This window comes from Salinivibrio sp. MA440, assembly GCF_001996265.1.
GTDB lineage: Bacteria > Pseudomonadota > Gammaproteobacteria > Enterobacterales > Vibrionaceae > Salinivibrio > Salinivibrio costicola.
On the sequence record NZ_MUFI01000006.1, the window covers coordinates 1 to 104,228 of the forward strand.

A 104,228-nucleotide genomic window follows, 5' to 3' on the forward strand; every position below is an offset into this window, starting at 1 on the left:
GTGGATCAGTGAAAGCTTCGTACCGCTAGCACATGCGCTAACATGCAACCTCATCCATCTGCCTACGCCCTCCTCCGTTAGTAACAAAATTGTGAATAAGCGCAGTTTCGCTTGCTGTTTTAATCCAAGTAGTGTGATCGTCGCAACGTGACAACGTCGGTCAAGACAATGTGGTGTGCGCTGGATCGGCTTAAGCTGATCGTTCAAATTAGCTCTCTCCCCCTCCTGATCTCCTCCTTATTGCAAGCGTTACAAGCACAAGTAAGGAGGATGTGCCTGTTGTCTATTTGAGCAACACTAGAAACTCTGATCGTCACTGTCGGCGCGCGTTATCTGTTGTGCCATTGCTCGCTAGCACGACACCCATCGTCACGCCGCTCGACGACCTCCGAATTTTTTCTTTGTGCGGAAAGTGATTATGAAAAAATTGCGTCACCTCTCTATCAGCCAACGAATCAGCCTAACGGCCTCTGCAATCGTGTTAGTCGGTCTGGGTTTGGTCAGCACCATCTCTCTTTCAACTCTGAATACCAGTCAATCAGCAATGTCATCTCAGGTGACAGAGAATGTGAAGCGGGATCAGGTGATAAAAATGCAGAACCGGGCAACGGCACTCAGTGAAGAGATTCATGCCTACATCGCTTCTCCGCTCGATACGGTGCGAACCATTGCTCAGATATATACGTCAGAAGCGGAAAAGAATAAGTCATCACGGATCCTCGATCGTGATGATATTCCTAGGATCATGTATTCGATTTTGAAACGTCAGCCTGAGTGGCACAACATCTATACCGAGTGGCAAAAAAACGTCTTAGGGGCCGATGCCTTTTATTATGGCGACCCAACCAGTGCAGCGGATGGACGCTATGTACCGTCTGTATCGGTGGATGAGAACGGAGAAATGCGTCTTCAAGCCGCTCAAAACTTTTCAGAATCCAACCCTTGGTATCAGTGCCCGGTGAGCACACAAAAAGATTGTATTACTGATCCAAGAACGGCTCAGATTAATGGTAAAACGCAAACGGTGTTCGATGTGACAACTCCCGTTTTTCGCTTTGATAAAACGGTTGCTATGGTAGGAAGTACGCTCAAGACCTCGCAAATCCAATCACTCTTAGCCAAACGTGCCGATAATGACGGGGAACTATTTGTTATCAGTCAAGATGGTCGGATTGTGGCTAGTACCGATCAGCACGTTCAACATGGCGCTGCGGTCTCGGGACTTTCCTCTCCTGCTTACCAACCACTTTCTAACCTTCTAAGCCAGAACGCAACAAACCAATTCAAGCAAACCGATTCGCACTTTTACGTATCGCAACCCATTGAGTTTGGCAATATGACCAAGACCTGGTCGGTGATGATTGTGACCCCTATCTCTGCTGCTATGGCACCGGTGACGCAACTCAATCAAATGATGACCGAGGCCGAGACGCATATCCAAAACACCATCTATCTGGTAAGTGGTATCGTGCTGATTTTGGCGTTTATCATCATTCAAGTCGTCATCAAACGCCAATTGGCGCCGTTAACCAGTGTTGATCACTCCATTCAGGCGATTGCGCAAGGCGGTGGGGATTTAACTCAGCGTTTATCCGTCACGGGTAAAACCGAGATTGATAGTATCAAACAGTCAGTCAATCAGATGCTGGATGCGCTACAGTCGATGGTTGGCCAAATTCAGCAAGCAGGTGGACGCTTGTCGGATACTTCAACGACGGCTAACCATGCGATCACCGATGCGCATCAAGCGCTGTCTGAAAATACGGAGACCTTGCATCAAGCGGCGACGGCCATGGAACAACTAACAGCAACGTCCAAAGATGTGGCAACTAACTCTGAAGCCTCCAAAGAGAAAAATGCCGCGGTGGTGTCGTCACTGAATCAATGTATGGATAATGTGACCAACAACGTAGCGCGCAATCAAACAGCGAACAATGATCTACAAAAAGCCAACAGCTTTGTCAGCGAAGTCAAAGCCAGTGGTAGCGATATTGCCGCACTACTCGATGATATTCGTGGCATTTCGGATCAAACGAACTTATTGGCGCTCAATGCCGCGATTGAGTCAGCACGCGCCGGTGAAGCTGGCCGAGGATTTGCGGTGGTCGCTGACGAGGTACGCGCGTTAGCCCAGCATTCACAAAAGTCTGTCGATCAAATCGTATCGACGCTTGAAACATTTAACCAACTGTTAACGGATATTGAAGCGGTTATCCAGCAAGGTGAACACGGTGCCGCAGAGGGTTATCAAGCGAGTGTCTCCGTGCAGCAGACCTTAAACGAGATTGTTGATTTGGTACACCAGCTCGGCGATATCAATTATCAAACCGCAGGGGCAGCCGAGGAGCAAAGTGCCGTTTCTCAGCAAGTGGCCGAAAATATCCAAGCCCTTTCACAACGTATAGAGCAAACCTTATCGCTCAGTGAGCAAGCACAAGGCGCAAACCATACGCTGAACCAAGAAGCCACCACCATCCGTCAGCTGGTCGAGACGTTCAAAGTCTAATCCGGCACTCTGTCTTGATCGCAAAAAGGGCACCATTTGCAGGTGCCCTTTTTATTTGCTGTCTAGAATCGCTATGTGATGAAACGTCACTGCAAAGCTCGATTACTGCCGATCTAACTGTGCTTTCATCGCGTCACGAAAGACTTGATCAGCGTCGGCAATACCCAATTGCTCAGCATCACGCAGCAATCCCATTGCTTTGTCGACATCGTTGTCTGCAATCGCGGTTCGAATAGCCTGGTGGTAAAAATTCACGCTTTCTTTTTGCGGACGTTCAGTGTTGGAGAGCACTGGCAGCACAGTAGACGGATCATCAGTACGTGCTCCCAAGGCGGTTGCCTCAATTGAAAGCTTCCCGGTTAAAGCGCGCGGAACTTGAATATCGCCTACCTCTGGAAAGTAATTCCCTCTTCCCTCTGCGTCTAGTTTCGCTGGATGACTGACCGCCACCGTTTCATTAAGTTTATCTTTATCAGTAAAAACAACCAAGTAGAGCGCACTGTCACCTATTTGTGGATGGACTTTAATATTACCTTGCAAACGGTTTCCATCAGCTAGACGGGGCTTTAGATAAACCAAACCTTGATCATCAAGCTCAGCACGAATATCGCCAGACTGATTAATCACTTTGGCACTTGGGACAAAAACACTATCTTTGATTTCTGCCTCAATATTGATATCGAATCCATTTTTTACCATCGGTAATTCAAAAATAACGCCAGGGCTATCAATGCTATGTATATCTAGGACTTGTGTTTGCGCGGTCACCGCTAATTTGATCTCTTGATCCATTTCTAACGGCAGTTTTTTCGCTTGTTGAATCTGCGTCACTGCCTTTCCTATAGGTGCAACCTGATATTGGTCATCAACAATCGTCGAGCACCCATTAAGTAATAATAACCCAGAAATAAATAACACTTTCTTATTCATATAAAACACCTAAAAAAATAGCCGACAATTGTCGGCTATGAAAAAAAGACAGTTTAAAAAAGGCTTACCACCAAGCTTCCAATTGCACACCAGTTACGAACTCTGAGTCACCTTTGTCACCAAACGTATCTCCCTCTTCATCCGTTATATACGTACCGTAGAAGCGGATCTCAGGACGCGACCAGAAGCTGTCACCCATTGCCCATGCTTGAGCTAAAGTAAACTTGTGGCCTCCTTGGTCTGCTCCTTGATTTTCGCCATCAAAGAAGCCGACCTCACCGATGGTGCGCATCGTATCGTTCCACTTATAAACAGGGCGCACGACTGCAGTGAACATATCAGAGTCACCCTCACCATCGGTCAAATCCGAGCCATTATGATAAGAAAGCTGATGTCCGAGTTCCATTGACGACCCAATATTCATCACACCCCAGTTGATAATACGATAGCCTTGCGCATCGTTTTTATCGTCTGAACCACGGTTGTACCACGCACCAGAGCCAAAACCAGCAATCTGATCACCGTATCCTGCAGAGCCATATTGCAGTATTGTTTGGTTGAAGCCGTTATCCATATTCTGATGCACAATACCGGTTAGCATAATGCCATCATCAGCTACTTCCGTTTGATCATCTTTTTCTGTCGCAAAGTTATAGGCAGTAGCGAGCTCAAGGCTAGCGTCTTCCCACAAGCCAATATTGGCTAAACGTGCATCAAAAATATAGCCTGAAGACTGATCATTTTCTCCATCTTGAACAAAAGCTAAGGAAAGTTTTTGGTCGCCCAATGAAATATTTTCGATACCACCACCGGTGCCTGACGTATTCAAGAAATAGAAGTCAGTAATGTGGATGTCTTTACGTTGATAATAACGCTTACCCGCCCAGACAACGGCTTCAGGGTCAGATGCAATCACCCCTTTGGCTTGGACATTAAATTGCGCGACATTAATCTCGCTATCTTCCCAACCACTTTCACCTTTGTCACTAGAGGCAATCATCGATTCGAGCTTCCATGATTGCTCCCCGGTTTGAAGCTCCTCTGAAAAGCCGAACTCGTAATAGTTGTCGTCTTCATTACCCAAACGACCAACTTTATTCTTTTCAAAAGCACTATCACCCGCGCCATTGCCACCGATAGCAGCACCAGCACGTGCATAACCATTAAAGTCGACAGCGAATGCTGAGGTGGCAGTGACAGCAGTCGCGATAGCTGCGGCAATTAAACTTACTTTTCTCATACCTTACTCCATAATGGGCCTTTTTTACGTGTCTCTTCACACCGGCAGTGGGTAGTGGAAAAAGACAATGTGTCCAAGGCTTAGCTTTCTTCGTTATCCTGAAATTATCCTATCCCTGAGCGGTCATTTTGGCGTCATCCAGCCGTGCGATTTCAGGGGGAGGAGGAGAAAGGATGAGTGAGAGCTAATTATCTAAACTTGTCGAGCTGAGTCACTGAACGAGGGCGTAATTGGTAATTATTTTTCGCTAAACAGGCCTACAAAACGTCGACATGATCACTATTAATAGATTTATTCTTAAAGGCATGAAACTTAATTACATACTGGGCAATCATCATAAATGTGACATCAGATTGAATTGTTTATGATTAAAAGCTCTAATGGCAACGAGTCTAATTTAATGGTGTTATTTATGTCGATTTGTTTTCCTGCTCCTTATTCATTAGGGGCTCAGTTATACGACTCAGGTTGTCGATTTACTTTGTACGCACCAGACCAGGACTGCGTGCATTTATTGTTGTGGCATCAAGGGCACCAACCTCAGCGGCTCGCCATGCGCGAATACAAGCGTGGTTATTGGACAAAAGATGTCGCTGATGTGGTTGCAGGGCAAGATTACAGTTTTGAAATCTCACATAATGGCCAAACATGGTGCGTAGCCGATCCGTATGCGCAAGCGGTGACTGGCCCTTTAAGCTATCAGCCTCCTTATACATCATCGCAAAGTACATTACTGGCGCGCTGCCAAGTTGTGGATCATGCGCCATTTGATTGGCAAGGCGTGTCATCCCCTCAGCGTCCAATGTGCGACACTGTGATTTTTGAAACTCATGTTAAAGGGCTGACTCAGCAGCACCCGGATGTGGAGCCGTCGGAAAAAGGGCGTTACTTGGGTTTAATCTCACCAGCGATGTTGGCGTTTTACCAAAAACATCATATTAATTGCCTGCAACTGCTTCCTATCACCGCATGCTTACCCGAGCCGCATTTACTCAGCCAGCAAAAAACCAATTATTGGGGCTATAACCCTTATGTTTGGATGGCCCCGGATCCGCGTTATGCCGAAAAGGACGCGATTAATGAGTTGAAAACAGCAATACGCGAGCTACATCGTCACGACATTGAGGTGATTTTAGACGTGGTATTTAATCATACCGCGGAAGGTGGCGACGGTGGACCGATACTGCATTTTAAAGCGATCGACCAGGCAATGTATCTCCAGGATAACCAACAGCTGCGCAATTATACCGGTTGTGGCAATACCCTTGATTTACGCCATCCTGCCGCGCTAAAACTGGTGCTCGACACCTTGCGTATGTGGGTCACCCACTATCACGTGGATGGGTTTCGATTCGATCTCGCCGCCACTGTGGGGCGAGACGGTGAGGCTTTTCATCCACATAGTGCCTTTTTCCACGCTATTGCCCAAGACCCTATCCTTTCTACCGTCAAACTGATTGCTGAACCCTGGGATATTGGCCCCAATGGTTACCAGTTAGGCCAGTTCCCAGCAAATTGGGCCGAGTGTAACGATAAAATCCGCGATACCACCCGCAGTGTATGGCGTGGCGATCCAGGCAAGTTACAAGATTTTGCTACTCGTCTTATGGGATCGCGTGACTTTTTTAGTGCCAGCCACTGGCCCGATCATTTGCCGATTAACTATGTAACCTATCATGACGGTTTTACCCTGCAAGATATGGTCAGTTACGCCAAACGACATAACCACGCGAACGGTGAGAATAACCGAGATGGTCACGGTGACAACCGCTCTGCGAACTATGGCATCGAAGGACCGACAGACGATCCCACAATTATGGCTGTTAGGGAGCAGCAAAAGCGTAATATGATCGCGAGTATTTTGTTCTCATTGGGCATCCCGCATATTCTGACCGCGGATCTCATCAGTCACTCGCAACAAGGCAATAACAATGCTTACTGCCAAGATAACCCCACGAGTTGGCTAAACTGGCAAACGCAGAATCACGCTTGGTCAAATTGGTTTGCCACCATGATTGCGCGTCGCAATACTATCGTGCCGCGCTTTATTGATGCATTGAGTGGCACACAGCGCCATTTAAATCAGATTGCGTGGCGCCATTCGAATGGCGATCCGATTCAAGATCACCAATGGCCAAACCTGCAAGCGCTCAGCTGTCAGATCACGATCGGCGCGCATCACCCTGACGCGGGTCAATCAATGCTTATAGCCATTAATAGCAGCGACACCGCCCAAGCGTTACGGCTACCGAGTGATCACCAATGGCGCATTGTCTGTGATACGGCGACCGATGAGACGACTGTCTCTGCACCAGAAGCATTCCAACGCTTGGCAGCAAAGAGCTTTTTAGTCTGTATTGACGGTGATTGGCTGTAGCCTAATATCCCCCGCATCAAAAAAGGCAGCTGTTATCAGCTGCCTTTTACGTGGTTCTTAACAATCAATGGTGGGTTGAGGGTTACCCTTTCACGCCACCTGCGGTCAAACCACCCACTAACCAACGTTGTGCTAGCAAGAAGACACCGGTAATCGGTACTGCTGACAGCACGGCTGCCGCCGCGAAGTCGCCCCACAGATAGTTTTGCGGATACAAGTACTGCTGCATCCCTACCGCCAAGGTATAAGAATCGACATCCGATAACAGAATCGAAGCCACCGGTACCTCACCCACGGCCATAATAAATGCCAGAATAAAGACCACCGCCAAGATTGGTACTGAGAGCGGAAGTAGTACCAGCCTAAAGGCTTGCCATGGCGTGGCCCCATCCAAAGCCGCAGCCTCTTCGAGGGAACCGTCAATGCTTTCAAAGTACCCTTTAATGGTCCAGACGTGCAACGCAATCCCGCCTAAATAGGCAAAGATCAAGCCGCCATGAGTGTTGAGCCCTAAAAATGGAATGTACTGACCTAACTTATCAAACAAGGCGTAGATAGCCACCAATGCCAGCACTGCCGGGAACATTTGGAAGATCATCATTGCATCGAGGATAGTCTGCTTACCTTTAAACCGCATACGGGCAAAAGCGTATGCCGAGGTGGTAGACAGCACTACAATAAATAACGAAGTAATGCCTGCAACCTTCACCGAGTTCCATAGCCACAATAGGACGGGGAATGGTGGAGGAGTGACTGTGCCATCCGGATTAGTCACCGAGAAACCCAGTGCTAACTTCCAGTGCTCCAGTGACGGATTTTTCGGGATCAAACTCCCGGTAGCAAAATTACCCTCTCGGAAGGAAATCGCAATAATCATTAACAGCGGGAATAAAATCAGCGCCAAAAATAAGCACAGACCAATATGGGTTGCCCAAACGCGATATTTTAAGGATTTACCTTGTACCATTGCCATATTAAATATCCTTACTGCGTGTTTTTATGTGCAAAGCGCAGATTCACCAGAGCTAAAGCGCCAACTAAAATGAAAATCAGCGTCGCAATCGCACTCGCCAAACCAAAGTCCTGACCGCCACTGCCTTCAAACGCAATTCGGTAGGTATAACTGACCAGCAAGTCGGTATAACCGGCCGGCTCTGTGGTACCAATGCGATTTGGACCACCTTCAGTTAACAACATAATCATCACAAAGTTATTGAAGTTAAACGCAAAGGCCGCAATCAGCAAAGGCGTTAGAGGCTTGATCATCATCGGCAATGTGATGCGGGTGAAATTTTGGATGAAATTCGCGCCGTCAATGGCCGATGCCTCATAGAGATCATCCGGAATGGCCTTAAGCAAGCCCATACAAAGAATCATCATATAAGGAAAGCCCAGCCAAGTATTGACCGTTACCACCATACTTCTGGCCATTACAGGGTCTGAGAACCAATTAGGACTGATCCCAAACAGAGCCTCTAATACCATATTTATTTCACCGAAGCTTTGATTATATAAACCGCGGAAAATCAAAATCGAAATAAACGCTGGCACCGCATAAGGCAGAATAAGGAGTAGACGATAAATAGACTTACCCTTCAACTCTTCCCACTGAACAAGGCTGGCAAGAATCAAACCAATAAATAGGGAAAAAGCGACAGATAATACCGAAAAGACAATCGTCCAAATAAAGATGCCAATAAAGGGCTCTTTAATTCCATCATCCGTCCATACGCGTTCGAAATTATCGGTACCAATTTGAACAACATATCCAGGTGAAACAGTATCGCCAACAAATTCGCCGGCATCGTTAACCACTTGGTAATAACCGATCTCATCATTTGGCTTGAGTGTTTCACCGGTTTGGTTATTGATCAGTGTACGACCATCATCTTGCAGGCTGTAAAGCGGTTGAATGGCTGCAAACTTCCTTAAACCGCTCATCCGAATGATTTGATCATCGCTGCGTTTAAGTTCGAGAGCGCTGAGTGCGTCTCGATTTTGGATCACCGCTCGTAATGTCGCTTTTTCGCCCGAGATACTGTCGACTGGCGTTAACGCCAGTGTTTGGGCTGGAAGGGCTGCAAAGTCAAACGGTTTGGTGGCGTAGCGAGCCTCCGGCATCTCCACCACAAGACGCGCGCCTTTATCCGTTTGGTAAAGAGAAAACGGATAGCTATCACTACTTTGGAAGGTACGCTCTAGCAATACCGACTGAGCGCGTTCGAAAGATAACTGGTTGGAGGCACTATAATTGGTAAGTGAAAGCCCCACGGTGTATACCAATGGGAAAATGATGAAAAGAATCATTCCCGCGATACCTGGATAAATGTATCGGTGGGCATATGTCTTTTTACTACCAAAAATGTACAGCGCTAACGCGGTTAACACCACGGTTAACAGGGCAAAAGCAGTTTCACCACGCGAATACATTAAAACGGTGGCATAACCGTTAATAATAGCCACAGAGGCCAGCAGCGCCCATTTGATGAACGCTTTTGTGCTGCTGGGCAAAGAAGAGCCTGACGTTGTCATAGCTTGAGAACCTTGGACTGACTGCATAAGGAACGCTACTCACTTAATTCTGAAGTGTGCAGGGAGGACGCATCCCCCCTGCAGATAGAGCTTATTTAACCATTTGTTTTTCTGCGTCGTTAAGAGCAGCTTCAACGCTTTGACGGTCATCAACCACGTTGATAATTGCGTTTTTGGCTGCCGCCCAGAACGCGTTCATTTGCGGAATGTTTGGCATTACCTCGCCATGCTTAGCGTTTTCCATCGTTGCCGCAATGCGCGGATCTTTAGCAAGTTCAGCTTGATAAGCATTTAACGCCACCGCACCCAGAGGCTTATCCGCATTCACGGTTGATAGGCCTTCATTGGTCAGCAAATAGTTTTCAAGAAACTCGACGGCGAGTGCCTTGTTTGGCGACGCGGTGCTAATACCGGCACTTAACACGCCAACAAAGGGCTTAGAGGCTTCACCTTGGAAAGTTGGCAAGGTAGCCACACCATAATTAATGCCTGACTTCTCAACGTTCCCCCACGACCATGGGCCATTGATGGTCATCGCTGTGTCACCTTTGTTAAACGCAGCTTCAGAAACGGAATAATCCATATCAGAAGAAATCACGCCATCTTTGACCATCTGCTTCATGAAGTTAAGTGCATCGTGAACCCCTTTATTATTGATGCCCGCATCTTTGACATCATAACCCGTTGCCGTTTGTTTAAACGCATAACCGCCATCAGCCGCCATTAGTGGCCAAGTAAAGTAGGGTTCTTTTAAGTTCCACATGATGGCCGATTTGCCTTGCTCTTTGAGCTTGGCATCTATCGAAACCACGTCTTGCCACGTTTCTGGCGGATTAGGGACGAGATCTTTGTTGTAGATAAGAGACAGTGACTCCACTGCCACCGGATATCCGACGTATTTGCCTTTGTATTTGACCGCATCCCAAGCAAAATCGACCATGCCGTCTTTTAAACGATCCGACGGACGAATTTCTGTCAATAAGCCTGACTCGGCATAGCCACCGAAACGGTCATGCGCCCAAAAAACGATATCTGGGCCATCACCCGTTGATGCGGTTTGCGGAAACTTGTCTTGCAGGCCATCAGGGTGAACCACGGTTACAGGAATGCCCGTGTCTTGTTCAAAACGGTCACCCACTTCGGCAAGGCCGTTATAACCTTTGTCACCATTAATCCAAATGGTCAGCTGGCCTTCTTCGATATTCGCATTTGCACCAAATGAGCCAAGTGCAATCAGGGTACCGAGGGCAACAGCGCTAAGTGATTTATTCATCTTTCTATCCTTCTTCTACTGAGGTGTAGCACGATTCCATGGAGGATGAGCTGTGTTTCAGGCTCTATCATGGGTAATTCCTCTTCATTCCTCATCATCCTGGTCTCTACGCCCTACACCTATGCGAGCGAATTCGTGATCCATATCGCTCGTCACTAATGATGCGGCTCACAAAAATAAACTGAACGTGATCAAGTTCAACTAATTAGCTCAGATTTTTGTGAAGTACGCCCTCAAATTATTTTAGGTAGGAGAAAATCCTCCTCCCCGCCTACTCCCCCTGTAATAATTGATGATAGGAGGATGCAGGGCTAGCGCAGATAAGACACACTGAGTCTCATCAAAAAAAAGCATGAGTGGTATTTTCCCTAGTGTGGCTAATTAATCATCAACGAACGTTAAACAAAAGCGGTAACGCTTATAACGACCCACATTGATAACATAACCACGTATCATGCAAATTGAGCCGAATTAATGAAAAGCGATTGAGGGCGAGCGACATGGCAAGTGTCACGTTTAAAAACGTTTGTAAAGCGTATGACAACGATGTAATGATTTCTAAAAACGTTGACCTAGAGATTAAAGATGGCGAATTTGTCGTCTTTGTCGGTCCTTCTGGTTGCGGTAAATCCACCTTATTGCGCTGTGTTGCCGGGTTGGAAGATATTACGTCGGGCGACCTTTACATTGATGATCAGCGAGTAAATGATATAGAGCCATCTAAGCGTGGCGTCGGCATGGTGTTCCAATCCTATGCCCTTTATCCCCACTTAAACCTCTACGACAATATGTCATTTGGTTTAAAGCTGGCAAAAGCCAATAAGGCTGAGGTAGATAAGCGCGTGCATCAAGCGGCGGAAATTTTGCAACTTGGTCACTTATTAGATAGACAACCAAAATCCCTGTCGGGCGGCCAACGTCAGCGCGTCGCCATTGGCCGTACCCTAGTGTCTCAACCACAGGTTTTTCTACTTGATGAACCCTTATCGAATCTCGATGCCGGGTTACGGGTGCAGATGCGTGCACAAATCACCAAGTTACAACGTCAGCTTGGCTGTACCATGATTTATGTCACACACGATCAGATCGAAGCGATGACCATGGCCGATAAAATTGTGGTGCTAGATGAGGGCCGTGTCGCGCAAGTGGGCAAACCGCTTGAGCTATACCACTACCCACAAAACCGCTTTGTTGCCTCTTTTATTGGCTCACCAAAAATGAATTTCATGAGCGTATTCATCGCAGATGTTGAGCCGACTCGGGTCAAAGTGCAGCTAAGTGAGGGAGCCAGTTTTTGGATACCGGTCGATGGCAAAACCGTCACCCGCGGTGATCGTATGTCGCTAGGGATTCGCCCAGAGCATTTAATCGCCGCCAAAGACGGTGATGCCAAAATCGAAGGGGAAGCGACCATCGTTGAGAAGTTGGGTAACGAGACGCAAATTTATCTCAACCTAGAAAGTGCCGATGCGGATGTGATCTATCGCCAACTCGATACGGTTGAGATTGAGCCCGGCGAGAAGTACGCGATTGGTATTCCCGCTCACCGCTGTCACTTGTTCCACAGCGACGGCCGCGCGTGCAAGCGTCTACACCGTGAAAACGGCGTGACCTTCGTTGACGAAGAAGATGCGGCATAAAACAGCGCCTCAAAGATAACAATTAGGCAGGCATACGCGGCCTTTTTTGATGGTTTCAACCTAGAACAGGCGGTAAGCGGTGCAGTAAACATAGCGTTGCGGTCTGCGCGAGGCGACAAATAAAAACGCACCAAGGATTAACTTGGTGCGTTCCTCATTGGGTCGTCTAGCGTGGTTTGAAGTTGTTCACCCTTGCCAGCGATAAAAAACCGTGGCTAACGGTGGCAAATTGAGCGTCAGTGATTGGGGTTGCTCATGTGCTGATATTTTATCCGTACTCACTACTTGGTAAACCGGATAGCCACTGCCCCAAAATGCCTCATCATCGGAGTTTAATACTAGTTGGTAGTCGCCACTCATCGGTACACCTAGCTGAAGGCCATCACGTGGTACAGGCGTGAAATTACTCACCACCAGCACTCGCGAGCCATCATCGCCCAACCGCTCATGGGCCATGATACTGATATCTGCCGCATCTTTGACTCGCCATTCAAACCCTGTCGGATCACAATCGAGTCGGTACAATGCTGGCGTCGACACATAAAGATCATTGAGGGCTTTCACCAGAGCCTGAACACCTTGGTGGCGTTCATACTGCAACCAGTGCCACTCAAGTTGACTATCGTGATCCCACTCTGCTGTTTGACCAATTTCCGCCCCCATAAAATTCATTTTTTTTCCGGGTTGACCATACATATAGCTCAAATAGGCGCGTAAATTAGCCGTTTGTTGCCACTCATCGCCAGGCATTTTGCCCATCAGAGAGCCTTTACCATAGACCACTTCGTCATGCGATAGCGGTAACACATAGTTCTCACTAAACGCATAAACTAATGGAAAGGTCAGCGTATCGTGATGATAGCGTCGATGCACAGGTTCTTCACGGATATAACTTAAGCTGTCATGCATCCAGCCCATATTCCATTTGAATCCGAACCCAAGCCCTCCCATATACGTGGGCGCAGACACGCCAGGAAATGTGGTGGACTCTTCAGCAATCGTCATCGCATTGGGAAAATAGTGATAAACCGACTCGTTCATCCATTTTAGTGTCGCAATCGCGTCGTAATTCTCGTTTCCACCGTCAGCGTTGGGGAGCCATTGGTCATGCTCACGCGAATAATCGAGATAGAGCATCGACGCGACGGCATCCACGCGTAGACCATCAATGTGAAATTGATCGAGCCAATACAGCGCATTATTAACTAGAAAACGGCGCACATGATCTTTACCCATATCGTAGAGATGGCAGTGCCAATCATTATGCCAACCGCGACGCGGATCAGGATCGTGATATAAAGGGGTGCCATCAAAGTACGCAAGTCCATGATCATCGGTGGGAAAATGCCCCGGTACCCAATCAAGGATCACGCCGATCCCTGCCTGATGGCATTGGTCGACAAAATACTTAAAATCATCCGGCGAACCGTAGCGGCTGGTCGGTGCAAAAAGCCCTATGGGTTGATATCCCCACGACCCATAAAAAGGGTGCTCACTGACCGGCATTAGCTCCACATGGGTATAGCCCATATCAACCAGATACGGCACTAAGCGCGCAGCAAGGTCGCGATAGCCCAGCATTTGGCCATTTTCATCATGTTGCCACGAGCCAAGATGTAACTCATAAAACGACAAGGCTTGTTGATGCTTTGCGGTTATGGGTCGTTGCTGCCACTGATGATCGTTCCATTGATAAACAGACTGATCATAAGTCAGTGACGCAAACGAGGGATAAGGCTCAGCGTACGCCCCGTAAGGATCGGCTTTATGGGGTAAACCCTGTCCATCAGGACCGGTTAAGGCGTATTTATAGCGTTGGTGTGTGCCAAGGTTGGCAATAAACCCGACCCAAAAGCCATCTTCAATGGGCGTCATCAAGGCGGTATCAGCGTGCCATTGGTTCCAATCGCCAATCACGCTGACCGATTGCGCATGAGGGGCAAAGACAATAAAACGCACGCCTTCAATAGACTCACCCTTAACCGGCAAGGTCATAGGATGCGCACCCATGAGCTGATGCGCATAGCGAGGATTGTGCAAGGCCGCGAGATCGATGTCGTAGTGATCGGGGTGCGTATAGTATGGTGTCATCGAGGAAGAGGAATGTGACACAGAAGGCTCCTTATAGAAAAACGCTCCATCCCATGTGTGTTGGCTAGCACTAAGGATAGAGCGTGGTCGCGTGGTGATCAGGCGATCAAACGGATAGACGACTCGCGTGTAAGCGTACCCGCGAAAGATCCTTCGCCAGTTGATTTAACTCTTCGCGGCTAAACAACGTATCTAGGTTCACAGAGAGTTTACGTCGCCAGTTGGGATACTCATCAACCGTACCAGGGATATTAACTGGCTTGTCCATTTCTAACCAATCTTCAAGCTGCACACTCAACAGCGCAGATTGGCCGGCTGCGACATGCAATTGTAGTGCGCGACACAAATAGCCATCCATCGGCACATAACGCGCATCTGCCCCTACACCTTCCGGCAACATGCCATGCCAACGAACACTGTCTAAGATCCCTTGTTTCGCTTTTAAGCGATCATCAAACAATTGCTGAAGCTGTGCTTCGTCCGGATACAAGCCCAGCTCTTGACCCATTTTTAAGTCATCACAATGCCAAAATCCCCGAATGGTTGGCATATCATGAGTGGAAAGTGTTGCCATCGCTTGCTCGGTATAATGGGCCGGTGAAATAAATCCACCATCTTCTTCTGACGTTTCAAAGAAGAACACTTTATAAGAATGCACACCCGCATCGCTCAGCAACGCACCAATTTCATCAGGCACCGTGCCTAAATCTTCACCAATCACACTGCATTGATGGCGGTGTGATTCAAGTTCCAAAATAGCAAGCATGTCTTTTACTGGGTAATATAAATACGCGCCTTCGCTGGCGTTCTTGCCTTTCGGAATCCACCATAAACGCAACAGACCTAGCACATGGTCAATCCTTAATGCACCACAGTGACGCATATTGGCACGCAACAGTTCAATATAAGCATGATAACCCGAAGCTTGCAGCGCTTGTGGATCAAACGGTGGTAAGCCCCAATTTTGTCCTCGCGGCCCCAACATATCGGGTGGCGCGCCAACACTGGCGTCAAGCACGAGTGGCGAGTTATCTGACCATGTTTCACTTCCCGCATCTGAAACACCCACCGCCAAGTCGCGATATAAACCGAGCGCCATGCCTTGTTCTTCGGCGATCGCTTGTGCCTCTTCGATTTGGATTTGAGCAATCCACTGTAAATACATATACAGCTGGATGTCATCATGGTGCTGTTCAATAAAAGCTTGCGTCGCCGCATTCTCATAACGACGGTACTTTTCTGGGAACACCGGCCAGCCCCACATATTCTCGTCGTCTGCGCGCAAGTGTTGATGCAATGCATCAAAGGTCGCTTGCTGTTTTAAGCTGTCACCACCTTGCTCAATAAAATCTAAGAAAGCGCGGCCACGATGCGTCTGTTGCAGCAACTCCCGCTGTTTAAACTCCTCAAACAGTAACGGCAATACCGCCATCTTCAATGCGGCAACTTCACTATAATCGACCCAATGGGTATCACGTACGGCCTGTAATCGACGTTGAAACGCGGCACTGCCCACCAGTTGCTGCGCCTTGGCGCTCAATGAAAACTCTCGCACCGCGCTGACATCGATATACAAAAGATTAAGCCAGCGACGCGATGACGGACTATAAGGACTCGCGGCTTCAGGGTTGGCAGGGAAAAGCGCATGAATCGGGTTCAGACCAACAAAATCTGCCCCGCGTGACGCCAATTCACTGACCAACTGTTTGAGATCGCCAAAATCACCGATGCCCCAATTATGTGGAGTGCGTAAGGTGTAGAGCTGAATACTCGGCCCCCACATTTTTTTGTGCGCGTTCAGTTCAGGTTGTTTATAGCACTGAGAAGGCGCCATAATTAACGTCATCTGATAGGGAGATTTGCGGCGCTTTCGGTTTACAAAAAGACGGTGGTAGCCCCAAGGTAGAGCGCACGGTAAACTAAAAACGAGCGGGCCACCCTCACTGCGTTCGTCGCGAATAATTTGTGACTGAAGATAACCTTCAAAGCACTCGCCCTGTTCGGTTTCCAAACGCCAACTAAAATCACTGTCTCTGGCACTGGTGCCAAGGTAAAGCGCAATTTCAACCGGTTCGTTGTCTTGCACCACCTGTACGGGGGCAAGCACATCCGTTTTATGTTTTCTCTCCGCTGATGCCAACAACGCATCATCATGACGTGTGTCATAGCCAAGTGACGTTAATAAATCATGTAAGGTACTGTCTGGCACCGCCGCTTCTGTGCCCCAAGCACTGATATAACGGTCGGCAAGGTTCGCCATGTGTGCGACTGTCTTTAATGCAGATTCTTTCATCGCTTTCTCCGAGGGGTCTGCCCCCTTCTTTTATTGGGCAATATTGTTGTCATTATTATCAGGTGGCAAGGCGAATCCCTTGCCACCTATCAGGTTGTTAACCCGTTATATTGCAATTAGCAATTAGCGTTTGATCGCTTTTAGCTGCCAAATATTATTAACATAATCACGGATGGAACGGTCAGAGCTAAACTTACCAACCAGCGCGGTGTTAAGAATGGCTTTGCGTGCCCACTGCGACATGTCTCGATAATCACGATCAATGTCATTGTGTGCGCGGACATAATCAGCAAAGTCAGCCAAACATAAGTACGGGTCACCACTTGTCATCACGCTGTCAAAGACAGGGCGCAGCAAACCAGGCTGCCCTGGCGTGAAGGTTTCATCCAATAGGCTATCTAAAGCGGCTTTTAGAAGCGGTTGATTTTGGTACGCTGTTTCGGGTTGATAGCCTTTTTGGCGTAATTCGGTGACCCCATCAACATCTAAGCCGAAGATATAGATATTATCGTCACCCACTTCTTCACGGATCTCGACGTTAGCGCCATCCATGGTACCAATGGTCAAGGCACCGTTAAGGGCCATTTTCATATTACCCGTGCCCGACGCTTCTTTACCGGCCATTGAGATTTGCTCTGACACATCGGCGGCTGGAATGATAATTTCTGCCATGCTTACGCGGTAGTCTGGAATAAACACCACTTTAAGCTTATCGCCAACGCGTGGATCGTTATTGATCGTTTCGGCCACCTTGTTGATAGCGAAAATGATCGATTTTGCCAGTTCATAACCTGGGGCTGCTTTAGCGGCAAAAAAGACAACACGCGGCGCCATGTTAAAGTTTGGCTCGTTGAGCAAGCGCTGATAGAGCGAAATCACATGCAATAGATTTAAGTGCTGACGCTTATATTCGTGTAGACGCTTGATCTGAACATCGAAAATCGCATCGGTGTTAAGCGTGATATCGAGGTTGGATTTTACCCAGTCAGCAAGGCGCTGTTTATTGCGCTTCTTGACCGCCATGAAGGTTTTCTGAAAATCAGCGTCGTCAGCATATTGTGCAACCTGCTCGAGTTGCTCAAGCTGTGCTGGCCACTGCTCGCCAATTTTTTCACTGATCAAGTTTGATAAATCAGGATTACAGAATTTCAACCAACGACGCGGTGTAATGCCGTTTGTCACATTTTGAATGCGACCTGGATAAAGCGCATCAAACTCAGGGAATAAATCACGTTTAACCAACTGTGAGTGCAAGGCCGCGACACCGTTGACAGCATAAGAGCCAATCACACACAGATTCGCCATGCGCACCATGCGTTCACCTTGATCATCGATCACGGATAACACTTGCTGTTTGCGCACATCACCAGGCCACTTTTGCTCCACGTCTTGTAAGAAACGATGGTTGATCTCGAAAATGATCTCCATATGGCGAGGAAGAAGCTCTGCCATGAGCGATTCACTCCACGTTTCAAGCGCTTCAGGTAATAACGTATGATTCGTGTAAGCGAAGGTACGGCTAGCAATGGCCCACGCTTCATCCCAACCTAAGCGATAATCATCTAGCAACACACGCATCAGTTCCGGAATGGCGATCGTTGGGTGAGTATCGTTAAGCTGAATGGTTTCATACTCCGGCAACGCCGCCAACGCATGTCCTGCTTCCAAGTGACGGCGAAGGATGTCACCCACTGAGGCGGCGCTATGGAAGTACTGCTGCATTAAACGCAGCGTCTTGCCCGCATCATGATTATCGTTGGGGTAAAGGACTTTAGTCAGGTTACCCGCATCAATATCAGCTTGCTGCGCATGGGTGTACTCGCCCGCATTAAAAGCATCAAGCGCGAACGGTGTCAGTGCTCGACCTTCCCACAAACGCAATGGATAAACGGTGTTACTTTGGTAACCGACAATGGGTAAGTCCCAAGGCATTGCCTGGATTTTCAAGCTAGGCACCCATTGACGATAGGTATGCCCCGCTTCCTCAACAACCTCAACATGGCCATAAAAACCAATGGTTTGAGTCAGGTCCGGACGGACGACTTCCCAAGGGTAGCCTTCTGGCTCACGCCATGCATCAGGCGCTTCTTGCTGCGCCCCTTGATCGAAAGATTGGCGGAAAAGGCCATATTCGTAGTGTAAGCCATAGCCAACTGCTGGATATTGCTGTGCCGCGAGTGAATCCATAAAGCAAGCGGCGAGACGCCCAAGCCCACCGTTGCCGAGTGACGGGTCACGCTCTTGCTCTAATAAGTCGGTAAGACCCAGACCGAGTTCACCAACGGCCTCAGCAATCACATCGTATAAACCCATGCTAATCAGGTTGTTGCCCGTCAAGCGGCCAATGAGAAATTCAAGAGATAAATAGTTAACGCTTTTTGCCTGTTTGATCGCTTGATCGTTTTCAGTCGCCACCAAGTCGCCTGTTGTGTGCTCAGCCAATGCACGCCCTAAGGCAAGGTACCAATCGCGTTGTTGAGCGGTTTCAGGTGCGTGACCTAGCTGGGTCAAGTGTTGGACCATGCTGATTTTAAACGCACTTTTATCAAAGGCATGTTGCTGTTTTGGGGTCATGTCATAACTCTCAATAATGGAATGAAACCTTGATGGCTATTCATCCTGCCCAACTCGAGAGTAACAAACATCCTCCCACTCACAGTGACGGAAAGGAGGAGATAGCAGGGCGTAGAGAGCTGTGTCACACACCAACAGTGAGCCGCCTCTCATCAATCCTAGCATCCACATACAAGCCAGTGATCAACATCACGTTATGGGACAAAAAGCATTCGAAAAGCAGCATGAAAAGTAAGAAATCACTTTTGTTATTTTTGTGCTCCAGCGCAAATTCTATATTTTCCAGGACACATAAATGTACAAAGCTATTTTAAAGGATAGCGAAAACAAAAAACTATTGTGATATAAATCACAAATATAGGGCGTAGATGCACCATTCTAGAGCAATCAACACAAGAGTGGAGAGAGATCATAGTTTGCTATCTAGGAGTCGCATAGACTCCAAGGAGGATAAAGCAGTGTCGCGCTGAGGGGCCGGCACCGTATTTGAGGTTAAGGACAGTGTGTTATGTGGATCCCATCAAAACTTACTCGACCAGGTCGGCTTTATAACGCCATATTGCGCCCTCGGGTGCTCGATATGCTACAACAAGCGCCTCACTATAAATTAGTGATGTTCCGCTCCCCCGCCGGCTATGGCAAAACAACCATGGCCGCACAATGGCTGGCTGATCAGTCCCATGTTGGCTGGTTTAGTATTGATGACAGTGACAATGATAGCTTCCGCTTTATTAACTACTTGTTACAAGCCCTGCATCAAGCCACGCAAGAAGGCTGCGCAAACACCATTAAGCTTGCTGAGAAGCGCCAATTCTCATCGCTTCGTGCACTTTTATCCGATGTGTTTGCCGAGTTAGCGAATTTTCATGCCACCAGCTATCTGGTATTGGATGATTATCAGCTTATTGATAACGAAGAAATCCATGAAGCCATGCGTTTTTTCATCAAGCACATGCCGGATAACCTCACTTTGGTCGTCACTTCACGAGCCAACCCGCCATTGGGCACCGCGAACTTGCGTGTTCGTGACTTAATGATCGAAATCGGGAACGAATTACTCGCCTTTGATAACGAAGAGACCACCCGCTTTTTTAATCAACGCGTGGCCGATGGAGTCGATGAGTCAACCGCCAATGCCTTGTGTACCTACGTTGAAGGTTGGCCGTCAGCATTGCAACTGATTGCAATTCAAGCGCAGCACCAAAAGCGTACGCTCATGCAAAGCGCGGCCTCGTGTGCCAGCTTTAACCATGCCCACCTTTGGGACTATTTAGCGGAAGAAGTGTTTGATTTACTTGATACTGAAACCCGTCAGTTTTTGATGAAAGTGTCGGTATTAGAAATGTTCAACGATGAATTAGTCTATGCCTTAACGGAGCGCGACGACGCGTTGGGGATGCTGGAGTCTCTGAACCGCTACGGTTTATTTATTTATCCACTCGAAGGCGACAACAATTGGTTCCGTTTTCACCATTTATTTGCTGAATTTCTCGCCCATGAGCGCCAGGCTCGGATCCCACAGCAGCAACAAACACTGCATCGGCAAGCGGCCTTAGCTTGGCTCAAGCTTGAATCGCCACATCAAGCATTGCGCCACGCACGTTATGGCGAGGATGATGCCCTGTTGGCAGATATTCTGAATCAATATGGTTGGCGGATGTTTAACCGTGGGGAGCTATCGACCCTCGAAGCGGCTATCAGCAAGCTAAATAACGAGTACTTGTACCAGTATCCGAGTTTAAGCCTACTTCGAGCTTGGCTTGCACAAAGCCAGCATCGCTATCATGAAGTGGGTGAGCTATTAGCAAGTGCAGAAAAAGCCTATCAAGCTCGCGAAATACCGCTCGACATTGATTATCAAGGCAATGCCAATGCGCTACTTGCACAGGTGGCAATTAATGCTAACGACCCAGAGCGGGCCATGCGCCTGGCTGAAAAAGCACTTGAGCAACTAGATAGCGCCAATTACCGTGGCCGTATTGTCGCGACATCTGTCGTTGGCGAGGTGAACCATGTGCTCGGCGAGCTCGATCGTGCCTTATCGATGATGCAACAAACCGAAAAACTCGCTCGTCAGCACCAAGTGTATCACCAGGCACTTTGGGCAATTTTACAACAAAGTGAAATTCTCCTGGCACAAGGCTATGTGCAAGCGGCATTTGAGCTGCTCGACAGTGCCGATCAACTCATTGAAGATCAGCAATTACACCAAGTTCCTTTACATGAATTTGCTTTACGCCTTCGCGCACAAATTCTTTGGTGTTGGAACCGTTTAGACGAAGCCGAAGCCTGTGCCTACAAGGGGCTCCAAGTGCTAGAGAATCAGCCCCCGAGCAAACATCTACACAGTTATTCCATGCTCGCCCGCGTCGCTGTTAGCCGCGGTGAACTCGACAAAGCTGCCAAGCACATTGAGCATATTGAGCATCTATTACGTGAGTCGGTTTATCATGTCGATTGGACCGCTAACGCGTCTTTATCGTTGTTACTCTATTGGCAAGCCAAGCACGAACTTCCTCATATGGAGGAGTGGCTGCATCAAGCCGTTCGCCCCGCATCGGCCTGTAATCACTTTAGCCAGCTTCAATGGCGTAATATCGCCCGGGCGCACCTCCATCTAGGTCAGTATGATCAGGCTCGCCAAGCCATTGATTTTCTCCGTCGCGAGGCGAACCAAGCCAATCTCGTGACAGATAAGAACCGAAATCTTATCGTGGAAGCGGTGCTCGCCAGTAAAGAGCATGAAACGGAGTATGCGAAAACGCAGCTTCAAGAAGCGCTTATACTCACTAATCAGACGGGTATGATGGGTAACTTTTTAATTGAGGGTGACGCTATCTCATCGCTGTTGCATGCATTGATCGAACAACAAGCGCTTGGCGCGTTAGAACGTCATCGTGCACAACAGTTACTGAAAGAAATCGCCAGCCATCAACGCTCTCGCTCAACCCACTTTGATGAAGCCTTTGTCGAAAAACTGGTGAAGCATCCAAACGTTCCTGAGTTAGTACGAACCAGCTCATTGACCCAGCGGGAGTGGCAGGTACTTGGCTTGATTTATTCAGGATTCAGTAACGAGCAAATTGCTCATGAACTAGATGTCGCCGGGACAACCATTAAAACCCACATCCGTAACCTTTATCAAAAACTCAACATTGCCAATCGCAAAGAAGCGGTCGTCACCGCCGAAAACCTCTTGCAACTGATGGGCAATTAACCTCGCACCACTACGCCCTCAGAGATTTCTGGGGGCGTAGTTATTATTCCGCCTCAGCCTATACTTTGTGATAACTTATTGAATTATAGAAAAATTTTCTCATCGATGTACTGAGTTATAACGCGATCACAGTTGGTGCAATTCACTTCTCAGTAAGCTTGGCCTCCCTACAACACATTAAAGGTCAACCTGATGAATTATCCTTTCTAGCTCCCCGCTGCAGGCATTCCGGCAATGGTTGAAAATCGAACACTCATGCGCTCACTTTGGCCTTAAATACCCATCATTTTTTGTGTTGATATTAACCCTAAAGTTGATCGGTCTACTCAACATTCGAGTACCGGATGTGATACGGTAATTCTTACGAGTTGGAATACACATCACAAAATTGACACCACCAGCCACTCACAAGTACACGAGTGTTAATGATCAATAAAGGACAAGCCAATGTTTAAGGACTTAGTCGTTGATGGACGTTACAAAAAAACACTGGATCAGTCGATACACGCTATCGTGACCATCGACGAAAAAAATAACGTTATCTATTTCAACGATGCTGCTGAATCGCTGTGGGGTTATCAACGCAATGAAGTATTAGGTCACAACGTCAAAATGCTGGTTCCAGAAGAAATTCGGGGCAGTCATGACGGGTTCATTAATCATCACCGTACGACCCAAGAAAATCGCATCGTCGGAACATCTCGCGATGTACAGCTAGAAAGAAAAGATAGAACTCGTGTATGGGTGAACATCTCGTTAAATCATATTAAACATGCTGGAAAATCTACTTACACCGCATTTGTTCACGATATCTCTGCACAAAAACAAGCTCAAGAGATTGTTAATCAAACCCTCGAGCAAGCTCTAGATGCAGTCGTGACTATCGATGGCCGTAACTGCATCACCTTTGCTAATAAATCTGCTGAGCAAATGTGGGGATACTCTCGGGACGAAATGCTAGGCCATAACGTAAAAATGTTGGTACCTGAACAACACCGTCATGAGCATGATGAATTAGTCAATCGAAACCGAAGAACCGGTATCAACAAAATTGTGGGCTCCACCCGCGAAGTCCCTTTCGTACGTAAAAATGGTGAAAACCGTTGGGGAAGTTTCTCAATATCTAAAATAGAACTTGATGACGAGATTCAGTACACCGCGTTTGTCAAAGACGTCACAGAGGAAGTTGAGCGTCGGGAAGAATTCAAAATGCTATCGATGGTAGCAGATGAGACAGATAACTCAGTCATTATTACCGATGCTGACGGCTATACCCGTTATGTTAACCAAGGGTTTGAAAAACTCACAGGTTATACAATGTCGGAAATGCGCGGCAAAAAACCAGGCACTATGCTTCAAGGGCCAGGAACTAACACCGAAACAGTCGCGAAAATCTCACAAAAACTAAAAAATCGCGAACCCTTTTACGACGAGCTCCTTAATTATAACAAACACGGTGATGCCTATTGGATATCTGTCTCTATCAATCCAATTTTTGATGATAACGGACAGTTATCTAGCTTTATTTCTATTCAAGCTGATATCACCGAAGCGAAACAACGATCACTTGAGGCAGAACGTCGATTTGATGCGATCAGTGTCAGCAATGGCATTATGCAGTGGAGTCTTGACGGTACACCTGATTCGTTTAATTCGTACATGCTTGACCACTTACGCGCAGAAACATCGTCGAACTCAGAAATTCTAAGCAACAACCTCAAGAATAAGCTCGGAGAATCGACATTTAGCGATGTGCTCTCGGGTAAACAAATAAAAGAAGTACTGCCGTTTACAGCTGCAGACGGAAGCGAACGCCGTTTCGATACTGTCGTCGCCCCCATTTTTGACTCCGAAGGGAACCCTGTTTACCTCGTCTCCTACGGTATTGATGTGACCAATAGAGCCCAAGCTGTTGATGTAACGGAGAAGGAAATGACAAAAGTCGAAGCATCTAGCAGCGAAATACAACAAATTATTGGTGTAATAAACGGCATCGCCGAACAGACAAACTTACTTGCGCTCAACGCAGCTATTGAAGCAGCTCGGGCCGGTGAGTCGGGCCGAGGTTTTGCCGTGGTCGCCGATGAAGTACGACAATTGGCACAACGCTCTGGAGAGTCTGCAGCCGAAATTCGTCGCCTTGTCAATCAAACGAATGAACGCGTGAGGGCACTAGCTGATGCTCTTCAAAATTTAAATGGCGAAGACGACTAGTCGTCCTAGTATAAGCAGGCCTATCACTGACGATTCATCTCGGTATAATGCAGCCCTTAGCTTTTTATCGATGAATGGTATTATGATCAAGAATCTGGTCTCAACCTATCTGAAAGGGGTAGCAATGGGCGCCGCTGACGTCGTTCCTGGCGTATCTGGCGGCACCATCGCGTTTATTACTGGCATCTATACACTATTGCTGGAAAGTATTCGGCGTATTACCCCGAGCTTGTTCTCGCTCTGGCGGCGCAAAGGTTTTAAGGCCGTATGGCAACACATCAACGGCACCTTTTTGTGTGTGTTATTAGCCGGAATTTTAAGCAGTATCGCAGGTTTAGCGAAGGGCATTAGTTGGATGCTGGCCAACCATCCCATCCCTCTGTGGTCGTTTTTCTTTGGTCTTATCATTGCGTCAGCACTGCATATCGCCAAACAGCTCCCCGCCCCTAAAATCACGCTAAGAACGGTACTCGCCGCGCTTATCGGTATCGGCTTTGCGTATTGGATCACCGTCGCTAATCCGTTGCAATTGACAGCCAGCCCTCTCACCGTCTTTTTATCCGGCGCCATTGCCATATGCGCCATGATTCTACCGGGGATCTCGGGCAGCTTTATACTGTTACTGCTCGGCATGTATAGCCCGATTCTAGACGCGGTACATCAAGGCCAATGGGATATGCTCGGCTTACTCGCCTTGGGGGCCATCGTCGGCTTATTGAGTTTTTCTCATTTACTGTCCTGGTTATTAGAGCGTTTTTATGCAGTAACACTCGCCTTCCTTACCGGTTTAATGTTAGGCACATTGGGTAAAATTTGGCCTTGGAAACATACTCTTACCTGGCGGACTAACTCATCGGGTGAACAAGTCCCTTTGATGCAAGATAACCTTCTACCGGGCGCGTACGAGGCAATCGTGGGACATCCGGCACAAGTTGGCCTCGCGGTGATTGCCATGATTACGGGCTTTGTGCTGGTATTACTGTTGGAGCGCTTCTCGCCTAAACAGGACTAAACCATGAATGTTTCATCCTCACGCATGCCCGTGAGTCGCCGTCTATTGATCCCCGCCAGTATCATTATGCTGGTGGCGCTTGCGTTTTTTACGCCAACTTGGCTAACCACTTTTGTTGAAAGTGAAAACAGCCCGGCATCCGCATCAACACACTCATCCGTGCTAACAGATGCGTGCGTGCTCAATCAGCAGACTTGCCAGTATAAAGGCTACCAAGCGTCACTTGCTGAGCCGACGGTGCGCCCTATGAATGCAAATAGACTGACGGTCATCAGCCCCGAACCACTCGCGCGAGATACCTTACTGGTCAAGCTCAAAGGCGTGGAGATGAACATGGGTGAGTACCGGCTTGCGCTCAAAAAAACCGATGAGCAAACCTACCAAGGAGAATTAATGTTGCCCGTCTGCACAGAAGATAGCATGACATGGGTAGGCACGATTACGCTGGATAACGAAGCAAAAAACCACTTCCCCATTAAAGTACGCATGGAGCGATAATGAGTAAAAAAGCTTGGCTAGTCGCCATTATTGCCGTTTGTGTTGGCTTAGGCGCACGCGCCCTTTATGACAATTACCAACAAACACAACAACAAGCGCAAGCTGGCGCGTTGCAATCCGATGGCCAGCCTTTCAACCTATATAATGTTGACGATCCCCGACCAAGGATTGTTTATTTCGGCTACACCCATTGCCCTGATGTATGTCCAACATCACTTGCGGTTTTGTCGGCGGCATTAAAGTCGCTGCCAGAGTCGACGCAAAAGGCGGTATCGCCTGTATTTATCACGCTGGATCCAAAACGTGATACCAGCGAAAAAGCCGCCGAGTACGCGCATTTTTTCCATCCTCTAATCACAGGCGTCAGCGGCTCCAAGGCGCAAATTGATCAACTTGCGAAACGCTATGGTGTGTTGTATCGCATTACCGAGCTAGAAGACTCTGCCATGGACTACGCCGTTGACCATAGCTCTTTTTTCTACTTTCTCTCGCCTGATGGCGAGCTTTTGGAAAAAATCCCACACACCTTAAACCCCGACATGCTGGTCGCCGCCGTTCAACGGGTAACTGATAACGATAAGGAATAACAATGAAATTTCTCAAGCCTTTTATTGCCGCTATTGCTTTTATACTGGCTCCCCTAGCGCATGCGCATGGCGAATTTTTTCTTCATGATGCTTATGCGCGCGCGAGTGCTCCTGGTGCGCCCAACAGTGCGGCCTTTATGGTGTTGGATAACCAAAGTAAGGTGCTAAAACGAGTGGTGAGCGCCAGCACACCAGCCGCCAAACGGGTTGAACTGCATGAACACGCCATGGTGGATGGCATGATGGAAATGCGTCAAATCGCGCAAATTTTAGTGCCGAAGGGCGAGCAAGTTATTCTAAAGCCGGGGGGCTTGCATGTGATGCTCTTTGACTTGGTAAAACCTTTAGAGGTTGGGGAACATATTTCACTGACATTAACCACCGCTGATGGCCACACGCTAACCAAGCAAATTCCGGTAAAAACCGTCATGGCTGGCATGAAACATCACAGCGGTAGCGAATAAGAGGCAGTAACGGCCGCCGTAAGACTGTACAAAAACAGTCAAAAAAGGCGAAAGCGGTCATCTCGTGTTAACTGCGTCAAGGTATGATAGCTAAGTGAAGGGTTGGCAAGCAAAATCTCTTGTTAGCGTCTAAGGTTATGTGTGGTCACGTCTAAGCGTGATACTCCTAACGTTATGACGATTTTAAACAACAGTCGAGGTTATCTATGAAAATCCGTCCAATGGCTCTAGCTGCGGTCGTATCAAGTGTTTTATTGATGGGCTGTACCAATACCACCGCATTACAACAAAGCGTCAATGATTTATCGGCAAAGGTCGACGCGCTCTCCAATGACGTTTCAATGATGAAAAATGACGTTAGTGAGACGAAAAACACATCAGGCATGGCCTATGATGAAGCCAAACGTGCGAATAAGCGCATTGATAATATGGCGCAGTCATACACAAAATAAGCTTTTAACAACGCTTACTCATCGTTGAAATAAATAGACGCCAAATCGGTAAGCTATCTTAATAAACGGCGCACGATGCGCCGTTTGTTATTTTTTGACTCCAGGGCGATTGACTGACGGGACGAACGTATCTGCTTGAGACGTAAATTGTTGTTCTATTTGTCGCCACATTTTCTGTTGTGCTGGCGTGAGAGAAGCCACCTCAATCGGGAGCCCCTCTTGTACCACTAAAGCCGCTCGGTAACGCTGTGTTGACAGGCCAAAGTGCTTAAATAAAGATAAAATCCTTGGATCCGGTGCTCGGGTGATGCGTTTATCCGCCTCATCAAGCGTGTCAGAAAGCGGGCGATGCGCCTCAACCATTACACGTCCATCAGGCTCAAGACTCACTTTAGTCGGTGTATCAATAATACGCACAGGCGTACGAACATCCACTGCATCAAATAACCAAGCAATGTCATTCGGCCGCAAGCGAATACAGCCTGCACTGACCCGTAAGCCAACCCCAAACGATTTATTGGTCCCGTGGATTAAATACTCACCATGCCCATAACCCAAGCGTAACGCATGTTTACCCAGGGGGTTATCAGGGCCGGCGGGTACCACATCGGGCAAGCTGATTCCGCGCGTTTGTCGGTATTCATCTTTAATGCTCTGAGGCGGGGTCCATGTCGGATTTTTTCGCTTTTGACTAATGAAGGTATCCATTTTTGGCGTATCTCGCCCAATCCGTCCAATACCAATGGGAAAGATATGAACACGCCGACGGGTGTTTTTTTCTGTCGATGAAAGAGGCTCTCCGGTTTCGGTAACCGCGGCATCCTGCGCGGGAAAGTAATAAAGGCGAAGCTCAGCCAAGTTAATCACAATCCCTTCATGGGGCGGTTTCGGCAATAAGTACTGCTGAGGTAAACGTATCAAGGCGCCCGCTTCAGGTAAGTAGGGATCCACACCTGGGTTCAGCGCCAATAGCGCTAAAAAACCGACATTATACTGTTTGGCAATGGCTTCAAGGTGTTCGCCCTCTTCAACCTGATGTGTTTCAAGGGATCCGACTAACCGACTTCCGTCCGTGGGTAACAGGTAACTCGCAGCCTGTCCAGTGGGTATATAAAGTATCCACAGCAGCAACCCTACCCGTGTCGAGAGCCGAATCATTGGCCCACGCATCGATAGGCAGTGACTAAAAATAAACACGCGCCCCAGCTGCTCCTTGATATTCACGCTTGGTTTTCCTCTCAATACCGATGACACCCGTCTATCTATCAATAACTTCAAACCCCTGTTTTTCACCAACCTAACACCAAATAGGCTCGCAACAAAAAGCAAATTCTTGCCGGACCTAGGTGCTGCGATCCGGTCGTTAGCCGCTGGCGTAAAATGGTATACGATGAGAAAGTGCGCACAAAGTAGCGTTTCTCGCTGATTTTTTGGGTGATTTAAGTGATATACTGCATACTTTGAACAGGGCGATTTGGCCACAAACGCTGTGTCGATATTTTGGTAGGAGTAAAACGTTTTTGTTAGATGATCTGGTCTCGCTGGCACTGCGCCAGTTTCAGCAAGATTGTGTCAAACTGTGCGAACATCACTATCCGACAGTTCACAATCGAGGCATGCGCGATACGCATATGGGTAAAGCGTTAGCGCGTCGTTTGATGCGTGTGCTTGAAGCGCATGATAGACCGGCACAGTTTCATCTTCTCGACGACACTCGCCCTCATAGCCAGACCGTGTACAAACTCCAGTTAGATGACAGCGCGATTTATATCCTTGCGCACCGCTTACTCAGTGGCAATAATGCCTGTCGAGACGCGTTAGTTCGTGATGTAGCTTGGCTACTCAACAACGGTATCACTGACCCTTCTGAGCCTGGACGCGTGATCATTGTGAGCGATCACTGGATTGACCGGACGAACGCGAGTAAAGCCGTTCCCTCATGGTGGTTAGGCCACCAGCCCATTCATGCCGATGCCTATCGAGCGCAAGGTATTCGCCTCGTATCTGCAACCACTAGCCTCTCAGATGCCATTTCTCCCCTCGGATTAACCGAAGGACGCTATCGTATCTTTCATCCTCTATTTCGGATAAAAGACAGCCTACCACTGCACAAATACTTGCTCATGACAGCGACTTTTTCGCTTGGCCTCGAAGAGCACACGACGGTTTAACCGGGCTTGTGCCATATCGATTTAAAGTCAAACCATCCGACGGCATTAGACGCGACATCTTGTAAATCTGGCGTCGCCATGACTCCCATCCAAATATGGAATAACGGGATCATCTGGTGTTCAACCAGGCAACGCGCCAAGGTTTCAGCACAATTATCATCTTGTGTTTCACGCCAACGTCGTGTTTCCGTCTCTATCTTAGTAACAAGCGCATCCGTACAGGCATGTAACACCAAATCATGCGTACCAAGCCAGTTGAATAACCCAACCTGTCCGCGCTCACCGAAGCTCATCGCGCCCAACCAAATATCAATTTTGCGACTGTAACGACCACTAAAATATTCCGCCGGAGATAGCGCTAAAACATTCACCGTGATGCCCTCTTCAGACAAATGTTTGGTTATGGCTTGCGCAATCAACGGGTATAAGGGGTGGTCTGATAAATACGCGACTGTCAAAGAGGTCGGGCCCGGCGCGGTCAGCTCACGCTCCGCTTGCACATAATGCATCCAGCCTGGCATTAATCCATACGCGTTGAATAATCGATACTCCCCCATGCCGTGCGCGGCTAAGCGTGGTAGCAGTTGCAGCGATGACAACTTGGCGTGTAAGTATTCTCGCCACGCTGGCTGTTTGGCGAGCCCATCGCGACAATTAAGCAACAGATATCCGGCCCCCTGATCCATTTCGAGTTTTTGACTCAACGTCGTCTGATGACTTGCCAGTCGCTCGGGTGTGAGCGTGGTACTTGGTGTGAGATAACACATGGCTGCTTCGTCGAATACCATAATTTGGATCTCATCGGTCAGTGCGCGATAGCCAAAGTAATCGTCAAATGCTTCCAGCACCAAACGATGCGCTTGCCGTTCAGCCACGCGATACGGGCCTGTCCCCACAGGCTGATAGGCAAATTGCTTATCATGATCACAATCAGCAGGAAGAATTAAAGCTTCAGGGAGGGTGAGCGCATGATCGAAAAGAGGATCCGGGCAAGAGAGGTGAATATCAATCATTCTTGGCCCAGGTGATGTCACACTTGCCACATGGGCGAAAAAGCGCCGAGTCGCGAGGTTGGAAAGACTAGCAATGACATCATGCTCCGTCATCAAGCGCCCATCATGGAACCGGACACCCGGTCGTAAGTAAAAGCGCCATTGGCTTGCGGATATGGCATCCCAATGATGCGCTAAATCGGCAACGACAATGCGATCATTGCCCCGATAGCGCACTAGGCCGTTAAATATTTGTCCCACTAAGTGCTGTTCTGAGCGGCGCAGTGGTCCACGTGGATCAAGTTCTTCTAATTGACGGTAATAAGGCAAACGCACAATTTGACGGCCATTTTGCGTACTCGGCCCCATTTGCTTTTGAATCAAGGTGACCAGCTTGGTGGAATCGTGATCCAAGCAGGCTAAAGCCTGATCGATTTTACCTTGTGTAAGCCATTGCGCCGCCTGCTCTTCGCGCAATGCCGATTCACTGCGTAAAAAGGTTAAACGTGACAACTTGCCTCGCCCAACAGAGGGTTGCCATGTTAACCAACCATGCTCCTCTAACTTACTCAAGACCATCCGCGCATTGCGCCGCGTGCACACGAGGATATCGGCGATCGCTTGTAACGCTGTATCTGTATCTTCGCCGTTAAAGTGGTGATAAAGGCGGGTAAATTGTGCACGCAGTCGCTGACCAGACATAAAAGAGGAACTCAATCATCGCAATAAATGGGATTTCTATTTCCTATTTTACGCAACTCAGCACATGACGTCTGCTCATATTTAAATCACTCACACTTAAGCTGTGATCTCTAGCAGGCTATATTGGCGGGCATTGGCGAGGGGCGGTTTGTTCTAGACGCCGACTCGGTTATGATACGTTTCCTTTGTAGGCAATGAAAAGGGTGTTTATGAACGCGCCGGCAATTATTTCCCATTTTGATATCAAACAACGTTGGATGGCTTGTCATGTCAAACAAGCTCAGTTTCCAACCAAAGAAAGCCTCACCGGCTATGATATCTATCACGCCGCCACTCAGTCACCTGAACCCTTCGTTATGCCTGCGGCCCCAGCCACTCATCCATTAACGCTTTACTGGGTTGATAGCCATCCACTAATGATCCAATACGCCAAGCTTCAAGCCAAACAGTGGGCAGAATCAGATCATGCAAACATGCTGGCATACTTCGCACAATTAGCGCTTCAAGATGGCGTAGAAGTCGCTGAGGCCGGCGTTTCTTTATGCATTGGCACCCAAAATGGTGAAACCTGCGCCGCCGCCATGCGGGTCGACACTCAAGAAAACGGCCAGCCGATAAGCGGTATTTATGATCTGATTGCACCCAGTGACGACGCCCGCGCACAACTTCTACGCGCAATGATGGATAAGACAGACGACAACCGCCAATGGGTGATAGCGCGTTAAGCAATCATGACACATCGAGCGTTACTTTCGTCGCGATTGTACCTACTTGCGTCAACGACTCGACGTTTTGATTGATGCTCATCTTGGTGCTTTATCATGGCGAATCAAAGGCTTAACCACGCTTTCTAAGCCTTCGACCTTGAGTGCCAAGCACAATTGCATCAAGTCACCGAGCTCGCCTTCGGGGAATTCCGCTTTGTTTTGAAACCACAGCAAGTATTCTTCAGGCAGATCAATCAATACACGGCCGGCGTATTTGCCAAACGGCATGCGCATATTGGCCAATTTAATCAGTTGCGCTTTGTCCATGAAGCGATCCTACCCGATTACGCTGTGGCTTGCTGGGTGCTATCACGTTGCTGAGCAATCATCTCAAGGAGCATGGTTTCTCGTACCAACGATTGGCCCGCTTTGTCGCTGTTTGCCATCACCGCTTTGTTATGCGCAATCGCGTGATCCAAACGTACCCATACCGGGCGCATCCCATTATGTCGCTCATAATGTTCAAATGTCGGCGTTCCAAGCTCACGATCCACCTGGCAATAAAAACAGTAAGAGAGCATGCGCATCACATCGGCGCCGTCGCGATGCCAAGGACGATATTCCTCAAAACAGCCAAACGGTTCAATATCTCGGATACCTCGAGCACCCGTCTCTTCTTGCAGTTCGCGGATCATGCCTTGCTCTTGGGTTTCCCCTTGGTCAATTCCGCCACCTGGCAGTGAATAATCATCATAGCGTGCGGTATACATCAGTAAGATCTCATCACCCTGCAAAACAATCGCGCGTGCTGCATCACGCTTGATAACGGTTTTACTCTCTAGCGGTAGCACCCGCTCATCGGTATGTTTGGCAATAATCTGCATAAAACGCCCAGAAAAATAAAAATTAAGCGTGGAAGTATATCACACATAGCGGCTGGTCTTGTCCGCACAAAAACTTAATTTTCTCCGCATTTAAATAGCGTGGGTACGCCCTTTGAGCAATACTGTTTGCGATATTCATATCGGGATGATGATGTAGGAAGGGCAATCTAGGATGTTGCAAAAAATTAGTATACAGCAGCTAACCCTTGGCATGTATGTTGAACACATCGAAACTGAACACTCCCGCACACGCATGGCAAAGCCTGGCTATGTGCGTCGACCTGAAACGATTGAAAAGCTGCGTCAAAGTGGGGTGCAGCATATTTGGGTTGATGCGGACCAACTGTTAAACTTGGATGAGATCCACTACAAAGGCCCTTTGGTCAGAGGGAAGTATGCCGCGACAGGCGCGGATATGGATAAAGCCCGAGAATTAATCGATGCCTCAAAACAACAGCTTTGTCGGTTATTAAAAGATATCTACGCCAATAAGCCTATCGATATGACGCCTATCGAGGATTTAGGGCTCAGTATTGTTGATAATATTTTTGAACGACAGCACGCTGTTGCCTGGATCAGTGGTATTCGAGATAAAAGTGCCTACTTGATGGAGCACTCGCTTAACGTCGCGTTTTTGCTGGTTAATTTTGGTAAGCATTTAGGATTCGATCACCATACTTTACAAGAGTTGGCTGTGGGTGGAATTGTGCACGATATTGGTAAAGTATTAGTTGCCGATGAGGTTTTGAATAAGCCTGGCAAACTGACCGCTGAAGAATTCGATCACATGAAGCTCCATCAGGTCTTTTCTCAACCGGTGTTAGACAGTATTCCCGATTTATCGCAAACCGCACGTGATGTCAGTTTGATGCATCATGAAAAGCTTGATGGCAATGGCTACCCTAACGGATTACAAGGTGAAGAAATACATACGATTGGCCGCATGAGTGGCATTGTCGATATCTATGATGCGCTCACCGCCGATCGTTGCTATAAGCGAGCCATGTCACCGTCAGAAGCGTTTAAAATCATGATGGGACTGACTCCGTTTCATTTGGATCCCACTTTGTTGCGTGCGTTTATTCAGTGTATTGGCTTTTATCCGATTGGTTCGTTAGTGGAACTTGTCGATGGGCGTATTGGTTTAGTGTGGCAAGAGAACCTTGATGACATCACGCGTCCAGTTGTGAAAACCTTCTACTCCGTGCGCAGTAACCATTTTCGCGAGGTGGAGTATATCGACTTGGGTAGGCGCCACGATTTGCGCATCGCACGCGCTACCAGTGAAGGGACACTAGATATCTGTGTCGACGCATTTCGTTAATCCTGTGACGTCGCAGGCGCTTTTGCGTATACTGCCCCGCCTCAGTGACCATTTTGGCCAAAGGTTGTTTTGGCCAGAGGCTGTGTTTCACCAAAGATTGTGGCTTTGCTAAATAAACGATAGAGAGAAAACAATGAGAGTATGCGCGGTTGATCTAAAAGGCAACGAAGCCAACCTGGTATTGCTAGATAGCGAGAATGACCTTTTTTCGGTACCTGATTGTCGAGCAAAGAAAATCAATGTGCCATCACCCGAATCACAAGAAAGCATTCAACATTTCCACCGCACCATGAGCAAGCTGGTCGAAGACTATCAAGTAGAAACGATTGTGATCCGCGAGCGTCAAACTAAAGGTAAATTCGCCGGAAGCAGTGCGGGCTTTAAAATGGAAGCGGTCTTGCAGCTTATCGATGGGGTTGAAGCAGAAGTGCTGCCTAATAACATCATGAAGCAAACACTCAAACGCCACCCGATCGATGTCAATCTAAAAGAATTGGGCTTAAAGCAGTTTCAAGAGCATGCGTTTTTAACAGCCTGCGCCTATTGCAATCAAGATAAGAAATAATCATCGACCACAGGGATGTGTCATGCCAGTTATCCGATATCCATCGCCATTAGGCATGCTGACATTAGAAGCGGATACCAATGGGCTCACGGGGCTATACTTGCCTCGCCGAGCACCGTCATCCTCAGCGGCAAGCATCGCGCCCGACGGTGACCCCATACTGGATGAAGCATGCCGTCAACTAGATCAATATTTTGCAGGAAAGCGGCAGGCATTTTCTCTGCCACTTGCCCCGCATGGTACATCGTTTCAACGCCGTGTGTGGGCCGCTTTGCAAACCATTCCGTATGGGCACACTGCCAGCTATCAGACCATTTCCAATGCCATCGGCAATCCAAAAGCCAACCAAGCGGTGGGCGGCGCGAATGGCAAAAACCCGATTTCTATCATCATTCCTTGCCACCGTATCATTGGCCGCCAAGGGCAATTAATTGGCTACGGGGGCGGCCTCGCGGCCAAACAAGCCTTGTTAATCTGGGAAGCGACTGGCGAATGGCCAACCAAGCTCCCCAGTCCGCAAAGTGGCAAAGATAAAGCCTTTGGCGCGTGACTACGCCGCTAACGCTTTAATCAGGCGCTCTGGCGTGAGTTGAAAACCGCAGTGCAGATAAAAGCTTTGCGCATCGGCTTTGTGATAACTTGGGACCACTTCAATCTGATCACACCCTCTTGCCAGTAAATAGGTCTCCGCGGCACTGAGCAACTGTCGACCGAGGGTCATGTCCCGAAAATGCTCATCCACCATAATGGTGCTGATACGCCCTAAATGGTTAGATTTATCCAGTTGTAAGATCACATTGAACGCCACCACGCCTGCTACCAACCCACAAAGCTCAGCGACTAATACGTTGGCATCCTCGGCGTGAATCAGATCGGTGAGCGTTTTCTTCATTTGACGCCACGGAAGTGGGTCAGGCTGACAGCGCTCACACAAAGCGCAAATGGCATCGATATCGTGAAGGGTTGCCGGTCTAATCATGGTGTCTTCCTTGGTTGCCGAAGATAAGTCTCTAACATGTGCTATGGGCTAGGCCGTTGCATGGTAGCCCAGCCCTAAAACGATAAAGCGACGATTACTGTGCCTGTGCCATTTGCCCGCCTTTGACACGTGAAAGGGTGACACGACGGTCAAAGAAAAAGCCCTCATTGTTGGCTTGATCGGCCAGTGGTTGACTGTCGCCATAGGCAATCGTCTCTAACTGATTCGCGCTAACCCCAACTGACACCAAGTAATCTCTTACCGCCTGTACACGGCGCTCAGACAGATCTTGATTGTAAGATTGACGACCGCGCGGGTCTGCATAACCGGCTAATTGCCACTGTGCCTCGGGCATTTGTTGGATAAAATTCGCTAATTCATCCAGCTGAATCATAAAGTGAGGTTCAATCTCGGCCGAGCTGGTTCGAAACTGAATATTCATCGCCAAGTCTATGTCCTCAATAGAATGTTGCTCTGCACGCAGGCGGGCAAGCTCTAACTGCGCCTCATTATATTTTTGCGTGACAAGGCTCAGTTGCGTATTTTTCGCATTCATGGTTTCAATCGTATCTTGCTGCTCAGTCGCAAGGGTTTCAAAACTCGCATTTTGCCCCATCACTGTGCCTATGATGGCGCCAGCCACCGCACCGACCGGTCCTGCGACCACTGCACCAGCAATAGCGCCGCTGCCCATACCGATCAATTCTGGCTTTTTGTCTCGCTCGACTTGCGTGGCGGCCATGCCTTGTGGTGTTGCAACAACAAACATAGAAACCGCAAATACAGAATGTGTGAGTGCTTTTTTAATATCCATAGTGTTCTCGTCCTCGAAAGAGTGGGTGTTGTGCCGTGCTGGCAATGAGGACATTAAAACAAGCGGATCAGGCAATTTACGGCTATAAAAATGGCAATGTGACGATCAATAATGGCAAAAATATGGCAATTGCGCGGAATCCGGCAAAAGGGGTTTTCTCTGCGCTGAGTTTGGGTATAGTCACTGCAACACTCGTGACCTATCCCGTACCATGAAGCAGATAGCAATTGTTGAAGATGAAGCCGCCATTCGCGATAACTATGCCGATGTGATTCGTCGCCAAGGCTATCAGGTCAATACCTACGCCGATCGTCCATCCGCCCAAACCGCTTTTGAGCAACGTCTACCCGATTTAGCCATTATTGATATTGGTTTGGGCAATGAAATTGATGGCGGCTTTGCGCTATGCCAAGCATTACGCGCTCTATCAGCGACCGTGCCCATTATTTTTCTGACCGCGCGTGATAGTGATATCGATACCGTGGTGGGATTGCGGATGGGAGCAGACGATTATTTAACCAAAGATGTGTCGCTCCCGCATTTGATGGCGCGCATTGCCGCTTTGTTTCGCCGTAGCGATCTCTTAGCACAAGCACCGTCGACAGAAGACAAACGCTTGCAATCTGGGCCGCTCTATCTCGATCTTGATCGTATGCGTGTGTACTGGCATGACCAGCTGATTGATCTTACAGTGACTGAATTTTGGATGGTCCATGCCCTGGTTAAACGCCCGGGACACGTGAAGAGCCGACAAGCTTTAATGGATGAGGCACATGCTGTTGTGGATGACAGTACCATTACCTCGCACATTAAGCGGATTCGGAAGAAGTTCATGGCCATTGATAACCAGTTTGACTGTATTCGGACGGTCTATGGCATGGGGTATCGCTGGGATGAGGCACCAATATAATGGCAAGATGGCGTCGGCTGACTCAAGGTTTATGGCCTTATTTCGCCGGGATCCGGACTAAAATTGTCGTGCTCTCTAGCTTTTTATTGCTCTTGCCTTACCTGGGTTATCAATATGTCTGGGAGATGGAAAGCGTCTTACGTCAGGGCCAAGAACAAACTCTGATGGGCACAGCTCGCGCATTTGCAATGGGGATGAACGACCGACCAGCACTTTTCACTCATCGTCACTCACCAACGCGCCTCGATCCAGGTAAAGATTTGCATGCTTTTCGGCTTACCCACCCCATTACTCTGGATGGTGATCTACGCGAGTGGCAACGCTATCAGCAGCATCAGCGCAACTATCAGCGTGACGGGTTAATTTTCAATCAACGCCCCTATCACAGCGAGCAACTATCCCTGTCGGTACTGACAGCAAGCAATGACCACGCCGTCTACTTAGCGCTCGATATTGTCGATGCGACCCCCACCCCTTCGCAAGATCAGAGCGATCTCACCAGTCAGGATCATCTTATTGTTGCACTAACCTCTCCCCAAGGCGCGTTTTACCGCGTGGCCCTCAGCCAAGATCCGCGCTCACGCGATGCTCATGTGACACATTTAGCAAGTGGATTGCCTGTAAAGTCCAATCAACATGACACTGAGGGGCCGACGCAACCTTTACCCATTGCCGCCAAATGGCGTACGACAGACACTGGCTATCAGGTTGAGATAAAACTTCCATCAGATTGGGTGGGTCAACAACTCGGGCTGGCCTACTACGATCTGGACGATAGTTTCGAGCGCCCATTACGTGCCATTATTGGCACAGCCTCCACACGCACACCGACGTCACTTGGCAGTTTTATGACCCCCTCTGCCGCGATTCAAACCCTTATTGAACGCATGAATAATGACGCGTCGCGCGTTTGGGTCGTAGATACACATAGCCGAGTGCTTGCTAAAGATGGCGATATCCAAACCTCAAACGGTGTCTGGCAGTCATCATCAGCGCCACAAACGCGCCACGGATTGATTGCTTGGCTTACCGATACACTGCTCCGCCCTTGGTACGATCGCTTGCTAGTGACACCACCTGATCATTTTATCGATGCGATGCAACAAGCTTCTATTTACAAAGGTGTACAGGCACAGCAGGCAATACAAGGGCGCCCTTATGCAGGGTGGCGCAGTTCGGATGATGGCCAAGCCATGATTCTCTCCGCCGCCTATCCCATTTGGCTCAACAATGACGTCGCGGGCGCGGTGATCGTTGAAGAAACCACCAATGGCATTCGCAGTTTACGTAATGACGCTCTCGAAACGCTTTTCTCGGTGATGCTCGCGGTGATCTGCACGGGCGTTTTATTGCTGTTGTTATTTGGCTCGCACATTGCTAAGCGTTTACGTCGCTTACAACATGAAGCGGATCACGCCATTGACAGCCAAGGACGCGTCACAGGCGCCATCACAACCGCAGACAGCCAAGATGAAATTGGTCGCCTGTCACGCACCATGGCCGATATGGTCGGACGCATTGCTGGCTATAATCAGTATCTAGAGAAAATGGCCTCGCGCCTGTCCCATGAGTTACGTACGCCCATTGCCGTCGTACGATCCTCGCTTGAAAATATGGCGTACACCCAAACCGATCCCAGCCAGCTTACTTATATCAATCGCGCTCAAGATGGGGTTCAACGCCTTGCCGGCATTTTATCAACGCTAACCGAAGCGACGCGTCTAGAACAAAGCTTTGACAACGCCGATAAAGAGCCTGTTAACCTCAATGCACTGCTAGACGGATGCACTCAAGGGTATCGACTGGCGTATCCAGAAAAGACGTTCGCGCTGACGCTCCCTGAACAGATCATCACGCTTGAAGGTGTCCCCGATTATTTGGCGCAGTTGCTCGACAAATTGATCGCCAACGCGGTGGAATTTGACGACGGTGCGGCGCCCATTACGCTTGCGCTTAGCGTGCATGCTGACAAGGTGACCATGACCGTCACTAATACCGGGCCACTGCTTCCGAGTGATATGCGCACACAGCTCTTTCACTCTATGGTGAGTGTCCGGCCCGCTCATCACGGCGCCGATAAACCTCATCTCGGTTTAGGGCTCTATATCGCGCGTCTTATTGCCGATTTTCATCAAGCTCAACTCACCGCGGCTCACCGTCCGCAACAAGATGGCGTGACACTGTCACTTACATGGTCAATCACACAGATAACAATCCATTGATTGATCTAAAACGCATTGGCCCCAATACTGAACCGAACAACCTCATCGCGATCAGAGCCAATTCATTAGCCTGGTGGCGAATAAATCTCCTACCGATAAAGCAAGGAGCAACGATGATTGAATTCTATTCTGCTGCAACCCCGAACGGTCAAAAGGTCGCAATTGCACTGGAAGAGATGGGATTGGCCTATCAGCTCCATCCCATTGATTTAATGGCTAACGAACAAAAACAACCTGACTTTCTCGCCATTAATCCCAATGGACGTATTCCTGCGATTGTCGATAAAAGTAATGGCGATTTTCCAGTCTTTGAGTCTGGGGCAATTTTGCTTTATCTCGCGGAAAAAACAGGGCAGTTTTTACCTGAAGATCCTAAGGCGCGCTCACAAGCGATACAGTGGTTGATGTTTCAAATGGGGGGGCGTTGGACCCATGATGGGGCAAGCGAATGTCTTCTATCGTTATTTCCCAGAGAACATCCCCGCAGCCATTGAACGCTATCAAAAAGAGGGGCGCCGCCTGCTTGAGGTTGTTGACCATCAGTTGCAACGTCACTCTTACCTTGCCGGTGATAGCTATACGATCGCTGATATGGCCACGTGGCCTTGGGCAAGAATTCATGCATGGAGTGGTATTGATGTCACTGGACTCGACGCGTTAAAAGCCTGGATCGATAAACTGGCTGAACGCCCGGCGTGCCAAACCGCGTTAGTCACCCCAGCGTCCGCCGAAGCCAGTGATGAAGAGCGTGCTCAGCAAGCCAGAGGCATGGTGACACGTTAAACAACGCGATATACTCAAAACAAAGAGCCATAACAAGGTAACGGGTAGCCAGCCGGGCTGTCCGTTACCTTCCCGTGATAGGTTAAGGAGCGTCTGTGTTAACCCCGTGTATTGGTCATTGTCGTCGTGAAGACGATGTCTGTGTCGGCTGTAAGCGCACACTCGATGAAATCATCAACTGGGGCAAAATGACTGACGACGAACGTGCGGCAATTATGGCTCAGCTCTCACAAAGGCCTGATCCACAACGGCCAGAACCTGCTCGTCGCTCAAGAAACCCGTTCAAGCGTCGTATCATCTGATGGCGCCAGCGGCTTACGGTATTCGATAATCACCGTATGGCCCTCGTAGTAAACCGCTTCAATATCACCATCAACAACGACTTTGTTGGTAACTAATACGTCTTGGCTAACTTGCTCACGATTACGTAAGCTGGGCAAAATTTTGTTTGGCTCAACGCCCATGACATGACAAAAGGCGAATACAAACCGGCTCTCTAGTACACCATCACCATGGATACTGCGAGAAAACGTTAGGTGGCTCACTTCCAACTTTTTTGCCATTTCGCTTTGTGTGATCCGTGCTTTGGCTTTGTAAGACATCCAAGTTTGGTGCAGAGCTTGTCTGTCTTGCTCGTCAAACGTCATTCTGTTTTCCAGTCGGTATACAATACATGGCGACCAGCGTAACAGACACATAGATTATAATGTCAGTACCTCGTTAATCGCGGGTAAATCTTGCCGAGCACACCCTGCTCGGTTAGGATCGATTCATTCCGATTACCATGAGAACGTACTAATGGATATCAACTTAGCCAACCTTCCAGCTGACGAAAAACAAAAAATAGAGCTTGATAAACAAGCTGCGTATGCCGTCTGGAAAGTGGTGAATAACCAAGCGCCACAAAGCCTTTACGAACAAGAAGCCAATGTTTTGGTGGATTGGCAACGTGATGTCTATTTATCATCTGTTAACAAGTATCGCGCTCAACCTGAGGCCTTTATTATCCCTGAAACATCGACCGATACGACCGAGCGCTGAAACCGTACTTCACTCACACTTACCGTGATCAACGTTTTACACACTCAGGCACCAAACACGGTGAGTTGGTGCCGAACCGCACTCAGCCTGCAAATACGATAACGTTTGTCCTCCCTCTCTACCACACGTACCGTTTTAAACCATCTTCTTCTGTCTTATTTTCATGACTCACTCAAGGCTAAAATGACGCTAGATTGTCATACATTTTTTGTTTTTTAAGTTGGCAAAATCGTAGAACCCACTCTAGTGTTATTCTTATCAAGAAATCTTCTTTGTTTATGAAGCAACTTGTACTGACAGTCTTTTAAAAGAAAATGACAATCTTGTAAAAGAAAGTGTTGGCTGGGTGACTCCTTGGTGGTCTTATCATAACCGCATAAAAAAGCGGGCAATAGGTTCCTACCTTGCAAGGAATTCACCCTTACTTTTTAGACAGTTTACTGCACGCTCAGTAAGGGGTAATCGCTATGACCTTAGGGTTTAAATCTCGCATTATTTTGGGAGTGGGTTTGCTTGTGACCCTCTCTCTGGTCGTCCTCGGTTCGCTGAATGCGATGTCATTACGTGACAACATGGTCAGTGCCCTGGTGAAACAAACGCAAAATAAGGTCGATCACCATGTGCTTGAATTAGAGCAATTAGTTCAATCCCAACTCAACGCGGTTGAAAAAGGCGCCGGGCACTTTGCCAGAAATTTGACCGAATCAGAGAATGTTGCCCAAGTACGGATGCTTGCTGATACGGCAGGTATCGCTAATGTGATTATGACTTACGAGAGTGGCCGTTCGTATATGTCAAATCACTCAAGCGACGGGATTACCACCAATGAATACGATTTTCGCGATCGTGATTGGTACCGTGCAGTTAAATCCAGCCAAGACATTCATTTGTCTGAAATTTATACAGACAAAGTAACAGGTGAGAAAGTGATCAGTGCCGTCGCACCCGTGTTTGAGAATGGACGGTTTATTGGTGCCTTACTGGGGGACATTCCGCTACAAAATGTGATCACTCAGGTAAGCCAAATGCGCTTTGCGGGCGGCGCAGCCACACTCACCGATCAGAACGCGGTCTTTTTTGCCAGTGATGATCCGAATGATATTGGTAAAACACCGTCGCAAGTCAGTGCAAACTTCTCTGAAATGGAGAGTATGTTCCGCAGCAATGAAAAAGGTCACCTCACGTTTCCCTATAGCGGCATCCAATTTGATGGCTACTTTCAACGGGTAAATTTGACCGAGGGGAGATACTGGACCTTGATGGTCTTTGTCGATCAAAAAACAGCACTGGCTGAAGTCACCGATGCTCAAATCGAATCGGTAGGCACAGGGATATTACTCTTGATCGTCAGCCTGGGCGCCATTTATGGCATTATTCAAGTCTCTTATCGACCCCTCCTTAAGCTTAAAGAAGCGGTCCTTGATCTCTCTCGCGGCGAGGGCGACCTAACAACACGCCTCGACGTTAACGGTAATGATGACCTAGCCCAGATCAGTGATGGCTTCAACCGGTTCGTCGAAAACTTACAAAATATGATGTTGAGCGTGGCAGAGTCCAGCCAGGCGATTTCGGCCAATATCAGCCAGTTATCGCAAACGACCAGTGAAAATGAAGCTGTATTAGATGCTCACTCAGCAGAAACCGAGCAAGTGGTCACCGCAATCACTCAAATGAGCGAGAGCGCACGGAGTATTGCTGAGAACGTGTCTCAATCTAACAACATTACTGCAGCGGCCAGCAAAGAAGCCAATCAGTCACTAAAAGTAGTTGATAACGCTGTCGTCACGGTCAGTGCGCTGGTTGATGAAGTGGAAGAAATGTCGGGCCGTATTACCAGCATGAATACAGATGCAAACCGGATCAGTGACGTCTTAACCGTGATTGGCGATATTTCAGAGCAGACTAACCTCCTTGCGTTAAACGCGGCGATTGAGGCAGCACGTGCTGGTGAACAGGGCCGTGGTTTTGCGGTTGTCGCCGATGAAGTCCGCGCGTTAGCGGCGCGTACACAAAGCAGCACAACCGAAATCTCTGACATGCTCACTGCATTACTCGATGGCACGTCCAGCGTGGTTGAAGCGATGGAAAAAACCAAAGAGCAATGTCAAACCACAGCTGATAAAACCTCGGAAGTCTCAAATAGCTTGACGATTATGAGCGCGTCGGTCACTGAAATTGACGATGTGAGTACACAGATTGCAACGGCTACCGAGCAGCAAAGTTCAGTTGCTGAAGAGCTCAGTAAGAACATGTTGTCGATCCGCGATATGGTGAGCAAACTCGTGGATAGCGGGAATCAAACCTCTGCCGCCACCAAGTCACTCACCCACTCTAACGAAGAGTTGGATCGGATGGTTAATAACTTTAAATTGCGCTAAGTGTCACTAGCCAAAAGCCATCACTCCCTATTGCGTTAAGCATCGTGATCAGGCGGCACTATCGCTGCCTGATCACCATCGTTAAAGGTTGTTGTTATGTCCCATTCACTGATATCTCACGCGTTAACGCCCGTTTTTTTAAGTCAGTATCAAACAATCCGTCAACATTTTTTTAATCGTGATCCTAAGCGTTGGCCTATTTATCACACACCAGAATTAGCGCACTGGCTTGCGAATGGCATGCAGCCTGCGTTTGAAAGCAGTGATGTGTTACTGAAGCAACAAACCGAGATCCCCACACAAAGTGACTTAGGCGCCACCACCTTTCCCAAGCTTGCATTACAAGCAGCAACCCATTCGAAAGACTGGACGTCACCTCGATCGGTCGAAAATGTGATTACCGCACCGTGCGATCCTGCTATACACGGTGCATTACTGGCCACAATGGCCAATCCTAACCTGGTCTACAGTGAATATGCGGGGTTATCGGTCGAGTTAGAAAAGACGTTAGTCCGGCAAATGGCCAATCTCATTGGCTACGATCCTGATCAATCTACCGGTATATTCACGCAAGGTGGTACCTTTGGTAATTTGTATGGATATTTAATGGGGTTAAGAAAACAGTTCCCCCATTCCGGGCAACGCGGGTTGCAAGGGCAAGACTTCCGCATGATTAACTCACTTGCGGGTCACTACTCCAATATGACGAACTTAGGTCTATTGGGCACCGATATCCCCAGACAAGCGCTCCGAATCGAAGTCGATAGCAATAATCGGCTCGATCTGGATGACTTTTCTCGCACCCTCAATCAGTGTTTTGCCGAGGGCATTCCCGTCCCTACTGTCTTACTCACCTTTGGTACGACAGATACATTTGCGATTGACGATGTTGAGCGTGTCTGTCGCATTAATGAGCAAGCTTGCCAACGTTTTAATGTCACGGTGAAACCACATATTCATGTTGATGCCGCCGTCGGCTGGCCACTGATCATGTTTAATGATTACGCGTTCGACACCAACCCTATTGGTTTGAACAACAATCTATTAGAGAAGCTTCACGCATTAGCGCCAAAAATTCGTGGACTCCGTTTTGCGGATTCTGTGACCATCGACTTTCAAAAGTGGGGATATGTCCCCTATACCGCAAGCTTGGTGATGTTTAAGCACCAAGCCGATATGGAGTACCTAAAACAAGATCCGCACTACTTCTCTTATTTCGAGTCAAACAAAACAGCGCAAACGCATTTGCAGTCGACCATAGAATGTTCTCGTGGTGCCGCGGGTGTCTATGGGAGTTATTGCGCGTTGAATATGCTTGGCAAACGCGGCTATCAAACAATGGTAGGACACGGCTTACAAAATGCCGAATACCTGAAAGCACACTTATCGTCACTTCCTCACTGCAAAGTTGTTGCGAAAGATAATCTCGGGCCAACAGTCGCCTTTCGTCTATATCAACCTTCAGCAACCCTAAACGTCGATGCCGTTTTTCAACAAGAGCAGTCACTTCACCACGTTGGTGATAAAGTGGATAGCATCACTCAACATAGCTTGTTTCACCGTCAACACTTCCTCAACCGCAAAGGCAAACAGCTACAAACAAATTGGGTAGAATCCATTGCCCATACAGAGTTTGATCATCACGGGCAATGTTTGTTTATTCCTGGAGAAAAAGCTGTATTTTTAAACCCCTATACACGCTATCACCATATCGAGCAATTTGTTGCTTCATTGCAACCCGAATCCTCGACACAGCTTGTTTAACCGCCAGGTTCACCAACGCCAAAAGTGAGGCATAAACAGTGCAAGGACGGTGAAATACTCCAAACGCCCAAGGATCATGGCAACATTGAGTATCCAAATCCCGGTGTCTGTGACCGGCTGGAAGTTGCTGCCCACTTCGCCAAACCCAGGGCCAAGGACATTAATACATGCCACAACAGCGGTAAAAGAGGACCAAAAATCGAGACCGGTTGTCATCATTAATAGCGTGAAGACACCGGTCGTCAGCGAGGCAAGCGACATAAACGCCATGACCGCTTGGGTCACATCGTTCGACACCACTTTATCTTGATACCGAATCGGTAATACTGCCGACGGATGAACCAATTGATGAAGTTGGCGACGGATAATTTTAAACGTAATGATGTCACGAATAATTTTATTCCCGCCCGCGGTTGAGCCAGAACAGCCACCGAGATAGGCACAAAACACCAAAAACAACGCCGTGGCCGCCGGCCAAGTACTTAAGTCAGCAGCACCGAAGCCGGTACTGGTAATAAACGACACCACGTGAAATGCAGCAAAGCTAAGAGAGGCCCACAGCGAGTCGTAGCGTGCTTCACTATAAAGATATAAGCCAAGTATTGCCGACATGCACGTCACGACAATAAGAAACACACGTGATTCCTCATCGTCGATGTAGAGCCTCAAACCACGCCAACCGATGCGAAAAATACGAAAATGTAGCGCAAAGTTAATCGCGCCCAATAGCATAAAGACATTCGCAATCATAAGCAGCGTATGACTTTGAAAATACCACATACTCGCGTCATGGGTTGAAAATCCACCCGTTGATACCGTGGAAAAGCTATGTGCAATCGCATCATATGCGCTCATTCCCGCAAGATAATACGCCAGTGCGCAGGCCAAGGTAATCACCAGATAAACCCCCCACAAATAGTGTGCGGTCTTAGCGATACGTGGCGATAGCTTTTCATCTTTGATCGGGCCTGGCGTTTCTGCTTTAAGCAACCGCATGCCCCCCACGTTGAGCATGGGTAACACCGCAACCACAAAGATAACGACGCCTAAACCTCCCATCCACTGGAGAAATTGGCGATACAGCAGAAATGCCGCTGGCATGTCATCGAGACCACTGAGAATAGTTGCTCCGGCGGTGCTCAGTGCGCTAATAGATTCAAACGTTGCATCGGCAAAGTTAACGCCTGTCACTAGCTTTATTGGTATTCCGCCAAGTAGCCCCACCAACACCCAAGTCAGCGTTGAAAACCACAAGGCATCGCGAAAGGTGACCTGATTGAGCTTACTTTTACGAAATAACCAAGAAATCACTAATGATGCCAGCATCATGAGTAAGGAGGGATAGAAAAAGAGTGTCGAGACACCGTCGCGAAAAATAAACAACGACAAAAGCCCGAAAACAAATTGCACGATGCCCATCCATAAAACAGGCATGCCAAGAAGACGCAGTGTATTTTGAAAGTTAATCATGACAGGGGCAACTCATCATTAACACGCCGTGGTGTGTAGGCTCCATTACCTACCACGCGTAACAACAGTGGCATGGCGAGTCCACCTCGCCGTCTAACTCTATCGGCCTTGTTTCATCATAGCAATATCAATGAAAAGCCCTATATCCACGTCGTTAATACCCTGCGAACAAGGCATTACATCGCAGACACAAACAAAAAAGCCGAGCATCACTGCTCGGCTTTAAACTATTTATTGTGCTTGACGACGCTCACCGCGTGCAGGCGCGCGACGCTCATTACCACGATCGCGGTTAAAGCGACGTTCACCACGGCCACCGCGGCTATCACGGTCACTACGGCCTCGGCCACCGCCGTTACGGTCACCACCACGACGTTCACGCATGATCTGACCTTCAACACGTTGTGCATTGGTCTCTTTTTGGCGAATACGCAGTTTTTGCAATTGCGCAAAGACTTCTTTCGGCATGGTTTTTGGCAGCTGCACAAACGTATGAGCAGGTGCGAGTTTGATTGCACCAATATTCTGCTTGTTCAAGCCAAGTTCGTTAGCAATCGCACCTACGATGTCTTTTACTTGTACGCCTTGCTCTCGGCCAACATCTAACTGATACGTATCCCAGTCAGCTGGGTTGGTATCACGGCGATCAGTACCACTTGGACGTTCATCACGGCGACGTTCACGACGCTGCTTTTCACGATCCATTGCCGCGATCATTGGGTCTGGGCCTTTATAGAACAAAGGACGTTTACCTTGCTGGCGCTGGAGTAACATAGCAGCCAGTGTGGTTGCATCAACGTCAATATCGTTTTGTAGTTGCTCAATCAGTTCAACGAATGGACCCATCGCATCGCCATCTTTCTTCTCAGCCAGTTCACTGGCCAGTTGAGCGACACGTGCCTCAGCGACCTTATCGCGATTCGGCAGTTGGATTTCTTCCATTTTAGTCTGAGTAACACGCTCGACGGTACGCAGCATCCGCATTTGGTTGGTGCGGACCAACAAAATTGCTTTACCCGCACGACCGGCACGGCCAGTACGACCAATACGGTGAATATACGATTCAGCATCAAACGGGATATCATAGTTAAATACGTGGGTGATGCGGGCTACATCGAGACCACGCGCAACCACGTCGGTTGCCACTAAAATATCAATCACACCACGTTTCAAATGATCGACCGTGCGTTCGCGCAATGATTGCGGAATATCACCATGCAAGGCTGCCGCTTTAAAGCCGCGAGCTGATAGCCAGTCGGCCAGGCGCTCAGTGTCTTGGCGAGTACGTACAAAGACGATCGATGCATCCGTGTCTTGGGTTTCGAGTAGACGGCTCATCGCTTCGTCTTTTTCGACACCTTTAACCACCCAGAATTGTTGCTCTACTTTTTCAACAGTGCGGTTGCTACCGGCCACGTCAACACGAGCGGGATCACGCAAAAAGCGATCAACAATTTGTTTTACGATTGGCGGCATGGTCGCAGAGAAAAGAACACGCTGTGCGCTTTCTGGTGCCTGCTCCATGATCCAAGTGACGTCGTCGACAAAGCCCATTTTGAGCATTTCGTCGGCTTCATCAAGAATAAAGGTATGAACTTCGTCAAGCTTAAGACGGTCACGGTTAATCAAATCTTTTACACGACCCGGTGTTCCCACCACGATGTGCGCGCCGCTTTTTAGCGCTTTCATTTGATCAACAATCGACGCACCACCATAGATCTCAAGAATTTTGAGGCCTTTGATGTTTTGTGCCAGCGTTTTCATCTCTGCAGCAACCTGAATCGCCAACTCACGCGTTGGTGCCATCACAATCGCTTGTGGTTTGTGTTGGTTTAGGTCAACTTTGTTCAACAACGGTAGTGAAAAAGCAGCGGTTTTACCGGTACCGGTTTGCGCTTTACCGAGTGCGTCACGACCTTCGAGGAGTGCAGGAATGGAGGCGGCTTGGATAGGTGTTGGTGTTTCAAAGCCCATTGAGTCAAGCGCAGACAAAAGGGTGTCGGCCAGATCTAACTGGCGAAATTTGGTTACAGATTCTTGCATTGGGATCCCAATCTATGAGTGTAGCGAAACGGGGCCCCTTCAGCGTTCTGCTCAACCATGAAACACTGTCTTTTATACAGTGTTAGTCACCAGCGCTACGGGCCTCAGTCATTAAGGGTGAATATACTGCGCTATTTACACCAAAAAAGCCAGAAAAAGTTGAACAAGTTCACAAAAAACAGACCTCATGGACATATATCTCACAGCTTGTCGATGAAGCCAACAAATAGTGGACAAAAAAAATACAAACAAAACAGAGCACGAGGAGCCTGGTGTGGTTCACAGGATTTTATTGCCACGGGTTGGTTTTGAAACAGTGAATACGTATAGTGTGGCGATCCGTTAATCGAGACCCAAGTTATGTTTCAAGACAATCCCCTGCTCGCGCAGTTAAAGCAACAGATCCAAGAAACCCTGCCCAAAAAAGAAGGACAGGTAAAAGCCACCGAGAAAGGCTTCGGCTTTCTCGAAGTTGACGACAAAACCAGCTTTTTTATCCCACCACCGTATATGAAAAAGGTACTACATGGCGACCGCGTAGAAGCCATTGTTCGTACTGAAAAAGATCGGGAAGTGGCAGAGCCAGAAACACTGGTTGAACCAAGTTTGGATCGCTTTATCGGTCGCGTGCAGTGGGTTCGTAACCGTCTGAATGTCGTGCCTGATAATCCACAAATGAAAGACGCCTTACGCGCGAAAACAAAGCGCGGCCTGTCACAAGACGGCTTAAAAGAAGGTGATTGGGTCGTTGCATCGCTGACGCGTCATCCTCTTAAAGGAGATGACCACTTTTTGTGCGAAATCAGTGAAAAGATCACCGACGCAGAAGACAAAATTGCCCCTTGGTGGGTCACCTTAGCCAAGCACAACCTACCTAACCAAGAGCCTGCGCCTAAAGACGCATGGCCAATGTTAGAGCAGGGGCTTACGCGTCGTGACCTCACCGATCTTCCCTTTGTGACCATTGATGGTGAATCGACCAAAGATATGGACGATGCTCTGTATGTGGAAGCCAACCCACAAGGTGGCTTTAGCATGACAGTGGCAATTGCCGATCCTACCGCCTATATTGATGCGGATGATGAACTCGACCAGGTTGCACGTAATCGCGGATTCACCATTTATCTACCTGGGCGCAATATCCCGATGCTACCGCGTGATCTCAGTGATGATTTGTGCTCCCTCCGTGAAAACGAACAGCGCCCTGCACTTTGTTGTACCTTCAATATTGCCGCGGATGGCACCATTGCCGATGACGCAGAGTTTTTCTCCGCATGGATCCAATCACATGGCCAGCTAGCCTACGACAAGGTGTCGGATTACATCGAGCAAGGCGAGCAAGCTCAGTGGCAACCGCAAACACCGGCGATCGCTGACCAGATTCATCAGCTTCACCAATTTGCGTTAGCACGCATTCAATGGCGTGAAACTCATGCAGTGACCTTCCCAGATCGCCCTGATTATCGTTTTGAACTCAGTGAAGATAACGATGTGATTGCTATTCACACGGATCAGCGTCGTATTGCTAATCGCATTGTGGAAGAGTCGATGATCAGCGCTAACATTTGCGCGGGTCGTAAGCTAAGCGAATCGTTTGGGTTCGGTATTTTTAATACCCATGCTGGCTTTAACAGTGAAAAGCTCGACGATGTGGTCGAGCTGGTAAAAGCGCACGACGGCGAGGCGGACAGCGAAAGCCTAGCAACCGTCGAAGGCTTCAGTGCACTCCGTCGCTGGTTAAACAGCCTAGACACCACCTATCTTGATAACCGCTTGCGCCGCTTCCAAGCATACAGTGAGATTGGTCATGAGCCTGCGCCACACTACGCAATGGGCTTAGATGTCTATGCCACGTGGACATCACCTATCCGTAAATACGGTGATATGATCAACCACCGCTTGCTTAAAGCAATTATTCGCGGCGAAACCGAAGCCAATGCCCCGGCCGATACCGTGGGTGAAGAGCTTGCCGGCCACCGTAAACATCACCGTATGGCCGAGCGTGACGTGGCTGATTGGCTTTATACCCGTTTGCTCAAACCAGAAGTTGAAGCACAGACTCGGTATACCGCAGAGATCTTTGATATTAACCGCGCAGGTATGCGTGTCCGCCTACTCGAAAATGGTGCACCGGCGTTTATCCCTGGCTCACTGATCTTGGACAACAAAACCCGGATTGCCTGTGATAAAGAGACAGGTACAGTGACTATCGACGGTAACGTTGAGTTCAAGCTTGGCGATAGCCTAGAAGTGGTTATTGCTGATATTAAAGAGACCACCCGTTCGATTGTTGCCAAACCAACACAGGTATTCACGCTCTCGGACACGACTGAAAGCTAATTACTGTTGGTAACTTGATAGAAAGCCAAGCCATTGCTTGGCTTTCTTTTTTCCTGGAGAATGATAATCTAATCATTAAATAACGTTTATCATTAAACCATTGCAATTATCACAGCCTACGTGCCTAGCGAGTCGTTAAAAAGTGATAGCTAATGGTGTTACCTCAACCCGTTGAAGAGGTTTCATGGGGCTTTTACGTTCATCTGCGGTCCGAATGGGGACCCCGATTGCTTTATTGTTACTCCTCGCGGCAGGTTATCACCCTTTGGTCACCTCACTCGCCCCCTATTACAACCTCATCTATGCTGCCCCCTATTTTCTTTTGCTCACTGCGCTGCTTTTAAGCCATCTGTTCAAAAGCGCACGCGTGGGCATGATGGTCATTATCTTATTAGTGGGATACACGATTATCCTAACGCGACTTCAATCCCCGCTTGAGCAAGGGACGACTTATCTTGAGTACTTGCTTTTAGCAGTCGCGCTGCCCATTAATTTGCTCTATATGATCATCGTACGCGACCAAAAGCTCACCTCTCGGTTTGGGGTGTTCTTTTTTCTCGCTATAGGTATGGAAATCGGGTGGTGTGCGCTATTGGTGCAGCAATTCGGCGAGTTATCTTCCTATTTTCAGCAGCATCCTATTTTAGTCAGGGCGGCGTCGGTTAGCCCCATGCCCGTGCTGCTGATTGTGCTGCTCTCTATTTTAATTTGTATCAGTACTCTTCGCCTTTTGCGCAAAAATAGCATTGAAGATCATGCGGCTTTCATTAGCGTATTATGCAGCACGATTACCTTGGTGTTTTTTTATGTGCCGTTTATATCGTCACTCGTATTTTCGCTCGCAGGCCTGCTGTTGGTTGCCAACCAAGTATCATTCAGCCATCAATTAGCGTTCGTCGACGGGCTCACCGAAATTGCGGGACGACGCGCACTCGAAGATGAACTAAAACACCTTGGTCGTCGCTACACTTTAGCCATGCTCGATGTTGACCACTTCAAGCAATTTAACGACACCTATGGCCACGAAATCGGTGACGATGTACTTAAGCTTGTGGCTAAGCAAATGGCGTGCTGTGAGGGAGGCGCCAGTGCTTTTCGTTATGGCGGCGAAGAATTCACCTTATTGTTCAAAGGCAAAACCACTGAGCACTGTTTACCTTTTCTCGACGCATTACGCGAAGATATTGCTCACTACCCGTTAGTGCTACGCGATCAATCTCGACCTCATGATGACAAACAAGGCCTACAAAAACGCGGGCGAGCGAGCGATAAAAAGCCCGTTAACATTACTGTGAGTATCGGATATGCCGATGCCTCGCAGGCAGATACGCCCGAAGACGTCTTAAAATTAGCGGATAAGGCGTTATACAAAGCCAAAGAGGCAGGGCGGAATTGTATTAAGGGCAGTGCGTGAAACCACTTTTATTGATCAGCGTTGTCAGTGTATTGTTTACCGGCTGCGCAACCCAGCATGATTCGCCTGCGGTGTCGCCTTTGCCGTCGTCAACCGACAACGTCAGCGATCAAGCCTTAACCCATACGCTGAACCAAGTGTTTAATCAGTGGCAAGGCACCCCTTATCGGTGGGGAGGCACCTCACGCCAAGGCATCGATTGCTCAGCGTATACGCAACGCGTCTATCAAGAAGCGCTCGCCACGCCACTACCGCGCACCACCCATGGCCAAGCAAAAACCGGCTATGCCATTGACTATCAATCCGCACGACAAGGCGACCTGGTGTTCTTTCATATCCGCCCAGGCTTGCGTCATGTTGGTGTTTACCTTGGTGAGCAGCGATTTATGCATGCGTCAGCTTCCAAGGGTGTGACAGTGTCACGAATTGATAATCCTTACTGGCAAGCGCGATTCTGGCAATTCCGCCGTTACTTCTGAGTGTGCGCTTTTACCGAATCGGCCAGTTCGCAACAGGGTTGATACCGCGGACACGTGACGACATGATCATTGACCATGCCCAGCGCTTGCATCAACGAATAACAAATGGTTTCTCCCACAAACTTAAATCCACGCTTTTTCAAAAAGCGACTCATGGCACGGGACTCGTCCGTCGCAGTAGCCACATCGGCATCTGATTGATGCTGGTTCACAATCGGTACACCGTCAGTGAACTGCCAAAGTGCCTTAGCCAATGATCCGTACTGTTCCACCAGCGTTACTGCAGCCTTGGCATTGGTAAACACAGAGGCCACCTTCAGTCGATTACGGACAATCTCATGGTTGGCCATGATCTCAGCAATATTTGGTTCAGCCACCGCGGCAAGCTGATAAAAATCGAAGTGAGAGAAAGCGTCACGATAAGCCTGCCGTTTTTCCAGTATTAGCCGCCAATTTAATCCTGCTTGCGCGCCCTCTAAACAAATGAACTCAAAGATCGCTTGATCATCAAATGTCGGTACGCCCCACTCGGTATCGTGATACACGCGTTCAGATTCACTGTGCTGCGCCCATTGGCAAATTTTCATCTCTTTTCCCTTCTTCAAACACGACATCGGGTGTCAATTTTGTTGCTTATGGCACGAAATCAGCGAGTTAACTGGGTAAATGCTATCGTTATGTGCAATATGACGCTATCTTTGATCGCGATAAGTGCATGAAACGTAATAGAACCGTTAATCCTTGTTATTGATGCCATCCATACATAAATGCAAAGGAACACGCGTGACAACAAAGCATATATTGATTACCGGCGCCGGACAGCGCATTGGCTACGCACTCGCCTGCCACTTTCTCAATCAGGGTCACCAGGTAACGTTATCTTATCGTACCGAGCGCCCTCAAGTGGCCGATTTAAGAGCGCGGGGCGCGCGTTGTTTGCACGCAGACTTCTCAACGGATGAGGGCGTTTATTCCTTCATTGACCACATTGATGCTTTAAATCCCACTTTCGATACATTAATCCACAATGCGTCATCTTGGGACAGTGAGAAACACAGCCAAGATATTGCATCGCTGTTTGATAACATGATGCAAATCCATGCAAAAACACCTTATCTCATCAATATGGCCGCGCCCCGCTGGATGCAACAGGGTGATATTATCCATCTCACCGATTATGTCGCGCAAAAAGGCAGTGCCAAACACACCGCTTATGCCACCAGCAAAGCTGCGCTCGAAAATCTTACCCTCTCGTTTGCACAGAAAATGGCACCATCAATCAAAGTGAACAGTATTTCACCAGCATTAATCATGTTTAATGATGGCGATGATGAAGCCTATCGAGAAAAAGCACGCCGTAAGTCACTATTAAGATCGGTGCCCGGTGAGCAAGAAGTGGTGAATGCATGCGAATTTATCCTTGCGAGTCAACATATGACTGGCCAATCCATCAAACTTGATGGCGGCCGCCATCTTATCTAACTTTCGTGACCAGGAAACGACTATGAACGACGCTGTGATTAAAATAACCAACCTGCGCCTACGTACTTACATTGGGTTTAATCCTGACGAGCAGGAGAAAAAACAAGACGTAGTCATCAATGTCGAGATTCATTATCGAGGCCACAAGGCGTGTGAAGAAGACAACGTTGATGATGCACTCAATTACAAAGATATAACCAAAGCGATTATTGACTATGTTGAGAACGGACGTTTTCTCTTACTCGAAAAGCTGGTTGCGGGTGTTTTAGAGATTACACGTGATCATCACTGGGTGCGCTACGCACAAGTGACCATTGATAAGCCGCATGCACTCAGATTTGCCGACTCTGTCTCATTAAGCCTAAGCTGGACCGCTAACGAGTCGTAACACCGCACAGAGTTCGTTAGAATTATTCGAACATCATGTTCAAGGTGAACAGCTTCTATATTGTCGTTCACCTTATATACTGTGTTGGATTAGTAATTGGGAGCGGGAACAAATGACACCGAAAAATAGCTACGATCGCGTTATGCGTACGCTACACTGGCTATCGAGTCTCGTTATCGTTGGCCTTTTCGCTGTCGGATTGTGGATGGTCGACTTGAGCTACTACAGTAGTTGGTATCAAACTGCGCCACACTGGCACAAATCGATAGGCATATTACTAGCGATAACGACTGTTGGTCGACTTGTGTGGAAAGCAACACACACTATGCCCACCGTTGAAGGTAAGGCTTGGGAACGTAAAGCGGCAACAGCAGGCCATCATACTATTTACCTGCTCCTTGCCACACTGTTTGTCTCTGGATACTTGATCTCAACCTCAGACGGACGCGGGATTGAAGTATTCACCTGGTTTACCGTGCCGAGCGCAGGGGAGCTGTTTCCCAATCAATCAGACATTGCTGGCGATATACACTACTACGTCGCCATCACCTTGATTGTGTTAGCAGCAGGCCATGCCATTATGGCACTTAAACACCATTTTAAAGATAAAGACAATACGTTACGGAAGATGATCGGAGGAAACCCGAAATGAAAAAACTCATGTTAGCCATGGGAATGAGCGCCGCGACACTCTTATCTGGGCCTGCACTGGCAGACACTTATATGATTGACACCAAAGGCGCACATGCCTCGGTCAACTTCAAAGTGCCACACCTAGGTTACAGCTTTACCAAAGGTCGTTTTAATACGTTTGACGGCCAATTTGAATTCGACCCAGATAACATTGGCGCATCAAGTGTGTCGGTGACGATTGATACAACCAGTATTGATTCTAACCATGCTGAGCGTGATAAGCACATTCGTAGCGGTGACTTCTTGGATGTAGGCGAATATGGCCAAGCGTCCTTTGAAAGCACCAACGTAACCGACAACGGCGACGGCTCGATGACCATTACAGGCGATCTCACTTTGCATGGCCAAACTAAGCCAATTGAAATCGACGCTGAACTCGTCGGTCACGGTGAAGATCCTTGGGGCAACTACCGCGCTGGCTTTATGGGTAACACCCGCCTGGAGCTAGAAGACTTTGGTATTCCCACTATGGGCCCTGCCACATACGTTGATATGGAGCTGCACGTAGAAGGCATTCGCCAGTAACTTGCTAGACTCAGTAAACTAAAAAAGCCTTGGCCACATGCCAAGGCTTTTTTGTCGCATCAACACTGAAACCTTTTCGTCATAGTCTCTAGTTACGATGGCGGCAATAATACAGAAAAATTAGTTTAGCTATGACATTACCTATTAACATTGCATTCTTCGACTTAGACGAAACTTTGGTCGCTACCGACACCAAACAAGCGTGGCTGGAATACCTTTGCCAGTGCAATCTCGCCCCGCAAAACGTGGTCGAGCAAGAGAAGCGGGCGTATTTGGATTTTAAAAAAGGCCGCATCAACCTTGAGCAATATATGCAAGTGCAGCTGATCCCGGTCAAAGGAAAATCGATTCAAACCGTGGCTGCTTGGGCCACCGACTTTATCGATCAGCACGTCGCTCCCGTGGTGGTACCACAAGCATTAGCGCGTATCGAGTGGCATCGCAACCGCGGCGATCACTGTGTGTTAGTTTCCAACACCGCCGCCCACCTAGCGCGTCCGATTGGCAAACTGCTCAAACTCGATACCGTGATTGCGATTGAGCTTGAAACATTAAATGGCGTATATACGGGCAGCATATCGCATTGCGTGCGTGATTATCGTGGCAAGCACGACTACATGCAGGCATGGCTATCTGACCGTCATGACACTGTCGGCCACACATATGGTTACAGTGACTCGCACTGGGATGTCCCCTTGCTTGAGCAAGTCGACAGCGCCTTTGCCGTCAATCCCGACCCGCACTTAAGCCTGCACGCGCAGAAGAAAGATTGGACCATTATGGAATGGGCTCGCTACGACACCATTCGTGATTAGTAAAAGATCACAGGAAACGTGACGACAGGGCGCCTCGTGTGCCCTTTTTACCAACACCCACTTGAGAATGATTATCATAACCGTTATCTTTAAAGTATGATCGGCTGGCGATATCGCGCCGTAGTCACATGCATAATGAACGAGATTAACGCTTATGAGAAAACACCTGCTAATTATTGCGGCGCTCTTGCTCTCTCCGATGGCGCACGCCGACCAATTAAAACACGCGGACAAGTTAAAAGTGGTGACCAGCTTTACCATTCTCGCGGATATGGCTGGCAACGTAGCGGGCGAGCATGCCGAGGTAGTGTCGCTCACTAAACCCGGCGCTGAGATCCACAATTACCAACCCACTCCAGGAGATATTCTGCGCGCGCAAGATGCGGATGTGGTGATGTGGAACGGATTAGGCTTAGAGCGCTGGTTCGAACGTTTTTTCCAGCACATTGATAAGGTACCGAATGTGATCCTATCTGACGGAGTGGCGCCAATTGTGATTGCCTCAGGCCCGTATCGTGGCAAACCCAACCCGCACGCGTGGATGTCCCCTTCTGATGCAATGCAATACGTTGATAACATTGCGCAAGCCCTGATTAAATACGACCCTGCCAATCAAGCTCATTATCAAGCCAATGCCAAGGCCTACAAGGCAAAAATTCAAGCTGTGTTCGCTCGTGCGCAAGACGCGCTATCCGCTGTCCCCGAATCCCAGCGTTGGCTAGTAAGCAGTGAAGGCGCTTTTTCCTATCTAGCGCGAGATTTGAACCTCAACGAAGCCTATTTATGGCCGATTAACGCTGAGCGTCAGGGCACACCACAACAAGTTCGCGCGCTGATTGATACCGTACGAGAACACCAAGTGCGTGCCGTGTTCTCCGAAAGCACCGTGTCTGATGCGCCCGCCAAACAAGTCGCCGCCGAAACCGACGCGCGCTATGGCGGCATTTTATATGTCGATTCGCTCAGTCAAGCTGACGGACCGGTGCCTGATTATCTATCCTTACTGACAGTGACCACAGAAACCGTGTTAGCGGGGTTGCGCCATGACGCACTATGATTTAACCGATGGCACGCCCAGTGTGTTAGATGTCAACGAGGTGCGTGTCGTCTATCGAAACGGCCTGTGTGCCCTTGAGCACGCCAGCTTCTCGCTGCCAGCGCAAACCATCACTGCCTTGGTGGGTGCCAATGGCAGCGGCAAATCCACCTTGTTTAAAGCGATCATGGGGTTTGTGAATCCCGGCAGTGGCAGCATTGCGGTGAACGGCACTCCCATTAAGCAAGCGCAAAAAGCAGGCTTGGTCGCTTATGTGCCTCAATCCGAAGAAATCGATTGGTCGTTCCCGGTGTTAGTGGAAGACGTGGTGATGATGGGCCGCTACGGCAAGATGTCATTTATGCGTCGCCCCAAAGCGGCGGATCATCAAGCGGTGGATGAGGCCTTAGCCCGCGTTGGTATGACAGCCTTTCGCCAGCGTCAAATTGGTGAACTGTCCGGCGGACAGAAAAAGCGCGTCTTTCTTGCCCGCGCGCTGGCTCAGCACAGCCCGCTGATTTTACTGGATGAGCCCTTTACTGGCGTAGATGTCACCAGTGAAGAGTCGATTATGCGTTTGTTGCTCGAGCTCAAAGACGAAGGCAAAACCATTTTAATTGCCACCCATAACCTTGGCACCGTGCCCGACTTTTGCGATCGCACCGTGCTGGTCAATCGCGCGGTGGTGGCAGGCGGGCATACCGAACATGTGTTTACCACCGAGAACCTGAGTGCCATTTTTGGTGGCAAACTGCGCCAGTATGTGATGCCCAGTGAGAAACTCCACCAAGACGCCGATCCGCGCGAGCTGTCAGTCATTTCCGACGATGAACGACCCTTGGTGGTGTATGGCAAGCGCGAACAAAGCGCGCAGGAGCGGCGCGAATGAGCTTACTCGATCCTCTCGCCTATCAATACATGCAAAAAGCATTGCTGGTCACCACCTTGATTGGCGGCGTGTGCGGCTTGCTCTCGGCTTTTTTGATGCTCAAAGGTTGGTCGCTGATGGGTGATGCCCTCTCCCATGCGATTGTACCGGGCGTTGCCGGCGCTTATATGCTGGGCTTGCCCTTTTCACTCGGCGCCTTTGTTGCCGGCGGTATGGCCGCGAGTGTGATGCTTTTTTTGCACCAACGTAGCCAGATAAAACAAGATGCGATCATCGGTTTAATCTTCTCGAGCTTTTTCGCCTTCGGCCTCTTTTTGGTCTCGATTTCGCCCGTCGCGGTCGATATTCAACAAATTATGCTGGGCAACTTGCTCGCCATTGCCCCGCTCGATGCGATGCAAATGCTGATCATTGCCTTGGTGAGCCTCACCGTGCTGGCAGTGAAATGGCGTGATTTTATGCTGACCTTTTTCGATGAAAGCCACGCCCGCTGCATTGGCTTACCAGTCGTGGGGCTCAAAGTGCTGTTTTTTGCGCTGCTCAGTGCTTGCACCATGGCGGCACTTAAAAGTGTCGGTGCCTTTTTGGTGATTTGCTTGGTGATCGCCCCCGGTGCCACCGCCTATTTATTGAGTGATCGCTTTGGGCCCGTGTTGGTACTGAGTGGTGTCATCGGCACATTCACCTCACTGTTTGGGGTGTACATCAGCTATTTCGCCAACCTTAACGCGGGCGCACTGATTGTGCTGGCCCAAGTGGGACTCTTCTTAGCTGCCTTTGTGTTCGGCCCAAAACACGGGATCCTTGCGCGGCGCGCCAAACGTCAGGAGGCACTGCAATGAATCCGTATCAACTGACTTTTATGCAAGATGCGCTGCTAATGGCCATCTTGGTGGCGCTGCCTTGTGCGCTGCTTTCTTGCTATTTAGTATTAAAAGGCTGGTCGTTAATTGGCGATGCCGTGGCTCACGCGGTGCTGCCGGGATTGGTGTTGGCAAACTTGTTTGGCCTGCCGCTGATTGTTGGCGCTTTTGCCGCGGGCTCCGCATGCGCCACCAGTGTGCATTGGCTCAAACAAAATAGCCGTGTGAAAGAAGACACCTTACTGGGGATTGTGTTTTCTGGCTTTTTCGCGCTGGGGCTGATTTTGCAAGGCCAATTCCCGTCTGATTTGCACCTTGATCATATTCTATTTGGCAACCTGTTGGGGATTAACCACCAACAGCTGCTCACCGCCGCCATCACTGGCTTAGTCGTGCTTGCGCTGGTGCTGCTTAAAGGGCGAGATTTAATGCTGCTCTCGTTCGACCCCGCACAAGCCAGCGTGCTCGGGCTCCCCGTGCAAAAGCTTCACTGGCTCTTACTCTCGGTAATGATTGCCACCATTGTGGCGGGCTTACATGCAGTGGGGATTATCTTAGTGGTGGCGATGTTGATTGCACCGGGCGTCACCGCCTTTATGCTCAGCAAGCAATTTAGCCGCATGTTATGGATTGCCTGTGCAATTGCTTTAGTCACCGCCGTGGGCGGCGTCACTCTGTCGTTTTACCTCGACAGTGCACCAGGCCCGACCATTGTATTGCTACTCACAGGCTGTTTTGTGGTGACCTTTGCGTGGCAACAATATCAAATCCACCGCAACCAAAAGCGCCCGCAACCGACGCGCCAAACCACAAAAGCAACGCGCTCTGCCACCACCCATTCAGCGCAATCGCACTGATCGGCATCGACGGGCACAGCCGCATCCCAACCAGAGCAGTGCGCGAGATAGAGCTCGCGCACATTGCTCGTCGAATAGGTTTTATCGCCCATAGCCGTCATCTTGCCTTCACGCACGTCAAATTTCAGCCTAGTGGTATGCTTCGTAAGATGAATGATAGTGCGTATAACGGTTTTGGACATCGCGTATGCGCAATATACGATGTTATAACACAGGAACAACCCCAACTCCTTGCTCAAAACGGTTAATTGAACTATAGTTCGTACGTTACTTTGTACAACTTGAGGTTCAATATGAGTCGTATTCATTTCGATCAAGATATTCAGCCGTTATCTGAATTTCGTGCAGGTGTAGCTTCTTACATCAAACAAATCAATGAGACTCGCCGTCCATTGGTCATCACACAGCATGGCAAAGGTGTAGCTGTTGTTCTCGATGTTGCAGAGTATGAAGCAATGCAAGAGAAGATCGAGTTACTGGAAGAAATGCGTACAGCTGAAGCTCAATTAGCATCAGGCCTTGGTGTTTCAAATGATGATGCTCGTGCTCAAGTACTGGGGCGCATTAAGAAATGAAAGTAGTTTGGTCTCCATTAGCGCTTCAGAAATTAGGCGATGCAGCGGAATTTATTTCTTTGGATAATCCACCTGCGGCGGAAAAGTGGGTAAACGAAGTTTTTGACAAAACTGAACTACTTGGAAGTATGCCTGAAATGGGGCGCTTTGTTCCTGAACTGCCCAATACTAACTATCGTGAAATAATTTTTGGTCACTATCGTATTATCTATAGCTTAAGCCATGAGATCCGCGTACTAACAGTTCGTAATTGTCGTCAAATGTTGTCGGAAGATGACGTGTAAAACTGTGTTATAACGAGTATGTCGTCAATCACTAAATTTTAGCGAGTTTCTTCGTCCCACATCACGCTGTCTCTATGCATCGAATTTAAGATCCCCACCATATTGCGTACAAAGAGGCGTTGTAGATCAAAGCACTGAGTCTATCGATGCACCTCTGTCGACTGACACAACTGCATCCAAGCCTCGGCGGTGCGTGAGACATAGCGCTCGCCGTGCCAGACTAACCCGAGTTGCCATTCAATCGCCGGGCTTATCGGTTTCACCAGCAATAACTCACTGTCTTCCAAGCTGGCGCTGAGGCGCTGACATAAGGGCGCGGGTAAAAACGCTACCCCTGCACCACTTTTCACCAAGGCGGCTAAAAAATCCCACTGACTGCTACGCGCGGCAATGGTGGGCTGATAACCATGCTCTTCACAGCGGGCAATAATCCGATCGCTTAAGGTAAATTCAGCGCTATACAGATAAAACGGCTCGTCTTTGACTGCCTGCCACGTCAGGCTTTTTTGCGCACGCCACGCGGCTTGGTTAGGTAGCACTGCATAAATGGGGTGAGTTTGTAAGGGTAAGCTTTGCAAGCACTCGAGCTGGGTGTCGGTGAGCATGGTGATTGCCACATCAATCTCACCATTGATCAGGGCTTGTTCGGTGCGCCGCCCCCCGTATTCAACAATACTGAGCGCGACATTTGGGTAACGTTGACGGTATTCACGTAACACATTGGCATACAGCGGCCCTATCATCGGTGGCATCCCCAATCTAAGCTGGCCGCGCGCCAATTGGTTAAGATCGTCGAGCTCGGTATTTAGCTGCTCAAACTCAGCAATAATGCTCTGCGCGCGCTGATACACCACCTCACCAGCATCGGTTAACCAAAACCGCCTTCCCTCTCGGTGCAACAATGGCTGACCCACATCTTGCTCAAGGTTACGCACCATTTTACTGATTGTCGGTTGCGTCACATGCAACGACGCCGATGCGGCAGTAAAGCTCTGCTTTTCCACCAAAGCAATAAAATAGCGCAACGCACGAATATCCATAAACGGCCCTTAAAAGCTAATCATCAACCATGCCATTTTGGCATAGTTTAAATAAAAAAAAGTCACTTTATTCACTCTCTGCTAAGACGTAAACTATGAGCCATCTCACAGATTCTTGGCACGCCTTCGATGCAATTGATTAAAAACGCCTTACTTACCCTACTACAAGTCTTTGTCCTTGCTGGCATTTGGTTCTTGTCTGATTGGTTGGTCACCACCTTTGCTATTCCGCTGCCGGCCAACCTCACCGGTATGTTGCTGTTGTTAGGCGCATTAATGTTGAAAATTGTCCGTGCCGATTGGTTGCGTCGCGGGGCAGCCTGGCTGTTAGCCGAGATGTTGCTGTTTTTTGTGCCGGCGGTGGTGGCGGTGGTCAACTACCAAGATTTATTGCTGCAAGAAGGCGGTAAGATCATGGTTGTCCTGATTTTAAGTACCGCGATGGTGATTGCGTCAACCGCTTGGGTGGTCGATAAAGTGTATCGTTTTGAGGTTAAAATGGCACGCCGCCGCAGTAACCACCACGCGCACCACCCTGATCTAAAACCGGAGTGCTAAGCCATGATGTCTGCCTTACCGACTTGGCTTCATGCCTCGCTATTGAGCATTACCTGCTTTTTAATGACCCTTGGCTTTTATTACATGAGCAAATGGCTGTATCGCCGCCACCCCTCCATTCTGGTGATGCCATTGTTGCTCGCGCCCTTGCTGATTGTCGCGGTGGTGGTTGGGTTTAAGATCCCGTATCAAGACTACATGGCGCAATCTTACTGGCTGCTTTGGCTTCTGGGCCCGGCGACTGTGGCGTTTGCGATCCCTGTGTATGATAACCGCGCGCTCATCCGCCGCCATTGGTTGTCACTGTCGATAGGCGTGACTGTATCGGTGCTGGTCGCGATTACCAGTACTGTGGTGTTAGCGCGGGTGTTTGAGCTGTCTGAACTGCTGCAACGCAGTTTGGCGATGCGCTCAATTACTACTCCTTTTGCCGTGGAAGCCACCAAAGCGATTGGCGGGCAAAGCGATCTCACCGCGCTGTTTGTGGTTCTCACTGGCGTAATTGGGATGGCAATCGGTGAAAGTATTTTGACCGTGATTGCGATTCGATCACGCTTGGGACGCGGCGCCAGTTTGGGTGCATCGGCCCACGGTGCCGGTACCGCTAAAGCGTATCAAATTGGTCACGAAGAAGGAGTAGTATCTAGCGTGGTGATGATGATTGCCGGCATGGTCACTGTGTTACTTGCACCTGTGTTAGGCCAGTTGCTTTGGTGATCCTAACCGCCTTATTGATCCTTGTATGACTTTGTACGCTATCTATTGCTATCAATAAAAAATGAGTGAGTTGATGAAAGTTTCTGCGCAGTAAGCAGGTCTTACACGGACAAACTCTGATAACGAGGCAATAATGAAACAGCGTAAGTCAATTTGGCGAGTCATCGCGTTCACAGTATTCAGTTTGCTATCGATAGCAAGTTATGCGGCGGTGAAAGATACCGCCACTACAGACCAAGGCTACCAAAAAGCGACCCTTGCCGGCGGTTGCTTTTGGTGTACAGAATCTGATCTTGAAAAGCTCGACGGCGTGATTGATGTGGTGTCTGGCTACTCAGGCGGTGAGCTTGAAAATCCAACCTATAAAGAGGTCTCGTCCGGCACCAGCGGGCATATCGAGGTAATTGATGTCACCTACGATCCCAACTTGGTGAGTTATGAGCAGGTGTTAGACCAGTTCTTCCGTCATATTGACCCCACCGATGACCAAGGCTCGTTCGTTGACCGCGGCCCGCAGTATCGCCCCGCGATCTTTTATCGATCTGAAACGCAAAAACAAATTGCTGCCGATTTTATGGCGGAAATTGACGCGTTAGGCGTGTTCATAAAGCCGCTCAAAACCGAGTTGATCCCATTCGAGAAATTCTGGCCAGCAGAAAGTTATCATCAGGATTATTATAAAAACCACAGCGTACGTTACAGCTATTATCGCTACGCATCGGGTCGCGATCAGTATCTGGACGAGATTTTTGGTGACGATCGCAAAGACAACCCGGTCACCTTGCGAGAAATGATCGATGCGCAAAAAGCGGAGGATAAGACATCAACGAATAACCGCTACTCGCGCCCCTCGGATGAAAAAATCCGCGCGATGTTGTCAGACATAGAGTACGAAGTCACCCAAGAAGATGGCACTGAACCCGCGTTCCAAAACCCGTATTGGGACAACAAGCAAGTCGGTATTTATGTCGATATCGTTTCGGGCGAGCCGCTGTTCTCCTCCACCCATAAATACAAATCCGGTACCGGCTGGCCAAGCTTTACGCAGCCCATCGATAAGCAGTATGTGGTTACCAAACCGGACAACTCGCTGTTTTTCAGTCGCACCGAGGTGCGTAGTAAGGTGGCGGATTCGCACCTTGGCCATGTGTTTGAGGATGGTCCCGCACCCACCGGCTTGCGTTATTGCATGAACTCAGCCGCAATGCGCTTTGTGTCCGTCGATAAAATGGCCGATGCCGGTTATGAGGATTATCTCTATCTGTTTGAATAAATCTTCCTTTGCGTGATTGGCTGGTAAACCTGCGGTAGAGTACAGCTCTACCGCTTTTTTACGCGAGGCATTGGATGCACACGATATTGATAACCGGATTTGAACCGTTCGGCGGCGAGAGTGAAAACCCATCTTGGCAAGTGGCACAAGCATTAGAAGGCTGGCAGCCCAATGAGGAGTGCATCGTTAAAGCCGTGCGCCTGCCCTGCACCTTTGACGATAGCTTACCGACGTTACACAGCGCGCTAGAATCACTCAGTCCGGTGATGGTGATCGCCCTTGGCCAAGCCGGTGGCCGCGCCGAGATAAGCTTAGAGAAGGTAGCGATCAATTATCAGAACGCGCCCATCCCGGACAACGCCGGTAAGCAGCCGCATGGCACGTCGGTGGTGCCATCTGGGCCCAACGCCTATTTTTCTACCTTACCCCTCAACCGTTTAGCGAACGCATTAAACGAAGCCCATCATCCTGCCAGTATTTCTTACACCGCGGGCACCTTTGTGTGTAACCAGGTGTTTTATGGCTTGATGCATGCGCTGGCTCATCACACCGAGGTACGCGCCGGCTTTATTCATATTCCCTACAGCCCAGCACAAGCGTGCAAACACCGCGCCCCGAGCATGCCGGTGGGTGATGTGGTAGCAGCGATGAAGGTAGCTATTGAGTTGAGTTTATTGGATGATGATGCCACTACCGTGTGTGAAGGCATGTTGCACTAACACGCGTTAGATGGCGCTCAGACGATGAAGCTCAAACAATGACGCCTAGCAGCGGAGCACAGTTACGGTTACCGTGCTCCTAACCTAATCGCTTAAAACAGCCACTCAGTGACGAGATCGTTGTCGGTCAGCACGCTATCGAGAAAGGCAAACAAATGCGCATTCATCGGTGCCGTATCAAAGGCGCGAATGGAGGCAGGGTCTTGAATAAAGCGCTTGTTAGCGGCCTCGCCCTCTGGATAGGCGGCGTGCAATAAGCCTTCAACCGCCAGAGGTGTCAATTCAAGGTGACACTGAAAACCATATACCCGTGGTCCGTACTTCACGATCTGGCGCGGACAGCCTTCGCTGCTAGCCAGTACACGACTATTGGGTGTCAGCCCCGGCATATCATGGTGCCAATGGCCCACAATTTCTTGTGGGGCAAAATGCGGCATATGCTCATCAATGTGGCCATCTTCGGTTAACTGGATGGGGAAATAACCAATCTCGGGCTCAGGACTTTTCTGATACGACGCGCCCAATGCCTCACCAATCAGTTGCGCGCCGAGGCAAATCCCTAATACCGCACTGCCTTGTTCAATGCACTGGTTTATAAGTGCTTGCTCGTGCGGGCTATCAAAATGTGGGCATTCAGACTGTGGCGTATCTGGACTTTGCGGCCCGCCGAGTACCACCAGCAGATCAATGCCTTCACCGGTTTCCGGCAACGGCTCGCCCCGATACAAATGACTGGTGGTCACATGATAGGCACGCTCGTCACACCAATCTAAAATGGCTCCCGGGCCTTCAAACGCCTCGTGAATAACAAGATGGACGCGCATTCCTCTCTCCTTGGGATTTATTTTAGGCATGACAGTGCTAAAGCATACTATATTGAGCCGCGGCCTCAAGCCTTGCCCACGACAAGCGGTGGTCGCGCCATAAACGCTTGAGTCAACAACTGAAACAACTGTTCGATTGTCGGCAGTTCATCTAGGTGCGCAGCTAATGAGGTATGCACCTCGGCCTCAATGCGATCGGCGTGACCACACAACTGATTACACAGCGATACAGGGGCAACAATATGTTGGCAATCGGCATCAATCAGCAGACACGCTTGCGCCAGCATCACCGTTTGTTTGGCATCGTCTGCGCCCATTCCTGCACCCGCGCTTAAACGCAGGATACGCTGGGCGGTTCCCACCACTTTTTTGCCATCAATATTGAGGTTGTAGTCACCATCACAATACGATCCGGGCGTATCACCCACCGTGGTCGCAATGCCTAACTGATGGAAAAAAGACTGTAAAATGGTGCAAAAATACTGGTAAGCCGTCTGGATATGATAAGGGGTGTTATTCGGCCACACCGTCAGATAAGACACGTTAATCACGCCGGGCAGTTGCGGCACCGGCGCGCCGCCAGTCCGTCGGCTCTGTACGTGCCACCCTAACGACGATAATGCGCGGCGTAATTCAGGGGTTTGTGGCCATTTTTGGCCCGCCGGCAGCACCAAGGTTTGCGCATCTGGCTGCCAAAGCAGTAATGCCTCGTTGAGTTCGCCCTGCTCTACTCGGTGGATCAGCGCCTGTTCTTTCTCAAATGCAGATGCTACCGACAGCGAGGGATAGCGCAGAATCGTTTTTTGAGTCACCGTCATGCCCTCGCTGTCGTCACGTTCACTGATTGCGCGATTAACCGAATAAACGCTGCCAAATGCTTGGGTTGCGTTTGTCGTGGTACTCTTCACGCAAGGCATCGATTTGGCGCATGCCTTGTTTTGCTTGGTCGAGGTCACCTTGGCTCAGCGCCGTCTCAATCTCATCCAGGGTCACCGCCAGTTTATCGAACCCTTCCATAAAGGTATCCGCTTTTTCTGGTGGGTAGCTGCCGGCTTTGGCTTGCGCGACCAAGGTTTCTAATTTCGCGACCGGTGCTTGCATGGCTTCAATGCTTTGTGCACTGGCGGCTTCTTTGAAGGTCATTTTCATTTCTTTCATGATCGGCTTAAGCTCAGAGGCTGAAACGTTCAACGACAGCAGCACCGCCATCGCCCCCGTGAGTATGACTTTCTTCATTTTTGCTCCATGTAATTGTTTTTTAGTAATAATAATGCGTCAGTATCTTACTCACTTCTCGGGGTATTGCCTAGCATAGAAGCGTAAAACAATGTAAAGCACTTACACATTCCGCATCCAGATGGTATGATTAATTGTAAATGATAATGATTTTAAGTTAGATAATATGAAACAGCCAAACTATCACCTCGCTCACGTTATCGGTACCCAAACCGTCACACCCAATATGCAACGCTTGACCTTACAAAGCGACGCATTCGCGAACTTCCCCGCTGACTGTGAAGGCGGCTATATCAAGTTACTGTTTGATAAAGCGGGACGCACTGATCTCAGTAGCGTAGCTGAGGGCGAGCGCCCCGTGATGCGCACCTACACCATTCGCCGCTTTATGCCTGATCAGCAGCAAATTGAAGTGGATATGGTTCGCCACCAAATCGAACGAACCGACTGTGGCTTTGCCGCGCGCTGGGCGCTGAATGCCCAAGTGGGTGATACCATTAACATTGCCGGCCCTGGAACGATTGCGCCGATTAATCGCGACGCGGATTGGTTCTTTATGGTTGCCGACATGACCGCGTTGCCGGCACTATCAGCCAAGATCAAAACCCTACCTCGCGATGCCAAAGGCTATGCGGTGATCCAGCTCGATACCGCGGAAGATGCCCAACCACTCGACGCCCCCGCAGGCATGGAGATTATTTGGCTAACCACCCCGACATTGGCCGAAACGGTAAAAGCACAGCCTTGGTTAGCCGGGCAAGTGTCGGTATGGTGTGCCTGTGAATTTGAAAGCATGCGCGCACTGCGCCAGTACTTCCGCAACGATCGTGATGTTGAACGCGAGTTTATCTACATCAGCAGCTATTGGAAAAATGGCGTGACTGAAGAAGGCCACAAAGTGATCAAGCGCGAAGATGCGGAGAGGCAATGTTAAATCGAGACCCTCACCTTTAACTAAGGTCTTGTAAAAAGAATGGTAAAACACGCTACTTATTCATTTTAGGCGTACTATCGTCATTTTTATCTTGATATAAAAATGCTTTAGGTGGCTTACCAACCAAAGACGTTACCATATAAGAGAACGCACTATGAGTCGCATAGCCCAGCTCTTGGGCTATGATACCCGTTGGCACTCTCATCGCCGCCATATCGATAGCCTTCGACAAAAGAGCTTGATGTTTCCACTGCCTAAACGTCATTTGTAATTCCTGTCTAAATAGCCTCGCAACCGTGCTCTCACTTGCGCCTACTTGACCCGCGAGGGCAGACAGTGTTGTCGTTTGTAACGGTGACTGAAGAAATAAGTCGCATAAATGTCGCAACCGTTTATCTTCTGGCATCGGTAGGCCAAGAGCGACTTTTTGAGCTTGCCTCACTTCTGAGCTTATGAGAGTGCACATTGCACTGTATGTCTGCTCGCCGATCTTTTCGGTCGTCTGAGTTGCAATACGCTTGACTAATTCACTGAGCAAAGTACTGACCTGAAAACAGCGACAGACTCCCCACTCTTTACGCCATGTTTCGCCGTGAAAGTAACAATTAGTTTGGAACATATAGACAGAGAATATTTCTGCCTTTTCAAGTAATGAAGAGTCATGGGCAACACCAGGAGGGATCCAGACTGCATGTTGCGGCGGCACCAAGTACGCAACCTGCGGGGTTTTGACCTGCACGACGCCGGTATCAGAGAACACCATCTGTCCCCAGGGATGGTGATGGAGCGCGACTTCCGCCCGCTCAACGACCTGTTTGGCGATAGCCCGGATCGGCGTTTGTTCGTTCAAATCCAGATGCGTCATGGGCTCCATGGACGGATCGTGGTGGATTGACTGATTCTCGATACTTTTTGCCATATATACGAAATTCACTCAGCTCCATTCCTAGTATAAATAGTTAACTCGACAATGTTGATATGGCGAGTCATCGAGCTCCGACCATGAAAGCAAAACACACTTTTCTATTATAAACAATTATATGAGTGAGACATGTGTCAGTTATCTATTTCAACTTCAGAGAATAAGATGAACCCAAGGCGATATAGCACAACGACTGTTAGCAATGGAGGCTTAACATGAAAAACGCAAACAATAGTGAAAACACTATGTTCAGCAAAGCGCAGCGTTGGGTCATCGTCAGCTTGATCTTCGGGGTTTGTTTACCACTGATAGATGCCACGATTCTGGGGGTGGCCCTGCCGGACCTGTCCACCAGCCTCTCAGCGTCCGTCACCCAAATACAGTGGGTTTCTGTGCTGTATACCCTGGTTGCTGCCGTGACGGTGACGGTATGTGCTTGGGCAACCCGGCAGTGGGGGGCGAAAACATTCTGGATCACCGGACTGGTGGTTTTCTCTGTAGGCTCTGGATTGTGTTCAGTCTCGCCAACAATCAACTGGCTGCTGGTGAGCCGCGCTGTACAGGGAGTCGGGGCCGGGATCCTAATGACCGTGATGCAGACCGTTTTGGTCCAAACCGTGGGTAAACCATTGCTGAAAACAGCGATGGCGACGATGGCGGTACCGACAGTTCTGGCCCCGATCGCCGGGCCGCTTCTGGCGGGGTACCTCCTTCATATTGGCGACTGGAGAATGATTTTCTATATCAACCTGCCAATTGGATTGGTGGGCATTGTGCTGGGTTGGGTGATGATTACCAATGATGACTTTCAGCAAGTCCGCCAGCCTAGCGACGCGTCCTCACAGGCGAACAACCGGTTCGACGGACTTGGATTTATGTTACTCGCGCCGGCACTGGTCTTGTTGATGTACAGCCTGTCGTCTTTGTCTGATCTCGGCCACCAGGGAGGGGGGCATTGGCTTGAAACTGGAGGAGCATCTTTTATCGGTGCCGGTTTGTTGCTCCTGTTTGTGCGGCATACACGAAAACGAAGCCAGCAGCCGCTCATCCGGTTAAAAGTTTTTAGCGTGGGATCCTTTAGTGCCTCAATGGGTTTGCTATTTCTCTCGAGTATCAGTTTTTACGGTGGGCTGTTTGCGCTGCCCCTGATGTTTATTCAGGGATTTGGACACAGTGAATGGCTGGCCAGTGTGTGGGTCGGCGCGCATGGCCTTGGGGCGTTGGTTTCCCGTCCCTACCTAAAAAACCTGTGTGAGCGACTTGGTGTCGGGAATACCGCGTTGCTGGGCTGCAGCCTTGCTGTTATGGGAACCGTGCCGTTTCTATGGCCGGGCATTCAGGGAAGCGATCCCCTCATCGCGTTGACCATGGTTCTACGTGGTGCAGGCATTGGGTTGTTGACCTTATTGGGGATGTCGCATGCTTATCATGACTTGGAGCCAACACAAACTCCGGATGCCAGTGCGTTATCACGGCTCCTAACCTTGCTGGGTGCCTCTGTCGGACCGGCGATAGTCGCGATACTGTATGTGCAGGGCGCACACTCGGGTTCATTTCAGCCAGTACTGATGGGCTTAACCCTGGTCACGTTATTATGTGCAATACCAGCAGTACGGCTCATGAAAGAGGAACTAAAAACCAAAGCTGCATCATAAACTGCCACACGCCAATCATTATGGTTGAGGCTCATACCTCAACCATAAGTCAATACACTCTATGGCCAGCTATTGTTCATCCTGCTTATCGAGCAAGTCGAAGAAGAAGGCATATTCCAATGCATCTTCTTTAATCCGCTTAAAGCGTCCCGATGCGCCGCCGTGGCCGGCTTCCATATCGGTTTTAAACACCAGCGTATGGTTGTCGGTTTTCAGCTCACGCAGTTTCGCGACCCATTTCATCGGCTCAAAGTACTGCACTTGTGAGTCATGCAAGCCTGTGGTGACCAACAAGTTGGGGTAGTCTTGCGCGGTGACATTGTCGTACGGTGAATAGCTAAGCATGTACTCGTAGTAGGTTTTGTCGTTGGGGTTGCCCCACTCGTCATACTCGTTGGTGGTCAGTGGAATTGACTCATCCAACATGGTGGTGACAATATCCACAAACGGCACATGCGCGGCCACCCCTAAATACAACTCTGGCGCTTGGTTGATGATTGCCCCCATTAGCAAGCCACCTGCTGAGCCGCCGACGGCAAACACCTTGTCTTTATCGCCATAGCCTTGCGCGGTGAGCGCTTGGGTCACATCAATAAAGTCGTTAAAAGTGTTCTTTTTGGTAAGCTTTTTACCGTCGTCATACCAAGGGCGTCCTAGCATTTCAGAACCGCGAATATGCGCAATCGCAAACACAAAGCCGCGATCCAACAGGCTTAAACGCGTGGTGGAGAACGTGGGCTCCATGGTGGCGCCGTATGAGCCGTAACCGTATTGATAAATCGGGTTGGTACCATCTTTTTTGAAGCGGTCTTTACGATACACCAAAGACACAGGCACCTGCGCACCATCACGCGCGGTGATCATCACCCGCTCTGACTGGTAGTTGTCCGGATTAAACTCACCCAGCACTTGGTTTTGTTTGAGCATTTCACGCTCGCCCGACGCCAAATCAAACTCGTAGTAGGTGCCCGGTGTGGTCAAGCTGGTGTAGTACACGCGCACCGCAGAATTGTCCATTTCCGCATTGCCGGTCAGGTAAGACGCATAGGCCGAGTCGTCGAACGTGAGCTGATATTCCTCTCCAGTGGTGAGGTTACGCACCGTGGTACGCGGCAAGCCATTTTCGCGCTGCTCGTAGACCAAGTGGTTGTCGAACAAGGTGAAATCAACCAGCTGCACTTTATCATTTGGCGCGATCACATCTTGCCATTGGCTGCGATCGTCACGCTCGCTTTGGTGTACCTTCATCAAGCGGAAGTTGACCGCTTGGTAGTTGGTATAGATGTAATACCACTCGCCACGCTTCGCCACTTCATATTCTATGCCGGTTTCTCGCGGATAAAACGCTTGGGCAGTAGCATTCGGATCATTGGCATCTACGAGCGATACGCCGCTGGTTTCGGTGCTGGCGTGCCAAATAAAGATTTGCTCACCGTCTTTGCTTTTGCTCAAGCCGGTGTAGTAGCTGGTATCGGTTTCTTCGTAAATTAAAGCATCAGCGGATTGCGGGGTCCCCAAACGGTGGCGATACACCTGAAACCCTAGCAAGGTTTGCGGATCTTTTTTGATGTAGTAAAAGGCTTGGTTGTTGTTCTGCCACACAATACTGCTCGACGCGCCTTCGACCTTATCATCGAGGTACTCACCGGTAGTGAGGTCTTTGACTTGAATGCTATAAACGCGGCGGCTGAGGGTATCTTCCCCATACGCTAATAGGTTTTCGTTTGGACTGACGCTCAGTTGGCCAATGCTGTAAAACTCATGCCCTTTCGCGAGCGCGTTGACATCCAAAATCACCGTTTTGTCGGTGCCCGCAAAGTCTTTGGCACGCACATAGGTGCGATATTCATCGTCGCCTTCCACTTCACTGGAATAGAAATAACTGCCTTTTTTGACGGGAACCGAGGCATCGTCTTTGACGATACGCCCTTTGATTTCATCGAATAGCTTAGCTTGCATTGGCTCAGTGTGTGCGAGCACCTGATCGGCGTAGGCGTTTTCTTGATTAAGATGGGCAATCACATCAGGATCTTGGCGTGCATCATCACGCATCCAATAGTAGTTATCCACGCGTGTGTCGCCGTGAATGGTCATTTCATGAGGGATTTTTTTCGCGACAGGCGCACTCAGTTCGCCTGGGCTGGAAGCTTTCACGTGTGACTCTCCTTGAAAACTGCACCCTGAGAGCAAGGACACCGCCAGTGCTCCGGTGAGTAAAATGTGTCGGGACATACTTTTCCTTCAGGTTTATTTCGCCATAACAGTAATTTAACAAACAAGCATCCTATTAATGACCTGAGGGCATCAAGCAAGTTCCAATAAACAATGTTCTTTTTATCGTTCGCCAAATGACTCACAGTCTAATGCGTCCTGAGTGCAAACATCATTGTTTTTAGCTTTAAACAGCAAATTACCGCGTTTTAGCCGTGTGGGGTTTAATCATCGACACCCACCGTAGGTGCAAAGAACAACAGCTAGCAACAGCATTATGCCGGCACGAGCATCATCGCCGATTGGGCTGCAACATCAATATGTTGCTCGCTCGAGACCGTGACGCCCGTCAGCAGATCAGTCCAATCATTTTCCAGCGTCAATGAGAGTGATTGCGGATCCGGGGATTTATTTAACACCAATATCCCAGCGTCGCCCCGCTTTATCACCAACCGTTCATCCGTCGCTTCCAAGACACGCATTGGCTCACCATGGGTCAAATTATGGAAGGCGATCATTTGCACCATCTTTGGATCTTTCCACGCATTTTGCCAGCGTGGTTGGCCGTCTCCCCCTTTGATACCACTGGTATCAAGATCGGTATAAATCAGTGGCACGCCACCATCACGCCCCAAGATATATGCGTAAGCCAGCCACTCGTTCGCTTCGTCCATCACCAAATCCAAGAAAACATCATTGTTGGGAATGTCATGGGTAATGGCAAACGTGATTGCACGCCCTTTCGATAAGGCTTGGCCGAAGCAATAAGGGTCAATCAATGATTTGAGGCTGCCTTGGTTGGAAAACGCCTGATAAAGCGTTGAGAACAGCGGAAAGTCGTAGGCACCTAAACAGGTTTCTTGTAAATAGGGAGCCAGAAAGAGTTCATATTCTTCTTTGCTTGCGCCACCGTCGGTGATGATTTCACCAAAAATATGCGCATCATGGGTGATATCATCGGTCCACACGCGTTTGAGGTGCTCTAAGGTCATGTGCTTGGCCGCATCAATCCGAAACCCTTTGACGCCAATTGCTTTCAACGCCTTAAGGTAAGCACGTTGCTGCGCAATCACATGATCACACACTCGCAGTGTTGGTAACCCTGGATCGCTAGGCCCGCCGCTAATACGCCCATTTTGTACTTGCCAGGTGTCCTTCCAATCTTGTATGCCAAACGCATCAACGAAGTCCTGCTCAGTAAACAGTGGCTGAGATAAATCACCGAACAATGTCAGTTCGCGATAGCGCTCTTCATGCGCTTGATAAGTTGCCATCACCGTTTGGCTGGGATAATTCAAATCAGTGCGAGCGTGCGCTTCATTGGCCATATGATTGAAAACCACATCGACGTACGTAAACACACCAACACGGTTTAACGCTGCCACCATGGCTTTGAAATCCGTGGTGTTTCCAAGCGCATTTTCAATTACACGATAATCTTGCGGCTGGTACCTTAGCCACCAGCGTTCATCTTGCTCGCTTTTCATCGGAGGGGATACCAGCACCGAGCCATATCCTAGCGCGCTGATCTCCGCCGCGCGTTGGGCAATATCCGCGTACTTCCAATCAAAAGCATGCAAGATAACATTGGCTCCCATTGATTGGGTATCTTGTAAGCCATTCATATCTGTCTTCTCATCGCGTTTAGGCATCGACTGTGATCCCGTTGTTGATGGCTAATTCAATAGCCAAAATTATAAACGCTATACACGCGCCGCCCTCCTCCTTTGGCTTCTTGTGTAAGGATGATAAGCAAGGCGTAGCTAGTGTTTTGCTGAGGATTAAGCGACCCTCGCTGGCCTGTATAACGGATGCCAAAACAGTGAAGGACGAAATGGATTTGGCTCTTCAAGCTGGTTTGTAACCAGCTTTGATCAAGGCATGGCGTGTAGGGATGTACACCTTAAATGTGTTTTTCCCTTCATGCTTGGCACAATAAAGAGCATCATCCGCTTGCGCCAATAAGCAATCAATGTCGAGCACCTCGATGGTGGTCGTCACTCCGATGCTGGCAGACAAGCCCATTTCAAGCGCTGAGCCGCTGTTTTGAACCGCGCGGAGTAGTTCTGCCGATAACTGTTGCGCATTGGCACTGTCACAATAAGGCACCAAGACCGCGAATTCTTCTCCGCCCAAACGTCCGACAATCCCTTGATCATCCACTACTTGTTCGAAAACGTCAGCACAATGGATCAGCACCTTATCACCAATAGAATGGCCAAATGAGTCGTTAATGGTTTTAAAATCATCCAAATCGATCATCAGTACACTGATTGGGAAAGCGGCTGTATCAACACGCCGTTTGGCTCTCGACAAAAAGGCGCGGCGATTAAACAGTCCAGTTAAGCTATCTCGAGTCGCTTCGTGGTGGAGCTTCTCGTACACTCGCTCTAGCTTATAAAGAAAGATAATTAGGGTATTGATCACGCTATAGGCGATGCCCGACAAAATCAGCCCTGCTTGTAATAGCGAGGTGCCCAGCAGTTGAGTAAACAGATCAGGATAGAAATATGCAAACGTTGCCCTACCTAAATAGGCAACACCGAATCCACCCATTACCAAGATGAGCCAACGCTTTAGACGCTGGCCGCCTGTGTTCGTACTACTCACAATGGTTTGAGTCATCAGCCCTAACTGCATACTGACGATCAAGCTGGCGTAAATCACACGACTCCCGATGTCATCAAGGTATGACGACATCGATACCACGGACAGAAGAACAGGTAGCACCAACTGCCAACGCGGTACGTCGCGCGCAAAAATTTTTCCCAACGCCCAATGGCTAAACGAAAATGCCATCATGACACAGGCATTATAAAAAACGATGTCTATGTAGGGATGAAGGTACGGACGAGCAAATAAGACAAGATTGCTAAAACCATGGATAAATAGAGATACCGCCCACCCATTGATACCAGGTTCTTGACGGTTTTGTAACAACAAAAAACCTGCTAGCAGCCATTGGGTTGCCGTCAGCGTTATAAGGAGTGTCGGTGCATCGAGTTCAAACATAAGGTGGACATTATTCAAGGCATGATCTTACTGTACCACTTTCTCAGTGGCGGCTTGGGGCAATCGATGTGCGCGATATCAATTTCTATACGTTAACTTCTATCACGCTTTCAGTCACCGAGTGCTTATCGCAAGGGGTAAAGCGTACCGACTAGTTGCGATATAATACTTTAACGATATGCCAGCCAAATTTGGTTTTTATCGGCCCAAGCGGACGCAATAACTCACCACTGAATACGGCTTTATCGAAAGGCGGAGCCATGTCACCACGACGAAATTCGCCCAGGTCACCGCCGCGTTTTCCCGATGGACATTGCGAGTGCTTTTTCGCAAGCGTTTGGAAGTTTGCACCTTTTCTAAGCTGGTCTAGCAAAGAGGTTGCTTGCGATTTGTCTTTCACCAATATATGAAGGGCTGCTGCTTTTTTGGTCATCAGGACGTCTCGTAAAATTAAAGCCGCTCAGTATACCGGATTTCTTCCGCTGGATAACCAGAATTGTAAGGCGACCAGAGCCGACTTACACGGAGGGAACCCAGGCAATGATATCGGCAAAGATGAGGATTAGCACAAAAATCAGCACATATTCATTAGAGGTGGAAACATAAAATAGAAAAAACCTCACTCCTCCGACCTTTTTAATGCCAGCTCTATCCAGTTTCGTCATTCCCGACTGCTTTTGATTGCTATCTATCGCTATCGCACTAACACCCCTTAAAACGCTGATTTGATCGCATTTTGGTGGAAAAAACACATTAGAGAAAGCAGCGTTTATCGTTATAAAAAGCATCAAAAAGAGATCTATATCACACTGCTGACACGTTGATATTCATCTGACTTTAATAATTACACCTCTGATGGTTAAGCTGTCTCTATTGTCTGTTATTTGTGTAAAAACATTGGCAGATGCTTTTACGGGTATAGGAGAGAGAGGCGAGAACTGCCACCTCACTCACTGAGAAAAGGATCTTAATCACACTCTCGTTCACCACGATTGAAAGCTAATCCACATATCGGAGGGACATGATGTCCATTTATAGCCACCTTAAGCAATTGACTGCAATTTCATGCGTTGCCGCCGCATTAGGCTTCTCAGCCATGGCCAATGCCGACACTTGGCGTTATGCCCACGAGGAGTACGAAGGTGACGTGCAGGACGTCTATGCACACAAATTTAAGGAGTACATTGAAGATAACTCAGAACATTCATTGCAAATTTATCGCTTTGGCGAGCTCGGCGAGTCTGACGATATCATGGAGCAAACCCAAGCGGGCATCTTGCAATTTGTTAACCAATCACCCGGCTTTACTGGTTCGTTAATCCCTGAAGCACAAATCTTCTTTATCCCTTATCTGATGCCAACGGAAATGGACACTGTGGTAGAGTTCTTCCGCCAGAGTAAAGCGGTCAATGAAAACTTCCCTGAGCTGTACGAAGAGCAAGGCCTAGAACTGCTCAAGATGTATCCAGAGGGTGAAATGGTGATGACGGCAGACGAGCCTGTCACCGAACCTGCAGACCTGGAAGGGAAGAAAATTCGTGTGATGACTAATCCACTGCTGTCATCTACCTACGAAGCGTTTGGTGCAACGCCAACGCCATTACCGTGGGGTGAGGTATACGGCGCGCTACAAACCAACATGATTCAAGGCCAAGAAAACCCGATTTTCTGGATTGAATCAGGCGGTTTGTACGAAGTATCACCTAACTTAATCTTCACACACCATGGTTGGTTCACCACTGCATCAATGGCGAACAAAGAGTTCTTTGATGGTTTGTCTTCTGATGATCAAGCAATGATCCGTGATGCCGCTGATTATGCGTTTAACGAAACGGTTCAACACATCCGTGGTCTTGCAGAGAAATCGCTCGATAAAATTCAGTCGGCAAGTGACGAGGTGACCGTGACACGCTTGACCGATGCACAGATCGAGAAATTTAAAGCACGTGCACCACAAGTGGAAGAAACCTTCTATGAAATGACCGGTGAAAGCGGTAAAGCACTTCTTAACCAGTTTAAGAAAGACTTGGAAGCCGTTACTAACTAGTTGTCAGTCGTACAGGCACCGCCTCACGCGGTGCCTGTTTATTTGAGGAATACGCAATGACCGATTCCGACTCTCTCAAGTACCACTCCGAGCTACCTGGCCTCCTTGGCAAACTGGATACCCTGATTTGTAAAATCGAATCCTTTATGTTGGCTGCCGGTGTGCTCTTAATGGCCCTAAATACCTGTGTCAATGTCATTGCACGCTTTGGCTTTGGACAAGGGTTATTTTTTTCAGGCGAAATTAATCGCATTTTAATTATATTGATCACCTTTGCAGGAATTGGTTATGCCGCTCGTCATGGCCGCCATATACGGATGTCTGCCCTTTATGACACCTTGCCATTCACAGGCAGAAAAATTCTAATGACTACGATCGCGCTTGTGACCGGTCTGATCATGCTGGTATTGGCCTATTTTTCTTATCAATACATTGCCTCTGTCTATGATCGTGGCCGTATTTTACCTGCCCTCGGCTTTGAAATTTGGTGGATCTATATTTGGGTGCCGCTTGGGTTTGCTATCACCGGTATTCAATACGGACTCACTGTTTATAAAAATCTCACATCACCCGATGTTTATCTCTCCGCTGGCGTGCTTGACGGTTACGCTGAGACTGAAAGTGAAGTTTAAATAGGCACCAACCACTATGGCCATGACTTTAATGCTCATCATGATTGTCTTGCTCGTGCTCGGCTTTCCGATGATGATTCCACTTACGGCTGCCGCCTTAACCGGTTTTTACATGATGTTTGGCGGTGTCGGTCAAATGGATACCTTTATTCAGCAAGTGTTAGGCGGCATTCGGCCTGCCTCGTTAATTGCTGTCCCCATGTTTATTCTTGCTGCTGATATCATGACTCGGGGGCAATCAGCGAATCGCTTAATTGATATGGTCATGACCTTTATCGGCCATATTCGTGGTGGCTTAGCGATCAGCACCGCGACCTCTTGTACCTTATTTGGTGCGGTATCAGGTTCTACCCAAGCCACCGTTGTCGCAGTAGGCTCAGCCCTACGCCCTAAATTGCTTCGCGCTGGCTACAGTGATTCGTTTTCGCTTGCCTTAATCATCAATGCCAGTGATATCGCCTTTTTGATCCCACCCAGTATCGGCATGATTATTTATGGCGTGATCTCGGAAACATCGATTGCTGAACTCTTTATCGCCGGGATAGGCCCAGGCCTAATGATCCTCACCTTTTTCTCGCTTTATTGTTTGTATTACGCCACTGTCAATAAAGTACCAACGGAACCCAAAGCCAGTTGGAGCGAACGTCTCACGGCGACACGCAAAGCATTATGGCCACTGATGTTCCCACTCATCATTGTTGGGGGTATTTATGGCGGCGTCTTTAGTCCAACCGAAGCAGCGGCCGTATGTGTGCTTTATGCCATGATTCTTGAGTTTGGCGTATTCCGATCATTGAGCCGTAAAGACGTGTTTATCATTGCACGGTCAACGGGCTTAATCACCGCGGTGGTCTTTATTCTTGTCGGCGTCGGTAATGGATTTTCTTGGATTATTTCATTCGCGCAAATTCCGCAGACCATTCTCGAGGCCGTGGGGATCAGCCAAATGGGGCCGATGGGTGTCTTGGCATCTATCTCTATCGCCTTTTTCGTTGCTTGTATGTTCGTTGATCCGATTGTAGTGATTTTGGTATTAACGCCCATATTTGCACCTGCGATAGAAGCGACTAGTCTTGATCCTGTCCATGTTGGGATTGTGATCACCTTGCAAGTAGCGATTGGCTCAGCCACTCCGCCATTTGGTTGTGATATTTTCACGGCCATTGCCATTTTCAAAAAACCCTATTGGGAAGTTATCCGCGGAACGGGGCCTTTTATCGCGATGCTGCTTCTATCAGCCGCGCTGTTGGTGATGTTCCCGCAGATTGCGTTATTCCTACGTGATATCGCGTTTGGGTAACTAAACAACAGGAGTAATTGATGTTTAAACGAATACTGGTAGCCGTCGATGGCTCATATTCTGCATTAAATGCGTTAGATAAAGCGATTGAGCTGCAGCAACTCACCCATGCTGAACTCTACTTATTGTGTGTGTTTAAACATCACAGCTTGTTCGAGGCGTCATTGTCGATGGTTCGCCCCGATCGATTACAAATCCCAGATCAAACCTTAAGCGAATACGCCCGCAACATTGTCGAGCAAGCCAAGCAACACGCACTTGAAAATGGCGGAGAAAGTGTGCGCGGGTTTGTCAAAGGCGGGCGTCCTTCCAAAACCATTATCAAGTTTGCGAAAAGCAAAGAAGTGGATTTGATTGTCATGGGCGCACATGGCACGCACTCCGATAAAGACGGGATGTTTCTTGGCAGTGTGTCTCACCGTGTGGCAGGGCGGGCACATTGCCCCACGATGGTGGTTTAACTCTGTATTGATGGCTTGGTACCTGTATTAACGGCGTCCCTGTATTGACGGCGTAGTATCGGCCATTCAATCAACCATGCTACCGACGATAAAAACGCCGGTCGTTTAAGACCGGCGTTTTTTGCTTACAACGAGGTTTTTCTAGAACAGAACGCGGGCTTATTGAATATGGAAATAGTGGCTATTGAGCACTAAATGCACACCAATCGCTGCGATATAGCCCAACATGATCACCGGCGCCCATTTTAAGTGCCCAAAGAAGGTATATTTACCGTGCGCTTGCCCCATCAGCGCGACACCGGCCGCAGAGCCAAGAGACAACAAGCTCCCCCCCACACCCGCTGTTAACGTAACTAACAGCCAGTTACCGTGTGACATCTCAGGGCTCATGGTTAATACCGCAAACATAACAGGAATGTTGTCCACCACCGCCGATAGCACACCGACAAGTGTATTGGCCCAGATCGGATCCCATTCTAAATACATCACATTCGACACCAGCGACAGATAACCAATCAAACTCAAGCCACCCACGCACATCACGACACCATAAAAGAACAGCAGTGTGTCCCACTCTGCATGGGAAATACGGCGAAAGACATCAAACGGGACCACTGAACCGAGACGACTCAGCGCGGCTTCATCATTTTTGGCTTCAGCAATCGCCCGTTTCCGCGCCAAAGAACGTGGTAACGTTCGGCGCAGGTAAAAACCAAAGAACTGCAAATACGCGAGGCCCATCATCATGCCCATGACCGGCGGGAAATGAATCAAGCCGTGGAAGGCAACTGCCGTTGCAATCGTGAGCAAAAACAGAACCATAATTCGTCGAGCGCCACGCTTTAACTCGACATATTCTTGCATCACGTCCGGCTGAGTGCGTGGAATAAAGCGTGACATGATAAAAGCTGGGATCACGTAGTTCACAACAGATGGAATAAACAAAGCACCAAATTCGGTGAAAGTAACCTTGCCCGCCTGCCAAACCATTAAGGTGGTGATATCACCAAAGGGACTAAACGCTCCGCCGGCGTTCGCTGCAACCACAATATTGATACACGCGAGGTTTACAAAACGTGGATTGTCGCCCCCAATTTTCAACACAATGGTACACATCAGCAGTGCGGTTGTGAGGTTATCAGCAATCGGCGAGATGAAGAAAGAAAGTACCCCAGTAATCCAAAACAAGGTTCTTAGGTCATAGCCTTTACTTAAGATCCATGCCTTTAATCCATCGAACAGGCGCCTCTCTTCCATCGCCGAGATATAGGTCATTGCCACCAGCAAGAAAAGCAACAACTCTGCGTACTCCAGCAAGTTGTGCTCAAGCGCGGCATGCGCCGGTGCCATATTTCCCCATTGTGAATATGCAAACCCGATCAGTAACCAAATCAGCCCCGCGGCTAACAATACAGGCTTTGATTTTCTTAAGTGGAGCTTTTCTTCCAACATGACTAGGCTGTAAGCAACCGCAAAGATTGCCAAAGACACATACCCTACCCATGACTGGGTGAGATCCAGTCCTTCGCCTGTTGTAGCGGCAAAAGCCGTTGGCGACACTACCGCCAACGCCGCRACCAAACGCTTCATCCTTGAGCCTCCAAATTTTATTTCCTTATTTTTGATATAACAAACAGCGCGCTCTGTGGCATTCACTCCGAACGATAATTGTTTATTTTGTCGTCTTAGGTCACCACAGAACAAAAACGAACATAATATTAACAAATATGGCGATAACGTCTATTGATAACCATGATGAAATCACAAAAAAGAAGTGACATTCTCTACTGTCAAGATTAATAATATCAATTTACTAGTCGATGTTCGCTGTTATCTCTGGCAAAAATCGACTAAGTTTAAGAAAAGTGTACGAAATGTGCTATCGCACGCTGTTCGACTAACAATAACAAATAGACAACATCGCAACTGCATCGCCGCGGTTGCGCAAGGATGTGTGAGTAACAAGAAGGGAGTCACCATGAAAACACTGAAAATTGCTGCCGTTATATGTGCAGCGGTCCTATCACTGGGGCATGCACCATTCGCATTTGCCGAGACCGCTCGCGTCGCCGTATCCCAAATCGTTGAGCACCCCGCTCTTGACGCGACCCGCAACGGTCTGCTTGATGGCTTGGAGAAGAAAGGATATATCCAAGGGGACAACTTGTCGTTTAAATATCAAACTGCGCAAGGTAATCCAGCAATTGCGGTGCAGATTGCGCGTCAGTATGTTGGAGAACAACCTGACGTCTTAGTCGGTATCGCGACACCATCAGCGCAAGCGCTCGCGGCTGCAACACGCGACGTACCCGTCATTTTTACGGCGGTAACAGATCCTATCGGCGCCAAATTAGTGAAAGGTATGGCTGCGCCAACGGGTAACGTCACCGGCTTATCTGATCTTTCTCCTGTTGCCCAGCATGTGGCGCTGGCTAAAGAGCTGCTTCCCAACCTGTCGACGATTGGAGTGGTTTATAACCCCGGTGAAGCGAACGCAGTGACATTGGTTGATCTGTTAAAAGACGCGGCAGCAGAGCACGGGATAAAAGTGATCGAAGGCACGGCATTGAAAAGCGCAGATGTGCAATCTGCCGCGCAAGTTGTTGCCACCCAATCCGATATTATCTATGCGCCAACAGACAATACTGTTGCCAGTGCGATTGATGGTTTAGTGGCCGCTGCAAACTCAGCAGATACCCCTGTCCTAGGTGGATCGACGTCCTATATCCCCAATGGCGCGGTCGTTGCACTTGGCTTTGATTATTACTCCGTCGGGGTGCAAACAGCGGACTATGTTGCGGCCATCTTAGACGGCGAGCCGATTTCATCTCTGCCTGCCAAAGTTGCGGAAGGGTCTGACTTAGCCGTGAACCGTTCGGCTGCAGACAAGTTGGGGATCGACGTGCCAGCTTCTATCTTGGATCGCGCCTCACGAATCGTAGAGTAGTTAGGCTCAATCTAGGAGTAGTAAATGACGGCAATTGCGTTTTTCGGCACCCTAGAAGTCGGCCTAGTTTATGGCTTGGTTGCGCTAGGTGTTTATCTCACTTTTCGTGTACTCGATTTTCCCGATTTAACGGTTGACGGCAGTTTCCCGATGGGCGCCGCCGTTGCCGCTACTATGATCGTGGCGGGTTACAACCCATGGTTTGCGACCGCAATGGCGATTTTGGCTGGCGGCATCACCGGATTAGTCACTGCTTTTCTCACGGTAAAGTGCGGCATCCTCAACTTGCTCGCCAGTATTTTGACCATGATTGCCGCATTTTCGGTAAACATTCGTATTATGGGGCGACCCAATATTGCCTTACTCGGCGAGGAAACTATTCTAACGCCATTTGAATCACTCGGTATTGCCCCCGTCTATTTGCGTCCCTTAGTCGTGGGTGTATTAGTGATTATCAGTGGGCTACTCGTGGTCCGCTTATTAGCCAGTGATTTTGGCTTGGGGTTACGCGCAACGGGCGTTAATGCGCGAATGGTTCAAGCACAAGGCGGCAGCACGGCGATGTACACCTATTTTGGTCTCGCCCTTTCAAATGCCTTTGTTGGCTTTGCCGGTGCATTATTTGCGCAAACCAATAGTTTTGCCGATGTGACCTCTGGCGTAGGGACCATTGTTGTCGGTCTCGCCGCCGTGATCCTCGGACAAACATTACTGCCTGGACGTAAAGTCTGGGTCGCCGTTGTGGCGGTGATTCTGGGTTCCATTTTATATCGCCTCGCCGTCGGCTTTGCACTATCGAGTGGCATGTTTGGTCTTCAAGCCTCTGATCTCAACTTGGTTACCGCGGTACTGGTTGCCGTGGCATTGATCGCTCCCAAAATGCGCCAACAGTATCAAAAGTCCAAACGCGCAAAACAGGCGGAGGTGTCAGGATGATCTCGTTGAACAATATTCAGGTCACGTTTAATCCAGGGACCGTCCTCGAAAACCGTGCTCTGCGCGGCGTAAGCTTAACCATTCCCGAAAACGAGTTTGTCACCATCATTGGTTCCAATGGCGCAGGCAAATCAACCTTACTGGGCGCCGTCACCGGTGAAACGCCGATGATTGGCGGCCAAGTTATGATTGACGATATTAATGTGACCAAGAAGGCTGTGCATCAGCGCGCCACCCTTGCCGCACGCGTATTTCAAGATCCACTTGCGGGTACCTGCGCGTCGTTAACCATCGAAGAAAACTTGGCGCTGGCTTATCGGCGAGGTAAAGGGCGCGGTTGGTCACGTGCGCTTGGGAGTAAACGTCGTCAATTATTCCAAGAGCGCATTGCGATTTTGGGGTTAGGTTTAGAAGATAGACTAGGGGATAGCATTGGTCTGCTGTCTGGAGGTCAGCGTCAGGCCGTAAGTTTGGTGATGGCCACCCTGTCAGACAGCAAGCTTTTATTGCTCGATGAACACACCGCCGCTCTGGATCCACGCATGGCCGCGTTCGTGATTGATTTAACCAAAACTATCGTCAATGAGTTTAACCTCACTGCCATGATGGTCACGCACTCGATGAAAGACGCACTGGCATGCGGTGATCGAACCGTAATGCTACACCAAGGTAACATTGTGCTAGATGTCCATGGTGATGAGCGCAAAAATATGGACGTGCCACATCTTTTAGACATGTTCAACAAAGTGCGCGGCGAAACCCTCGCCGACGACAGCTTGCTGCTCGGTTAGCCTGCTACGGCGCTTGCTGTCATGCAAGCGCCTAGCCATCTATTCTATGGCTTATTTTTGCTCGGCCACCACTGATTAATCAGGCGCCCTCCTAATGAGGGCTGGTAACGCCAACAGTGATCGAACATGGCCATTAATTCAGGGTTGCCATATTTGGATAAGCTTACCGCATGGAAACGGTTTTGCTTTAACTTCAATGCATCAATCTTTTCGATCATCGTCTCGGACTGCTTAGGAGCAATAAAGTCCGACACCACCACTAGATCGGCGTTTTGATAGCGTTCACCGGCCATCAGATTAAGCGCTTTTTCGATCACAGGTGCCATATCTGTCCCGCCGTGGAAGCGATACGAAAGAAAGCTCATCGCCTCTTGCAGACCGCGCTCACCGGTCAGCTCATAGCTGATATGGTCAGTGGAAAAAAGCATCACGTAACAATCACGATGCTCGGTCGCGGCAATCCGCATTAATACATACGCTAGCGCTTTAGCGCATTGCTCTGGAAAACCACTCATCGAGCCTGAGGCATCGATGGCTATGATAAAAGGTCCCTTTTTTTGATCTGGCTTGGATTGACTGGGGGCATACGTCTCTACTTTTTTCCGGCGATGGGCTTGGCCCGTCATTTGATAATTCAGCAGTTGTTTATCAACAAGCTGTTTATAAAAAACAACCTCGAGCGCAGGATCAGCCAGCAATACCGCCTCATTGGGTAAGAGACGGTCAACACGATCACTTTGGCAGATGCCGGTGATGTCATCAGGGACATCAACTTGCTTTTCCGGCACGGTTTTTAGCGTTTCCGTCGGCTGCTCGCTGGGCCCTTGCGCATCAACATGGTTTGCCATTCGCCCTAACTGTTCGGCAATCGCCTGAAGCTCTGGGTTTTTCTCTAAAAAAGTAATAAACCGTTTAAGTAAGGTGACGTCTTGCTGGGAAAGCGAGCTGGCCGCCATATCCCATAGCCGCCCCACTTTGCTGATATCACCCGATTGATCCACGCCATTCATTTTTTGATAGGTCGAGATACGGCGATAGAGATCGTCGAGTAATTTTTGTTTTTGTGCTTCAACACTGTCGGACTGGTTTTTTTGTATTTCCGCTTTTAAATGCGCGTGCCATTTGTTGCAAAAGTACGACTGAAACATAGGATCAGCATGTTGAGCTTGATGGGCTGCGAGCCTTTCTGCCTGCGGATAGAAAGAAGAAACAGATTTTAATTGGCTTAGTAAAGTATCAATGTCTTTTTCAAACGCGCGCGCGGTTTTTTCGGTGGCCTGCTCGTAGTATTGAATTTCTTGCTTCAGAGAGGCTGACAACCCTTGTTGAACCAGTTTGCGCTTTGTTTGCCCCCGCCAGCGGTTAAGCTGTTTTTTTACTGCTCGCTTAATCGCTGGGCTTCGTTCTGTCAACACAAGTAACTGGGGATGAGACATCAACTCTGTCATCGCCGCATCCAGTAACCCAGACTCGGCGAGCATCAACCCCATGTTCAGGCTCTCAGCGCTCAGCATCACTGGCTCCTGAGAAGAACTCACCTAAGCGCGCTAAACGATTAACTTGGCGCTCTAGGTTATTAATCTGCGTTTTGACCTCATGTTCGACGTCGACCAAACTCGCTGACGCGGTTTCAAGCAGATCCGGTTGCGCAAATAAATGGGGCAACCCAGCATTGAGCTGACTGCGCGCGCGACGAATTAAAAACTGCGCATGCTGCAATTGTTCAAGCGCATGATCTGTTTGTTGTGTCCATGTGGCCAGCTGTTCCTCGCTCGGATCGTTCACGCCCACCAGGGCCATAGGCACCGGCCGATTAGCAATGTCTTTGATGACTAAGGCGTGCTGCGCATCCCACTCCAGAGTGAGCCGGCACAGGTGATTATTTTTATTCACATAGCCATACAAGTCTGTGCTGCCTGTTTTCAACTTTTTCTCAATGTCAGCCGCATCAAGATACACCCAACGACTGTCACCTTTTTCTTGCTCTGAAACCGATGGGTTGGCTCGAAGTAGAACAAAACGAACCAAATCTCGACTTTGGTTGACCGTGAAGCGAGGCGACTGGCTCAAGTCAATCATCGCTTTGCGCGTGAGCCCAGCGTTGGCCGTGTCTTGTCGATAGGTCAGCGCTTCAGCTGTGTCTTGCTCAATATCTTCTAACGCCACTTTGACGTCATCGAGCAAGGCAAGCACTTCTTGTTGATCGAACAGAACTTCTTTGGCAAATGCCTGCATCACGGTTTTCACCACATCACGCGATTCTGGGCTATGCCATAGGCAGTCTTCCAGTAACAATAAGTCCAATGGGGCGACTTCATCACGACCATTGAAAAAAGCGGCCGCTTTTAGCAAACGCACCGCCTTTTTCCACCGGCGATCGGACACATAAAGTTCACTTGGGTCGAATTGTGATTGTTCACTGCCGGCATTTTCTACCCGCTGTTTTAGTGTGTAGAGTTTTTCGAATATCGCATCCGGCAGACCCAAGGTGGGAATAATGGTCTGCCAATCCTGATATTCTTGATGGCTAATTTTCAACTTATCGGCCACCGCCACTTCGTCCTGGCTGGGCTCGGTAAGCATCAGTTTGAAGTTTTTCTTCTCTTGGATACGATTGACGAAAACGCGGAGTAACATGCGATCATAGAGCGCATCAAGGCCACTATCGGGATCAGGCAGTTCATTGGACGCGGTAACCAACAAGCGCATAGGGACAGGATAAACATGCTCACCGTTTTTAAAAGTGCGTTCATTCACAACGGTTAAAAGAGTGTTAAGAATGGCAGGTCCGGCTTTCCATATTTCATCCAAAAATACCACATCAGCATTGGGTAGATAGCCGTCGGTTAGGCGTACGTATTTGCCTTCATCTTTTAGCGCTTGAATCGAAAGCGGGCCAAACACTTCTTCCGGTGTCGAAAAGCGCGTCATTAAATATTCAAAAAATTGGCTGTTATCAAACGCCTCGATCAAACGTTTCGCAATATAGCTTTTGGCAATGCCTGGCGGGCCGAGTAAAAACACACTTTCACCCGCGAGTGCGGCCAATAGACACATTTTGATAGTGTGCTCGCGTTCGTACACCCCACTAGATAGTGCATCAATAAGGCTTGCAATACGCTCGGGTAATAGCGCGCGACGGCTGACGGTGGCAAGATTTTGAGACAAGTGGCACTCCGCTATTTGTGGCTAGGTGTCATCGTTAACGCATTTGATTAAAATCGGTAAAAAGCTTCACTGCTCTTTAACCATGGCAAGATTCCAATACTTTGCCATTCGCTAGCGGTTTTTGTGCGCAAAAAACCGCCTAATGTGTAACTTAATATTGCTGTATGTGTCGATATATCATTAGCCCACCGGCTAGATAGTGACATAGATCACCATCAAGTCAATCTTGCCACTTATCGCATTCGCGTTTGCATAGATTTTAATCTTCCCGGACAACAGGCCAAGATTGATGGGCGCCCCACTCCGTCCAAGAGCCGTCATACACCGCAAGCGGATAAGCAAAATAGTGCTCGGCCACCGCGGCTAAGATACAAGCCGTCACGCCTGAACCACAGCTTGCTACGTTCAAACGTGTATCACTGAGGTGAGGTAAAACGATGTTACGTGCGATGTCTGAACTGATCACAAAACCGCGCGGATCGGTTAATTCGCTAAAAGGTAGGTTAATGGCACCGGGCATATGACCACTTCGTATACCTTCTCGAGGCTCTGGCACCTGTGCATAAAATCGTGTTTCAGGACGGACATCAATCACATTGATTGCGGCCAGCTTTTCGGCCAGCGTGTCGCCATCAATGTAACGATACGCTTTAAAATCGGCGTGGTAAGTTGCCTCGACACGCGGCTGAGGCGGTGTATTATCTATCAGCCCCTCTGATGCCATCCAAGCAGGTAGTCCGCCATCAAGAATAAATACATCCCGATGGCCCATCACTTTACACATCCACCACACGCGAGCGGCAGAGAATAAGCCTTGCGTGTCATAGACCACTAACGTGTCTTGCGAGGCAATACCTAGCGTTCCCATATGTCGCGCAAAACTCGTTTCATCCGGTAACATATGAGGTAAAGAGGAGGATTGATCTTTGACTGTATTATCGAAATCAAAGTAGACGGCACCCGGAATACGCCGTTGGCGCCACTCTTGGAAGCTATCTCGGGATACATCTGGCATAAACCAGCTAGCATCGACAGGAACGACGGTATCGAGGCGCTGAGCGAGCCATTCAGGGGTTACAAACACTGACATCTTGACGGTTCCTTTTCATCGTTGATTGGCGGATGACAACACTTTCACAAGATATTGACTTATCTTATCTAGTATCAGCCTAATTTTTTACTCATACTGAAAGCCTCGCATTAAAGATGCAACTCAATGAGGATATGAATGACACCATCTCGCGTGATCTCAGGCGCTATTTTATTGTTTCCCACACTACTGCTGGCACCCACAGCGGCTTTTAGCGCGGGGGTCGGTGTAACAATTGAAAACGACAGTCCGTTAGGCGTTGATAATCAATACACCAGTGGTGTTTATGCGCACTGGCATGCGGATTGGTCCGATGATGTCACCACCACCGCTGTCACGCCCATTCGTTGGTTTGCTCAACAGCTACCGCTTAACGAACAAGCACGCCAAAGCTGGAGCATCGATGTTGGACAAATGATGTGGACGCCCAACGATATTGAATGGGAAACGCCCCATCCCAATGAACGTCCCTATGCCGGTTTGATTTTTATCGAGCCTGGCATTTATCAGCAGACATCAGAGCGGGTCGATAAGTGGTCATTTATGCTCGGAATGGTTGGCCCCGCATCGCAAACTGAAGAAGGACAATCTTACGTTCATGACCTCATCGACTCGCCCGACCCAAAAGGATGGGACTACCAAGTGGAAAACACGCCAGTGGCGCAGTTTGCTTATGAACGCCACCAGCTCCTGCACCGTAGCGAGAACCAAGAATGGGGAGTGACTGGACGTGCCGATATCGGTAACTTCCGCAGCGAACTCTCTACAGGATTGAGTTATCGTATTGGTCTTGATCTGGCTAATACCTTTGGCGGCATTAGCTTCGAGCCAGGCCGCCATTTAGACAGCCGTTTGTTCGACGCAAGCGAACAGGGCGCATTCTTTTATGCCGCGATGCAAGGCCGATATCGGGCCAATGACATCACCATCAATGGCGATAAACCGCCAGAGAATGCCGACATCGATATGACCCACTGGCAAGCAAGTGCCGCTACCGGGCTAGCATTTTACCAGCCTCGCTGGGGCACAGATATCAGTGTTGTTGTACACACGAAAGACTATAAGCAAGCTCCCGATGACACCTATAGCTACGTATCTTGGACCGTGCATTATCGGTATTAACATCCATACTCTCGTTTCGCTTTCCGTCGCCACTATCGAGGTGTGGCAGCAACGGCTTGTTTAGGCGACTGACTCTTTCGTTTATCCGTGAGTTTCATCAACACCAATGACGCTAAAATCATCGCAATACCTAACCACTGTAACGGCTGTAACGTTTCATTGATCCACAGTACACCAAGGGTTACCGCCGTAAGCGGATTAAGAAACATAATGATAGATTGACGATTTGGGCCAAGTACAGTGATCGAGCGAATATAGGCCCAGTAACCGACAGCAGTATTGAGTAAAATAACCCAAGCAAGTCCTGGTACGGCCTCCATGGTTATCGCCTGTGGCGGTCCCGCAAAGAGCCAAGCAAAAGGAATAAGCATGATGCCACCAAGGACTAACTGCCAAGCGGTTAATCCAAAAATATCTTTCGCTTCCCAGCGCTTCATCCATAATGTCGACTGAGCAACAAAAAATGTGGCAAGTAACATGGCACCGGCCCCTATCCAATCGATATTGGAAGATGGATTCAATAATAATACCACGCCGAAAAGCCCTAAAATCGCCAGCCCAAGTAGTTTAGGCTGAGGTCGTTTCCCTTCTGTTAACCACTGAAGCAGCATCAGTACCAAAGGTAAGGTCGCGCCTAAAGTCCCAGCGATAGCACCGGGTAGCCGATAAGCGGCAATAAAAAGCAGTAAAAAGAAAGCCGCGATATTAAAAAAGCTTACAGCAAGCATTCTCGGCAAACTTAAAGGTAAACCACGTCGACTGATCATCAGCATTAACAGGCCTGCTGGCAATGCTCGCCATACTGCCATCCAATAAGGGGAAAGATCTCCCAGAAACAGAGCAACCGCTGAATAAGTACTGCCCCAAAAAATCGGGGCAAGAATAGCGATAAAATAATGCATAACCTTTCTCTATGTATCTTCACGTAAAGATACAGTAGCTGTTATGTTAGTTGACATCAAGTATCTTAATAGTAAGAAAAATGTATTAGCGCTCAAAAAGACAACGCCWTAGCGAGAAGGTGCTATGCTTATTTGCTTGATAAAACAGGGGGATAAAACAATGATCAATACTGAGAATGCGGTCGTTTTGTTGATTGATGTACAAGGCAAACTGGCACAAAAGGTAACAGGCAGCGAAGCACTACACCAAAAGGTGGCCCAACTAATGCGTGCCTGTCAGTACTTTGATGTGCCCGTGGTGTGGGTCGAGCAACTGCCCGATAAGCTCGGCGCGACCACTGAGAGTTTGGCTGAGTTAATCCCAACGGATACGCCCATTGCCAAGCAGACATTTAGTGCTTACGCAAACCCCGATGTTAAAAAACGACTCGATGATCTTAACCGTAAACAAGTCATCCTATGTGGCATCGAAACCCATATTTGTGTTTATCAAACAGCCTGCGATCTACTCAGAGCCCACTATCACGTTCACCTAGTCACGGATGCAACCTCATCCTGTGACGCGTCTCATTACCACACCGGAATTGCAATGATGCAGCAACATGGCGCCTGGATCACTTTGGTCGAAGCCTTGTTGTTTGAGTGGCAACAAGCAGCCGGCGGTTCAGACTTTCGATCTTTTTTAACGTTAATAAAGTAGAAAGAAAATAGATCTCTAAGTAATGGGCGTGAAGATCTAGGGGTTGAATACGTATACTCCTAAAATATCCAGTATTTATGAGATATAGATCGCACAGTAGGCGCTAACATTTTCATTAGTGGTCTAATATTATTCATGACGAATGTATAAAAGAGAAAGGAAGCACTATGTACAAACGACTACTCTCTGCAGCCCTATTAACGCTGTCTGCAGTCCCGGCCAGTGCCGATGATCATGGGTGTGGCAACGTCACGATTGCCGATATGAACTGGAATTCAGCGAGCCTGATTGCCAACATTGATCAGTTTATTTTAGAGCATGGCTACGGCTGTGATGCTGAACTCGTACCTGGTGATACCATGCCAACCGGCACATCCATGATAGAAAAAGGCGAGCCCGATATTGCACCGGAGTTTTGGAGTAACTCCATGCGTGAAGGCCTTCAGCGAGGTATTGACGAAGGACGTATACGCTATGCAGGACAAGCCTTTGTTGAAGGCGGCGAAGAGGGATTTTGGGTCCCTAAATACATGGTCGATCAGCACCCCGAACTTAAAACCATTTCGGGCGTTAAAGCCAATGCCGATCTTTTCCCTCATCCCGAAGATCCGTCAAAAGCAGCCTTTTACGGATGTCCCGCGGGATGGAGCTGCCAAATTACCTCGGAAAATAATTTTAAAGCATTGGATCTCGCCGACAGTGGCTTTGAAATTGTCGACCCTGGCTCCGGTGCTGGCTTAGCCGGCTCCATTGCCAAAGCTTATGAACGCGAAGAAGCTTGGTTTGGTTACTACTGGGCACCGACGGCCGTGTTAGGCAAATATGAAATGGTTAAAGTCGATTTCGAAACGGGTACGGATGTCGAGCACTATAAGTCATGTATTACATCTGACGAGTGCATAACGTCGAAAGCAACAATGTATCCAGCCGCTGATGTTGAGACTGTCGTGACAGAACGCTTTGCTAAACGAGCTCCCGAGGCCATGGCCTATATAGAAAATCGTGGTTTTACCAACGACCAGATGAATGGATTACTGGCATGGATGGAAGATAACCAGGCTGACGGTGAATATGCGATGATCAATTTTTTAATTAATCATGAAGACATTTGGACCCAGTGGGTGCCAAATGATGTGGCGAGCAAAGTAAAAGACGCGTTGTAACTCAATAACCCGCACAGTATTGCCACTGTGCGGGATTTCTTTTAGCAGTATAGGAATAATAACAATGGCGACTTCATGGCTAACGGATGTGCCAGAAATGAGCAGACGCGATCTGCTCACCATCCGACAAACACTGGATGGTGCCTATCGGAATTTTTCTCGCGAATATGGCGAAGGTATCGAAGCCTTTTTTGACCCCCTCCTCCACTTTCTTGTTTGGTTCGAAGACTTACTCCTTGCCACACCTTGGTGGCTGGTGATTGCCGTACTTGCCGGTATCGCGTATCTCGCCAGTCGCTCTTGGAAGCTCCCTGCGGCTGTGGTTGTTTCTTTCACTCTAATTGCTTACTTAGGGATGTGGGAAGATACCATGAGCACCATGAGTATCATTTTGGTCTGTACGCTTGTCGCGATAGGTGTCGGTGTACCTATCGGGATTGCGATGGCGAAGTCCAATCGGACCCAAGCGGTGGTTACGCCACTCCTTGATATCATGCAGACCATGCCCGCTTTCGTCTATTTAATTCCTGTCGTGATGTTACTGGGCATTGGTAAAATTCCGGGGGTCATTGCCGTCGTGATTTACGCCATTCCACCGGTCATCCGCTTAACGAACCTTGGGATTAGGCTGGTCGATAAAGATGTGCTTGAAGCAGCGACTGCGTATGGCGCCAATGGCGTTCAGCGCCTTTTTCAGATTCAGCTACCACTGGCAATGCCCACCATTATGGCCGGCATTAATCAAACGATTATGATGGCACTCGCCATGGTCGTGATCGCCTCGATGATCGGTGTTTCTGGCTTGGGTCAACCCGTTCTTAAATCGATCACTAACCAATATTTCACCTTGGGCCTGCTCAATGGCCTCGCGATCGTCGTGATTGCTATTATTTTCGATCGCGTCTCGCAAAGCTATGCCAAGCGATCACAGCAGCACTTAAAGGGAGGTGATCATGACTGATTCTGAGCAGAACACCTTGATCGAAATTCACGGTCTTTACAAAGTGTTTGGCAACCATCCGCGTAAGCTCATGCCCGATGTTAAAGCAGGTAAAAGCAAAGACGCATTGCTACAAGAAACAGGACATACTATCGGACTTAGTGACATCAATCTGTCTATTCGGCGCGGTGAAGTGTTCGTCATCATGGGCTTATCTGGCTCAGGAAAATCAACACTGATTCGCCATTTCAATCGTTTGATCGATCCGACAGAAGGTGAAATTCGCATTGATGGCACGGATATAATGCAGTACTCACAAAAAGAGTTGCAGCAATTTCGTCGTCATAAAATGTCGATGGTTTTCCAGCGATTCGGCTTGCTTCCTCACCGTACTGTCAAAGAAAACGTCGGTTTTGGTCTTCGCATTCAAGGAGAAGCCAAAGCACTGCGAGATGAAAAGGCTCAACAGTGGCTCTCTACGGTTGGCTTAGAGGGCTATGCTGACCAATACCCTGCCCAGTTATCCGGTGGGCAACAGCAACGCGTCGGTTTAGCACGGGCCTTGTGTACGGATGCGGAGATCCTATTGATGGACGAAGCGTTTTCTGCACTGGATCCGCTCATTCGCAGTGAGATGCAAGACCAACTCATTGAGCTACAAGAAAAGCTGCATAAAACGATTATCTTTATTACCCATGATCTCGACGAAGCGTTACGTCTTGGTGATCGTATTGCCATTTTACGGGACGGTAAGCTGGTACAAGTGGGTGAGCCGGTTAATATTCTACTTCAACCAGCAGACGACTATGTCGAAGCATTTGTTAAAGACGTCAACCGTGCTCGAGCCCTAACCGTTGAAACCGTGATGCAGCCGCAAATCTGTCGTATCAGTGCGACCACAATTGGTGATGCCATTCAGCAGATGCGCCACCAAAAAGTTAATTATGGCTACTACATTACCGAGGAGGGTTACCAAGGTACCTTGAGCCAAAAAGCGCTGAGTGACAAAGATCCAAGTGGCCATATCGAGGCTAGCTTACTTGAGGATGTTCCCGCGATTGATCAAGATTCTTTGCTCGAGAGTGTGATTCCAGACACCTTGGAGTCGAAATGGCCACTGCCCGTCTTCGACGATCATGGGGAGCTTATCGGGCATCTCTCACGACAGACTGTTGCCAACATTCTCAGCGAAACAGGAAAAAGCGCGACCGAAACGTTATCCACAAACCCGCCCCAAAAAGCGAGCTAATTATATCAATGCGCCCTACCTATTGGGGCGCATTATTTTCACTCCAATGAAAAGGTATCTCTTCTCGTCATCATAACAGTGAGACAAGTGTCATTTTATTGAAACACTTTCTCCCTAACCTGCTGCGCATATCAGGACTCACAGTTGGTAGGAAGTTATATGAGTGTACGTCAGCGATTATTGATCGCCTTTACCCTCTTCATCGCGTCGACCTTAGGATTAGGTAGTCTCGCGCTTTGGATATCATCTCGCTCAGCGGATGCTTCAGCCGAATATGTGAATCAACAACTCCCCGAAGTCTGGGCATTACTCGCGCTTGAGCGTGATCACCGAGACTTAGTGAATCTGTCACAAAAGATCAAAGCCCAAGTGTTGTTTTGGAATGAAATTACGCCTGAGTTTGAAAAGCTCCATAAACGCTATCAGCAAAGCTGGCAGGCGTTGTCCCAGTATCCTTCTCTCTCAAACTGGCGTTCTGAACAAAAAGATAAAAAAAAGAAGTTTGATCAATACCTTAATAAGCTCGCTAAAACGGTCGAAAGTAAAAGTTTTTATGACGCAGGCCGCCTTGTGGATTTCGATCTCTACCCAGCCGTTGATCCTATGCTATCAGTGATTAGCGAAAAACTAATAGAGCGTCAGGATAATGCTAAGGCATCTGCTTCAGGATTGATCCTCTTCTTGCATCAGCAGTCCAATTTTGTGTATGCCGGTAGCGGTGCCACTTTGATCCTTGCACTTATTTTAATGACCTGGCTTCGCAAAACCGTCATTGTACGCTTGGACGATATCGCGACCTCGCTGACGGATATTGATAATCGCTCCGATCTTTCAATACGTCTGTCTGACAAGTATCACGACGAAGTCAGTGCCGTCGCTCGCGCATCAAATAACTTGCTCGATAAGTTCAGTCACTTTGTTACCGATATACAATCGCGAACATCAGCGCTTGATCAACAGTCAGATACCTTAGACCAACAAAGCACGCAAGTGGCGACGATTAATCAGCAAACACGGCAAAACGTTAACGATGTCGCGCAATCGCTTACCGTTATGGAAAGCGCAACCACGGAAATCGCGAGTGCTATTCATGATACCCGCGAGTATATCGGCAAAGTATCCCAAGACAACGATGAGATTCAGACCCAAATGCGTGCTACTGAAGCCTCAATAGCGCACAGCGTCAAGGTGGTTGAAAATGTATCAAATACCATGGCAACGCTAAAACAAACGAGCAACCAAATTGCCGGTGTTATGGATGTGATTGAAGATATAGCAGAGCAAACTAACCTTCTCGCGCTCAACGCTGCCATAGAAGCGGCACGTGCAGGGGAGCATGGCCGTGGATTTGCGGTTGTCGCGGATGAAGTGAGAAATCTATCTCAGCGCACAGCACAATCGACAGGGGATATTCGAGGATGGATCAATGACTTACTTGGTCAAGTCGATACCGCCAGTCATCTATTATCAGAAACACAATCGGCCAGTGCAGATAACCAGCAAGCAAGCATCCGACTACAAAGTTATCTTGGTGAAATGCACACTACTTTCCAAGGGCTGGAGCAACTCAGCGCTGAAGTTGAAGCAGCCCTCGATTCTCAACACAAAGAAATTGCACACCTTACTGAGCAACGTCGCGCTCTCAAACATGGCAGTCAGTCACTGACCGATGCTATCGATACAACCAGTGATGTAAGCGGTCAGCTTAGCCATCAATCGAGCGCATTAACCCAGCTGACCGATCAGTTTCAGACGTGACGGCGAAATAGCGAATCGTGATCACCTAGCGCCCTGTTGTCCGGGAGCTAGGTGTTTCGAAAATAGATATGATTACGTCTTATTCACTCGTTCAAAACCAGCGGCAAGATCAGCGATTAAATCCTCCACCTGTTCGAGACCAATATGCAGTCTAACGAGTGTCCCACTGAAACTTACTTTAGCCACGGGCCGGATCCGATTAAGCTGTTCGGGTTGATTGGCAAGTAACAAAGACTCGTAACCTCCCCATGAATAAGCCATGCTAAAATACTTCATAGAGTCGCAGAATGCTTCTAATTGCGTATCGGACAAACGTTCCTTAAAAACGAATGAGAACAGTCCGTTACTGCCACTAAAATCACGGGCAAAATAGCGATGCCCCGGACAATCAGTGAATGCGGGATGAAGCACTTTCGCCACTTCAGCCTGCTCATTCAGCCAGTTGGCAACATGTAACGCATTTTCTTGATGTTGCGCTAGCCGTACATCGAGCGTTCTCAGTCCTCGCGCCGCCTGGTAGGCAGTGTCAGGATCAACGGTTTGTCCCATCAAGTAGGCACGCTCTCTCAGCGTTGGCCAACAGCGCGCATTGGCGACGGCGGTGCCTAGCATATTATCTGAATGACCAATAATGTACTTGGTGCCAGACTGAATAGAAATATCGACACCCTGTGTTAACGGCTGGTATAAGCGACCTGCCGCCCACGTATTATCCATCATGATCACAGCATCTGGGGCGCGATTGCGAACCGCTCGCACAATGGCTGGCGTATCGTGCACTTCCATGGTGTACGATCCGGGTGACTCTAAGAACACGATACGTGTATTCGGCTTGATACGATGACTAATCTCGTCACCTTCAAGTGGGTCAAAATACTCGGTCTCGATCTGCATGTCGGCCAGTATTTTCTCACAAAAGTCCTGAGTAGGCTCATACGCCGAACCCGATACCAGTATGTGATCGCCCGTTTTAACAAATGCGAGAATACTGTTAGCAATCGCCGCCGCGCCACACGGAAATAACGCACAACCTGTTCCCTGCTCAAGCTCTGTCATTGCGTCTTGCAGCGAGAAGTGAGTAGTCGTACCTCGTCGGCCATAAAACAGCGTTTGTTGGTGACGATTTGCAACCGCGTGTTTCTTTTCTGCTAATGAATCAAAAATGATTGAAGAAGCGCGCTGTACGACTGGATTAACCCCGCCTAAGGTATAGCCTTTTTGGCGTCCAGCATGGATTAGCTGCGTACGATTCTGTTTCTTTTCCATGGCTCACTCATCCTATGTTACCCACATCTCTAGCCTAAGCGTTTCGCCGCAAGCAGTAAAGACATTTAGACGTCCATACTGTAATTTTCTACCTATCGATTCAACGATATGTCATCGCGCTAAACGCTAAGCCAGCGCGGTTAGCGAAGCGTGTTTAGGTTGATGACTATCCACTCCGCATTTTGGTTCGAACACTAAACAGATCACATTTTTATCTATTTGACTGGAAACACAATGTAAGTGTATATACATTGTATATCTGATCGATAGGCTAAAAGACATGGCAAAAAAAGAAAAAGTCAAAAAAGACAGTCAATTACTGATACGAATCAATAGTGATCAACGTGATGCGTTTCTGCAAACATGTGACGAGCTTGATACCTCAGCGGCTCGAGAAGTCAGACGGTTTATCAAACAATTTTTAAAAGACCACGAAACAAAAAAAGAATCATAACATCCAGTTTACGGTGCAACTTGCCGGCACCCGACCACAGCATTGAAGCTGTATTGCAGTGGCAAACGCTTCGGCAATCTATACTTAAGGAGAGAAAATCATGGCGAAAGTATCAAAGAAAGATCTGAAAAAATCGATCAAGAAAACCAAAGCAAAAGTTGCGAAACAAGAAGGCAAGCTGAAAAAATTGAAAAAGCAACTAAAGCAAGCCTAAGCCACGTTTAGTTAAGCAATAAGCATAAAAAAGCTCGGGGGATTTCCCGAGCTTTTTGTTTGTTATGGTCACGCTTTATTGACGCTGCGCTTACGTTTCAGCGCGTCCGATTTTAATCCTCAATTTTCTGCTTCACCCTCAGTTGATGATAAAACGGGCTCAACAGTAAACCGGCCCACATCCACACCGATCACTTTCACTTGCTCACCAGGCTGCAGGACAATATCCCCTGCGTTAGCACTAAGTTGCAATTGCCATGTCACTCCAGAGTACTTGGCCGACGACAGTTGTTCGCGACTTAATGGTGAAGTCAGGACGAAGGTCAGTCCAATAAAGTCGCTATGACGATTGTCCGGACTACGTTCTTTATGCTGTAACCGTTTAAGCGGTCGCCACAGCGCTAAGGTAAGTAATCCTGCGCCGATGCCAGTACCACTAAACAATGCGGTCACGGTTTCGGGCAAGACCCCGATCATGGCCAGTAACCCAACTAAAACCGCAGCACAACCGGTAGCTAATAAGACAATTGTTGACAAACCGAGCAGCCAAACTTCAGCGGCTAACAACAGTAAACCAATGATAATAGTTAACTCTGCAAGATAGTGACTCACGTATTTACCCTAACTACTTTTTGTTTTGTTAAGCGATTCAATGATGGTCATCGCTTCTGCAACCACGTTCGCAGCTCCCGTACCCGAATCAGGCAACAAGACGACCGATGACTCTTTGGCAATTGCTTGTTTAGCGCGAATTGCTTTCTCTGCTAAATCAAGCTGAATCGCTTTTTGACCTTCTTCGGTGATAGCTCGTGTCCCGACAATTTCAAGCGCTTCGGCTTGAGCTTGAGCGACGGCTAGAATGGCTTGCGCTTCACCCTCCGCATTCAGAATTTGTTCCGCTTTTTCCGCTTCTGCCGCTAAAACCCGTGACTGCTTCTGACCCTCTGCCACGTTAATATCTGATTGACGAGCCCCTTCAGACTCAAGGATCACGGCACGTTTCTCACGTTCGGCCTTCATCTGACGCTCCATTGCTTCGAGCACCGACCGTGGAGGATCAATATCTTTTATCTCGTAACGAAGCACTTGTACACCCCAAGGCTGAGCCGCTTCGTTGATGGCCGAGACAATGGCAATGTTCAAGCTTTCACGTTCTTCAAACGTTTTATCCAGCTCCATTTTACCTACTTCACTACGCATGGTGGTTTGCGCAAGTTGCGTGACGGAATAGACATAATCATTCACGCCATAGCAGGCTTTGAAGGGATCAAGCACTTTGATATAGAGTACACCGTCCACACCCAACGAAATGTTGTCACGCGTAATCGCAGACTGACTAGGCACATCATACGCTTGTTCTTTCAAAGTCCGTGTATACGCCACACGGTCGATAAAGGGAACAATGACGTTGAGCCCCGCTTCCATTGTTTTATAGTACTTACCAAACCTTTCAACCACATAGGCAGTATTTTGTGGCACAAACGTAATGGCACTGCGCAGTACGACAATCACTAAGATCGCCAGTACTATCCATACGCCAATAAAACTCGATATTTCAAAAAAAACGTTATCCATTAAGGGATCCTATGACTGTCGCTAACACGACGCTGATAGAGGGTGACAATGACTCAGACATGACGACAACGCTTGCATGCCTGAAGTTTAAGCATACGCCAATGTCAGTGTAGAAAGACAGATAACGATGGTAAATTTGACACTCGTCTCACTCAGATCGCTTTTTCCCCTCTTTTTATCTCGATTGAACGACATGACTCTCTGAGCGTGATCCCACTTTTGTAAAAGCCTGTCGCAACGATGGCCATATCATTGGAAAAAGGATTTTACCTTATCTTTTTTTGGGTGTACTCTTAGACCTGTTCAACCGTGTTGGTTGGCGGTGCTCATTACCGTTGACACCTTGACATAGAGTGTCAGAAAATGAGCAAACTAACGCGCAAACAACGCGTAGTCCTGTTGAAGCTGTTTTTAAGCTTTAATAATCGGAAATTTATGCAGCAATTGAATATAGATACATCGAAACACCCCACCGTTAGGCTGGAAAGTTAGTTGTCCTGAAGATATTCGCTACATTTGCCCATAGAGTCGATTAACGGCACTCGCGTCACTGCAACACCTAGTTAATATATTCAGGAGACACCATGTCCAAAGCTAATGGTTCCGTTAAGTGGTTTAACGAAGAAAAAGGTTTCGGTTTTATCCAGCAAGAGAACGGTCCAGACGTATTCGTTCACTTCCGTGCTATCGTTGGTGAAGGCTTCCGCACACTAGCAGAAGGCCAGCAGGTTGAGTTCGATATCGAGCAAGGTCAAAAAGGCCCACAGGCTGCGAACGTCGTTCGCCTGTAAGCCAAACCAAATTTAAGAAGAAAGGCGCTCATCAGAGCGCCTTTTTTTATACCTGTCATTTAAAGTTATGACACTAAGCCACATTGATATCGCATTCAGCCCCTATGCGAGTAGACGCTCTTGTTGCTATCCACTAGGCTGTGAGTACATCATATTGTCAGGAGGACGTATGCTATCTCCGTGCTTGATTGTCGACGATCATGAGATGATCCGAGACACGATTGGATTAATGGCACAGGCACTCGGTATTAAATCAGTGATCACCGCAGCAGACGGCGCCGAGGCGATATCTCGCGCCTATCATGACGAGCCGAGCCTTATCATTACCGATTTACAAATGGATCCTATCGATGGTTTAGAAATGTTACGTCTCATGCGAAGTGGCCGCTATCATCTACGCCACGACACACCCATCATTATTCTGACCGCAAACGCTTCTAAAGCCGTGATCAGCGAGTGTATCCGCTTTGATGTTGACGCGTTCATGATAAAACCTGTTAAAAAGCAAGACCTTGAAAATCGTGTCAAGCAACTGTCCAAACATACCAAGGCGAAAAAGCCCCCACAGTTCTATTTCGAGATGTACCAGTCTGACCCGGCCAAATCGACAGAGTTCGAGCACAATGGTGCGGTTGTGTTTACGGAAGAAGAACAACAGCAAATCGAATGCATCACCGAACCTGTAGAAGAGACGCCGATAGCGCCCGATACACTAGGAGATGTAAAGGCATCACCGCAACCCTCTAGTGAGCCCAAAGATCGTAAATTTATACGTTGGCAAGAGAAGTACACAGTCGGTCATCAAGAATTGGATAACAGCAATAAGCAATTGTTGGCTATTATCAACGATACCTACGAGGCCATTGCTTACCATCACGATGATGATGACAAAGCTGACTTCGATGCCTTAGCTCAACGTTTCCGTGACTATATTGCTGCGCACTTTCTGCTAGAAGAAGACATTCTTGAAGCACGCGCCTACCCCAAATACAAAGAGCATGCAGCCATCCATCAACGCCTAGCGCGACAGGCTCAATATGTACTGCTTCAGTGCCAGGCCGATCCCACGCTTTATCGCTCCGAGTTTTTTAAATTTCTACGCTATTGGTGGATTCATCACGTGGTTCACGAAGACACGAAATATCGCGACTTCCTGGTACAAGGTCTTTAATACTTTCATCCCGACTCACAGCCTTGCTCAGCGCTGTGAGTCTGCCCTACTTCCGCAACTTACCATCCACTAGACAGCCAAAGCAGTCTGTTTAGCAAACCATCGTATCGATTGGGAACCTGCCCACACCTTTAGGCCAGTAAATGTTACGCCTCGAAACAC

Annotated in this window: 91 protein-coding genes and 3 pseudogenes; 59 read left to right on the forward strand and 35 right to left on the reverse strand. The window is 48.6% G+C overall.

Translation table 11 applies throughout. The features are described from left to right. Positions 1-418 precede the first annotated feature (418 nt). A complete protein-coding gene (locus BZG80_RS02760; protein WP_077678694.1) occupies positions 419-2,506 on the forward strand; it encodes a methyl-accepting chemotaxis protein in 2,088 nt (695 codons plus the stop codon). 102 nt (positions 2,507-2,608) lie between these two features. On the opposite strand, the gene BZG80_RS02765 is transcribed toward BZG80_RS02760, so the two are convergent. Both BZG80_RS02765 and lamB read right to left on the reverse strand, forming a co-directional pair. After that, a complete protein-coding gene (locus BZG80_RS02765) occupies positions 2,609-3,436 on the reverse strand; it encodes a MalM family protein (RefSeq protein ID WP_077678695.1) in 828 nt (275 codons plus the stop codon). A gap of 64 nt (positions 3,437-3,500) precedes the next feature. Further along, positions 3,501-4,676, reverse strand: a complete 1,176-nt coding sequence (gene lamB, locus BZG80_RS02770) for a maltoporin LamB (protein WP_077678696.1) — start codon at positions 4,674-4,676, stop codon at positions 3,501-3,503. Positions 4,677-5,040: 364 nt separating this feature from the next. Between lamB and glgX the strand changes: the two genes are divergently transcribed. Further along, positions 5,041-7,053, forward strand: coding sequence for a glycogen debranching protein GlgX (gene glgX, locus BZG80_RS02775; RefSeq protein WP_077678697.1), 2,013 nt, complete (start codon positions 5,041-5,043; stop codon positions 7,051-7,053). Between the two features lie 82 nt (positions 7,054-7,135). On the opposite strand, the gene malG is transcribed toward glgX, so the two are convergent. The 3 genes from malG to malE all read right to left on the reverse strand — a co-directional run bounded on the left by malG (position 7,136) and on the right by malE (position 10,858). Beyond that, on the reverse strand, positions 7,136-8,026 hold the full coding sequence (gene malG, locus BZG80_RS02780) for a maltose ABC transporter permease MalG (RefSeq protein WP_077461349.1): 891 nt from the start codon (positions 8,024-8,026) through the stop codon (positions 7,136-7,138). A gap of 11 nt (positions 8,027-8,037) precedes the next feature. Then, entirely contained in the window at positions 8,038-9,612 is a 1,575-nt protein-coding gene (gene malF, locus BZG80_RS02785) for a maltose ABC transporter permease MalF (protein ID WP_077678698.1), read from the reverse strand. Positions 9,613-9,676: 64 nt separating this feature from the next. Beyond that, positions 9,677-10,858, reverse strand: a complete 1,182-nt coding sequence (gene malE / locus BZG80_RS02790; RefSeq protein ID WP_077678699.1) for a maltose/maltodextrin ABC transporter substrate-binding protein MalE — start codon at positions 10,856-10,858, stop codon at positions 9,677-9,679. A gap of 500 nt (positions 10,859-11,358) precedes the next feature. On the opposite strand from malE, the gene malK reads away from it, so the two are divergent. Continuing rightward, positions 11,359-12,498 (forward strand): maltose/maltodextrin ABC transporter ATP-binding protein MalK, encoded by a 1,140-nt coding sequence (gene malK, locus BZG80_RS02795; RefSeq protein WP_077669477.1) that lies wholly within the window; start codon positions 11,359-11,361, stop codon positions 12,496-12,498. A gap of 186 nt (positions 12,499-12,684) precedes the next feature. On the opposite strand, the gene glgB is transcribed toward malK, so the two are convergent. The 3 genes from glgB to BZG80_RS02810 form a co-directional block, all read right to left on the reverse strand. Continuing rightward, positions 12,685-14,754 (reverse strand): 1,4-alpha-glucan branching protein GlgB, encoded by a 2,070-nt coding sequence (gene glgB / locus BZG80_RS02800; RefSeq protein ID WP_445177059.1) that lies wholly within the window; start codon positions 14,752-14,754, stop codon positions 12,685-12,687. After that, positions 14,696-16,882, reverse strand: coding sequence for a 4-alpha-glucanotransferase (gene malQ, locus BZG80_RS02805; RefSeq protein WP_077678701.1), 2,187 nt, complete (start codon positions 16,880-16,882; stop codon positions 14,696-14,698). Before malQ ends, glgB begins: the two co-directional genes overlap by 59 nt. Before the next feature lie 123 nt (positions 16,883-17,005). Then, positions 17,006-19,456, reverse strand: coding sequence for a glycogen/starch/alpha-glucan phosphorylase (locus BZG80_RS02810; protein ID WP_077661109.1), 2,451 nt, complete (start codon positions 19,454-19,456; stop codon positions 17,006-17,008). A gap of 508 nt (positions 19,457-19,964) precedes the next feature. Here BZG80_RS02810 and malT point away from each other — a divergent pair. From malT to BZG80_RS02845, 7 genes and pseudogenes are all read left to right on the forward strand, one after another. Further along, entirely contained in the window at positions 19,965-22,673 is a 2,709-nt protein-coding gene (gene malT, locus BZG80_RS02815; protein ID WP_077678702.1) for an HTH-type transcriptional regulator MalT, read from the forward strand. Positions 22,674-23,120: 447 nt separating this feature from the next. Beyond that, positions 23,121-24,807: pseudogene (locus BZG80_RS16195) on the forward strand (PAS domain S-box protein); the annotation flags it as partial. A gap of 162 nt (positions 24,808-24,969) precedes the next feature. Further along, complete coding sequence (locus BZG80_RS02825; RefSeq protein ID WP_077661112.1) at positions 24,970-25,899, forward strand: DUF368 domain-containing protein; 930 nt, start codon at positions 24,970-24,972, stop codon at positions 25,897-25,899. A gap of 3 nt (positions 25,900-25,902) precedes the next feature. Next, positions 25,903-26,397 carry a hypothetical protein gene (locus BZG80_RS02830; RefSeq protein ID WP_077461356.1) on the forward strand — a complete coding sequence of 165 codons (495 nt, stop codon included), beginning with the start codon at positions 25,903-25,905 and terminating at the stop codon, positions 26,395-26,397. Beyond that, complete coding sequence (locus BZG80_RS02835; RefSeq protein ID WP_077678704.1) at positions 26,397-26,984, forward strand: SCO family protein; 588 nt, start codon at positions 26,397-26,399, stop codon at positions 26,982-26,984. The genes BZG80_RS02830 and BZG80_RS02835 overlap by 1 nt, the downstream gene beginning before the upstream one ends. Before the next feature lie 2 nt (positions 26,985-26,986). After that, positions 26,987-27,448 (forward strand): copper chaperone PCu(A)C, encoded by a 462-nt coding sequence (locus tag BZG80_RS02840; protein WP_077461358.1) that lies wholly within the window; start codon positions 26,987-26,989, stop codon positions 27,446-27,448. A gap of 206 nt (positions 27,449-27,654) precedes the next feature. Next, a complete protein-coding gene (locus tag BZG80_RS02845; RefSeq protein WP_021023886.1) occupies positions 27,655-27,900 on the forward strand; it encodes an Lpp/OprI family alanine-zipper lipoprotein in 246 nt (81 codons plus the stop codon). Between the two features lie 87 nt (positions 27,901-27,987). Here the strand turns inward: BZG80_RS02845 and BZG80_RS02850 are convergent, their stop codons facing one another. Then, entirely contained in the window at positions 27,988-29,058 is a 1,071-nt protein-coding gene (locus BZG80_RS02850; RefSeq protein ID WP_077678735.1) for a L,D-transpeptidase family protein, read from the reverse strand. Between the two features lie 362 nt (positions 29,059-29,420). Between BZG80_RS02850 and BZG80_RS02855 the strand changes: the two genes are divergently transcribed. Then, positions 29,421-30,071: a hypothetical protein gene (locus BZG80_RS02855; protein ID WP_077461359.1), complete on the forward strand. Its 651-nt coding sequence runs from the start codon at positions 29,421-29,423 to the stop codon at positions 30,069-30,071. Here BZG80_RS02855 and BZG80_RS02860 read toward each other — a convergent pair. Beyond that, the gene (locus BZG80_RS02860; RefSeq protein ID WP_077678705.1) at positions 30,068-31,765 is read right to left on the reverse strand and encodes an SgrR family transcriptional regulator; all 1,698 of its coding nucleotides are present in this window, start codon (positions 31,763-31,765) and stop codon (positions 30,068-30,070) included. The genes BZG80_RS02855 and BZG80_RS02860 overlap by 4 nt on opposite strands. 209 nt (positions 31,766-31,974) lie before the next feature. Here BZG80_RS02860 and BZG80_RS02865 point away from each other — a divergent pair, with 209 nt between their 5' ends. Beyond that, complete coding sequence (locus BZG80_RS02865; protein ID WP_077678706.1) at positions 31,975-32,490, forward strand: hypothetical protein; 516 nt, start codon at positions 31,975-31,977, stop codon at positions 32,488-32,490. A gap of 78 nt (positions 32,491-32,568) precedes the next feature. On the opposite strand, the gene BZG80_RS02870 is transcribed toward BZG80_RS02865, so the two are convergent. Then, positions 32,569-32,799: a DUF3820 family protein gene (locus BZG80_RS02870; protein WP_077678707.1), complete on the reverse strand. Its 231-nt coding sequence runs from the start codon at positions 32,797-32,799 to the stop codon at positions 32,569-32,571. Between the two features lie 17 nt (positions 32,800-32,816). Further along, positions 32,817-33,356, reverse strand: a complete 540-nt coding sequence (locus BZG80_RS02875; RefSeq protein WP_077678708.1) for an NUDIX hydrolase — start codon at positions 33,354-33,356, stop codon at positions 32,817-32,819. 172 nt (positions 33,357-33,528) lie between these two features. Here BZG80_RS02875 and BZG80_RS02880 point away from each other — a divergent pair, with 172 nt between their 5' ends. The 3 genes from BZG80_RS02880 (at position 33,529) to BZG80_RS02890 (ending at position 35,795) form a co-directional block, all read left to right on the forward strand. Next, entirely contained in the window at positions 33,529-34,680 is a 1,152-nt protein-coding gene (locus tag BZG80_RS02880) for an HD-GYP domain-containing protein (RefSeq protein WP_077678709.1), read from the forward strand. Between the two features lie 133 nt (positions 34,681-34,813). After that, entirely contained in the window at positions 34,814-35,245 is a 432-nt protein-coding gene (locus BZG80_RS02885; protein WP_077461364.1) for a DUF3010 family protein, read from the forward strand. Positions 35,246-35,267: 22 nt separating this feature from the next. Further along, positions 35,268-35,795: a methylated-DNA--[protein]-cysteine S-methyltransferase gene (locus tag BZG80_RS02890; RefSeq protein ID WP_077678710.1), complete on the forward strand. Its 528-nt coding sequence runs from the start codon at positions 35,268-35,270 to the stop codon at positions 35,793-35,795. On the opposite strand, the gene BZG80_RS02895 is transcribed toward BZG80_RS02890, so the two are convergent. Together BZG80_RS02895 and pdsO are read right to left on the reverse strand one after the other, a co-directional pair. After that, positions 35,796-36,224, reverse strand: coding sequence for a GNAT family N-acetyltransferase (locus BZG80_RS02895; protein WP_077678711.1), 429 nt, complete (start codon positions 36,222-36,224; stop codon positions 35,796-35,798). A 94-nt stretch (positions 36,225-36,318) separates the two neighbouring features. Further along, positions 36,319-37,038 (reverse strand): sortase-associated OmpA-like protein PdsO, encoded by a 720-nt coding sequence (gene pdsO, locus BZG80_RS02900; protein WP_158011339.1) that lies wholly within the window; start codon positions 37,036-37,038, stop codon positions 36,319-36,321. A gap of 44 nt (positions 37,039-37,082) precedes the next feature. Here pdsO and BZG80_RS15860 point away from each other — a divergent pair, with 44 nt between their 5' ends. The 5 genes and pseudogenes from BZG80_RS15860 to BZG80_RS02920 all read left to right on the forward strand — a co-directional run bounded on the left by BZG80_RS15860 (position 37,083) and on the right by BZG80_RS02920 (position 41,255). Next, positions 37,083-37,253, forward strand: coding sequence for a hypothetical protein (locus BZG80_RS15860; protein WP_158011444.1), 171 nt, complete (start codon positions 37,083-37,085; stop codon positions 37,251-37,253). Further along, positions 37,250-37,948, forward strand: a complete 699-nt coding sequence (pdsR, locus tag BZG80_RS02905; protein WP_077461367.1) for a proteobacterial dedicated sortase system response regulator — start codon at positions 37,250-37,252, stop codon at positions 37,946-37,948. The genes BZG80_RS15860 and pdsR overlap by 4 nt, the downstream gene beginning before the upstream one ends. Continuing rightward, entirely contained in the window at positions 37,948-40,170 is a 2,223-nt protein-coding gene (pdsS, locus tag BZG80_RS02910) for a proteobacterial dedicated sortase system histidine kinase (protein WP_077678712.1), read from the forward strand. The genes pdsR and pdsS overlap by 1 nt, the downstream gene beginning before the upstream one ends. 113 nt (positions 40,171-40,283) lie before the next feature. After that, positions 40,284-40,953, forward strand: a pseudogene (locus BZG80_RS02915) (glutathione S-transferase family protein). Positions 40,954-41,048: 95 nt separating this feature from the next. Next, on the forward strand, positions 41,049-41,255 hold the full coding sequence (locus BZG80_RS02920; protein ID WP_021023966.1) for a DUF1289 domain-containing protein: 207 nt from the start codon (positions 41,049-41,051) through the stop codon (positions 41,253-41,255). Here BZG80_RS02920 and BZG80_RS02925 read toward each other — a convergent pair. After that, complete coding sequence (locus BZG80_RS02925; RefSeq protein ID WP_021022994.1) at positions 41,223-41,600, reverse strand: hypothetical protein; 378 nt, start codon at positions 41,598-41,600, stop codon at positions 41,223-41,225. The genes BZG80_RS02920 and BZG80_RS02925 overlap by 33 nt on opposite strands. Before the next feature lie 151 nt (positions 41,601-41,751). On the opposite strand from BZG80_RS02925, the gene BZG80_RS02930 reads away from it, so the two are divergent. From BZG80_RS02930 to BZG80_RS02940, 3 genes are all read left to right on the forward strand, one after another. Continuing rightward, a complete protein-coding gene (locus tag BZG80_RS02930) occupies positions 41,752-41,994 on the forward strand; it encodes a DUF3283 family protein (RefSeq protein ID WP_077678713.1) in 243 nt (80 codons plus the stop codon). Between the two features lie 467 nt (positions 41,995-42,461). Continuing rightward, the gene (locus BZG80_RS02935) at positions 42,462-44,372 is read left to right on the forward strand and encodes a methyl-accepting chemotaxis protein (RefSeq protein ID WP_077576924.1); all 1,911 of its coding nucleotides are present in this window, start codon (positions 42,462-42,464) and stop codon (positions 44,370-44,372) included. A 96-nt stretch (positions 44,373-44,468) separates the two neighbouring features. Next, entirely contained in the window at positions 44,469-46,136 is a 1,668-nt protein-coding gene (locus BZG80_RS02940; protein ID WP_077678714.1) for a pyridoxal phosphate-dependent decarboxylase family protein, read from the forward strand. Positions 46,137-46,145: 9 nt separating this feature from the next. Here BZG80_RS02940 and BZG80_RS02945 read toward each other — a convergent pair whose 3' ends face one another. Together BZG80_RS02945 and BZG80_RS02950 are read right to left on the reverse strand one after the other, a co-directional pair. Continuing rightward, positions 46,146-47,606, reverse strand: coding sequence for a TrkH family potassium uptake protein (locus tag BZG80_RS02945; protein ID WP_077678715.1), 1,461 nt, complete (start codon positions 47,604-47,606; stop codon positions 46,146-46,148). A 231-nt stretch (positions 47,607-47,837) separates the two neighbouring features. Further along, positions 47,838-49,649 carry a DEAD/DEAH box helicase gene (locus BZG80_RS02950; protein ID WP_077461373.1) on the reverse strand — a complete coding sequence of 604 codons (1,812 nt, stop codon included), beginning with the start codon at positions 49,647-49,649 and terminating at the stop codon, positions 47,838-47,840. 360 nt (positions 49,650-50,009) lie between these two features. On the opposite strand from BZG80_RS02950, the gene BZG80_RS02955 reads away from it, so the two are divergent. The 3 genes from BZG80_RS02955 to BZG80_RS02965 all read left to right on the forward strand — a co-directional run bounded on the left by BZG80_RS02955 (position 50,010) and on the right by BZG80_RS02965 (position 53,882). Then, positions 50,010-51,989, forward strand: coding sequence for an exoribonuclease II (locus tag BZG80_RS02955; RefSeq protein WP_077576927.1), 1,980 nt, complete (start codon positions 50,010-50,012; stop codon positions 51,987-51,989). 184 nt (positions 51,990-52,173) lie between these two features. Then, positions 52,174-53,403 (forward strand): GGDEF domain-containing protein, encoded by a 1,230-nt coding sequence (locus BZG80_RS02960; protein ID WP_077678716.1) that lies wholly within the window; start codon positions 52,174-52,176, stop codon positions 53,401-53,403. After that, positions 53,400-53,882 carry a C40 family peptidase gene (locus BZG80_RS02965; protein WP_077576929.1) on the forward strand — a complete coding sequence of 161 codons (483 nt, stop codon included), beginning with the start codon at positions 53,400-53,402 and terminating at the stop codon, positions 53,880-53,882. The genes BZG80_RS02960 and BZG80_RS02965 overlap by 4 nt, the downstream gene beginning before the upstream one ends. Here the strand turns inward: BZG80_RS02965 and BZG80_RS02970 are convergent. Then, positions 53,873-54,469: a DNA-3-methyladenine glycosylase I gene (locus BZG80_RS02970; RefSeq protein WP_077677410.1), complete on the reverse strand. Its 597-nt coding sequence runs from the start codon at positions 54,467-54,469 to the stop codon at positions 53,873-53,875. The genes BZG80_RS02965 and BZG80_RS02970 overlap by 10 nt on opposite strands. Before the next feature lie 196 nt (positions 54,470-54,665). Between BZG80_RS02970 and folM the strand changes: the two genes are divergently transcribed. The 11 genes from folM to BZG80_RS03025 all read left to right on the forward strand — a co-directional run bounded on the left by folM (position 54,666) and on the right by BZG80_RS03025 (position 62,289). Then, on the forward strand, positions 54,666-55,364 hold the full coding sequence (gene folM, locus BZG80_RS02975) for a dihydromonapterin reductase (RefSeq protein ID WP_101494584.1): 699 nt from the start codon (positions 54,666-54,668) through the stop codon (positions 55,362-55,364). A gap of 22 nt (positions 55,365-55,386) precedes the next feature. Then, the gene (folX, locus tag BZG80_RS02980) at positions 55,387-55,752 is read left to right on the forward strand and encodes a dihydroneopterin triphosphate 2'-epimerase (protein ID WP_077678717.1); all 366 of its coding nucleotides are present in this window, start codon (positions 55,387-55,389) and stop codon (positions 55,750-55,752) included. Positions 55,753-55,864: 112 nt separating this feature from the next. After that, on the forward strand, positions 55,865-56,404 hold the full coding sequence (locus tag BZG80_RS02985; RefSeq protein WP_077461382.1) for a cytochrome b: 540 nt from the start codon (positions 55,865-55,867) through the stop codon (positions 56,402-56,404). Continuing rightward, positions 56,401-56,970: a YceI family protein gene (locus tag BZG80_RS02990; RefSeq protein ID WP_077576931.1), complete on the forward strand. Its 570-nt coding sequence runs from the start codon at positions 56,401-56,403 to the stop codon at positions 56,968-56,970. The genes BZG80_RS02985 and BZG80_RS02990 overlap by 4 nt, the downstream gene beginning before the upstream one ends. A 131-nt stretch (positions 56,971-57,101) precedes the next feature. After that, positions 57,102-57,785 (forward strand): HAD family hydrolase, encoded by a 684-nt coding sequence (locus BZG80_RS02995; RefSeq protein ID WP_077461384.1) that lies wholly within the window; start codon positions 57,102-57,104, stop codon positions 57,783-57,785. Positions 57,786-57,939: 154 nt separating this feature from the next. Then, positions 57,940-58,842 carry a metal ABC transporter substrate-binding protein gene (locus BZG80_RS03000; protein ID WP_077678718.1) on the forward strand — a complete coding sequence of 301 codons (903 nt, stop codon included), beginning with the start codon at positions 57,940-57,942 and terminating at the stop codon, positions 58,840-58,842. After that, positions 58,829-59,710, forward strand: coding sequence for an ATP-binding cassette domain-containing protein (locus tag BZG80_RS03005; RefSeq protein ID WP_077669854.1), 882 nt, complete (start codon positions 58,829-58,831; stop codon positions 59,708-59,710). Before BZG80_RS03000 ends, BZG80_RS03005 begins: the two co-directional genes overlap by 14 nt. Then, positions 59,707-60,552 (forward strand): metal ABC transporter permease, encoded by an 846-nt coding sequence (locus tag BZG80_RS03010; protein ID WP_077669853.1) that lies wholly within the window; start codon positions 59,707-59,709, stop codon positions 60,550-60,552. The genes BZG80_RS03005 and BZG80_RS03010 overlap by 4 nt, the downstream gene beginning before the upstream one ends. Continuing rightward, entirely contained in the window at positions 60,549-61,430 is an 882-nt protein-coding gene (locus tag BZG80_RS03015) for a metal ABC transporter permease (RefSeq protein WP_077678719.1), read from the forward strand. The genes BZG80_RS03010 and BZG80_RS03015 overlap by 4 nt, the downstream gene beginning before the upstream one ends. Before the next feature lie 293 nt (positions 61,431-61,723). After that, positions 61,724-62,005 (forward strand): type II toxin-antitoxin system Phd/YefM family antitoxin, encoded by a 282-nt coding sequence (locus tag BZG80_RS03020; RefSeq protein ID WP_021024253.1) that lies wholly within the window; start codon positions 61,724-61,726, stop codon positions 62,003-62,005. Further along, complete coding sequence (locus tag BZG80_RS03025; protein WP_077678720.1) at positions 62,002-62,289, forward strand: type II toxin-antitoxin system RelE/ParE family toxin; 288 nt, start codon at positions 62,002-62,004, stop codon at positions 62,287-62,289. Before BZG80_RS03020 ends, BZG80_RS03025 begins: the two co-directional genes overlap by 4 nt. 140 nt (positions 62,290-62,429) lie before the next feature. On the opposite strand, the gene BZG80_RS03030 is transcribed toward BZG80_RS03025, so the two are convergent. Beyond that, positions 62,430-63,329, reverse strand: coding sequence for a LysR family transcriptional regulator (locus BZG80_RS03030; protein WP_077678721.1), 900 nt, complete (start codon positions 63,327-63,329; stop codon positions 62,430-62,432). A gap of 129 nt (positions 63,330-63,458) precedes the next feature. Here BZG80_RS03030 and BZG80_RS03035 point away from each other — a divergent pair, with 129 nt between their 5' ends. The 4 genes from BZG80_RS03035 to pcp all read left to right on the forward strand — a co-directional run bounded on the left by BZG80_RS03035 (position 63,459) and on the right by pcp (position 66,596). Then, positions 63,459-63,887 (forward strand): CidA/LrgA family protein, encoded by a 429-nt coding sequence (locus tag BZG80_RS03035; protein ID WP_077461392.1) that lies wholly within the window; start codon positions 63,459-63,461, stop codon positions 63,885-63,887. A gap of 6 nt (positions 63,888-63,893) precedes the next feature. Beyond that, positions 63,894-64,604 carry an LrgB family protein gene (locus BZG80_RS03040; RefSeq protein WP_077661153.1) on the forward strand — a complete coding sequence of 237 codons (711 nt, stop codon included), beginning with the start codon at positions 63,894-63,896 and terminating at the stop codon, positions 64,602-64,604. A gap of 133 nt (positions 64,605-64,737) precedes the next feature. Continuing rightward, complete coding sequence (gene msrB, locus BZG80_RS03045) at positions 64,738-65,877, forward strand: peptide-methionine (R)-S-oxide reductase MsrB (protein ID WP_077678722.1); 1,140 nt, start codon at positions 64,738-64,740, stop codon at positions 65,875-65,877. Positions 65,878-65,951: 74 nt separating this feature from the next. Continuing rightward, positions 65,952-66,596, forward strand: a complete 645-nt coding sequence (gene pcp / locus BZG80_RS03050) for a pyroglutamyl-peptidase I (RefSeq protein ID WP_077678723.1) — start codon at positions 65,952-65,954, stop codon at positions 66,594-66,596. Positions 66,597-66,688: 92 nt separating this feature from the next. Here pcp and BZG80_RS03055 read toward each other — a convergent pair whose 3' ends face one another. From BZG80_RS03055 to BZG80_RS03065, 3 genes are all read right to left on the reverse strand, one after another. Next, on the reverse strand, positions 66,689-67,420 hold the full coding sequence (locus tag BZG80_RS03055; RefSeq protein ID WP_077678724.1) for a glutamine amidotransferase-related protein: 732 nt from the start codon (positions 67,418-67,420) through the stop codon (positions 66,689-66,691). Between the two features lie 65 nt (positions 67,421-67,485). Next, positions 67,486-68,238: a lipoate--protein ligase family protein gene (locus tag BZG80_RS03060; protein ID WP_077678725.1), complete on the reverse strand. Its 753-nt coding sequence runs from the start codon at positions 68,236-68,238 to the stop codon at positions 67,486-67,488. A 34-nt stretch (positions 68,239-68,272) separates the two neighbouring features. Then, positions 68,273-68,656: a cytochrome b562 gene (locus BZG80_RS03065; protein WP_077521770.1), complete on the reverse strand. Its 384-nt coding sequence runs from the start codon at positions 68,654-68,656 to the stop codon at positions 68,273-68,275. A 166-nt stretch (positions 68,657-68,822) separates the two neighbouring features. Between BZG80_RS03065 and BZG80_RS03070 the strand changes: the two genes are divergently transcribed. Then, positions 68,823-69,590, forward strand: coding sequence for a siderophore-interacting protein (locus tag BZG80_RS03070; RefSeq protein WP_077678726.1), 768 nt, complete (start codon positions 68,823-68,825; stop codon positions 69,588-69,590). 52 nt (positions 69,591-69,642) lie between these two features. Here the strand turns inward: BZG80_RS03070 and BZG80_RS03075 are convergent, their stop codons facing one another. Beyond that, positions 69,643-70,509 (reverse strand): AraC family transcriptional regulator, encoded by an 867-nt coding sequence (locus BZG80_RS03075; protein ID WP_021024240.1) that lies wholly within the window; start codon positions 70,507-70,509, stop codon positions 69,643-69,645. Positions 70,510-70,727: 218 nt separating this feature from the next. Here BZG80_RS03075 and BZG80_RS03080 point away from each other — a divergent pair, with 218 nt between their 5' ends. Next, positions 70,728-72,167 (forward strand): MFS transporter, encoded by a 1,440-nt coding sequence (locus BZG80_RS03080; RefSeq protein WP_021024239.1) that lies wholly within the window; start codon positions 70,728-70,730, stop codon positions 72,165-72,167. A 69-nt stretch (positions 72,168-72,236) separates the two neighbouring features. Here BZG80_RS03080 and BZG80_RS03085 read toward each other — a convergent pair whose 3' ends face one another. The 4 genes from BZG80_RS03085 to ppiC form a co-directional block, all read right to left on the reverse strand. Then, positions 72,237-74,399, reverse strand: coding sequence for a S9 family peptidase (locus BZG80_RS03085; RefSeq protein ID WP_077678727.1), 2,163 nt, complete (start codon positions 74,397-74,399; stop codon positions 72,237-72,239). A gap of 254 nt (positions 74,400-74,653) precedes the next feature. Then, on the reverse strand, positions 74,654-76,003 hold the full coding sequence (locus BZG80_RS03090) for an alpha-amylase family protein (protein ID WP_077678736.1): 1,350 nt from the start codon (positions 76,001-76,003) through the stop codon (positions 74,654-74,656). A 223-nt stretch (positions 76,004-76,226) separates the two neighbouring features. Beyond that, positions 76,227-77,390 (reverse strand): GGDEF domain-containing protein, encoded by a 1,164-nt coding sequence (locus BZG80_RS03100; RefSeq protein WP_077678728.1) that lies wholly within the window; start codon positions 77,388-77,390, stop codon positions 76,227-76,229. Positions 77,391-77,541: 151 nt separating this feature from the next. Next, the gene (ppiC, locus tag BZG80_RS03105) at positions 77,542-77,823 is read right to left on the reverse strand and encodes a peptidylprolyl isomerase PpiC (RefSeq protein ID WP_077576693.1); all 282 of its coding nucleotides are present in this window, start codon (positions 77,821-77,823) and stop codon (positions 77,542-77,544) included. A 588-nt stretch (positions 77,824-78,411) separates the two neighbouring features. On the opposite strand from ppiC, the gene BZG80_RS03115 reads away from it, so the two are divergent. Genes BZG80_RS03115 through BZG80_RS03130 form a run of 4 tightly spaced genes read left to right on the forward strand, consistent with a single transcriptional unit; the run spans position 78,412 to position 81,830 of the window. Then, positions 78,412-79,437, forward strand: coding sequence for a TRAP transporter substrate-binding protein (locus BZG80_RS03115; protein WP_198532339.1), 1,026 nt, complete (start codon positions 78,412-78,414; stop codon positions 79,435-79,437). Positions 79,438-79,493: 56 nt separating this feature from the next. Beyond that, positions 79,494-80,069 carry a TRAP transporter small permease gene (locus tag BZG80_RS03120; protein WP_021024504.1) on the forward strand — a complete coding sequence of 192 codons (576 nt, stop codon included), beginning with the start codon at positions 79,494-79,496 and terminating at the stop codon, positions 80,067-80,069. A 16-nt stretch (positions 80,070-80,085) separates the two neighbouring features. Further along, positions 80,086-81,369, forward strand: a complete 1,284-nt coding sequence (locus BZG80_RS03125; protein ID WP_077461401.1) for a TRAP transporter large permease — start codon at positions 80,086-80,088, stop codon at positions 81,367-81,369. Positions 81,370-81,389: 20 nt separating this feature from the next. Next, on the forward strand, positions 81,390-81,830 hold the full coding sequence (locus tag BZG80_RS03130; RefSeq protein WP_077521750.1) for a universal stress protein: 441 nt from the start codon (positions 81,390-81,392) through the stop codon (positions 81,828-81,830). 159 nt (positions 81,831-81,989) lie between these two features. On the opposite strand, the gene nhaD is transcribed toward BZG80_RS03130, so the two are convergent. Continuing rightward, positions 81,990-83,420: a sodium:proton antiporter NhaD gene (nhaD, locus tag BZG80_RS03135; RefSeq protein WP_021024507.1), complete on the reverse strand. Its 1,431-nt coding sequence runs from the start codon at positions 83,418-83,420 to the stop codon at positions 81,990-81,992. A gap of 388 nt (positions 83,421-83,808) precedes the next feature. On the opposite strand from nhaD, the gene BZG80_RS03140 reads away from it, so the two are divergent. Genes BZG80_RS03140 through BZG80_RS03150 form a run of 3 tightly spaced genes read left to right on the forward strand, consistent with a single transcriptional unit; the run spans position 83,809 to position 86,504 of the window. Then, positions 83,809-84,777, forward strand: coding sequence for an ABC transporter substrate binding protein (locus tag BZG80_RS03140; RefSeq protein WP_077678729.1), 969 nt, complete (start codon positions 83,809-83,811; stop codon positions 84,775-84,777). A 24-nt stretch (positions 84,778-84,801) separates the two neighbouring features. Continuing rightward, positions 84,802-85,713 carry an ABC transporter permease gene (locus BZG80_RS03145; protein ID WP_077677157.1) on the forward strand — a complete coding sequence of 304 codons (912 nt, stop codon included), beginning with the start codon at positions 84,802-84,804 and terminating at the stop codon, positions 85,711-85,713. After that, a complete protein-coding gene (locus tag BZG80_RS03150; RefSeq protein WP_077669842.1) occupies positions 85,710-86,504 on the forward strand; it encodes an ABC transporter ATP-binding protein in 795 nt (264 codons plus the stop codon). The genes BZG80_RS03145 and BZG80_RS03150 overlap by 4 nt, the downstream gene beginning before the upstream one ends. 128 nt (positions 86,505-86,632) lie before the next feature. Here BZG80_RS03150 and viaA read toward each other — a convergent pair. The 3 genes and pseudogenes from viaA to BZG80_RS03165 all read right to left on the reverse strand — a co-directional run. Further along, positions 86,633-88,018 (reverse strand): annotated as a pseudogene (viaA, locus tag BZG80_RS03155) (ATPase RavA stimulator ViaA); the annotation flags it as partial. Beyond that, on the reverse strand, positions 88,005-89,672 hold the full coding sequence (locus BZG80_RS03160) for an ATPase RavA domain-containing protein (RefSeq protein WP_077576698.1): 1,668 nt from the start codon (positions 89,670-89,672) through the stop codon (positions 88,005-88,007). The pseudogene viaA and the gene BZG80_RS03160, both read right to left, overlap by 14 nt. A 259-nt stretch (positions 89,673-89,931) precedes the next feature. After that, positions 89,932-90,762, reverse strand: coding sequence for a sulfurtransferase (locus BZG80_RS03165; RefSeq protein WP_077678731.1), 831 nt, complete (start codon positions 90,760-90,762; stop codon positions 89,932-89,934). Positions 90,763-90,900: 138 nt separating this feature from the next. Between BZG80_RS03165 and BZG80_RS03170 the strand changes: the two genes are divergently transcribed. After that, the gene (locus BZG80_RS03170) at positions 90,901-91,884 is read left to right on the forward strand and encodes a lipid A deacylase LpxR family protein (protein WP_077678732.1); all 984 of its coding nucleotides are present in this window, start codon (positions 90,901-90,903) and stop codon (positions 91,882-91,884) included. Positions 91,885-91,916: 32 nt separating this feature from the next. On the opposite strand, the gene BZG80_RS03175 is transcribed toward BZG80_RS03170, so the two are convergent. Continuing rightward, positions 91,917-92,786: a DMT family transporter gene (locus tag BZG80_RS03175; RefSeq protein WP_077461410.1), complete on the reverse strand. Its 870-nt coding sequence runs from the start codon at positions 92,784-92,786 to the stop codon at positions 91,917-91,919. A gap of 160 nt (positions 92,787-92,946) precedes the next feature. Between BZG80_RS03175 and BZG80_RS03180 the strand changes: the two genes are divergently transcribed. The 5 genes from BZG80_RS03180 to BZG80_RS03200 all read left to right on the forward strand — a co-directional run bounded on the left by BZG80_RS03180 (position 92,947) and on the right by BZG80_RS03200 (position 98,596). Further along, positions 92,947-93,486, forward strand: a complete 540-nt coding sequence (locus tag BZG80_RS03180) for an isochorismatase family protein (RefSeq protein WP_077461456.1) — start codon at positions 92,947-92,949, stop codon at positions 93,484-93,486. A gap of 167 nt (positions 93,487-93,653) precedes the next feature. After that, positions 93,654-94,649 carry an ABC transporter substrate-binding protein gene (locus BZG80_RS03185; RefSeq protein ID WP_025744836.1) on the forward strand — a complete coding sequence of 332 codons (996 nt, stop codon included), beginning with the start codon at positions 93,654-93,656 and terminating at the stop codon, positions 94,647-94,649. Between the two features lie 64 nt (positions 94,650-94,713). Beyond that, positions 94,714-95,610 (forward strand): ABC transporter permease, encoded by an 897-nt coding sequence (locus tag BZG80_RS03190; RefSeq protein WP_025744837.1) that lies wholly within the window; start codon positions 94,714-94,716, stop codon positions 95,608-95,610. Then, positions 95,603-96,838 (forward strand): quaternary amine ABC transporter ATP-binding protein, encoded by a 1,236-nt coding sequence (locus BZG80_RS03195; protein WP_077678733.1) that lies wholly within the window; start codon positions 95,603-95,605, stop codon positions 96,836-96,838. Before BZG80_RS03190 ends, BZG80_RS03195 begins: the two co-directional genes overlap by 8 nt. Positions 96,839-96,997: 159 nt before the next feature. Continuing rightward, positions 96,998-98,596 (forward strand): methyl-accepting chemotaxis protein, encoded by a 1,599-nt coding sequence (locus BZG80_RS03200; RefSeq protein ID WP_077678734.1) that lies wholly within the window; start codon positions 96,998-97,000, stop codon positions 98,594-98,596. A 72-nt stretch (positions 98,597-98,668) separates the two neighbouring features. On the opposite strand, the gene metC is transcribed toward BZG80_RS03200, so the two are convergent. Further along, on the reverse strand, positions 98,669-99,862 hold the full coding sequence (gene metC / locus BZG80_RS03205) for a cystathionine beta-lyase (protein WP_077576703.1): 1,194 nt from the start codon (positions 99,860-99,862) through the stop codon (positions 98,669-98,671). A 280-nt stretch (positions 99,863-100,142) separates the two neighbouring features. Between metC and BZG80_RS15960 the strand changes: the two genes are divergently transcribed. Further along, a complete protein-coding gene (locus BZG80_RS15960) occupies positions 100,143-100,316 on the forward strand; it encodes a hypothetical protein (RefSeq protein ID WP_198532340.1) in 174 nt (57 codons plus the stop codon). A gap of 333 nt (positions 100,317-100,649) precedes the next feature. Here the strand turns inward: BZG80_RS15960 and BZG80_RS03210 are convergent, their stop codons facing one another. Together BZG80_RS03210 and BZG80_RS03215 are read right to left on the reverse strand one after the other, a co-directional pair. Next, on the reverse strand, positions 100,650-101,141 hold the full coding sequence (locus tag BZG80_RS03210; protein WP_077461414.1) for an NfeD family protein: 492 nt from the start codon (positions 101,139-101,141) through the stop codon (positions 100,650-100,652). Between the two features lie 9 nt (positions 101,142-101,150). Continuing rightward, the gene (locus tag BZG80_RS03215; RefSeq protein WP_021024036.1) at positions 101,151-102,104 is read right to left on the reverse strand and encodes a slipin family protein; all 954 of its coding nucleotides are present in this window, start codon (positions 102,102-102,104) and stop codon (positions 101,151-101,153) included. A gap of 584 nt (positions 102,105-102,688) precedes the next feature. On the opposite strand from BZG80_RS03215, the gene cspE reads away from it, so the two are divergent. Together cspE and BZG80_RS03225 are read left to right on the forward strand one after the other, a co-directional pair. After that, positions 102,689-102,895 (forward strand): transcription antiterminator/RNA stability regulator CspE, encoded by a 207-nt coding sequence (gene cspE, locus BZG80_RS03220; RefSeq protein WP_025744354.1) that lies wholly within the window; start codon positions 102,689-102,691, stop codon positions 102,893-102,895. A gap of 169 nt (positions 102,896-103,064) precedes the next feature. Further along, complete coding sequence (locus tag BZG80_RS03225; protein ID WP_077576704.1) at positions 103,065-104,066, forward strand: response regulator; 1,002 nt, start codon at positions 103,065-103,067, stop codon at positions 104,064-104,066. Positions 104,067-104,228: the final 162 nt, after the last annotated feature.

What these genes read in the sequence shown, in the direction of transcription:
- BZG80_RS02985 (WP_077461382.1), top strand. Translation starts at nt 55,865, where the DNA reads ATGACACCGAAAAATAGCTACGATCGCGTTATGCGTACGCTACACTGG.
- BZG80_RS02885 (WP_077461364.1), top strand. Translation starts at nt 34,814, where the DNA reads ATGAGAGTATGCGCGGTTGATCTAAAAGGCAACGAAGCCAACCTGGTA.
- BZG80_RS02850 (WP_077678735.1), bottom strand. Translation starts at nt 29,058, where the DNA reads ATGATTCGGCTCTCGACACGGGTAGGGTTGCTGCTGTGGATACTTTAT.
- malQ (WP_077678701.1), bottom strand. Translation starts at nt 16,882, where the DNA reads ATGAAAGAATCTGCATTAAAGACAGTCGCACACATGGCGAACCTTGCC.
- BZG80_RS02930 (WP_077678713.1), top strand. Translation starts at nt 41,752, where the DNA reads ATGGATATCAACTTAGCCAACCTTCCAGCTGACGAAAAACAAAAAATA.
- BZG80_RS02860 (WP_077678705.1), bottom strand. Translation starts at nt 31,765, where the DNA reads ATGTCTGGTCAGCGACTGCGTGCACAATTTACCCGCCTTTATCACCAC.
- BZG80_RS02830 (WP_077461356.1), top strand. Translation starts at nt 25,903, where the DNA reads ATGAATGTTTCATCCTCACGCATGCCCGTGAGTCGCCGTCTATTGATC.
- BZG80_RS02865 (WP_077678706.1), top strand. Translation starts at nt 31,975, where the DNA reads ATGAACGCGCCGGCAATTATTTCCCATTTTGATATCAAACAACGTTGG.
- BZG80_RS02845 (WP_021023886.1), top strand. Translation starts at nt 27,655, where the DNA reads ATGAAAATCCGTCCAATGGCTCTAGCTGCGGTCGTATCAAGTGTTTTA.
- BZG80_RS03040 (WP_077661153.1), top strand. Translation starts at nt 63,894, where the DNA reads ATGTCTGCCTTACCGACTTGGCTTCATGCCTCGCTATTGAGCATTACC.
- BZG80_RS02995 (WP_077461384.1), top strand. Translation starts at nt 57,102, where the DNA reads ATGACATTACCTATTAACATTGCATTCTTCGACTTAGACGAAACTTTG.
- BZG80_RS03090 (WP_077678736.1), bottom strand. Translation starts at nt 76,003, where the DNA reads ATGAATGGCTTACAAGATACCCAATCAATGGGAGCCAATGTTATCTTG.
- malT (WP_077678702.1), top strand. Translation starts at nt 19,965, where the DNA reads ATGTGGATCCCATCAAAACTTACTCGACCAGGTCGGCTTTATAACGCC.
- BZG80_RS03165 (WP_077678731.1), bottom strand. Translation starts at nt 90,762, where the DNA reads ATGTCAGTGTTTGTAACCCCTGAATGGCTCGCTCAGCGCCTCGATACC.
- BZG80_RS03115 (WP_198532339.1), top strand. Translation starts at nt 78,412, where the DNA reads ATGATGTCCATTTATAGCCACCTTAAGCAATTGACTGCAATTTCATGC.
- BZG80_RS15960 (WP_198532340.1), top strand. Translation starts at nt 100,143, where the DNA reads ATGGCAAAAAAAGAAAAAGTCAAAAAAGACAGTCAATTACTGATACGA.
- BZG80_RS02960 (WP_077678716.1), top strand. Translation starts at nt 52,174, where the DNA reads ATGGGGCTTTTACGTTCATCTGCGGTCCGAATGGGGACCCCGATTGCT.
- BZG80_RS03200 (WP_077678734.1), top strand. Translation starts at nt 96,998, where the DNA reads ATGAGTGTACGTCAGCGATTATTGATCGCCTTTACCCTCTTCATCGCG.
- BZG80_RS03170 (WP_077678732.1), top strand. Translation starts at nt 90,901, where the DNA reads ATGACACCATCTCGCGTGATCTCAGGCGCTATTTTATTGTTTCCCACA.
- BZG80_RS03195 (WP_077678733.1), top strand. Translation starts at nt 95,603, where the DNA reads ATGACTGATTCTGAGCAGAACACCTTGATCGAAATTCACGGTCTTTAC.
- malG (WP_077461349.1), bottom strand. Translation starts at nt 8,026, where the DNA reads ATGGCAATGGTACAAGGTAAATCCTTAAAATATCGCGTTTGGGCAACC.
- BZG80_RS03215 (WP_021024036.1), bottom strand. Translation starts at nt 102,104, where the DNA reads ATGGATAACGTTTTTTTTGAAATATCGAGTTTTATTGGCGTATGGATA.
- BZG80_RS03020 (WP_021024253.1), top strand. Translation starts at nt 61,724, where the DNA reads ATGAGTCGTATTCATTTCGATCAAGATATTCAGCCGTTATCTGAATTT.
- BZG80_RS02765 (WP_077678695.1), bottom strand. Translation starts at nt 3,436, where the DNA reads ATGAATAAGAAAGTGTTATTTATTTCTGGGTTATTATTACTTAATGGG.
- cspE (WP_025744354.1), top strand. Translation starts at nt 102,689, where the DNA reads ATGTCCAAAGCTAATGGTTCCGTTAAGTGGTTTAACGAAGAAAAAGGT.
- BZG80_RS02895 (WP_077678711.1), bottom strand. Translation starts at nt 36,224, where the DNA reads ATGATTAGACCGGCAACCCTTCACGATATCGATGCCATTTGCGCTTTG.
- BZG80_RS02990 (WP_077576931.1), top strand. Translation starts at nt 56,401, where the DNA reads ATGAAAAAACTCATGTTAGCCATGGGAATGAGCGCCGCGACACTCTTA.
- msrB (WP_077678722.1), top strand. Translation starts at nt 64,738, where the DNA reads ATGAAACAGCGTAAGTCAATTTGGCGAGTCATCGCGTTCACAGTATTC.
- malF (WP_077678698.1), bottom strand. Translation starts at nt 9,612, where the DNA reads ATGCAGTCAGTCCAAGGTTCTCAAGCTATGACAACGTCAGGCTCTTCT.
- BZG80_RS03060 (WP_077678725.1), bottom strand. Translation starts at nt 68,238, where the DNA reads ATGACGGTGACTCAAAAAACGATTCTGCGCTATCCCTCGCTGTCGGTA.
- pdsS (WP_077678712.1), top strand. Translation starts at nt 37,948, where the DNA reads ATGGCAAGATGGCGTCGGCTGACTCAAGGTTTATGGCCTTATTTCGCC.
- BZG80_RS02810 (WP_077661109.1), bottom strand. Translation starts at nt 19,456, where the DNA reads ATGACCCCAAAACAGCAACATGCCTTTGATAAAAGTGCGTTTAAAATC.
- BZG80_RS02955 (WP_077576927.1), top strand. Translation starts at nt 50,010, where the DNA reads ATGTTTCAAGACAATCCCCTGCTCGCGCAGTTAAAGCAACAGATCCAA.
- BZG80_RS03075 (WP_021024240.1), bottom strand. Translation starts at nt 70,509, where the DNA reads ATGGCAAAAAGTATCGAGAATCAGTCAATCCACCACGATCCGTCCATG.
- pdsO (WP_158011339.1), bottom strand. Translation starts at nt 37,038, where the DNA reads ATGGATATTAAAAAAGCACTCACACATTCTGTATTTGCGGTTTCTATG.
- BZG80_RS03120 (WP_021024504.1), top strand. Translation starts at nt 79,494, where the DNA reads ATGACCGATTCCGACTCTCTCAAGTACCACTCCGAGCTACCTGGCCTC.
- BZG80_RS03190 (WP_025744837.1), top strand. Translation starts at nt 94,714, where the DNA reads ATGGCGACTTCATGGCTAACGGATGTGCCAGAAATGAGCAGACGCGAT.
- pcp (WP_077678723.1), top strand. Translation starts at nt 65,952, where the DNA reads ATGCACACGATATTGATAACCGGATTTGAACCGTTCGGCGGCGAGAGT.
- BZG80_RS02875 (WP_077678708.1), bottom strand. Translation starts at nt 33,356, where the DNA reads ATGCAGATTATTGCCAAACATACCGATGAGCGGGTGCTACCGCTAGAG.
- BZG80_RS03175 (WP_077461410.1), bottom strand. Translation starts at nt 92,786, where the DNA reads ATGCATTATTTTATCGCTATTCTTGCCCCGATTTTTTGGGGCAGTACT.
- BZG80_RS03140 (WP_077678729.1), top strand. Translation starts at nt 83,809, where the DNA reads ATGAAAACACTGAAAATTGCTGCCGTTATATGTGCAGCGGTCCTATCA.
- BZG80_RS02835 (WP_077678704.1), top strand. Translation starts at nt 26,397, where the DNA reads ATGAGTAAAAAAGCTTGGCTAGTCGCCATTATTGCCGTTTGTGTTGGC.
- BZG80_RS02870 (WP_077678707.1), bottom strand. Translation starts at nt 32,799, where the DNA reads ATGGACAAAGCGCAACTGATTAAATTGGCCAATATGCGCATGCCGTTT.
- BZG80_RS02935 (WP_077576924.1), top strand. Translation starts at nt 42,462, where the DNA reads ATGACCTTAGGGTTTAAATCTCGCATTATTTTGGGAGTGGGTTTGCTT.
- folX (WP_077678717.1), top strand. Translation starts at nt 55,387, where the DNA reads ATGAACGACGCTGTGATTAAAATAACCAACCTGCGCCTACGTACTTAC.
- BZG80_RS03085 (WP_077678727.1), bottom strand. Translation starts at nt 74,399, where the DNA reads ATGTCCCGACACATTTTACTCACCGGAGCACTGGCGGTGTCCTTGCTC.
- BZG80_RS03150 (WP_077669842.1), top strand. Translation starts at nt 85,710, where the DNA reads ATGATCTCGTTGAACAATATTCAGGTCACGTTTAATCCAGGGACCGTC.
- glgX (WP_077678697.1), top strand. Translation starts at nt 5,041, where the DNA reads ATGATTAAAAGCTCTAATGGCAACGAGTCTAATTTAATGGTGTTATTT.
- BZG80_RS03080 (WP_021024239.1), top strand. Translation starts at nt 70,728, where the DNA reads ATGAAAAACGCAAACAATAGTGAAAACACTATGTTCAGCAAAGCGCAG.
- BZG80_RS02940 (WP_077678714.1), top strand. Translation starts at nt 44,469, where the DNA reads ATGTCCCATTCACTGATATCTCACGCGTTAACGCCCGTTTTTTTAAGT.
- BZG80_RS03125 (WP_077461401.1), top strand. Translation starts at nt 80,086, where the DNA reads ATGGCCATGACTTTAATGCTCATCATGATTGTCTTGCTCGTGCTCGGC.
- BZG80_RS03185 (WP_025744836.1), top strand. Translation starts at nt 93,654, where the DNA reads ATGTACAAACGACTACTCTCTGCAGCCCTATTAACGCTGTCTGCAGTC.
- BZG80_RS03100 (WP_077678728.1), bottom strand. Translation starts at nt 77,390, where the DNA reads ATGTTTGAACTCGATGCACCGACACTCCTTATAACGCTGACGGCAACC.
- BZG80_RS02945 (WP_077678715.1), bottom strand. Translation starts at nt 47,606, where the DNA reads ATGATTAACTTTCAAAATACACTGCGTCTTCTTGGCATGCCTGTTTTA.
- BZG80_RS03015 (WP_077678719.1), top strand. Translation starts at nt 60,549, where the DNA reads ATGAATCCGTATCAACTGACTTTTATGCAAGATGCGCTGCTAATGGCC.
- BZG80_RS03145 (WP_077677157.1), top strand. Translation starts at nt 84,802, where the DNA reads ATGACGGCAATTGCGTTTTTCGGCACCCTAGAAGTCGGCCTAGTTTAT.
- BZG80_RS02760 (WP_077678694.1), top strand. Translation starts at nt 419, where the DNA reads ATGAAAAAATTGCGTCACCTCTCTATCAGCCAACGAATCAGCCTAACG.
- BZG80_RS03180 (WP_077461456.1), top strand. Translation starts at nt 92,947, where the DNA reads ATGATCAATACTGAGAATGCGGTCGTTTTGTTGATTGATGTACAAGGC.
- BZG80_RS03025 (WP_077678720.1), top strand. Translation starts at nt 62,002, where the DNA reads ATGAAAGTAGTTTGGTCTCCATTAGCGCTTCAGAAATTAGGCGATGCA.
- pdsR (WP_077461367.1), top strand. Translation starts at nt 37,250, where the DNA reads ATGAAGCAGATAGCAATTGTTGAAGATGAAGCCGCCATTCGCGATAAC.
- ppiC (WP_077576693.1), bottom strand. Translation starts at nt 77,823, where the DNA reads ATGACCAAAAAAGCAGCAGCCCTTCATATATTGGTGAAAGACAAATCG.
- BZG80_RS03030 (WP_077678721.1), bottom strand. Translation starts at nt 63,329, where the DNA reads ATGGATATTCGTGCGTTGCGCTATTTTATTGCTTTGGTGGAAAAGCAG.
- BZG80_RS03035 (WP_077461392.1), top strand. Translation starts at nt 63,459, where the DNA reads ATGCAATTGATTAAAAACGCCTTACTTACCCTACTACAAGTCTTTGTC.
- BZG80_RS03010 (WP_077669853.1), top strand. Translation starts at nt 59,707, where the DNA reads ATGAGCTTACTCGATCCTCTCGCCTATCAATACATGCAAAAAGCATTG.
- lamB (WP_077678696.1), bottom strand. Translation starts at nt 4,676, where the DNA reads ATGAGAAAAGTAAGTTTAATTGCCGCAGCTATCGCGACTGCTGTCACT.
- BZG80_RS02825 (WP_077661112.1), top strand. Translation starts at nt 24,970, where the DNA reads ATGATCAAGAATCTGGTCTCAACCTATCTGAAAGGGGTAGCAATGGGC.
- malK (WP_077669477.1), top strand. Translation starts at nt 11,359, where the DNA reads ATGGCAAGTGTCACGTTTAAAAACGTTTGTAAAGCGTATGACAACGAT.
- BZG80_RS03005 (WP_077669854.1), top strand. Translation starts at nt 58,829, where the DNA reads ATGACGCACTATGATTTAACCGATGGCACGCCCAGTGTGTTAGATGTC.
- BZG80_RS03065 (WP_077521770.1), bottom strand. Translation starts at nt 68,656, where the DNA reads ATGAAGAAAGTCATACTCACGGGGGCGATGGCGGTGCTGCTGTCGTTG.
- BZG80_RS03000 (WP_077678718.1), top strand. Translation starts at nt 57,940, where the DNA reads ATGAGAAAACACCTGCTAATTATTGCGGCGCTCTTGCTCTCTCCGATG.
- BZG80_RS03055 (WP_077678724.1), bottom strand. Translation starts at nt 67,420, where the DNA reads ATGCGCGTCCATCTTGTTATTCACGAGGCGTTTGAAGGCCCGGGAGCC.
- BZG80_RS03225 (WP_077576704.1), top strand. Translation starts at nt 103,065, where the DNA reads ATGCTATCTCCGTGCTTGATTGTCGACGATCATGAGATGATCCGAGAC.
- malE (WP_077678699.1), bottom strand. Translation starts at nt 10,858, where the DNA reads ATGAATAAATCACTTAGCGCTGTTGCCCTCGGTACCCTGATTGCACTT.
- BZG80_RS02925 (WP_021022994.1), bottom strand. Translation starts at nt 41,600, where the DNA reads ATGACGTTTGACGAGCAAGACAGACAAGCTCTGCACCAAACTTGGATG.
- BZG80_RS02840 (WP_077461358.1), top strand. Translation starts at nt 26,987, where the DNA reads ATGAAATTTCTCAAGCCTTTTATTGCCGCTATTGCTTTTATACTGGCT.
- BZG80_RS02890 (WP_077678710.1), top strand. Translation starts at nt 35,268, where the DNA reads ATGCCAGTTATCCGATATCCATCGCCATTAGGCATGCTGACATTAGAA.
- BZG80_RS03130 (WP_077521750.1), top strand. Translation starts at nt 81,390, where the DNA reads ATGTTTAAACGAATACTGGTAGCCGTCGATGGCTCATATTCTGCATTA.
- metC (WP_077576703.1), bottom strand. Translation starts at nt 99,862, where the DNA reads ATGGAAAAGAAACAGAATCGTACGCAGCTAATCCATGCTGGACGCCAA.
- BZG80_RS03070 (WP_077678726.1), top strand. Translation starts at nt 68,823, where the DNA reads ATGAAACAGCCAAACTATCACCTCGCTCACGTTATCGGTACCCAAACC.
- BZG80_RS02880 (WP_077678709.1), top strand. Translation starts at nt 33,529, where the DNA reads ATGTTGCAAAAAATTAGTATACAGCAGCTAACCCTTGGCATGTATGTT.
- BZG80_RS15860 (WP_158011444.1), top strand. Translation starts at nt 37,083, where the DNA reads ATGAGGACATTAAAACAAGCGGATCAGGCAATTTACGGCTATAAAAAT.
- BZG80_RS02950 (WP_077461373.1), bottom strand. Translation starts at nt 49,649, where the DNA reads ATGCAAGAATCTGTAACCAAATTTCGCCAGTTAGATCTGGCCGACACC.
- BZG80_RS02970 (WP_077677410.1), bottom strand. Translation starts at nt 54,469, where the DNA reads ATGAAAATTTGCCAATGGGCGCAGCACAGTGAATCTGAACGCGTGTAT.